The 113,704-nt window shown below is 65.6% G+C and carries 106 protein-coding genes, 3 tRNA genes and 3 pseudogenes; 45 read left to right on the top strand and 67 right to left on the bottom strand.

The genetic code is table 11. The features are described 5' to 3' along the window. Positions 1-137 precede the first annotated feature (137 nt). Entirely contained in the window at positions 138-1,553 is a 1,416-nt protein-coding gene (locus tag ACNUDN_RS00560; RefSeq protein ID WP_419120134.1) for a PucR family transcriptional regulator, read from the top strand. Between the two features lie 126 nt (positions 1,554-1,679). On the opposite strand, the gene ACNUDN_RS00555 is transcribed toward ACNUDN_RS00560, so the two are convergent. The 8 genes from ACNUDN_RS00555 to speB form a co-directional block, all read right to left on the bottom strand. Then, on the bottom strand, positions 1,680-3,134 hold the full coding sequence (locus ACNUDN_RS00555) for a purine-cytosine permease family protein (protein ID WP_419120133.1): 1,455 nt from the start codon (positions 3,132-3,134) through the stop codon (positions 1,680-1,682). Further along, a complete protein-coding gene (locus ACNUDN_RS00550) occupies positions 3,127-3,957 on the bottom strand; it encodes a nitrilase-related carbon-nitrogen hydrolase (protein WP_419120132.1) in 831 nt (276 codons plus the stop codon). The genes ACNUDN_RS00555 and ACNUDN_RS00550 overlap by 8 nt, the downstream gene beginning before the upstream one ends. Beyond that, positions 3,957-5,315 (bottom strand): histidinol dehydrogenase, encoded by a 1,359-nt coding sequence (gene hisD, locus ACNUDN_RS00545; protein WP_419120131.1) that lies wholly within the window; start codon positions 5,313-5,315, stop codon positions 3,957-3,959. The genes ACNUDN_RS00550 and hisD overlap by 1 nt, the downstream gene beginning before the upstream one ends. 106 nt (positions 5,316-5,421) lie before the next feature. Next, a complete protein-coding gene (locus tag ACNUDN_RS00540; RefSeq protein WP_419120130.1) occupies positions 5,422-6,384 on the bottom strand; it encodes a LysR family transcriptional regulator in 963 nt (320 codons plus the stop codon). 31 nt (positions 6,385-6,415) lie between these two features. Then, positions 6,416-7,057, bottom strand: coding sequence for a cyclase family protein (locus ACNUDN_RS00535; RefSeq protein WP_419120129.1), 642 nt, complete (start codon positions 7,055-7,057; stop codon positions 6,416-6,418). Positions 7,058-7,064: 7 nt separating this feature from the next. After that, entirely contained in the window at positions 7,065-8,450 is a 1,386-nt protein-coding gene (locus tag ACNUDN_RS00530) for a purine-cytosine permease family protein (RefSeq protein ID WP_419120128.1), read from the bottom strand. Next, positions 8,447-8,848: a YybH family protein gene (locus ACNUDN_RS00525; protein WP_419120127.1), complete on the bottom strand. Its 402-nt coding sequence runs from the start codon at positions 8,846-8,848 to the stop codon at positions 8,447-8,449. Before ACNUDN_RS00525 ends, ACNUDN_RS00530 begins: the two co-directional genes overlap by 4 nt. Further along, complete coding sequence (gene speB, locus ACNUDN_RS00520; RefSeq protein WP_419120126.1) at positions 8,841-9,797, bottom strand: agmatinase; 957 nt, start codon at positions 9,795-9,797, stop codon at positions 8,841-8,843. Before speB ends, ACNUDN_RS00525 begins: the two co-directional genes overlap by 8 nt. Before the next feature lie 88 nt (positions 9,798-9,885). Here speB and ACNUDN_RS00515 point away from each other — a divergent pair, with 88 nt between their 5' ends. Further along, a complete protein-coding gene (locus tag ACNUDN_RS00515) occupies positions 9,886-10,470 on the top strand; it encodes a helix-turn-helix domain-containing protein (protein ID WP_419120125.1) in 585 nt (194 codons plus the stop codon). Between the two features lie 116 nt (positions 10,471-10,586). Here ACNUDN_RS00515 and ACNUDN_RS00510 read toward each other — a convergent pair whose 3' ends face one another. Further along, positions 10,587-11,300, bottom strand: a complete 714-nt coding sequence (locus ACNUDN_RS00510; RefSeq protein ID WP_419120124.1) for a class I SAM-dependent methyltransferase — start codon at positions 11,298-11,300, stop codon at positions 10,587-10,589. Between the two features lie 93 nt (positions 11,301-11,393). On the opposite strand from ACNUDN_RS00510, the gene ACNUDN_RS00505 reads away from it, so the two are divergent. Next, positions 11,394-11,795 (top strand): type II toxin-antitoxin system VapC family toxin, encoded by a 402-nt coding sequence (locus ACNUDN_RS00505; RefSeq protein WP_419120123.1) that lies wholly within the window; start codon positions 11,394-11,396, stop codon positions 11,793-11,795. A gap of 47 nt (positions 11,796-11,842) precedes the next feature. Here ACNUDN_RS00505 and ACNUDN_RS00500 read toward each other — a convergent pair whose 3' ends face one another. Together ACNUDN_RS00500 and ACNUDN_RS00495 are read right to left on the bottom strand one after the other, a co-directional pair. After that, positions 11,843-12,529, bottom strand: a complete 687-nt coding sequence (locus tag ACNUDN_RS00500; protein WP_419120122.1) for a HEAT repeat domain-containing protein — start codon at positions 12,527-12,529, stop codon at positions 11,843-11,845. 645 nt (positions 12,530-13,174) lie between these two features. Beyond that, the gene (locus ACNUDN_RS00495) at positions 13,175-14,428 is read right to left on the bottom strand and encodes a M20 metallopeptidase family protein (RefSeq protein WP_419120121.1); all 1,254 of its coding nucleotides are present in this window, start codon (positions 14,426-14,428) and stop codon (positions 13,175-13,177) included. 217 nt (positions 14,429-14,645) lie between these two features. On the opposite strand from ACNUDN_RS00495, the gene ACNUDN_RS00490 reads away from it, so the two are divergent. Both ACNUDN_RS00490 and ACNUDN_RS00485 read left to right on the top strand, forming a co-directional pair. Continuing rightward, on the top strand, positions 14,646-16,640 hold the full coding sequence (locus tag ACNUDN_RS00490) for a S9 family peptidase (RefSeq protein ID WP_419120120.1): 1,995 nt from the start codon (positions 14,646-14,648) through the stop codon (positions 16,638-16,640). A 49-nt stretch (positions 16,641-16,689) separates the two neighbouring features. After that, a complete protein-coding gene (locus ACNUDN_RS00485; protein WP_419120119.1) occupies positions 16,690-17,325 on the top strand; it encodes an alpha/beta hydrolase in 636 nt (211 codons plus the stop codon). A 64-nt stretch (positions 17,326-17,389) separates the two neighbouring features. Here ACNUDN_RS00485 and ACNUDN_RS00480 read toward each other — a convergent pair whose 3' ends face one another. Both ACNUDN_RS00480 and ACNUDN_RS00475 read right to left on the bottom strand, forming a co-directional pair. Then, positions 17,390-18,076 carry a class I SAM-dependent methyltransferase gene (locus ACNUDN_RS00480; RefSeq protein WP_419120118.1) on the bottom strand — a complete coding sequence of 229 codons (687 nt, stop codon included), beginning with the start codon at positions 18,074-18,076 and terminating at the stop codon, positions 17,390-17,392. A 115-nt stretch (positions 18,077-18,191) separates the two neighbouring features. Continuing rightward, the gene (locus ACNUDN_RS00475; RefSeq protein WP_419120117.1) at positions 18,192-21,026 is read right to left on the bottom strand and encodes an Ig-like domain-containing protein; all 2,835 of its coding nucleotides are present in this window, start codon (positions 21,024-21,026) and stop codon (positions 18,192-18,194) included. A 635-nt stretch (positions 21,027-21,661) separates the two neighbouring features. Between ACNUDN_RS00475 and ACNUDN_RS00470 the strand changes: the two genes are divergently transcribed. After that, positions 21,662-22,897 (top strand): IS256 family transposase, encoded by a 1,236-nt coding sequence (locus ACNUDN_RS00470; RefSeq protein WP_041801085.1) that lies wholly within the window; start codon positions 21,662-21,664, stop codon positions 22,895-22,897. Positions 22,898-23,009: 112 nt separating this feature from the next. Here the strand turns inward: ACNUDN_RS00470 and ACNUDN_RS00465 are convergent, their stop codons facing one another. Further along, positions 23,010-23,873: an alpha/beta fold hydrolase gene (locus ACNUDN_RS00465; protein WP_419120116.1), complete on the bottom strand. Its 864-nt coding sequence runs from the start codon at positions 23,871-23,873 to the stop codon at positions 23,010-23,012. Positions 23,874-23,971: 98 nt separating this feature from the next. Here ACNUDN_RS00465 and ACNUDN_RS00460 point away from each other — a divergent pair, with 98 nt between their 5' ends. After that, complete coding sequence (locus ACNUDN_RS00460) at positions 23,972-24,628, top strand: winged helix-turn-helix transcriptional regulator (protein WP_419120115.1); 657 nt, start codon at positions 23,972-23,974, stop codon at positions 24,626-24,628. Between the two features lie 67 nt (positions 24,629-24,695). Here ACNUDN_RS00460 and ACNUDN_RS00455 read toward each other — a convergent pair whose 3' ends face one another. Together ACNUDN_RS00455 and ACNUDN_RS00450 are read right to left on the bottom strand one after the other, a co-directional pair. Continuing rightward, positions 24,696-25,415, bottom strand: a complete 720-nt coding sequence (locus tag ACNUDN_RS00455) for a carboxymuconolactone decarboxylase family protein (RefSeq protein ID WP_419120114.1) — start codon at positions 25,413-25,415, stop codon at positions 24,696-24,698. Positions 25,416-25,432: 17 nt separating this feature from the next. Then, positions 25,433-25,876 (bottom strand): MerR family transcriptional regulator, encoded by a 444-nt coding sequence (locus ACNUDN_RS00450; protein WP_419120113.1) that lies wholly within the window; start codon positions 25,874-25,876, stop codon positions 25,433-25,435. Between the two features lie 369 nt (positions 25,877-26,245). Between ACNUDN_RS00450 and ACNUDN_RS00445 the strand changes: the two are divergent. Further along, positions 26,246-26,464: pseudogene (locus ACNUDN_RS00445) on the top strand (IS110 family transposase); the annotation flags it as partial. Between the two features lie 222 nt (positions 26,465-26,686). On the opposite strand, the gene ACNUDN_RS00440 reads toward ACNUDN_RS00445, so the two are convergent. Then, positions 26,687-27,124, bottom strand: coding sequence for an FAD-dependent oxidoreductase (locus tag ACNUDN_RS00440; RefSeq protein ID WP_431959135.1), 438 nt, complete (start codon positions 27,122-27,124; stop codon positions 26,687-26,689). 75 nt (positions 27,125-27,199) lie between these two features. Here ACNUDN_RS00440 and ACNUDN_RS00435 point away from each other — a divergent pair, with 75 nt between their 5' ends. The 3 genes from ACNUDN_RS00435 (at position 27,200) to ACNUDN_RS00425 (ending at position 30,244) form a co-directional block, all read left to right on the top strand. After that, positions 27,200-28,006, top strand: coding sequence for a TauD/TfdA family dioxygenase (locus ACNUDN_RS00435; protein ID WP_431959133.1), 807 nt, complete (start codon positions 27,200-27,202; stop codon positions 28,004-28,006). A gap of 286 nt (positions 28,007-28,292) precedes the next feature. Beyond that, on the top strand, positions 28,293-29,834 hold the full coding sequence (locus ACNUDN_RS00430; protein ID WP_419120110.1) for a SulP family inorganic anion transporter: 1,542 nt from the start codon (positions 28,293-28,295) through the stop codon (positions 29,832-29,834). Between the two features lie 11 nt (positions 29,835-29,845). Then, on the top strand, positions 29,846-30,244 hold the full coding sequence (locus ACNUDN_RS00425) for a MerR family transcriptional regulator (protein ID WP_419124950.1): 399 nt from the start codon (positions 29,846-29,848) through the stop codon (positions 30,242-30,244). A gap of 257 nt (positions 30,245-30,501) precedes the next feature. Here the strand turns inward: ACNUDN_RS00425 and ACNUDN_RS00420 are convergent, their stop codons facing one another. Then, positions 30,502-31,845, bottom strand: a complete 1,344-nt coding sequence (locus ACNUDN_RS00420; RefSeq protein WP_419120109.1) for a hypothetical protein — start codon at positions 31,843-31,845, stop codon at positions 30,502-30,504. A 395-nt stretch (positions 31,846-32,240) separates the two neighbouring features. Between ACNUDN_RS00420 and ACNUDN_RS00415 the strand changes: the two are divergent. From ACNUDN_RS00415 to ACNUDN_RS00400, 4 genes and pseudogenes are all read left to right on the top strand, one after another. Beyond that, a pseudogene (locus tag ACNUDN_RS00415) lies at positions 32,241-32,594 on the top strand (type II toxin-antitoxin system TacA family antitoxin); the annotation flags it as partial. Continuing rightward, a complete protein-coding gene (locus ACNUDN_RS00410) occupies positions 32,591-33,100 on the top strand; it encodes a GNAT family N-acetyltransferase (RefSeq protein ID WP_419120108.1) in 510 nt (169 codons plus the stop codon). The pseudogene ACNUDN_RS00415 and the gene ACNUDN_RS00410, both read left to right, overlap by 4 nt. Positions 33,101-33,465: 365 nt before the next feature. After that, positions 33,466-33,744 carry a hypothetical protein gene (locus ACNUDN_RS00405; RefSeq protein ID WP_419120107.1) on the top strand — a complete coding sequence of 93 codons (279 nt, stop codon included), beginning with the start codon at positions 33,466-33,468 and terminating at the stop codon, positions 33,742-33,744. Further along, positions 33,741-33,929 carry a hypothetical protein gene (locus ACNUDN_RS00400; protein ID WP_419120106.1) on the top strand — a complete coding sequence of 63 codons (189 nt, stop codon included), beginning with the start codon at positions 33,741-33,743 and terminating at the stop codon, positions 33,927-33,929. The genes ACNUDN_RS00405 and ACNUDN_RS00400 overlap by 4 nt, the downstream gene beginning before the upstream one ends. Here ACNUDN_RS00400 and ACNUDN_RS00395 read toward each other — a convergent pair. Then, positions 33,917-35,077, bottom strand: a pseudogene (locus ACNUDN_RS00395) (IS3 family transposase). The gene ACNUDN_RS00400 and the pseudogene ACNUDN_RS00395 sit on opposite strands and share 13 nt — an antisense overlap. Before the next feature lie 1,176 nt (positions 35,078-36,253). On the opposite strand from ACNUDN_RS00395, the gene ACNUDN_RS00390 reads away from it, so the two are divergent. Continuing rightward, positions 36,254-36,574 carry a hypothetical protein gene (locus tag ACNUDN_RS00390; protein WP_419120105.1) on the top strand — a complete coding sequence of 107 codons (321 nt, stop codon included), beginning with the start codon at positions 36,254-36,256 and terminating at the stop codon, positions 36,572-36,574. 487 nt (positions 36,575-37,061) lie between these two features. Here the strand turns inward: ACNUDN_RS00390 and ACNUDN_RS00385 are convergent, their stop codons facing one another. The 9 genes from ACNUDN_RS00385 to ACNUDN_RS00345 all read right to left on the bottom strand — a co-directional run bounded on the left by ACNUDN_RS00385 (position 37,062) and on the right by ACNUDN_RS00345 (position 43,855). Further along, positions 37,062-38,840, bottom strand: a complete 1,779-nt coding sequence (locus tag ACNUDN_RS00385; RefSeq protein ID WP_419120104.1) for a hypothetical protein — start codon at positions 38,838-38,840, stop codon at positions 37,062-37,064. Between the two features lie 3 nt (positions 38,841-38,843). Continuing rightward, positions 38,844-39,893, bottom strand: coding sequence for a hypothetical protein (locus tag ACNUDN_RS00380; RefSeq protein ID WP_419120103.1), 1,050 nt, complete (start codon positions 39,891-39,893; stop codon positions 38,844-38,846). A 521-nt stretch (positions 39,894-40,414) separates the two neighbouring features. Beyond that, the gene (locus tag ACNUDN_RS00375; protein ID WP_419120102.1) at positions 40,415-40,663 is read right to left on the bottom strand and encodes a hypothetical protein; all 249 of its coding nucleotides are present in this window, start codon (positions 40,661-40,663) and stop codon (positions 40,415-40,417) included. 95 nt (positions 40,664-40,758) lie between these two features. Continuing rightward, positions 40,759-41,418, bottom strand: coding sequence for a DUF6308 family protein (locus ACNUDN_RS00370; protein WP_419120101.1), 660 nt, complete (start codon positions 41,416-41,418; stop codon positions 40,759-40,761). A gap of 71 nt (positions 41,419-41,489) precedes the next feature. Then, positions 41,490-41,645, bottom strand: coding sequence for a VOC family protein (locus tag ACNUDN_RS00365; RefSeq protein WP_419120100.1), 156 nt, complete (start codon positions 41,643-41,645; stop codon positions 41,490-41,492). 21 nt (positions 41,646-41,666) lie between these two features. Next, entirely contained in the window at positions 41,667-41,816 is a 150-nt protein-coding gene (locus tag ACNUDN_RS00360; RefSeq protein ID WP_419120099.1) for a hypothetical protein, read from the bottom strand. 89 nt (positions 41,817-41,905) lie between these two features. Further along, positions 41,906-42,100, bottom strand: a complete 195-nt coding sequence (locus ACNUDN_RS00355; protein ID WP_419120098.1) for a hypothetical protein — start codon at positions 42,098-42,100, stop codon at positions 41,906-41,908. A 331-nt stretch (positions 42,101-42,431) separates the two neighbouring features. Further along, on the bottom strand, positions 42,432-42,716 hold the full coding sequence (locus tag ACNUDN_RS00350) for a hypothetical protein (protein ID WP_419120097.1): 285 nt from the start codon (positions 42,714-42,716) through the stop codon (positions 42,432-42,434). A 470-nt stretch (positions 42,717-43,186) separates the two neighbouring features. Then, a complete protein-coding gene (locus ACNUDN_RS00345) occupies positions 43,187-43,855 on the bottom strand; it encodes a uracil-DNA glycosylase family protein (protein WP_419120096.1) in 669 nt (222 codons plus the stop codon). Between the two features lie 151 nt (positions 43,856-44,006). Here ACNUDN_RS00345 and ACNUDN_RS00340 point away from each other — a divergent pair, with 151 nt between their 5' ends. Beyond that, complete coding sequence (locus ACNUDN_RS00340; RefSeq protein ID WP_419120095.1) at positions 44,007-45,299, top strand: RES domain-containing protein; 1,293 nt, start codon at positions 44,007-44,009, stop codon at positions 45,297-45,299. Between the two features lie 150 nt (positions 45,300-45,449). Here ACNUDN_RS00340 and ACNUDN_RS00335 read toward each other — a convergent pair whose 3' ends face one another. From ACNUDN_RS00335 to ACNUDN_RS00310, 6 genes are all read right to left on the bottom strand, one after another. Next, positions 45,450-46,532, bottom strand: coding sequence for a hypothetical protein (locus ACNUDN_RS00335; RefSeq protein WP_419120094.1), 1,083 nt, complete (start codon positions 46,530-46,532; stop codon positions 45,450-45,452). After that, the gene (locus ACNUDN_RS00330) at positions 46,514-47,671 is read right to left on the bottom strand and encodes a hypothetical protein (RefSeq protein ID WP_419120093.1); all 1,158 of its coding nucleotides are present in this window, start codon (positions 47,669-47,671) and stop codon (positions 46,514-46,516) included. The genes ACNUDN_RS00335 and ACNUDN_RS00330 overlap by 19 nt, the downstream gene beginning before the upstream one ends. A 141-nt stretch (positions 47,672-47,812) precedes the next feature. Beyond that, positions 47,813-51,094: a type I restriction endonuclease subunit R gene (locus tag ACNUDN_RS00325; RefSeq protein WP_419120092.1), complete on the bottom strand. Its 3,282-nt coding sequence runs from the start codon at positions 51,092-51,094 to the stop codon at positions 47,813-47,815. Between the two features lie 44 nt (positions 51,095-51,138). Then, complete coding sequence (locus ACNUDN_RS00320; RefSeq protein WP_419120091.1) at positions 51,139-52,419, bottom strand: restriction endonuclease subunit S; 1,281 nt, start codon at positions 52,417-52,419, stop codon at positions 51,139-51,141. Further along, positions 52,416-53,966: a type I restriction-modification system subunit M gene (locus tag ACNUDN_RS00315; RefSeq protein ID WP_419120090.1), complete on the bottom strand. Its 1,551-nt coding sequence runs from the start codon at positions 53,964-53,966 to the stop codon at positions 52,416-52,418. Before ACNUDN_RS00315 ends, ACNUDN_RS00320 begins: the two co-directional genes overlap by 4 nt. Before the next feature lie 377 nt (positions 53,967-54,343). After that, positions 54,344-54,426 (bottom strand) — tRNA-Leu (locus tag ACNUDN_RS00310). Positions 54,427-54,673: 247 nt separating this feature from the next. Between ACNUDN_RS00310 and ACNUDN_RS00305 the strand changes: the two genes are divergently transcribed. From ACNUDN_RS00305 to pknB, 7 genes are all read left to right on the top strand, one after another. Then, positions 54,674-56,101 carry an FHA domain-containing protein gene (locus ACNUDN_RS00305; RefSeq protein WP_419120089.1) on the top strand — a complete coding sequence of 476 codons (1,428 nt, stop codon included), beginning with the start codon at positions 54,674-54,676 and terminating at the stop codon, positions 56,099-56,101. Positions 56,102-56,260: 159 nt separating this feature from the next. Continuing rightward, the gene (locus ACNUDN_RS00300) at positions 56,261-56,728 is read left to right on the top strand and encodes an FHA domain-containing protein FhaB/FipA (protein ID WP_419120088.1); all 468 of its coding nucleotides are present in this window, start codon (positions 56,261-56,263) and stop codon (positions 56,726-56,728) included. Beyond that, on the top strand, positions 56,725-58,284 hold the full coding sequence (locus ACNUDN_RS00295; RefSeq protein WP_419120087.1) for a PP2C family protein-serine/threonine phosphatase: 1,560 nt from the start codon (positions 56,725-56,727) through the stop codon (positions 58,282-58,284). Before ACNUDN_RS00300 ends, ACNUDN_RS00295 begins: the two co-directional genes overlap by 4 nt. Then, entirely contained in the window at positions 58,281-59,693 is a 1,413-nt protein-coding gene (locus ACNUDN_RS00290) for an FtsW/RodA/SpoVE family cell cycle protein (protein ID WP_419120086.1), read from the top strand. Before ACNUDN_RS00295 ends, ACNUDN_RS00290 begins: the two co-directional genes overlap by 4 nt. Beyond that, complete coding sequence (pbpA, locus tag ACNUDN_RS00285) at positions 59,690-61,165, top strand: D,D-transpeptidase PbpA (protein ID WP_419120085.1); 1,476 nt, start codon at positions 59,690-59,692, stop codon at positions 61,163-61,165. The genes ACNUDN_RS00290 and pbpA overlap by 4 nt, the downstream gene beginning before the upstream one ends. A 76-nt stretch (positions 61,166-61,241) precedes the next feature. Continuing rightward, complete coding sequence (locus ACNUDN_RS00280) at positions 61,242-62,540, top strand: protein kinase domain-containing protein (RefSeq protein ID WP_419120084.1); 1,299 nt, start codon at positions 61,242-61,244, stop codon at positions 62,538-62,540. Then, entirely contained in the window at positions 62,537-64,414 is a 1,878-nt protein-coding gene (pknB, locus tag ACNUDN_RS00275; RefSeq protein ID WP_419120083.1) for a Stk1 family PASTA domain-containing Ser/Thr kinase, read from the top strand. The genes ACNUDN_RS00280 and pknB overlap by 4 nt, the downstream gene beginning before the upstream one ends. Here the strand turns inward: pknB and ACNUDN_RS00270 are convergent. The 3 genes from ACNUDN_RS00270 to ACNUDN_RS00260 all read right to left on the bottom strand — a co-directional run bounded on the left by ACNUDN_RS00270 (position 64,392) and on the right by ACNUDN_RS00260 (position 67,542). Next, on the bottom strand, positions 64,392-65,090 hold the full coding sequence (locus tag ACNUDN_RS00270) for an aminodeoxychorismate/anthranilate synthase component II (protein ID WP_419120082.1): 699 nt from the start codon (positions 65,088-65,090) through the stop codon (positions 64,392-64,394). The two genes, pknB and ACNUDN_RS00270, sit on opposite strands and share 23 nt — an antisense overlap. Before the next feature lie 52 nt (positions 65,091-65,142). Continuing rightward, positions 65,143-66,384 (bottom strand): PE-PPE domain-containing protein, encoded by a 1,242-nt coding sequence (locus tag ACNUDN_RS00265; protein WP_419120081.1) that lies wholly within the window; start codon positions 66,382-66,384, stop codon positions 65,143-65,145. A gap of 393 nt (positions 66,385-66,777) precedes the next feature. Next, positions 66,778-67,542 carry a DUF881 domain-containing protein gene (locus tag ACNUDN_RS00260; RefSeq protein ID WP_419120080.1) on the bottom strand — a complete coding sequence of 255 codons (765 nt, stop codon included), beginning with the start codon at positions 67,540-67,542 and terminating at the stop codon, positions 66,778-66,780. A gap of 203 nt (positions 67,543-67,745) precedes the next feature. Between ACNUDN_RS00260 and crgA the strand changes: the two genes are divergently transcribed. Further along, positions 67,746-68,027 carry a cell division protein CrgA gene (gene crgA / locus ACNUDN_RS00255; RefSeq protein ID WP_419120079.1) on the top strand — a complete coding sequence of 94 codons (282 nt, stop codon included), beginning with the start codon at positions 67,746-67,748 and terminating at the stop codon, positions 68,025-68,027. A gap of 156 nt (positions 68,028-68,183) precedes the next feature. After that, entirely contained in the window at positions 68,184-68,612 is a 429-nt protein-coding gene (locus ACNUDN_RS00250; RefSeq protein WP_419120078.1) for a PH domain-containing protein, read from the top strand. Between the two features lie 92 nt (positions 68,613-68,704). Here ACNUDN_RS00250 and ACNUDN_RS00245 read toward each other — a convergent pair whose 3' ends face one another. Beyond that, a complete protein-coding gene (locus tag ACNUDN_RS00245) occupies positions 68,705-69,250 on the bottom strand; it encodes a peptidylprolyl isomerase (RefSeq protein ID WP_419120077.1) in 546 nt (181 codons plus the stop codon). Positions 69,251-69,340: 90 nt separating this feature from the next. On the opposite strand from ACNUDN_RS00245, the gene cwsA reads away from it, so the two are divergent. After that, entirely contained in the window at positions 69,341-69,787 is a 447-nt protein-coding gene (cwsA, locus tag ACNUDN_RS00240; protein WP_419120076.1) for a cell wall synthesis protein CwsA, read from the top strand. Here cwsA and ACNUDN_RS00235 read toward each other — a convergent pair. Genes ACNUDN_RS00235 through ACNUDN_RS00200 form a run of 8 tightly spaced genes read right to left on the bottom strand, consistent with a single transcriptional unit; the run spans position 69,771 to position 79,029 of the window. After that, a complete protein-coding gene (locus ACNUDN_RS00235) occupies positions 69,771-71,216 on the bottom strand; it encodes an MCE family protein (RefSeq protein WP_419120075.1) in 1,446 nt (481 codons plus the stop codon). The genes cwsA and ACNUDN_RS00235 overlap by 17 nt on opposite strands. Position 71,217: 1 nt before the next feature. Further along, positions 71,218-72,357: an MCE family protein gene (locus ACNUDN_RS00230; RefSeq protein WP_419120074.1), complete on the bottom strand. Its 1,140-nt coding sequence runs from the start codon at positions 72,355-72,357 to the stop codon at positions 71,218-71,220. After that, positions 72,354-73,649 (bottom strand): MCE family protein, encoded by a 1,296-nt coding sequence (locus ACNUDN_RS00225; protein ID WP_419120073.1) that lies wholly within the window; start codon positions 73,647-73,649, stop codon positions 72,354-72,356. The genes ACNUDN_RS00230 and ACNUDN_RS00225 overlap by 4 nt, the downstream gene beginning before the upstream one ends. Further along, positions 73,646-74,926 carry an MCE family protein gene (locus ACNUDN_RS00220; RefSeq protein ID WP_419120072.1) on the bottom strand — a complete coding sequence of 427 codons (1,281 nt, stop codon included), beginning with the start codon at positions 74,924-74,926 and terminating at the stop codon, positions 73,646-73,648. Before ACNUDN_RS00220 ends, ACNUDN_RS00225 begins: the two co-directional genes overlap by 4 nt. Then, the gene (locus ACNUDN_RS00215; protein ID WP_419120071.1) at positions 74,923-75,951 is read right to left on the bottom strand and encodes an MCE family protein; all 1,029 of its coding nucleotides are present in this window, start codon (positions 75,949-75,951) and stop codon (positions 74,923-74,925) included. The genes ACNUDN_RS00220 and ACNUDN_RS00215 overlap by 4 nt, the downstream gene beginning before the upstream one ends. Before the next feature lie 10 nt (positions 75,952-75,961). Then, the gene (locus tag ACNUDN_RS00210; RefSeq protein WP_419120070.1) at positions 75,962-77,413 is read right to left on the bottom strand and encodes an MCE family protein; all 1,452 of its coding nucleotides are present in this window, start codon (positions 77,411-77,413) and stop codon (positions 75,962-75,964) included. 6 nt (positions 77,414-77,419) lie between these two features. Then, positions 77,420-78,265, bottom strand: coding sequence for an ABC transporter permease (locus ACNUDN_RS00205; protein ID WP_419120069.1), 846 nt, complete (start codon positions 78,263-78,265; stop codon positions 77,420-77,422). After that, positions 78,262-79,029: an MlaE family ABC transporter permease gene (locus ACNUDN_RS00200; RefSeq protein ID WP_419120068.1), complete on the bottom strand. Its 768-nt coding sequence runs from the start codon at positions 79,027-79,029 to the stop codon at positions 78,262-78,264. The genes ACNUDN_RS00205 and ACNUDN_RS00200 overlap by 4 nt, the downstream gene beginning before the upstream one ends. A gap of 145 nt (positions 79,030-79,174) precedes the next feature. On the opposite strand from ACNUDN_RS00200, the gene ACNUDN_RS00195 reads away from it, so the two are divergent. From ACNUDN_RS00195 to ACNUDN_RS00175, 5 genes are all read left to right on the top strand, one after another. Further along, complete coding sequence (locus ACNUDN_RS00195; protein WP_419120067.1) at positions 79,175-80,533, top strand: L-serine ammonia-lyase; 1,359 nt, start codon at positions 79,175-79,177, stop codon at positions 80,531-80,533. Between the two features lie 131 nt (positions 80,534-80,664). Beyond that, positions 80,665-81,894 (top strand): aromatic ring-hydroxylating oxygenase subunit alpha, encoded by a 1,230-nt coding sequence (locus ACNUDN_RS00190; protein WP_419120066.1) that lies wholly within the window; start codon positions 80,665-80,667, stop codon positions 81,892-81,894. Further along, positions 81,887-82,399, top strand: coding sequence for a nuclear transport factor 2 family protein (locus ACNUDN_RS00185; protein WP_419120065.1), 513 nt, complete (start codon positions 81,887-81,889; stop codon positions 82,397-82,399). The genes ACNUDN_RS00190 and ACNUDN_RS00185 overlap by 8 nt, the downstream gene beginning before the upstream one ends. Positions 82,400-82,408: 9 nt before the next feature. Then, a complete protein-coding gene (locus ACNUDN_RS00180; protein WP_419120064.1) occupies positions 82,409-82,726 on the top strand; it encodes a hypothetical protein in 318 nt (105 codons plus the stop codon). A 14-nt stretch (positions 82,727-82,740) separates the two neighbouring features. Then, on the top strand, positions 82,741-83,382 hold the full coding sequence (locus ACNUDN_RS00175) for an SAM-dependent methyltransferase (protein WP_419120063.1): 642 nt from the start codon (positions 82,741-82,743) through the stop codon (positions 83,380-83,382). Here ACNUDN_RS00175 and ACNUDN_RS00170 read toward each other — a convergent pair. Beyond that, on the bottom strand, positions 83,375-84,067 hold the full coding sequence (locus tag ACNUDN_RS00170) for a GntR family transcriptional regulator (RefSeq protein WP_419120062.1): 693 nt from the start codon (positions 84,065-84,067) through the stop codon (positions 83,375-83,377). The genes ACNUDN_RS00175 and ACNUDN_RS00170 overlap by 8 nt on opposite strands. Positions 84,068-84,217: 150 nt before the next feature. On the opposite strand from ACNUDN_RS00170, the gene ACNUDN_RS00165 reads away from it, so the two are divergent. From ACNUDN_RS00165 to ACNUDN_RS00125, 9 genes are all read left to right on the top strand, one after another. After that, on the top strand, positions 84,218-84,655 hold the full coding sequence (locus tag ACNUDN_RS00165) for a VOC family protein (RefSeq protein WP_419120061.1): 438 nt from the start codon (positions 84,218-84,220) through the stop codon (positions 84,653-84,655). Positions 84,656-84,658: 3 nt separating this feature from the next. After that, positions 84,659-86,056 carry a gamma-glutamyltransferase gene (locus ACNUDN_RS00160; protein ID WP_419120060.1) on the top strand — a complete coding sequence of 466 codons (1,398 nt, stop codon included), beginning with the start codon at positions 84,659-84,661 and terminating at the stop codon, positions 86,054-86,056. Further along, on the top strand, positions 86,053-86,814 hold the full coding sequence (locus ACNUDN_RS00155; RefSeq protein ID WP_419120059.1) for an aspartate dehydrogenase domain-containing protein: 762 nt from the start codon (positions 86,053-86,055) through the stop codon (positions 86,812-86,814). Before ACNUDN_RS00160 ends, ACNUDN_RS00155 begins: the two co-directional genes overlap by 4 nt. Before the next feature lie 166 nt (positions 86,815-86,980). Then, a complete protein-coding gene (locus tag ACNUDN_RS00150) occupies positions 86,981-87,811 on the top strand; it encodes an ABC transporter ATP-binding protein (protein ID WP_419120058.1) in 831 nt (276 codons plus the stop codon). Next, the gene (locus tag ACNUDN_RS00145; protein ID WP_419120057.1) at positions 87,808-88,635 is read left to right on the top strand and encodes an ABC transporter permease; all 828 of its coding nucleotides are present in this window, start codon (positions 87,808-87,810) and stop codon (positions 88,633-88,635) included. Before ACNUDN_RS00150 ends, ACNUDN_RS00145 begins: the two co-directional genes overlap by 4 nt. 68 nt (positions 88,636-88,703) lie before the next feature. After that, positions 88,704-89,750 carry an ABC transporter substrate-binding protein gene (locus ACNUDN_RS00140; RefSeq protein ID WP_419120056.1) on the top strand — a complete coding sequence of 349 codons (1,047 nt, stop codon included), beginning with the start codon at positions 88,704-88,706 and terminating at the stop codon, positions 89,748-89,750. Next, positions 89,734-91,890: a xanthine dehydrogenase family protein molybdopterin-binding subunit gene (locus tag ACNUDN_RS00135; protein WP_419120055.1), complete on the top strand. Its 2,157-nt coding sequence runs from the start codon at positions 89,734-89,736 to the stop codon at positions 91,888-91,890. The genes ACNUDN_RS00140 and ACNUDN_RS00135 overlap by 17 nt, the downstream gene beginning before the upstream one ends. Next, a complete protein-coding gene (locus ACNUDN_RS00130) occupies positions 91,887-92,654 on the top strand; it encodes an FAD binding domain-containing protein (protein WP_419120054.1) in 768 nt (255 codons plus the stop codon). The genes ACNUDN_RS00135 and ACNUDN_RS00130 overlap by 4 nt, the downstream gene beginning before the upstream one ends. Further along, complete coding sequence (locus ACNUDN_RS00125; protein ID WP_419120053.1) at positions 92,651-93,133, top strand: (2Fe-2S)-binding protein; 483 nt, start codon at positions 92,651-92,653, stop codon at positions 93,131-93,133. Before ACNUDN_RS00130 ends, ACNUDN_RS00125 begins: the two co-directional genes overlap by 4 nt. A gap of 152 nt (positions 93,134-93,285) precedes the next feature. Here ACNUDN_RS00125 and ACNUDN_RS00120 read toward each other — a convergent pair whose 3' ends face one another. Continuing rightward, positions 93,286-93,876, bottom strand: coding sequence for an NYN domain-containing protein (locus ACNUDN_RS00120; protein WP_419124949.1), 591 nt, complete (start codon positions 93,874-93,876; stop codon positions 93,286-93,288). Between the two features lie 531 nt (positions 93,877-94,407). On the opposite strand from ACNUDN_RS00120, the gene ACNUDN_RS00115 reads away from it, so the two are divergent. Continuing rightward, on the top strand, positions 94,408-94,620 hold the full coding sequence (locus ACNUDN_RS00115; RefSeq protein WP_419120052.1) for a hypothetical protein: 213 nt from the start codon (positions 94,408-94,410) through the stop codon (positions 94,618-94,620). Beyond that, positions 94,617-94,859, top strand: a complete 243-nt coding sequence (locus ACNUDN_RS00110) for a hypothetical protein (RefSeq protein WP_419120051.1) — start codon at positions 94,617-94,619, stop codon at positions 94,857-94,859. Before ACNUDN_RS00115 ends, ACNUDN_RS00110 begins: the two co-directional genes overlap by 4 nt. 220 nt (positions 94,860-95,079) lie before the next feature. Here ACNUDN_RS00110 and ACNUDN_RS00105 read toward each other — a convergent pair whose 3' ends face one another. The 8 genes from ACNUDN_RS00105 to ACNUDN_RS00070 form a co-directional block, all read right to left on the bottom strand. After that, the gene (locus tag ACNUDN_RS00105) at positions 95,080-95,928 is read right to left on the bottom strand and encodes a phage major capsid protein (protein ID WP_419120050.1); all 849 of its coding nucleotides are present in this window, start codon (positions 95,926-95,928) and stop codon (positions 95,080-95,082) included. Between the two features lie 118 nt (positions 95,929-96,046). Next, positions 96,047-96,541 (bottom strand): hypothetical protein, encoded by a 495-nt coding sequence (locus ACNUDN_RS00100; protein ID WP_419120049.1) that lies wholly within the window; start codon positions 96,539-96,541, stop codon positions 96,047-96,049. A 14-nt stretch (positions 96,542-96,555) separates the two neighbouring features. Next, entirely contained in the window at positions 96,556-96,867 is a 312-nt protein-coding gene (locus ACNUDN_RS00095) for a hypothetical protein (RefSeq protein WP_419120048.1), read from the bottom strand. Continuing rightward, positions 96,864-98,276: an AAA family ATPase gene (locus ACNUDN_RS00090; RefSeq protein WP_419120047.1), complete on the bottom strand. Its 1,413-nt coding sequence runs from the start codon at positions 98,274-98,276 to the stop codon at positions 96,864-96,866. Before ACNUDN_RS00090 ends, ACNUDN_RS00095 begins: the two co-directional genes overlap by 4 nt. Continuing rightward, positions 98,273-98,614, bottom strand: a complete 342-nt coding sequence (locus ACNUDN_RS00085; protein ID WP_419120046.1) for a DUF2742 domain-containing protein — start codon at positions 98,612-98,614, stop codon at positions 98,273-98,275. Before ACNUDN_RS00085 ends, ACNUDN_RS00090 begins: the two co-directional genes overlap by 4 nt. Then, positions 98,611-98,985, bottom strand: coding sequence for a hypothetical protein (locus ACNUDN_RS00080; protein WP_419120045.1), 375 nt, complete (start codon positions 98,983-98,985; stop codon positions 98,611-98,613). Before ACNUDN_RS00080 ends, ACNUDN_RS00085 begins: the two co-directional genes overlap by 4 nt. Then, positions 98,982-99,284, bottom strand: coding sequence for a hypothetical protein (locus tag ACNUDN_RS00075; RefSeq protein ID WP_419120044.1), 303 nt, complete (start codon positions 99,282-99,284; stop codon positions 98,982-98,984). The genes ACNUDN_RS00080 and ACNUDN_RS00075 overlap by 4 nt, the downstream gene beginning before the upstream one ends. 146 nt (positions 99,285-99,430) lie before the next feature. Next, positions 99,431-99,643, bottom strand: a complete 213-nt coding sequence (locus tag ACNUDN_RS00070; protein WP_419120043.1) for a DNA-binding protein — start codon at positions 99,641-99,643, stop codon at positions 99,431-99,433. Positions 99,644-99,768: 125 nt separating this feature from the next. On the opposite strand from ACNUDN_RS00070, the gene ACNUDN_RS00065 reads away from it, so the two are divergent. Together ACNUDN_RS00065 and ACNUDN_RS00060 are read left to right on the top strand one after the other, a co-directional pair. Next, the gene (locus ACNUDN_RS00065) at positions 99,769-100,338 is read left to right on the top strand and encodes a helix-turn-helix domain-containing protein (protein ID WP_419120042.1); all 570 of its coding nucleotides are present in this window, start codon (positions 99,769-99,771) and stop codon (positions 100,336-100,338) included. Further along, on the top strand, positions 100,325-101,443 hold the full coding sequence (locus ACNUDN_RS00060; RefSeq protein WP_419120041.1) for a site-specific integrase: 1,119 nt from the start codon (positions 100,325-100,327) through the stop codon (positions 101,441-101,443). Before ACNUDN_RS00065 ends, ACNUDN_RS00060 begins: the two co-directional genes overlap by 14 nt. 48 nt (positions 101,444-101,491) lie before the next feature. On the opposite strand, the gene ACNUDN_RS00055 is transcribed toward ACNUDN_RS00060, so the two are convergent. The 11 genes from ACNUDN_RS00055 to dnaA all read right to left on the bottom strand — a co-directional run bounded on the left by ACNUDN_RS00055 (position 101,492) and on the right by dnaA (position 113,704). Continuing rightward, positions 101,492-101,564: transfer RNA gene (locus ACNUDN_RS00055), tRNA-Ala, on the bottom strand. A gap of 3 nt (positions 101,565-101,567) precedes the next feature. After that, positions 101,568-101,693 carry a hypothetical protein gene (locus tag ACNUDN_RS00050; RefSeq protein ID WP_419120040.1) on the bottom strand — a complete coding sequence of 42 codons (126 nt, stop codon included), beginning with the start codon at positions 101,691-101,693 and terminating at the stop codon, positions 101,568-101,570. Between the two features lie 17 nt (positions 101,694-101,710). Continuing rightward, positions 101,711-101,784, bottom strand: a tRNA-Ile gene (locus tag ACNUDN_RS00045). A gap of 70 nt (positions 101,785-101,854) precedes the next feature. Continuing rightward, the gene (locus tag ACNUDN_RS00040; protein ID WP_419120039.1) at positions 101,855-102,766 is read right to left on the bottom strand and encodes a DUF3566 domain-containing protein; all 912 of its coding nucleotides are present in this window, start codon (positions 102,764-102,766) and stop codon (positions 101,855-101,857) included. Next, positions 102,767-105,292, bottom strand: a complete 2,526-nt coding sequence (gene gyrA, locus ACNUDN_RS00035; RefSeq protein ID WP_419120038.1) for a DNA gyrase subunit A — start codon at positions 105,290-105,292, stop codon at positions 102,767-102,769. 98 nt (positions 105,293-105,390) lie between these two features. After that, entirely contained in the window at positions 105,391-107,418 is a 2,028-nt protein-coding gene (gene gyrB, locus ACNUDN_RS00030; RefSeq protein ID WP_419120037.1) for a DNA topoisomerase (ATP-hydrolyzing) subunit B, read from the bottom strand. A 234-nt stretch (positions 107,419-107,652) separates the two neighbouring features. Then, positions 107,653-108,213, bottom strand: coding sequence for a DUF721 family protein (locus ACNUDN_RS00025; protein ID WP_419120036.1), 561 nt, complete (start codon positions 108,211-108,213; stop codon positions 107,653-107,655). Further along, the gene (recF, locus tag ACNUDN_RS00020) at positions 108,213-109,370 is read right to left on the bottom strand and encodes a DNA replication/repair protein RecF (RefSeq protein WP_419120035.1); all 1,158 of its coding nucleotides are present in this window, start codon (positions 109,368-109,370) and stop codon (positions 108,213-108,215) included. Before recF ends, ACNUDN_RS00025 begins: the two co-directional genes overlap by 1 nt. Before the next feature lie 13 nt (positions 109,371-109,383). Next, on the bottom strand, positions 109,384-110,277 hold the full coding sequence (gene gnd / locus ACNUDN_RS00015) for a phosphogluconate dehydrogenase (NAD(+)-dependent, decarboxylating) (RefSeq protein ID WP_419120034.1): 894 nt from the start codon (positions 110,275-110,277) through the stop codon (positions 109,384-109,386). Between the two features lie 32 nt (positions 110,278-110,309). Beyond that, on the bottom strand, positions 110,310-111,506 hold the full coding sequence (gene dnaN, locus ACNUDN_RS00010) for a DNA polymerase III subunit beta (protein WP_419120033.1): 1,197 nt from the start codon (positions 111,504-111,506) through the stop codon (positions 110,310-110,312). Positions 111,507-112,216: 710 nt separating this feature from the next. After that, positions 112,217-113,704, bottom strand: coding sequence for a chromosomal replication initiator protein DnaA (gene dnaA / locus ACNUDN_RS00005; RefSeq protein WP_419120032.1), 1,488 nt, complete (start codon positions 113,702-113,704; stop codon positions 112,217-112,219).

Raw genomic sequence — 113,704 nt, 5'->3', positions numbered from 1 at the left:
GAACTATCACGCCCGATCCGCACCGGCGCCAGCGGATGCGGCGAAGACGCAGAGATCCCACCGTGCCGGTGTCCTGCCGTTGCACGATCGCACAACGACCCGGCTCGTCGGTGTGACACCCGCGTTACGCTCGCGGGATGTCGCAGGACAGCGCGGAGTCGGCCGCCCCGACGCTGCGCGAGCTTGTTCAGACAGCCGGACTGGGACTGTCGATTCCCGACGGCGCCGCTCCGGACCTGGATCGGGCCGTCAGCTGGGTTCACACCACCGAGATGCCCGACCCGACGCGGTACCTGCGCGGCGGTGAGCTGGTCTGCACGGTGGGAATCAGCTTGAACACCGAGCGCGACTGTGTGGTGTTCGCCGACGCGCTGGCGGGCGCCGGCGCGGCCGGGGTGTGCTTCGGCGTGGGTGACGGTCACGACGCGGTACCGGCGGCGCTGCTGGCGCGGTGCCGTACCGTCGGCCTTCCGGTGCTCGTCGCTCCGCCCAGCGTGCCGTTCAGCGAGATCAACCGGTTCGTGGCCGAGTCCTGGCTGGGTTCGGAGATCGCGGTCGCCCGGGCCACCAACGCGCTGGTCCCCGAGCTGCTGTCATCGCTGCGCCGCCACGACACCCCCCGTCAATTGCTGGACAGCGCGGGCCAGGTGCTCGGCTGCTATTTCCTGCTGGAGCCGGCTGGTCCCACCGCGGGCACCGCTTCCGGGAGGCAGGCGCCTGTCGCCCCGGCACCCGAGGACGGCGCGGTCACGGTCGCGGTCCCTGGGGTGGGCACGGTGGTGTGGGTGGGCCGGGGCGAACAGCCCGAGCCGGCCCTGCTGGATCTGCTCGCGCGGTTCGTGCGTGCCGCGCAGGGTGAGCGCGATATCGAGGCCGCGCTGGCGCGGGAGCGGGTCGGTCAGTTGTTGTCCCTGGTCGAGCGGCGGATGCTGTTGCCCGATGCGCTCAATCAGCTACTGGAGTGGCCCGGTTTCGCCGCGCCGGAAATCTCCTGCTCGGCGTGGCCTGCCGGTGCCGGAGCGTTGCTGTCCATCGCCTTTCCGCAGGCGCTGATCGGCGATGCCCCCGACCTGTGCCTGATGCTGACGGCCGGAGTCTTGGCGATGACCGAGGAGCTGTCGTTGCCGACCGGACATTCCGCGCCGGTGCCGCTGACCGATATCGGCTCGGCGATCGCGCAGGCACGGATCGCTCTGACGCTGGCCGAGCAGCGCGGCGGCCGGGTCGGGCCGAATCAGCTCAGCACGGTGGACGGGCTGCTGGAACAGTTGCCGCTGGCTCAGCTGGCGCCGTTCAAACAGCTGTTGATCGATCCGCTGGCCGAGCTGGACAGTCATCGCGGAACCCAGCATGTCCGAACCCTGCGGGCGTTCCTGGCGTGCAACGGATCGCTCAGCGAGACCGCCAAGGAGCTGTTCCTGCACACCAACACCGTGCGCCATCGACTCTCCCGCATCCACGAGATCACCGGTCGAGACCCGCTCCAGCACAACGACTTGACCGCCTTCGTCATCGGACTGTGGGCGGCGGACCGGGCCGAGCGGCCGTCCTGAGCCACGTCCCGGCGAGCGTGCCGCCCCGGCGAGCCGCCAGGCTAGCCGCCGAGATCGACGTCAGGGTCGTGGCGACGGTCGATCCACCGCCCTGGACGCAATCTCGACGCCTGGCCTGACGAACGCTCAGTTCTCCACCGGCGCGACCCGGCCCGCGAAGGTGACCGCCTCCACGCCGTGCTCGCGGGAATCCGCCTCCGCCTTGGCCTGTTCGGCGGCCAGGTCGAGCGAGCGGGCCATCAACAGGTAGGCGACGGCCGAGGCGGCGAGCCCGACGAACAGCGCGATGTCCACATCACCGAGCGCGGCCGCCACCGGACCGGTGTACCAGACCGTTACCACGAACGGGATCATCGCGACGATGCCGATGGCGTAGGCGCCCAGTCCGCGCCAGCCCCAGGAGCCGTAGACGCTGCCGTGGGGCACGAAGATCTCCCGGATCGCGTAGCGCCCGCGGCGGACGAAGTAGTAGTCGACCAGGTTGACCGATGTCCACGGCACCAGCAGATACAGCAGCACCACCAGGAAGCTGCTGAAGTTCGCGAGGAACTCACCGGTGGACAGGACCGCACCGAGGAGTCCGGCGCTCGCGATGACGCTGCACGCGATCACCCGCAGCCGCCGGGTGGGCCGGACGGCTTTGAACGAGTCGACCATCGTGATGAGTTCCAGCGACGCGGCGTAGATGTTGACCGTGATGACGGTGATCAGGCCGGGCAGCGCAGCCAGCAGCAACCACAGACCCGAACCGGGCACCAGGTCGTCGGCGGCGTTGCGCACCGCCTCCAGCGGTGACGCGTCGGCGAACAGCGCCGCCACCAGCGCGCCCAGCGCCATCAGCCACACCGCCCCGACGAAGACGCCGGCGTAGGTGTACCACAACGCTTTTCGTGGGCTGGTCTGCGGCGGAAGGTAGCGCGAGTAGTCCGAGACGTAGGGAGCCCAGCCCAGCGCATAGGCGGCCGCGGCGGCGAACTGGACCAGGAACGCCGCCCAGGTAAAGCCGCCGAAGCCGAACTGCCCCGCCGGTACGTCGAGCACGACGAGCGCGGCGACGGTGAACAGACCGAAGGTCGCCAGGAACAACAACGTCAGCCAGCGCTGGAAGCGGTGGATCCAGTGGTAGCCGTAGATGGCCAGGGTGAGGGCCAGTCCGCTGATGATCACGAACCACAGGTTGCGCAGGTCGACTCCGGTGGTCATGGTGATGACGTCGGCGGCCAGGATCTGGTTGAAGATGTTGAAGCCGACGATGCTGAACACCACGACCGCGCAGATCACCACCACACCGCGATAGCCGAACTGGGCGCGCGACTGGATCATCTGCGGCAACCCCAGCTGCGGACCCTGCGCCGAGTGGAAGGCGGTGAACACCGTGCCCACCGCGGCGCCGAGGACGATCGCCAGCAGCGACGTCATGAACGACGCGCCGAGCGCCGCCCCGACCATGCCGGTGGCCAGCGTGGTGAGGTTGGCGTTGGACATGAACCACAGCGGGAACAGTGTGGTCGGCGTGCCGCGCCGCTCGCCCAGCGGCACCCAGTCGATGGACTTCGATTCGATGGCGGGGCTGTCAGACATCGGTTCCTCGCTCGGTGCGGCTGGTGACGTCGGTGTAGAGCTCGGGTCGGCGGTCGGCGAACAGATCGTTGTTCGGCCCGATCGCCTTTCCGCTGTCGATGGTGACGAGCGAGGAGGCGACGCCGTGCTCGTCGGGGGTGGCACACACCCAGCCGTCGCCTGAGATGACGGCGGTGCCGCCGGTCCACTCGACACCGCGTTCGGTGCCGTGCCGGTCGGCGATCGCCGTCGGCAACCGCGACGCCCGCGCGGCAGCCATCGCCTGGATGGTCTCCGGTGGGTGCTCGCCGGCGGGCCGATCCACCAGCGGCCAGTTCACCGGCAGGGCCAAAAAGCTCGCCCCGGCGAGCGCCAACCGCCGTGGCACTTCCGGGAATTCGATGTCGTAGCAGATGGCGACCCCGAGCCTGCCGATCGGCGTGTCGAGCACCATGCCGGCCTCATCCCCGACGCTGAAGAACCTGCTCTCCTCGTCCCACAGGTGGGCCTTTCGGTAGCACCCGAGGATGCCGGAGCGGTCGAACACCAACGCCGAGTTGTACAGCCGGTCACCGGCCCGCTCACAGAAACCCACCACGGCAACTGCGCCCGGCGGGACGTCGCGGGCCAGCGCGCTCAGGCGCGGGTCGTCGACGGTCATCGACAGGCTTCGGGCCTCGGCCACATCGGTGAAGACGTAGCCGCTGAACGCGAGTTCGGGAAGCACGATCAGGTGCTGCCCCGGCTCGCATGCCTGCAGGGCGGCGTGCGCCGCAGCGAAATTGCGCTCTTCGTCGCCGAACTCGATCGGTAACGCGACGGCCGAGACCCGCAGGAAGGTCATCAGCGTCCCCGGTTGACGGCAGAAGTGCCGTCGAACATTCCGGAGTGGCGTCCGATCGCGTCGATGCGGATGGTCGCGGTCGCCTCGTGCGCGGCCAGCCCCTCGAACGCCGAGATGCGTTCGACGGCCGGTGCGAGTTCGGCGGTGGCCTCCCGTCGGGCCCGCTGGTAGGTCAGCGGTTTGAGGAACCTCGACACCGACAGGCCGGCGTTGTAGCGGGCGGTCTTTCCGGTCGGCAGCACGTGGTTGGTGCCGGCGATCCCCTTGTCCGAATAGGCCACCGTGCTCCATGGGCCGACGAACAGGGAGCCGTAGTTGCGCAGCTCTTTGAGGAAGTAGTCGTCGTCCTCGGTCTGCACCTCGAGGTGTTCCGGGCCCAGCACGTCGGCGATGGCGGCTGCCTGGGCGCGGTCGGTGGCCACCACCACTGAGCCGTAGTCGCGCCAGGCCGCACCGGCGACGTCGCGGGTCACCAACGTCTCGAGCTGACGGTCGATGGCCTCGATCACCCTGCGGCCCAACGACTCCGACGTGGTGATGAGCGCGGCAGGCGAGTTCGGCCCGTGCTCGGCCTGGCCGAGGAGGTCGGCGGCCACCCATTCGGGGTCCGCGGTCTCGTCGGCCAGCACCGCCACCTCGGACGGACCCGCGAGCAGGTCGATGCCCACCTGACCGAAAAGTTGCCGCTTGGCTTCGGTGACGAAGGCGTTGCCCGCGCCGACGAGCATGTCCACCGGTTCGTCGCCGAGCAGCCCGAAAGCCATGGCGCCCAAGGCCTGGACGCCACCGACGGCGAAGACCCGGTCGGCCCGCGACAGGTAGGCACCGTAGAGGACCGCGGGGTGCGCTCCATGCTCACCCGAGGGCGGCGTGCAGGCCAGCACGGTCGGGACTCCGGCAGCCTTGGCCACCCCGACGGTCATGAAGGCACTGGCCAGCAGCGGGAATCGGCCGGCCGGAAGGTACGCGCCGACCCGCGAGACGGGGACGTACTGGACTCCCCCGACCACACCGGGAGCCAGGTCGACCTCGAAGTCCGACAGGTGGGCGCGCTGCGCCACGGCGAACCGGTTGGTGCGCTCGTACCCCAGTTCCAGTGCGGTACGCACGTCGGCGGGCAGCGCGTCGCCGCTCTTGCGCAGCTCCGCGGCGCCGACCTCCAGGTCACCGGTCCATCCGTCCAGTTCGCGGGCATAGCGGCGGACCGCATCCAACCCGCTGTGCTCGATGTCGGACAGCATCTCGCTGACCCGTTCGGTGACCTTCGGGTCGCGCTGGGCCGGCGGGCCGTCGACGGCCGGTTTCTTGAGCCAGGTGAACGGCCCCAGGGTGCGGGCTTCGTTCGCGGTGATCTGCATGTCGACCGACGGTAGGCGCATTCGAACCAGAGGACTAGATGGGTGAATCCTGCAATAACCACAGGGTTTCCCTATGTCGCCTCTGCCTTACCGGCGAAATGGCTGTTCAGCGGGCCGCACGGCGGATCAGGGGTACCGAGGACGCCCCCCGATCCGACCGGCTCGGGGGCTCCACCGGCAGGTCCCGCACCGCATCCTCGGCCAGCCGGGCGAACTCGCGGGTGGCGTTCGACAGCGGCCTCGCGCGGTGTTGGGCCAGCGCGATGGTGTCGTAGAGCGGCTCGGCGAACGGGGCGATGTGCAGGCCGGGCGGCATCGCGTCGCTCTCCAGCACCGCGCCGCTGACGATGGTGTCCCCGACCCGGGCGGCAACCAGCTTCAGCGCCGATTCGACATGCTCGATCTCGATCATCGGTTCCAGCCGCAGACCGGCCAGCTGGGCGCGCTCGGCGAGTTGTCGCCGCGTCGGGTCCTTCCAGCCGTAATGGGCGTCGTAGAGCACAAGTGTGGCGCCGGCCAGCTGGTGGACGGTGACAGGTTCGGCGGTGTGCGACGGGTCGGCGCTGACGTAGAAGACCTCGTCGCGCAGCAGCGGCCGCACCGTGAGGTCCTCGTCGTCGATCGGCAGGATCAGCAGGCCGGCCTCGATCTCGCCGGCCTGGATCGCCGCCGCGGTCTCGGCCGAGTTCTGCCCCACCAACCGCACCCGCACGGCGGGATAGCGCAGGTGAAAGGTCTGGACCAGGTGCGACAGCAGGTAGTAGTCGGCGTTGCGCGGGACGCCGAAGGTCGCCGTGCCACCGCCCAGGGAGCCGACCGAGCGCACCGCCTGGACGCCTCCGTCGGCGGCGCGCACCGACTGCTGGGCGTAGGGCAGCAACTCGCGGCCCGCCGCGGTGAGGGCGAGCCGGCGGCTGCCGCGGACGAACAGCTGTGCGTCGAGTTCGTCTTCCAGGCGCCGGACCAGTTCGGACACCGACGCCTGGGCGACCTGCATGGCGTCCGCGGCCGCGGTGAACGAGCCGCCCCGCTCGGCCTCCACGAACGCCCGCAACTGGTTGAGCGTCATGTCGGCTGACCTTAGGCCGTCTGATCGGCGGTCAGGATCCGAACGCCACGGCACGCACCGGCGCCCCATCGGCGTCGATCGGCAGTGCGAAGAACCCGATGCGCACGTTCTCCGCAAGTGAGTCCAGGTTGCAGAGGTTTTCGACGATCAACGCATCGGCGCCGAGGACCACCTGGTGCACCGGGAACTCGGCGACGGCCTCCCCGGTGGGGTCAGGGCTGAGGGTGTCGACGGCGAGCACGTGCATTCCGCGGCGCAGCAGCTCCGCCGCCGCAGCCGGATCCAACGCAGGGTGGTCGAGGGCGGCATCGGTGCCGAACCTCGCCGCCCACCCGGTGTCGAGCACGACGATCGGCGGCACCCGTGCGGGCAGGCCACCCGCGAGCGCGGCGTCGATCTCGGCCAGACCGTACGTCGAGTGCGGCGCACAGCCGCTGAGATGCACCACCAGCGCGTCTCCGAGAAGTTCGTCGAGTCCGATCCGGCCGGTGGTGCGCGCCCCCGCGATGGTGTGCGACGGTGCGTCGACGTGTGTCCCGGTGTGCGAACCCAGGTGCAGCGCAACGACATCCACACCGTCACGGGCGAGTGCGAGAGCCGGCTCCAACCGCACCGGGGGATCGCCGGGGTACACCTGCATCCCGGTGGCGACCGGGTGGCTCAGGTCGCGCATGCCGCGCTCACATCTGTGCTGCGTCCGACCGGGCAGCCAGGTGCGCACTGGCTGCCCGGGGATGGCGCGCGCGACCGGGCAGCATGGCCACCAGGTACAGGACGAACGTCAGGAAGAACGCCGGAATGGTCGCGCCGATCGGGCTGATCCAGACGTAGGCCCACACATACGACATCACTGCACCGACGGCCCACACCGCCACCGCAATCCAGTTGATCCCGGCCAGGTACCAGTAGCGTCCGGCGCCGCCGCGCAGAATGTCGGCGGTGTACGCCGAGCGCTTCAGCAGGTAGTAGTCGACGATCATGATCGCGAACACCGGTACGAAGAACGCACCGATCATGACCAGGAAGTCGGTGAACTGGCCCAGCAATCCGAGCCAGGTCGCACCGATGATCGAGATGACACCGAGCACCAGCACCGTCGGCAGGAACCGCAGCCTGCTGCCGGGCCACGCGTTGACCACCGACTGGACCATGCCGTAGACGACCATCGTGTTGGTGGCCATGACGGACAGGAAGATCACGATTGCCAGCGGGGCGCCGAACGCGGCGACGATGGTGGCCGGATCGAACGCCGCGGCCTCGTCGCCGCGCAGGATGACGTAGCCGATCGCGGTGGCGCCGAGTGTCATCGCGATGACGGTCGACAGGGTGTAGCCGATGCCGGACCCCACGATGCCGGCCTTGCTGGAGCGGGCCAGCCGGTTGATGTCCGCCGAGAGCACCGTCCAGGAGATCGCGGTCGCGATGACGATGTCCAGCACCGTCACCGAGGTGTAGCCGATCGACTCGTCGACCGGGATCGCCTGGAAATCTGCGGGACTGAAGCTGGTGAACGCGACGACGAAGATGTAAGCGATGATCGCCAGCATCAGCGCCGCGAGCCACGGCTCGATCCGGGCGATGCCTTCGTGGCCGAGGATGGCGATGAGCACCACGATCGTCTGGCACAGCACCGCGAACAGTGCGGGGTTGGAGAATCCGGTGAGGCTCTCGACGAGGTAGTCGACGGTCACCCCGGCCAGCATCGCCTGCACCCAGCTCCAGCCCATCAGAATGACGACGTTCGCGGCCACCGGAAGCAGGCTGCCGCGAATGCCGAACGCGCCGCGGGTGAGCGCCATCGTCGGCAACCCGGTGCGGGTGCCGATGTTGCCGACGAGGGTGAGCACGACGGCGCCGCCGAGGGTGCCCAGGAGGATCATGGTGAGCGCGGTGCCGTAGTCGACGGCGGGAATGAGCAGCGTGCCGGTCAGCAGGGTGGTCACCACCAGGTTCGCGGCCAGCCAGATCATGCCGATGCGGGGCAGCGAGAGGCTGCCGCGGATCGGGCCTGCGTTGTCGGCCTGGACTTCCAGGCGGCGGTCGAGGCGGGCGTAGAGCGATGTCATGACGACTCTTCCGGGACCGGCGACAGGTGTTCGTGGATGGCGATCAGCTGGTCTCCGTCGACGCGGAAGACGATGGTCTCGCGCTCCCGGAAGTCCTGCTGACCGTCGGCGGTATCGACGGACGTGGCGACATCGTGGGTGAACACCGCTCCACCGGGGAAGGTCTGCACGTGCGGCCGTGATGAGACGCAGGAGCGCACCCGCCAGCCGTGTGCGATCCAGTCCTGCCACAACCGCTCGTAGGCGGCGCGGTCGTCGAGGCGCGCGGGCTCGGTGTGGAAGCAGAAGGTGGCCTCGGGCGCGAAACAGGCGAAGTAGCGCTCGGTGTCGGTTGCGGCGAAGGCGTCAACGGCGGCCGCTACCGCGCGGCTCACCTCCTCGATGTCTGGTTCACGCATGGTTTCCTCTCCGTGGCGCCATCGCGCTGATCAGTTCGTAGGTGACGTGAGCGGCGGCGATGCCGGTCAGCTGGGCGTGGTCGTAGGCCGGGGCGACTTCGACGATGTCGGCACCGACGATCTGCCGGTCGGCCAACGCCCGGATGATGCGCAGTAGCTCGCGGCTGGTCATCCCCCCTGCTTCGGGGGTGCCGGTGCCCGGTGCGTGCGCGGGGTCGAGCACGTCGATGTCGATGGAGATGTAGAGCGGCGCCTCGCCGATGCGGCTGCGGATCCGCTCGATCGCCACCGAAACGCCCTGCTCCTCAATGTCTTCGGTGGTCACGATGGTGAAGCCCAGGCAGGCGTCGTCACTGAGATCTTCGACGCCGTAGAGCGGCCCGCGGGTGCCGACGTGCATGCTCGCGGTCAGATCGATGAGGCCTTCCTCGGAGGCGCGCCGGAACGGCGTGCCGTGCGTGACGGGGGCGCCGAAATAGGTGTCCCAGGTGTCGAGGTGCGCGTCGAAGTGCAGCACGGCGACCGGCCCGTGTTGGGCTGCGACTGCGCGCAGCAGCGGCAGCGCGATGGTGTGGTCACCGCCGATCGTCACCAGGCGATCTGCTCGCTCAGCGAGTTGCCTTGCCCCGGATTCGATTTCGGTGACAGCAGCGTCGATGCTGAACGGGTTGGCGGCGATGTCGCCGGCGTCGGCAACCTGTTGCACCGCGAACGGTTCGATCTGCTGGGCCGGGTTGAACGGGCGCAGCAGGCGTGAGGATTCGCGGACATGCGCCGGACCGAAGCGGGCGCCCGGCCGGTAGCTGACTCCGCTGTCGAAGGGCACCCCGACGATCGCGATGTCCGCGTGGTCGACCTCGTCCAGACGCGGCAGCCGGGCGAACGTGGCGAAGCCGGCGAACCGGGGGACGACACTTGCGTCGACCGGACCCCTCGGGGGTTGTTGCATGTGAGTAAACTTTCGATATCCTGTAGGCAACTGTGTTCGAGATCATATGGCGGGCCCATGCGGCTGTCAACGCGAGCGAGGAGGTCCCGTGCGGCCAGTCCATCCCGGTCCGAGCGCGTCACCGATCCCGATCGGCGCACGTATCCGCAACGCGCGCAAGGCGCAGGGACTGACGCTCGCGCAGGTCGCCGACAGCAGCGGCCTGACCAAGGGGTTCCTCAGCCGGCTCGAGCGCGACGAGACCTCGCCGAGTGTCGCCACGCTGGTGCAGCTGTGCCAGGTGCTGTCGCTGTCGCTCGGCGCACTGTTCGCCGAGCCGGAGATCCAGAAGATCTCCGTCGGCGAAGCGCCGCTGATCAATCTCGGCGGCAGCGGTGTGACCGAGCTCCTGATCTCACCGCGCGCCGAATCACGGGTTCAGGTGATCCGCTCGAGCATGGCGCCCGGAGCCACTGGCGGACACGAGCTCTACACGATCAGCAGCGAGGTGGAGGTGCTCCACGTCTTCTCCGGTGCGGTCACCGTGCACTTCGTCGATCGCAATGTCAGTTTGGGGGGCGGCGACTCGCTGACGTTTCCGGGGCGGGAGCCGCACAACTGGGACGCCGATCCGGTCACCGGCGCCGAGGTCGTGTGGGTGATCGTGCCGGCATCGTGGAGTGGAACATCGTAAGCACCACGTGAATCGCGCGAAGGCAATCGAGGTATCCAGTCGCGCGCTGCACCCGAATGTCACGTCCGCGCGACTCGCCGACCATTGCATGACCGAGGGAATGTCATTGTCGCGGACTATTTTCGGCGTGGGTCGGCTATGGCCCGGATCGCGAGAAATCCCGTGGGCTCGCGATGCAACTGGTCGTACTTGTCCTGGTTGATCGCCGCCGCCTCCGGCGCGGGCCGCGGTTCGAGTAGGCGCTCGATGAGGAAGCCAGCGTGGTGCAGTTCCTCGCAGGTCGCCTCCAGCGGCGCCAGCCAGTACCGCACCTGCCACCCTCGGCTCCACGTCTCGTCGATGACACGCTGCTTAAAGTAGTTGCCCCCGTGGCGAAGCCAGTCACCGGTCGGGTGCAAGCGCGACAGCACCAGCGCGCCGCCGGGCCGCAGAACTCGGCGAAACTCGGTCAACGCGGCGACCCGGTCGTCGACATACTCCAACGCCAACGCGAACAACACGCAGTCGACGGTGCCCTCGGCGAGCCAGTCCAGCGGACGAGCGAGGTCATGAGTGCGGAACTCGGCGGTGGGCACCCGCTGTCGGGCGAGCTCCACCATGCGGGGGCTCTGGTCGAATCCGATCACCTCGGCACCCCGGTTGACCAGTTCTTCGGCGTAGAGGCCGGGGCCGCATGCAGCGTCCAGGACGGTCGCACCATCGACGTCACCGAGTAGCGCCAGACATGCGGGCCGATCGTAGTGCGCGTTGAACAGGCCGGCCTGAGCGTGGTCGAGGTATTCGTCGGCGAACACTTCGTACTGGGGATGCTGTCCCACTGCGTCAGACATTCCGTCATTATCTCTGGGTAGTGGCCGTGGGTCTGTTCGCGGCATGCTGGGAATCGGTCACGGTGAATGCGCAGCCTGTGCGACGGTACCGCAGTGACAATCTTCGTCGTCGATGCTCCGGTGGCCATCAACCTTGCCACCACCGAAGCGATCATCCCCTCGGTGCACAGTTTGACGGCTCCGACACTTCTGCGTTCGCAGGTGCTCGCCCTGGTGTACGGATCGGTGCGCAGCGGAACGATCGACGAGCGGACGGGGCGAGACATTCTTGACAGGATCCGCGGGCTGCAGATCCGGCTCCTTGGCGATCGGTCGCTACAGGCGCACGCCTGGCGCATCGCGGCGCAGTTGAACTGGCCAGACACCTACCAGGCCGAGTTCATCGCACTGACTCGCCTCCAGGCGGACGCACTGGCGACAGATGATCCCCAACTCGCCTCAGCGGCAAGCACTTTTGTCACCGTTGCGGCACCTGACGACATTCTCCGACCGTAACTAGAGATGGCCAACCGGGCATCTGTTGTGGACGTATCGTCTGCCGTTCACAGAAGGCGCGCGAGTCTTTTCTTCCGCAGATTCTGATTGACGATCCACGCCACATCGGGATCGTCCCGATCGAGTTCGTGGAAGGCGGGCAAACCGGTGTCGGGAGCCGCAGCGACCGCGACACTCCAACAGTACCCGAGCGCCTGCCGCAGCGCTCTGAGCGCCGGATCGCGCCGTGCGCTTCGGCTCGTCCGTGTGATGGAGGCGGTCGCGTTGCGGCAGACGTCGATGGCGACGGCCGCGGCGTGAGGGTTTCCGAGCAGTCGGGGTTCGCAGATCGCGGCCACGGCCGCGCGTCGGACCAGCGGATCTTCGTCGCCGACCCATGCGGTGGCGATGCGTTCGAGGTCACCGAAGCCGGCGTCACCGAGCAGTTGCAACCCGAGGGCTACGCCCTCCCGGACGCGCCACCGAGGATCCGAGGCCAATCGGTGCAACGTCGCCAACGCACGCGGTTCGGAGGCCCGGGCGCCCAGGGCGACGGCTCCGCACATTGCCAGGTACTCGTCGGAATCGCCTGCGGCCGCGACGATGTGCTTCTGGTCGGCCAGCTCAGCGTAGGCGATCGCCAGCTCCGTGTTGGCCCGCGGCCCCGGCAGACCCGAATGCTCACCGAGGAAGCGGTTCCACTCCGACGAACTCAATGCGCGCAGCTCCGAATACCACCGGTGCCGTGGTTTCATGCCCGAAACTTACCTGCCTCGGGGAGTTAGGCGTTGGTGATCCCTGAGCTCGACGATGCCAGGTGCTTCCTCCAATATTCCCGCGCCGCACTCGGTTCTGCGTTCGCCTCGACGTCGCCCACGAGCGCGAGGAGAGCTTGTGAGGCTGCACCCAAACCCACCTCAGCCCCGCGCGCGACGTGAATGAGGGCGCCTCGTGCCCGATCCTCTGAGCAGTTTCGAAGCGCCATGTACGCACCTATGGCCATGTCGATCTCACGTCGCGACGTGTGCTGTGCAGCACAGTCACCTCGTCCGCCTGTCCTCCTGCCGGCCCGCCCCGGTAGCGAGTGTCGTGGTGTGTGGTCGGGAATGCGTTCCACCCGTTAGCCTCCCATCCGGGTCAGCGTGGCTCGGACTGTTGTCGACCAAGGTACCGCGATCCGGCCCATTATGAAAATGATTTTCATTAAGGGTCTGTGTCGAGTTTCCGCACAGTGCTGGCGTGGACAGGGTCGCAAGCGCCGCCCCGACCGCCGTCAAGACGGCAGGGCCCTACCCCCGGCGGTGACGCCGCAGCTCGGGGGCGGTGGCGGTCCCCCGCCCGCAGTGGCACATGCCTCATGGGGCACGGGCCGGTCCCGCGCGATACGCGGCAAACCTGTGTCAACCCTGCGGCAAGCCGCGGTCGGCGATTTCGCGGACAACTGCACAATGCAGTTCGCACGCAAGAGTCAAAGCAGCCTCGTCGATCTCGAAGCGGGGTGAGTGGTGCGACTCGACGAGGCCCAGTGCTTCGTTCTGGCTGCCAACGAGCGCGAAGCAGCCGGGGACCTCAGCGAGGATCTCCCCGAAGTCCTCCCCGGCCATCGTGCGGTAGTCGTCGAGCACGTGCTCGAAGCCGCGCATGTGCACGGTCGCTGCGGTTTCGGCCAGCTCGGCGACGCGTTGATCATTGACGGTGGGGGGCGGCGAGACCCGCCAGTCAACCTCGATGCGCGTGCCCGTCGCCGCGGCGATGCCCGCAGCGATGGTCTTCACCTGGTGCTCGGTTTCCTCGATGACTGCCGCAGAGAACCCTCGACATGTGCCGCACAGCTCGACGACGCCAGGGATCACGTTGAAGGCGTCGCCGCCGTGAATGCTGCCGATCGTCACGACCACCGGATCGACGGGCGCGATGGCGCGGCTCGCGACCGTCTGCAGCGCAGTGATCAGATGCGCCGCCGCGACCACGGGGTCTTTGGCGCGGTGTGGCATTGCGCCATGCCCGCCCTCGCCGATGACGCGGATACCGAGCTCGACGACACCTGCCATGATGCCACCGCGTGTCAGCGCCACGGTCCCAAGGGGGAGCTCGTTCCAGACATGTATCCCGAACGCGGCATCGACGCCGTCGAGCGCGCCGTCGTCAATGCAGGCACGTGCCCCATCTCCGCCTTCCTCCGCCGGCTGGAACAACAAGCGCACCCGGACGTCGTCCGGCGGTGACTCGGCCATGAGGCGGCCGGCGACCGCTAGCGATGCCATGTGCGCGTCGTGCCCACAGGCGTGCATGCGCCCCGCGATCGTTGACGAGTACGGGAGCCCGGTCTCTTCCTGGATCGGCAGGGCGTCCATGTCGGCCCGCAAAAGCACCGTGGTCGACGCATTCTGCGGGCCGATGTCGGCGATGAAGCCGGTCTTGGCGACTGACCGGCACGCCGCATAGCGGCTGACGTAGCCCATGACGGTCCGGCTCGTTTCACGCTCCTGATAACCCAGCTCGGGGATGCGATGCAACGCTCGCCGAAGCTGCACGAGATCACGTCGCGGATCACTCATCCGGCGGACGCCGTCGTCCCCCAGCGCGGTCGTGTCATTGGCCTTGGAGCCGGCGTCGCGGTTTTCATACTGGGAGAACAGGGTTCGCCGGGCCATGCCTGCCCCTCTCGTGTGCTGCGCATGTGTCAACTCTTGCTCTGCGTCGGTGCCGGCAAGTTTGGCTCGTGCTAACTTATTGATAATCGTTTTCAATAGTAAGCCTCGTGCGGGAAGGAGACTCCCAAGTGGGAGGATCTGTGTCCAACCCTCACGTATGCGATGGCCGCGGCGCGGTCGTTGCGGCAGGCGAACCGGAGCAGCCTTGAATTCTGCGATGACGACGACCTTCGGCTCCTGGGCGACCCCGATTACCTCGGAACTGGTCGTTCGGGCCGCCGCCGGACTCGGCGGGGTAAGCCTGCATGGCGACGCGGTGGTCTGGTCGGAGCAGCGTCCCGAAGAGGGTGGGCGTACCCAGCTGGTACGGCGGACCGGTGACGGTCGCGTCGTAGACCTGTTGCCCGACGGGGTCAACGCGCGCACCGCCGTCCACGAATACGGCGGCGGCGCCTGGTGGGTGGTGGGTGAGACCGTGTGGTTTACCAACTGGGCGGATCAGCGGCTGTACACGGTCACCGCGGGATCAGTTCCGGTTCCGGTCTCCCCCGAACCCGACGTGCCGCGTAGCGACCGTTGGGCCGACGGGTGCATCACGGCAGACCGGCGATGGGCGCTGGTGGTGCGCGAGCGCCACCCCGCAGGTAGCGGGCCTGCCGAGGTCGTCAACGAGATCGTCGTGCTCGACGCGACCGGCGAGTTCTCGCCGCGCGCGGTGGTGACAGGTCCTGACTTCGTGTCCGATCCCCGCATCTCATGCGATGGAGAGCGGCTGTGCTGGCTGCAGTGGTCGCATCCCGATATGCCCTGGGACGGCACGCAGCTGTGTGTGGCGGACCTGACGATCTCCGCCGCCGGTCCGATTTTGGGCGACCCCCAGATCGTGGCGGGTAAGCCCGACTTCGGACCCGGTGGCACAGGTGCTGGAGAGTCGGTGAGCGCTCCGCGTTGGGCCGATGACGGTTCGCTGTGGTTCGTCTCCGATCGGTCGGACTGGTGGAACCTCTACCGATGGCGGCCCGACACCGACCAGGTCCTGCCCATGGTTACGCTGGACGCCGAGATCGGGCTTCCGCAATGGACTTTCGGCCAGTCGCGCTACGCCTTCTTGACGGGTGGGCGCACCGTACTGGCCTTCTCCCGCGACGGAATCGACCACTTGGCGGTCCGCCTCGATGACGGCCGCGTGGTTGACCTCGATACGCCCTACACGGCGGTCGCCTCGGTCCAGGCCGAGGGCGATCGGGTCGTCTTCGTCGGCGGATCGGCCACCGCCGAGGCTGCCGTGGTGTCGATGACAGTGGACGCCGACGGGGTCGTCACCGGAATCGAGACACTGCGCCCTCCACGGGATCTCGGCATTGACACGACGTGGTTTTCGGTGCCCGAGTCGATCTCGTTTCCGTCCGGCAACGGTCGCACCGCGCACGCGTTGTTCTACCCACCTACCAATCCCGACGTGGTTGTCGGGGATGGTGAGCTGCCGCCGCTGCTCGTGCTGATCCACGGCGGCCCTACCAGTGCGGCGCGGCCGATGTTGCAACTCGGCACGCAGTACTGGACAAGCCGGGGCTTCGCAGTGGTGGACGTCAACTACGGTGGCTCCACCGGGTACGGCCGCAGCTACCGCAATCAGCTTCGCGACCAGTGGGGCGTCGTCGACATCGACGATTGCGAGGCGGCCGCTCGGTGGCTGGCCGCGCAGGGACGCGTCGATCCGTCCCGGCTCTGTATCCGGGGCGGGTCGGCAGGTGGCTATACGACGCTCGCGGCGCTCGCTTTCCGCGACACCTTCGCTGCCGGCGCAAGCCATTTCGGCGTCGCCGACCTCGAAGCACTCGCGACCGAGACCCACAAGTTCGAGAGCCGCTACCTCGACGGCCTGATCGGGCCGTACCCCGCCCGGCGCGATCTCTACATCGACCGCTCACCCATACACCACGTCGACGGCTTCGACCGCCCGCTCATCGTGTTACAGGGTCTCGAGGACGAGATCGTGCCGCCCAACCAGGCCGAGATGATCGTCGACGCTTTGCGCGTCAAGGGAGTACCCGTGGCCTATGTCGCGTTCGAGGGTGAGCAGCACGGGTTCCGCCAGGCGGCGAACATCCGTCGTGCCCTCGACTCCGAATTGTCTTTTTACGCCCAGGTATTCGGGTTTCCGCTGCCCGAAGGCGAGCACATCGAGCCCGTCCGCGTCGAGAACCTGTGACCACGCTGCTTGCCAACCCCACGGCGATTCACCATGCGAGACTTGACCCATGCCACTGACTCAGTATCGGATCGAGCGCGGCGGAATTGACCGTCTGCTGTTTCTCATGCACGGCTATACCGCCGAGCAGCATCACCTCGCCTCCTACGTCCCGCTCGTGGACCCCAACGAGCGATTCACCGCCATTGCTCCGCGCGGCCCGCTGACCATGCCCGACGGCGATGGTGCCGGTTGGTGGCCGATGGATCTCGATACGTTCGAACCCGACCTGTCGGGCGTGCAACCGTCGCTGACAATGCTCGAGTCGTTCGTCGCCGAGGAGGCGGACAAGGCCGGCATCCCGCCGGAACGGTGCATTCTCGGTGGGTTCAGCCAGGGCGGCTACCTTGCGCTCGCGCTCGCCTGCAAGCCGGGCGGGCCTCGATACGGAGGTGTGTGGGCCATGTGTTGCGGTCTGCCGGGCAGGCTGGGGCTCGATGTGGACTTGGTCGGCGGTGACGGCCGCCCAGTGCTGTTCCAGTGGGGTACCCGCGATCCCGTCATCAGTCCCGATCAACCCCGTGAGGCGATTGCCGCGCTGGAAGCCGGCGGATGGAATGTGCGCCACCATGCCTACGACATGGCTCACAGCCAGACGATCGAGATGATGATCGACGCCCGAGACTGGCTCGGCGGGGTGCTCTGATCCTCGACGCGGTTCGGCGGCGATCGTCGAGGCGCTTCTGCTCTGGTGTGATGGCGCAGGATTGCTATGCGTAGCACACCCAGCCGCGAAAGGTGAACGTCGAGAAGAACTCGGTGATATCGGAGAAGCCGGCGTCCTGCAGAATGGCGCAATCCTGTTCAGGAGTCAGGACCGGCACCGTCTCTGAGATCGCTTCGCGCGCTTTGCCTGCGTCGTCGGGGTCGATACCGTTGGCGACGAGGTAGGTGACGTGGCGCTGGATCCACTGTTGCCGTTCGGCGTCGTCGCTTTGCGGAAAGCTCAAGTGCATGACGACGAACGGTGCGCCGGGCTTCAGTCGCCGTCGCACCTGCGCCGCGGTGTCACGCCTGTCGTCGGGTCCCAGGAAGTGCAGTGTCAACAGACTCGTCGCGGCGTCGTATGGGCCGCGGGGCGCCTGGTCGATGTAGCCGTGGTGCATCCGGACCCGTTCGACGTAGGGACCCAGGGTGTTCGCCGCAAGATCCAGCATGGCCTGGGCCGGATCGACGGCGTCGAAGGTCCAGTCCGGGTGGCTTTCGGCGAAGGTCTTCGTTTCCAATCCCCCGCCTGCGCCAAGGACGAGGATCCGCCCGTCCGCGGGCGTGCGTTCGTCGATGAGCACGGCTGCCATTCGGTGGATGTCCTGATAGGCGGGGACCATCTGTTGGGCGCGCTGCGCGTACATGGCGACGTGGTGGGGGTCGTCGAACGGGTTGGCGGAAGCGGTCACCCTGCGAGGATGGAGTCTGTGGCGGTTGACGGGCAATGAGGTTTGCCGATCAGGCAAGAATCAAGGCTGCGACCCAGCCGCGCGGATGCCGACGATCACCCACAGCCCACCATGACTATATTACGCGCAGCACCACCACCCGTCCGGTGCTCTTACCGGTGAACGGAACAGGGTTGGCCGTTGTGAGCACCACCCGGCTTCCGTCGGGACTGAACGTCGGCGGTACGGAGACCTCGCCGGAGACGGATATCGCAGTGCCCACCTGCTTCCCGGTGGTCACGTCGAACACGCACAACTTGGTCGTCGCGCTGTAGGTCAACGGATTCCACACCGACACGGTGAGCAGGGCGCGGCTCCCGGTAGGACTGAGCAGCTGTTTCCCGTACAGAGCTCCGGTCATGGTGAGGGTACTGCTGACCGCCTTTCCGGTCCCGGTGTCGATCGACACGATCCTGGTGCGTTCGGCGCCGGTCCACATGTCGTTGTCATAGGTGGTGATCAAAGCTCGGTCGGTGCTGAGCAGCAGCGGAGCGTAGGTGTCTCCGTCGACCCCGACCGTGTTGCCGATCTGCGCCCCTGTAGCCATGTTGACCACCACCACCGAGACCGAATCGTTCACCTCGTCTCGTGTTGTGATGACGGCGCGCCCGCCATCAGCGCTGGACAGTTGGAAGTTCCGCACTTCACCCGGGACCGCGAGAAATGTCCGAGCACCCGTCAGGGTGTTCACAATCGCTGCATCGCCGGTATTCGTGGCCACCAACGCGTAAGCGCCATCGACGGTCACAAAGTTCGAAACTGTGCCGACGAGGCGACCGTTGAGGATGACCGTACTACCGACCTGGACGCCGGTCGCGGTGTCGATGACCGTCACAGCGGTCTTGCCGCCCGGGAGATCTTCATGAGTGACTATCGCGCGGGTGGTCGGGGCGTTCAACGCCGCGGCACTCGCTGTCCCGGACAGTGCCACGGCTGTTCCGATGCGGCTGCCGGTGGCAATGTTGATCACCGCGAGCGATGACGAATTCGGTTGCGGCGCTTTGCTGTCAGGGCGGACGATGATGATCGCGCGGTCACCGTCGGCAGTCTGCAGTACCGAGTCGAGCGCACCTGACATCGTCACCATGGCGCCGATCTGTTCGCCCGTCGTCATGTCGATACCGGCCACTCGCGTGACGGCCAGATCAGCCGAGTCGAAGCCGGCGGTGATCACCAAGGCCTGGGTGCCGGCGGCGTTGAACAGCGGTCCGGACGACCATCCCCCTTCGATCTCCAAGACGTCGGCATTGGCTGCACCCGTGCTGGCGTCGATCACTTGGGCGTAGGTGGTGAATCCGGCATCCCAGTCACCGGCCTGCGCCGCGACCAACACGCGAGTCCCGGCCGGGTTCCACGTGATCTTGCGGGGCGCTGAAGCCGGAAGGTCGAGTGCGGCGGTGGGGCCGATCTGCGCCCCCGTGCTGGTGTCGATGATGCGTACCGATACCCCCGAGCTCCCTGCGGTCACGGACGTGATGGCGACCCGATCACCAAACGGGCTCAACGACGGTGGATCGCCGGTGTAGAGAAGAGTCGAACCGATCTGGGTACCGGTGGTCGCATTGATCATCGCAATCCGAACCTCGCCGCCGATGTGGGTCTGTACGACCGCGCGGGTACGACTCGCATTGAACGACGGTGGACCCGAAGGGATGCCAGCGAGGGTAAGCGTGCCTCCGACCTGTCGTGCCGTCGCGTTGTCGACGACGATCACCTTGGTGGTCGTGACGAAGGAATCGAAGTCGGTGGCGTCGCTGACGATTACCGAATGTGTGCCGGCGGCGCTGTACCCGTGGCCTTCCGCGTAGCCGGGTACGGTGACCTGACCGACCATGGAGACTCCGGTGCGGGCGACCGGTCCGGCCGTCGGTGAGATCCGCACAGTGACCGTTTTCGTCGTCACGCCGCCGTGGCCGTCGGAGATCGTGACGGTGAACGTATCCTTTTTGGCGGACGCCGGTGCTCCGGGTGCACCAGCCTGCCGTCGGGCTTCTTCTGTCGGTGTGTAGACGATTGTCCTGCTGGCAGGATCGAACGTGATCGAACCCTTCGATGTCGTTGTCGGAGCTCTGTATTCGAGGATGTCGCGATCGAAGTCGATGGCACTGAGCCGGCCTATCACCGTTCCCGTGCTCGAATCCGGTGAACGAGTCGACGTGAAGAGGATGGGGACGCGATTCCTGGGAGCAATGGGGACGGTCACCGTCTGTGAGACGATGCCGCCGTTGCGGTCGTCGACGGTCACAACGATCGTGTCCTGGGTGACGGGGTGGGTCACGGCCGCCGCGGCATGGCGAGCGGCGGCGGTCGGGCGATAGCGGAAGGTTCCGGTGAATGAGTTCATCGAAACGGTGCCGTTGGCGGTCGAGGTCGCGGCGAATCGGAGGCTGTCGCCATCTCCGTCGTCGGCGACGACCTTGCCCCGAACAGAGCCCGTGCCGCTGGAAGCGGGACCGACGTTGACGTCGGTGATCGACGGAGGGTGGTTCTCGACCTCGGCTGGCGCAGGGTCGAAGCCGAGCTCACGACGTGCCGCGGCGGCCACTACCCAGTCGATCGGCGGGTTGACGTCATCCTCGGGATCCTCAGGTGCGTCTTCGGGTCGTGCCTCGTCGGCTGTCGCGGCCGACTCGATGTCGACGGTTTCGGTGCCCGCGTCATCGTCGGAGTCCGCGGAGTCGGGCTCGGTGTCTTTACCACTCTTTGTGGTGGCCGTCCTCTCCGACTCGTCCTGCTCTGAGTCCTGGTCGACGGAATCGGATGTTGCCGAGGTCGTGTCGCGCCTTGCGCCATCAGAGTCCGCCGATACTTCGTCCGCCCACGCCGCCGGCGCGGCGAGCGACAGGACTGCGCCAACGCCGAGAATTGCGGCCAACTCACCAATGCGGCCCACGTAGTGTCCGGCTTTCATGACAGCCCTCCTTTGGCCGCGCCGCCGGCACCACCGGCAACCCTCCTGTGGCGCGAGTGTGACACTCTGTCGTAGGCGGTGTATGCAGTAGTGCGCTACTCCAATTCTGCGGCGAGACGGGACAGGTACTGCCGAGACCTCATTCGCTGTGGTTGAGACATGAACAGTGTTGCCCGCCAATAGAACTTGAACGCACAAGTGCACGGACCGCAGCAGTCGATAACTTGCCAACCGTGGCGGCAGTGTGTTCAACGGAGGTGCGAAAGAAGCGGACCCAGCTACAAAAGGGTGCTGAGACCATCGATGTGGCTGGCGCGGACTCAGCGCCCGGATCTCGGCATACACGGTGAGATGGTGCTCCCGTGCGGCCGCGTTGTTGAACCCACCGGCTGCCGATCCCAGGAGATCCCCAGTCGTTGGGACGCCGCACTGACGAGCCCAACGGCAGGCAAGCTCCGACAGTCGGTCAATGCGCCTAAGTCACCTGTCTGGAACGGGAAGGGTTGCGTCCATGAAGATGGTGTACGAGTTGGGCCTGATCAGGATGCCCGGCGTGTCGTAGCCCAATGATTGAAGGTCATCGCGTGATTCTTCGAGAGACCCGCGAAAGTCACTCGAGCAAAGGAATCGACGCGATGACCACTGCCCACGATATCGACTGGCCCGCCGTGTTGGCGGATCGACTCACCACCACCAGCCCTGACGTGCTGCGCGAGCTACTGGCCACGTTCATTCACACGCTGATGGGCGCCGAGGCCGACGCGCTGTGCGGCGCGGGCTACGGTCAGCGCAGCAGCGAGCGCACTAACTCCCGCAACGGCTATCGGCACCGCCAGTTCGACACCCGCGCAGGCAGTCTGGATCTGGCGATCCCCAAGCTGCGCCAGGGCTCCTATTTTCCTGACTGGCTGTTGGAGCGCCGTAAACGCGCGGAGCGGGCCCTGACGACCGTGGTGGCCACCTGCTATCTGCTGGGGGTGTCCACGCGGCGGATGGACAAGCTGGTGGAAACGCTGGGCATCACTAGTTTGTCGAAGTCGCAGGTGTCGGTGATGGCCAAGGAGCTCGACGCGGCCGTGGAGGCGTTTCGCACCCGGCCCTTGGATGCCGGCGCGTACACGTTCATGGCCGCCGATGCCCTGGTGCTCAAGGTCCGCGAAGGCGGCCGGGTGGTCAACGTCCACGCTCTGATCGCCACCGGGGTCAACGCCGACGGGTACCGCGAAATCCTCGGGGTCGACGTCACCACCGCCGAGGACGGTGCCGGCTGGTTGACGTTCCTGCGGTCGCTGACCGCCCGCGGCCTCTCGGGGGTCAAGCTGGTCACCAGCGACGCGCACGCCGGGTTGGTCGCCGCGATCGGCGCGACCCTTCCCGGTGCATCGTGGCAGCGCTGCCGCACCCACTACACGACCAATCTCATGGCCGTCACGCCCAAGGCGTCGTGGCCGTGGGTCAAGACCCTGCTGCACTCGGTGTTCGATCAGCCCGACGCAGAATCGGTTGCCGCCCAATACGACCGGGTCATCGATGCGTTGGAGGGCAAGCTGCCTAAGACCGCCGAGCACTTGGAAGCGGCGCGAGCGGATCTGCTGGCGTTCACCGCGTTCCCCAAGCAGATCTGGCGCCAAATCTGGTCCAACAACCCCCAGGAGCGGCTCAACAAGGAGATCCGCCGACGCACCGATGTCGTCGGGATCTTCCCCGACCGCAACGCCCTGATTCGCCTCGTCGGCGCCGTGCTGGCCGAACAACACGACGAATGGGCCGAGTCTCGGCGCTACCTCGGCCTCGACGTGCTGAGCAAATCACGCGCTGTCAATGACACCCCGACAGAACAGGAGGACACCCCGGCGGCGCTGACCGCCTGACCCATCACGACGAAGAATCACACGACAACGTCGTACACCACGTCCCTGGACTTGACCACGGGAAGTCTCGGATCTAGCCACGTTGCACGGCTCGCATCCCGCCTCGCAGGTCCTATGACTCGGGAGTGTGGAGCGCTCTGCTCTGCGGATGCCAGTTGCGGATGGCCGACGCGAACTCGTCAGGTGCGTCGGACATGGGGTAGTGACCGACACGGTGAAGCGTCCTCGTCGAATGATTGGGGAAAGTCCGTTCCAAACGTGTGCGGTACTTATCGGTGAAGATGGGATCCGAGTCACCCCAGACGATCAGGGTCGGCAGGGCCGCGACTGGCCCCAGGTGCTCAACGAGTTCGACGAAGAATCGGCGAGCACCAACGAGGTCACCTGGTTGCGTTGCAGAGGCACGGCGTTGTTCGGGTGTCGATGTCGTGCGACGGTAGTGCGCCATTTCAGCGCCCGTCACTTTCCGCCGCTTATGCGCAGCGGGAATGAAGAAGTTGACCAGCGGATTGAATCGCCCCATCAGTGCCCGGCCAACGGGGTTTCCCCCCATACCCCGGGAGGCAAGTTCGCTGAATACGTCACCATTGAGCGGCCATGCCCACGTGTTGGTCAGGACGAGCCCGGCGAACAGGCCTGGCCGCTGCTCCGCGGCGTAGAGACCGAGCGGGCCGCCCCAACCGTGGGCAACCAGCGTCAGCTCCGTGAGGTTCAGGTGATCGAGGAACGCCACAAGGAGCTGCGCGTGTTCATCGGCGTGGTACCGATAGTCCGGCGCTGCGGTCGACAGACCGAATCCTGGAAAGTCCATGGCGATACACCGGAATTGGCCTCGCAGCGCGGTGATGACATCGCGATAGACGAAGGACCAGACGGGATTGCTGTGCAACATCAGCAGGATCGGGCCCGAGCCTTCGTCGATGTAGTGCACGACGTTGCCGTCCACCTCAACGAAGCGGCTTTCGAACGGGAACAACGTGTCGTCGACCCAGCCGGGCCTCTCGGTCACAGTCATCCGCACCCCTCCCTCGTCTATGCTTGATATAAGCAAGTGCAGTTTAAATTATCAAGTGGATGGTGGGGATGAGTCGGAGCTACGGTCAATATTGCGGACTGGCCAGGGCACTCGATGTCATCGGCGACCGCTGGAATCTACTGATCGTTCGTCAGCTCCTGGTCGCTCCAGCGCGCTACCGACAGCTCGCCGAGGGCCTTCCTGGCATCGCGACGAACCTGCTCGCAGACCGGCTCCGCGACCTGGAAGCAGCTGGCGTGATCGAACGCCGTCTCAGCGACGACGATGGGCACATCGTGTATGGCCTCACGCAGTGGGGCGCCGACCTGCGGGGCCCCATCGAAGGTCTCGTCCGTTGGTCGACACCACTGATGGTCCGCGGGCCAGGAGGCGACCGCTTCCGTTCCGAATGGTTGCTCATTGCCCTCCCTGCTCTCTTCGCGGGCCGGGCCCCCGCCAGGTGGCCAGCGACCATCGGGGTAGCCGTTGATGGCGGCGTCATCCAAGTCCATGCCCACAGAGCGGGGATCAAAGTACGGCCCCATGACGGCCGAGAACTCGATGCCATCATCCGCGCCGGCGCCCAAATAGTGCTTGGGCTCGCAGCGGGCATGCTCAGTCTCGATCAGGTCCGTGGAATGGTCGCCATCGAAGGTGACGAAGCCATAGTTCGACACGTCCTCGCCGCCGTCGACCCAAACGCCACCGGAAGTTAAGTCTCCTGTTCAGAGAATGGCGGCAGCACAGATCCCGTCAGCTCAGCAGCGGTCTCCTTGCCCTGTCTTAACGCGTGTGGGGCTGTTTGAGATCAACGGCGATGGCGGCGAAAGGTTGGCTGCTGAGGTTGTGGGGGCGGTGACGTCCGCCGGGTATCCATCGGACGTCGTGGGCGTTCCCTTCGGTCTGTTCCACGGTTCCATCGGGTAATTCAAAGCTCAGTTGCCCGTCAGTGAGCCAGAGAACAACGCAATCGTCGTAGTCGTGCATTACAGAGGATTCGTGAGGACCGTAGTTGATGTGCCGAACGGTCACATGGTCGTTGGTGAGCAGCACGCGGTGGTGTTCGGGATCGAGGATGGTGGGGTCTTCGACGTCAGGCGGCTCCTGGCTGAGGCTGATGCCGCGGTCGGCGAAGACCTGCTTGACCACGAAGATGGCGTTGAGCGCCTTCGGGAAACCGCAGTACACCGCGGAGTGGATGATGGCTTCCACAATTTCGGTGGGGCTGAGACCCACGTTGAGTGCGGCGTTGACATGAACCGTCAGCTGCGGCTCGCAGCCTCCCAGCGCGGTCAGCATGCCCAGGGTGACCAGCTGGCGCTGTGCCGGCACCAGGCCGGGGCGGGCGTAGACATCAGCGAAGCCGTAGCTCACGATGTGCTCGGCGAGGTCGGGAGCTATATCGGACAGGGATTCCACGACTCGGTGCCCGGCCTCGCCATCGACAGCGGACAGCACCGCCAAGCCCTGTTCATAGCGCGACTGCGCTGAAAGAGGGTTCATGCTGGTAGCGGCGCTGATCATAGGTGTTGACCTTCCGAGTTTTCTTTTGCCGCCAGTTGATGGCGGTAGTGGGTGATCTTCGCGTCGAGTGCGGCGAGGTGGCTGCGTAGTTGATCGATGTGGGCGTGCACGTCGCGGTGGTGCCGTTCCAGCATTTCCAGCCGCTGGCCCACGGTGGCCTCGCCACCCCGGCGCAACTCAGCGAAAAGCCGCATGTCGGCGATCGACATCCCGGTAGCGCGCAGCCGAAGCAGAAACTGCAGCCAGGCGAGATCGGCTGCTGCGTAACGCCGTTGCCCGCCGCTGGATCGATCGACGGCCGCCACAAGCCCGGCCTTTTCGTAGTAGCGCAACGTGTCTTTAGATAGGCCAGTCAGCTCGGCCACTTCCGCGATGGTCAGAGCCGAACCATCAACCGCGATAGACGCGGTGGAGTCTGCGGCATGCCCGGTTGACGTCACACCCCAACGGTAAGACTTGGAGCGCACTCCAAGTCAAGGGCGGCCGCCAAACCGGCGCGCAACAGCGTCTCGGCGGTTCATCACATTGGTGTCGGCCGTGGGTCGACGGCCGATGGTGTGTGGACGCGTTGGCCGGTGAACAGCCCGTTACCTTTTCATGGCCCTGATACCAGGGCTCCGGTCGCCAGTTCCGGTATGACCTCTCGCCCCTGTCTTTCCAATGATCCGGGGGGTGGTGTCGCCGGAGCTGGCGACATCGACGGACCGCTGATAGGGACAGGGCCGCAGGTAGGTCTCTTCGTAACGTGGGTGCTGGCGTCGATGCCAGATCGGTGACCGGACCGACCTGAGACGAGGAACATCACTGGCATGGAAGAGGGATTCACAGTCTATTGCGGGATCGATGTCGGCAAAGGCGAGCTCCACGCTGTCGGCCTCGACGCTGCAGGACGCCGGCTGTACGACAAGGCCTTGCCAAACAACGAGGCCAAACTGAGGGCGGTCTTCCAGCAATTAGCCACCCGCGGGCCGATATTGATCGTGGTGGACCAGCCGAACACCATCGGTGCTCTGCCGGTCAGCGTCGCCTGGACGGGGGTGACCAACGCGAGATGCAAGATCCGCAATCGGAAGAGGCTGCGGGGCTGTGCTATTCGGATCCACGAGCCGATGGAATGCCCCGCGGTGTAGGACTGCTTCTTGAGAAAGGTTTGCAAGCGGGGCTGTCCGAGGGCAGATCGCATAACTGGAGGTCTCGAGGGCGACCGACGCCTCATTCATGCCGTGTTCTCGGTGGCCCGGCCTCTTGGTCTACGAGAGCAGGTGCGCGAACAGGTTGACGGTACTGCGCGGTGTGTCGGGACCGAAGAACTGCCGCAGGTTGTGCGCGCTGCGCTGGGCGACCTCGGCGCTGCGCGGGAAGAGTGCGTCCTCGTAGGCAGTCACTGCTTTCTCGATGTCGGCGGGGTGCGCGACGATCTCCGCGGCCAGCGCCGCGCCGTCGAACAGGGCGAGGTTGGCACCCTCGCCGGCGAACGGCGACATCAGGTGCGCAGCATCGCCTATCAACGTCACGCCGGGTAGCCGCTCCCAGCGATGAGTGCTGGGTAGGGCGTAGATGGGATGAAGCACAGGATCGTCGATGTTGCCGAGCACCAGCGAAGACAGTACTGGATCCCAGTTCTGCAAACGCTGTGCCATGAAAGCCTGCATGGCCCATGCGTCCCCGGTGTCGACGGACGTCATCATCTCGAGGACCCCGAGGGCGCCGTCCGGCAGGCGCGCCTTCTCAGCGCGCAGCTGCCGATCAAACTTCGACGGTCTTTGATCGACTTTGAACGCGTCGGCGACGGCGCGTTCTTGGTGTGCGGCCTCGAGGTCGGTGCCGTCGGTGCGACCCCGGAGAACCCTGATAACGACGTCACCCACCCGACGGAGATGGCTAAAAGCACCTCGCTGATCTTGTCGGTGCTCGCTCACCTAGTGAGCTACCGTGCCGAGTCCTGGGGTCGTATCTGCCAATGCCTGGTGCCGACCCGGGCCGCCAGGCGAATGCAAACCTCGACAGGTTGGGGTGTCTGCTTGGAATGCCACACCGAACAGGCATTCAACCTGCTCACGCGACCCGACTTCATCGCCCTCGGATGCCTGCGTGGGGACCCGCACGCCATCACCTACGTGATGTCAGCTCGTACGCTGCAAAGGCACTTGCCCAGCTGGGCAGTGGAATTGCTCTACGAAGCGCGGTTCCTCACCCGCGTTGATCAATCGTTCGTCACCGGTGGTGTTCCAGACACGATCCGCGGCCCAATCGCGGTGCTGACCGGCCCCACCGACGACCCGGTCATAACGTATGACGAGGACCTGATGTACAGCGAAAGCCCCGACCACCAACGGGCACTCGACCTGATCAAAGAAATTTGGGTGGCCATCCGGAGCTGCGTTGTCCTGCAGCGAGGCAGCGTCATCGTGCTGGACAATAGCCGCGCCGTCCATGGCCGTTCTGCATTCAGCCCGAGGTTCGACGGCAGTGACCGGTGGGTAGCCCGTTTTCAGGGTGTGACGGGCCTAGCGATGACGCGGCACGCCCGCAAGCCGGGCTCGCCCGTCATCGAGATCCCCGGCTGCTAAGTCGCTCAAGAGAATCCGGTGGGGTCGGACACGTGGACCCCACCGGATTCCAAGCGACCACATTCGGGACTGTCTGGCCTCACGCTCAGAAGACGAGGGCCCTCGGCGACGGTGGCGCGGATCACTGGATTCGCACTCTAACCTCGGGTGAGAGTAGCTTTGCTGTCGGCTGTGGCCGACGACCTTGCACCCTGCGGTGCCGGAGTTCGCGCTTCGGCCGCATCGACGCGGCCGCCTCCCTGATGATCGCTGGCACCGCGGTGCCCTGCACACTGAACGGAAACGAGTGTCTTCTCAACCTATTTCGTCCAATTCTGCGGTGCGGCAGGCAGGGGATCCCAGCACTTCCGTGATGGCCGCACTGCGGTCCCCGCAGCGCCTCAAGACCGAGGTGCTCGCCGGCCTGGTCGTCGCGCTGGCCCTGATCCCGGAGGCCATCTCGTTTTCGATCATCGCCGGAGTTGACCCACGCGTCGGTCTTTTCGCCTCCTTCACGATGGCGGTGACCATCGCCATCGTTGGCGGTCGCCCCGCCATGATTTCGGCGGCCACTGGCGCCATCGCCCTGGTCATCGCACCGTTGGCCCGTCAGTACGGACTCGACTACTTCGTCGCCGCGGTCCTGCTTGCCGGCGTCTTCCAGATCGTGCTCAGCGTTCTGGGAGTCGCCCGGTTAATGCGGTTCATCCCGCGCAGCGTGATGGTCGGCTTCGTCAACGCCCTGGCCATCCTGATCTTCACCTCTCAGCTGCCCCACCTGCTGGGGGTGCCTGCGCTGGTGTATCCGTTCGTGGCCGTCGGCCTGGTGATCATGGTGTTCTTGCCGAAACTGACCACCATCGTTCCAGCGCCCTTGGTGGCCATTGTGCTGCTGACCGCCGCGGCGATCGTTTTCTCCGTCCGCATTCCCAACGTCGGCGACGAGGGTGAATTGCCGTCGAGCCTGCCAAGCCTGTTTTTCCCCGACGTGCCGTTCACCTGGGAAACCTTGACGATCATCGCTCCCTACGCCCTGGCAATGGCCCTGGTGGGCCTGCTGGAATCGTTGATGACCGCCAAATTGGTTGATGACATCACCGACACCCACAGCAATAAAACCCGCGAAGGCTGGGGCCAGGGTGTGGCCAACGTGGTCACTGGCTTCTTCGGCGGCATGGGCGGCTGCGCCATGATCGGCCAAACCATGATCAACGTCAAAGTCTCCGGCGCCCGCACCCGCATCTCCACCTTCTTGGCCGGGATCTTCCTGCTGGCCTTGGTCGTCGGGCTCGGCGACATTGTGGCACTCATCCCGATGGCCGCCCTGGTTGCCGTCATGATCATGGTGTCGGTCGGCACCATGGACTGGCACAGCATCACCCCGTCAACCCTGCGCCGGATGCCGCGCAGCGAAACCCTGGTCATGCTCGCCACCGTCGCAGTCACGGTCGCGACGCACAACCTCGCCTACGGTGTCATCGTTGGCTCCCTGACGGCGATGGTGCTCTTTGCCCGGCGCGTCGCCCACCTCGTGACCGTGGAGAAGATCGCCGAATCCGACGATGAGCACGACGGCACCCCCGATACCGTCGTCTACCGCGTCACCGGTGAATTGTTCTTCGCCTCCAGCAATGACCTGGTGTACCAGTTCAACTACACCGACGATCCCGCCCATATCGTGATCGACATGTCCGGTTCTCACATCTGGGACGCCTCCACCGTCGCCGCCCTCGACGCGGTGACCACCAAGTACCGGGCGCGGGGCAAACACGTTGAGATCGTCGGTCTCAACACCGATTCCGCGGACCGCCACGACCGGCTCTCCGGCAAGCTCGGAGGAGGGCATTGAGCGGGGGCCACATGCAGATCGGGCAGGTCGCCGCACGCACCGAGTTGTCCATCAATACCGTGCGTCACTACGACGAGGTGGGCTTGGTGACCCCGTCAGCCCGCTCGGCCGGCGGATTCCGGCTCTACACCGAGTCAGACGTCGACCGGCTACTGGTGATCCGTCGGATGAAACCGCTTGGGTTTTCGCTCGCCGAGATGCGGGATCTGCTGGCCTCGCTGGACACCCTCAACAAGGTCGAGGAGACCGAAGATCGGCGAGCCGCCGCGGCGCGCTACCTGCATCAGTGCCACGCCAAAGCACAGGAAAGTACCGACAAGTTGCGTCAACACCTCGCGTATGCCGAGGAACTGACCGGATTAATTGCCGCCCGGACTGCCGGACTGTCCGGACTGAAACCGCTCTCATAGGTTGCGGTCAGCAGAGTTGTGTACCAGTCGGGCCTGATCAGGAGCGCCGGCCTGTCGTAGCCCAAGCCCAGCACAGTCCGCAGGTCGATGTTCTCGGGCCTGAACCATCATCTCGAAGAATCACACGACGACGCCGGACACCACGTCCCGTGGACTTCATCGCGTTCGGCGGTGATCTTGCGGCGGGTTGTGGGGGGTCATGAGCTGACCGTTCCCACGCGGTAACCCCCTCTGCCGAGGTTCTTTTCGAGTGAGAGTTATGTGACTCTGCGAGTTTCGCGTGCCCACCGCACCACTGACCTGTGGTCCGCGGACGAGCTCAGCCACCCTTCATTTATGCCAACCTTGCGCGCTGCCACCGCGCCGCCAACGAGAACAACCCCCGCTACCCCACCCGGGGCAGCGCTGATATCGGGAACGACTTCCGACAGCGCTGCGCCGACACCGGATCCGACGCCACCTCCGGCGATGGGTGCGGTGGACTGCTGAAGTATCTCCATGCTGCGGTTGGCCCATCCTTTCGGGGCATCGGCGCCACTAAGAGACTCACCGATCTGCTCCACTAGCCGGCGAAGCGAGGACACCTTGTGCTTGTGCAGCCAGTCGATCCTGTTCGTCGAGGTCTTTTGATACAGATTCCGAAACTCATCTGGGTCCAAGTTCGCTAGCTTGTACGCGACGCTGCCGAGCCCTCTGGCGTCGTTCGGATCGAGCGCGACTTCCTCGACCGGCACTCCATCGGGATAAGACCCGCTATCGGTTCCAAAGGTAGCCCTCATGAAGGCGAGGTAATTGCTGGGTCGCACTGACAGCATCGAACCGTGCTGATGTTTCAAGGCAAGCTGCCGCCGGTCGTGATACCAAGCCCTGAGTAACTCAGCATCGTTGGAAGCAGGCGTGTGGTCATTCAAGGCTGCGGTCAGAGCGCCATAACGAGTTTGATTGTGCTGGACGGTGTCTCGAACCACTTGCTGATAGGCGCGGCGGCCGGCATCGGTCGCGAACTGTTCGGTAGATAGCGGGTTGGCGGTCATTTCTCGTGCGAGGTTGAATGGAACACTTGGCCAGGTGCGAAGGACGGACTCGTCGTCAAATTTCGACCAGACATTCCATCCCGACTCGATACGGCCTATTTGATCTTCGGTGGCCCCCATTTCGCGGGCCACTCGGAATAGCCGTCGCATTGTCCTGGTCAAGTCTTGCTTCTTGGGTAGATGAGTTTGCGCTAGCGCAAGCGCGATACTGGACTCGAGTTGATCGTCGACAAGAAGCCGCAGACTGAGGGGGTGGAAGCGCTTCTGATTGACGTCCGTCAGCGTCAGCCGAAGCGTCTCTGGCATGGAACGCGCCCTCGTCCTGATAACCAGAGTCGGGCGCTCAGCGGTGTGCCCCGCCATTTCCAACAGCTTCTTAGGCGACAGTTCGAGCAACACACTGCCATTGAACAAGTCACTGTCGGGTATAAGCAGTTTGCCGAAGATTGCGATGTTGAGCCGAACGAGACCGGTAAATGCGTCCTCAGTGACCCTTTCTCTACTGGCCTGCTTCTGCCCATAGGAGGAGAGTTCGTCGGTAAGCAAGAGCTCATTGGTTGCTGGCATGCACGCTCCCCGGTACGCGGCCATGGCCGCTGTTTCCAGCTGCCGCCCTCGTGCCATTCTATCTGCGCGGCCGCGACCGCTGCGGCCTTTCCTACCAGCTCGCGGTCGCGGCCGCCATTTGCTTTCCTCCCGCGGAGGGGGTCGGATCTTTGCTCGGCGAAAAAGTTGGGCAAGATTAGCGAGGGGGTGCGCCGCTTCAACGATCTAAGTCACCAAATCGAGCAGTCTGCTGCACGGTCAGGTCAAACTGTCACCTGCAGGTGCTTTGAGCGAGATCAGCAGAATAGAAGGCATGCCTCCCCCTCACAGGGTTGAAAGCGACGAGACGACCGTGGCCGTCCCACCGCGACCCAACTGGCCCCGGCATAACTTCCTGTGTGTAAGAGCGTGTTTTACAGGTACTCGGTGCATCGATGCTGGTCAGCGTCGTGACCAATACCCCGTTGCATTGTGTGCCTGATAGGCACACAATGGACGGCATGGCTACGAAGACGGAGCGGTTCGCGGTGCGCCTGACTGCTGAGCAGGACGCGCTGATTCGTCGTGCCGCCGAGGTGGAGGGGACGGATCTGACCAACTTCGCGGTGACTGCGACGTTGGCTCATGCCCGCGAGGTGCTCGCCGATCGGCGGCTGTTCATGCTTGATGCGTCGGCCTGGTCGGAGTTCGTGGCGGTGCTGGACCGGCCGGTGTCGCAGAAGCCGCGGCTGGAGAAGTTGTTCGCGGAGCCCTCGATCTTCGACGAGTGAGCGGTTACAGCGCGCCCCGACCGATCAGCGAGCACGATGTGGTCGCCGACTTCGACAGCGGCGAGCCCACCCTGGATGAGTACCTGCGGGGACGCGCCCTGGCCAACCACGTCGAGGGTGCCTCCCGGTGTTTCGTGACGTGCAGGGATGGCCGTGTCGTCGGGTTCTACGCGCTGGCCTCGGCGGCGGTGGAGCGCGCCGGCACACCCGGGCGGGTGCGGCGCAACATGCCCGATCCGGTGCCGGTGATCCTGTTGTCGCGGCTGGCGATCGACCGCAAGGAACGGGGCCAGGGTCTGGGCGCTGCGCTGCTGCGTGACGCGATCACCCGCGCGGTGGCCGCCGCGGAGATCATTGGGGTGCGGGCACTGCTGGTACACGCGCTGCACGAGCAGGCCCGAGCGTTCTACGCGCACTTCGATTTCGAGCCCTCACCGACCGACCCGCTGCACCTGCTGCTGTTGATCAAAGACGCTCGCGCCCTGCTCGACCCGCCGCAGAAGTGACTGGCTGATGCCCGATGACAAGGAGAACGCAGCCGGGAACCGGCGGTGGCGATCAGCAGAGACGTTCCACGGGTTTCTCGCGCACATGGACGAGTTCCGGCGGTCACCGGAAGGTCAGCGGCTCCACGCCGCCTGCAGGCCGCCGAGGCCGCCCTGCAGGCCTGGTTGGCCGATCAGCCGGACGTCGTGGTGGGCCGCCACGGCGGTCAGGGTGCCCGAGCAGTGGGAAGGCCCGGTCGATGGGCACAGCTTCTACTTCCGCGAACGGGGCGGGGACTGGGACATCGAACTGGAGCTGCACGTGCAGCAGCCCGGCATCACCAAGGGAGACCTCATCGCCAGCGGCACGATCACCGCCCCCGGGTATGGGCAGAGCCTTTCGGGAGCGGGCGGCGTTCATCGCCACCACCGTCCGCAACCATCTGCGGCACACACAGACCGCCGAGGCCACCGCCATCTCGGACTACGCCTACCGGGTCGAGTGGTCGCCGGAGGACGACGAATTCGTGAGCCTGGTCGCCGAATTCCCCTCACTGTCCTGGCTGGCACCCACCGAGGACGAGGCACTGCACGGCATCATCGAGGTCGTCAAACAGGTCGGGGCCGATGACCCCGACACCGCCGGTGGTAGCGGACTCCGATGACCGAGGAGAGCATCGACGTCGAGTTGCTGGGACAATCGGCGTTCCACAAGCTCACGCATGGCTTCGCGATTCGCGACCGGCTGCGCGACGTCCTTGCCGAGCAGCAGGCGATCGAGCGGCAGTACCGCCGCCACGACAACGGGTCTGCTGCACGATCAGGTGACAGTTGCGGTCACGCAGCCTGACTGGCCGGTGTGGTCATACTTGCTTCGTATTCGATTGGGGTCAAGCGCCCGAGGCCGGCCTGGCGTCGGCGTCGGTGGTAGGTCCGTTCGATCCAGGTGACGATGGCGATCCTCAGCTCCTCGCGGGTGGCCCAGCGGCGGCGGTCCAGAACGTTCTTCCGTAGGAGGCTGAAGAAGCTCTCCATGGCAGCACTGTCGCCGCCGCACCGACGCGGCCCATGGAGCCGACCATGTCGTAGCGACCCAAGGCGTGAAAGAACTTTCGGCTTCGAAATTGGCTGCCGCGGTCGCTGTGCAGAATGCATCCGGCCACCCCACCGCGTCGTGCCACCGCACTACTGAGCGCGGTCGTGCCAACCGGGACTTCATCCTGGAGTCGATCGAATACCCGACGATGCCATTGGAGAACACGTCCTTGATCGCGCACACGTAGAGCTTGCCCTCCCCGGTGCGGTGTTCGGTGATATCGCTGAGCCACAACTGATTTGGCACATCTGCTGTGAAGTCGCGCTTTACGAGATCATCGTGCACCGGCGGGCCGACTTTACCGTTCTTGCCGCGCTTCTTGCCAAAGACGCTCCACCACTGGTTCTGGGTGCAGATGCGCCGGGCGGTACGCTCGGCCATCGGCTCACCGGCGTCGCGGGCCTCTTCTACCAGGTAGCGGTAGCCGAACTCCGGGTCGTCTTTGTGCGCGTCGAACAGGGCGTTGGCGCGGTAGGCCTCGGCGATCTCGGCGTCGGTGATGGAATCAGCGCGCCAGCGGTAGCAGGGCCGGCGGGCGAGCTTGAGTACCCGGCACGTCACCGCGACGGGAATCCCGTCGGCGGCGAGCTCAGTTACGAGCGGGTAGAGCCTTTTCCCGGCAGATTGGCCTGCGATAAATACGCGGTCGCCCGGCGCAGGACCTCGTTTTCCTGCTCCAACAACTTGATCCTTCGCCGCGCGTCCCGCAGTTCTGCCGAATCGCTGGTGCTCTTGCCGGACTTGGTGCCTTCGTCGATATCGGCTTGGCGCATCCACTTGTGGAGCGTCATCGGGTGCACACCGAAATCGGTGGCGATCTGCTCGATCGTCACACCGTCATCGCGGTTGCGGGCAACGCGGATGACATCGTCGCGGAACTCACGGGGGTAAGGCCTGGGCACAAGGACATCCTTCCAGCCCGCCCACACTGGGCAAGCCAACTCAGATGTCACCTATTCGTCCAGCAGACCCGAGATATCAAGCCGGGCAATGTAGTCCTCGACGAGGACTTCCGCGCTGCTTATCTGGGTGATCTGGGCAATGCAGCTCGCATGGACGAGTTGAACGAGGCCGACGCGAACGGGGCACACGGCTCTATCGCCCGCCCGAATTGGCCGGCGAACGGTACGGCATAGCGGGTGACATCTACAGCATGGGTTTCACGCTGTTGGAGTTGTTCGGCGGGCCTCTGGACTACGCGGATCTAGATAATATCGAGATCACAAGGCGTTCTGGACCGCGGCCTGCGGGCGGTCGCTGACCGGTATCTCCGTTTGGGACCAACGATTCCCACAAGTCTGGAGCGGCTCGTGCTGGCGATGGTGTCGAGGAGTGTTGCCCGGCGGCCCAATTCTGCTGCTGCGGCGTTACGAGCGCTTGGACGCATCAGCTTCATCGATTGGCTGCCAGCCGACTCGTCGGGAAGGCGCGAAGGCTTCTGGCCGCCTACCGCACCAAAAGTGGTTCTGGCCGTCGAAGAAAGGACTATTCGTTCCGGCCCCGATGCTGGCCTCGCCGAGCTCACCGTCCTTCATCGTAAAGTCCAAGCCCAGGAGTGGCGTCGGATTTCGCAGCTTTCCGATCGCCTTAGACCTGACGACCGTCGCGCCCGTCGAGCGGTTCACGACGCAAACGTTGCGTTCTGCGCGAATCGGTGGGCGGTGCGCTGAAGAGCGGCTGCACATTCCGGCGCAAGTTGCATAAGTTCCCGTCGGATATGTGGCATGGAGTCATCTGCGAGTACAAACCGCGCCCGCTGCCCGCCCTTCGGACCCTCAACACAGAGAAGTTTCCCGTCGTTGACGAGCTCCCAGATTGCTCGCGTAATACCGCTCGCACGCCACCCCACGTCAGGGTCTTTCACAAAGCGGAGCGCAGGTAGCCCGGACGTCCTCTACATCGAACGATTTTCTGCACCCTGACTCAGCCAATCGTCGAGGTCGCGTAGCGCCTGATGGAGAGGCCAGTGGTCACGGGCGTCAGCGCGGTGCCCGGTGCACATGCCAGTATCGATTCCAGAAGGAATGACATATGTATCCGAGACATATTTCTAATGTATCGCCGCGGTAGGACAGAAAATGGACGACATTCCAGTCGACCCTTACGAAGCCGTGATCCGCAGTCGCGACAAGCAGGTTGGACTGCGGTTGCCGCTGCCTTTCGATCAGCGGATTGACGCACTACTTGCGCGGGCCACGGAGGCCGGTGAGAGGACCAATCGCAAGGAACTGATTGCCGCACTTCTCGCGACTGCCGAACTGTCGGGTGAGGAGCTCGGCCGCATGTTGCGGCAGTACCGCACCTCGAAGGTCGGCGATGTGTTGTTGGATCGCGATGACTCTGGGGCCGACGTAATCCAACTCGTGTCTCACAAGCCAGGCCCTCGCAAGGCGCGTTGAGGCACATCGGCACCGACGGCCGTCGGGAATACGGAGCCACTTGGGGACTTAAGCGAGCACATCCCCTTCGACCGTCGATCTCCCGGCAAGCGGGCGAAGTAGTCAAAAACACAGAGGTCACGCCCTCTTTCGAGTTCGTGACCTTTGCGCCTGCAGTTCGTAGAACCGCTCGCGGTGTGCGGTACGTTCCTGCAGTTCAGAAGCCCTGTTGCGAAATCGGTTCCAGCGGTTTTTTGCGGAATCTCCAGTGATTTATCCGGCGCACGCAGCGCTAAGTGGATGACCCCGCGGTGCCGGTTGACGAGGCCATGGTGCGGCTTCTTGTGCGAGATCAGCTCCGATGCAGGGTCGCGGATCTGCCGCGGGAGACGGCGCTGTCGGCGATCTTCCCCTGACAGGTAATTTTTGACCGGGATTTGTCTGGCGCATCGGACATGCCGCAGCGGGCCGACGCGGTGTTCGCGCGGCCCGCTGCGGTTGGGTCTCGTCAGGTCAGGGGCGGAGTCTTGGCGGGTTCGTGTCCGAGGTGGTCGCGGAGTTGGCGTCGGCGGACGTCGATGGATTCTTCGCGAGCCTGGCGTGACCTGTAGGTCTTCTGGATGCGGTGATTAGTGCTGGCTACGGCGAGCGCCAACAGAAGCTTGACCATGGGTTCGCGTCGGGGACCCCACTTGAGGTCGACGAGGTTGGTGACGTGGGCGGATTTGAGGATGCTGAATGTCTGCTCTGTTCGAGCGCGCGCTGCCTCGAAGTACAGCGTGTGCTCCCAACTGGCGCCGACCGGTCCCCATTGGGCCTTCTTGAGCTGCCGGGGTGTCAAGGTGACTGTGACGATCGATTGGGTGCAGCATTGCCGTTCGCTTGCCTGCCAGGTCGGCGCTGCCGTCGGGGCGCCGAAGGCGGCGCGTGTCATCGAGGACGGTTTGAGTGGGCATCGGACGCGCAGCTGCACAGCGGGGCAGACAAACTGCGCCTTCACGTCGAGTCGCGGTTCGACCCCTAAGGGTGGCCGTCCTCGTGGGCGGCTCAGCCGCGGCCGGGAGTTCAGCCCCATCAGGAAGGGCAGAACGCTGGCCAGGCGGCGGTCGTGAGCTTCCCATCCGTTGTCGGCCAGCAGGTCGCGGGTTTTGGGCATGTGGTGTTGGCCGAGCAGGTCGGCCGCGGCCGGACAGTAGAACGAACCAGCGAACTGGATGGGTCCCGGCGGGACCTCTGTGGTGGCGCCGGGTGGATTGGCCGCGGTATCGGTGAGTGTCCAGCTCTGTGGGTACCGCACGACGGCGGCGTACTGGTGGTCGAGCATCAGGCGCGCGAAGCCGTCTTTGGGGTTGTAGCCCATATCCGTAGTGAGACGCGGCAGGCGTGCCCGTCCCGCACGCCGCGTGTCGAGGCCATTGCGTTTAGCGTGAGTGATCGCGACGTCGAGTCCATCGACGCTGCCGGAGGTGGGCGGATGGACCTCCACCCCGATGACGACGGGCGCGACTGCGTGCAGCTGCTCCGGAGGTCCAACGCGTATCACGGCGGTCAGTCCGATGCCGAAGCCACGCTTTCCACCGCCGCTGGCGTCTTGATTCACGGTGGTGGAGTGCTTGTCTCGGGAGTAGTAGCTGCCGAAGTATGCGGCTCCGCGCTGCTTGTCGGGTTTTATCCCCAACCCAGGCGAAGGGCCGGCGAGGTCGAAGATCGTCTCGTCGGCCACGATGTCACCGACGGCCTCGGGCGGCCGCGGATCGACGATGGACCCGAAGACGATGCGATTCATGACCGTTCGCAGGCGTTCGGTGGCTTCTACGCTCGCTGTGCGTTGTTCGGTGCTGCGGTGGGCGATGATGCGGCGGTGTTCGGCGTTGGTGATTCGTCGTGCTGGTTGGTCGGGGCTGGGATCGAGTGGTGCGAGGCGGCGGTTGAGCCAGGCAACGAAGCGTGTCCGCTCGCGGCGTTGCTCGGCGCGATCGGCGAAGATGCGGGAAGTGTCTTGTCCTGCCATTCCGACTTCGGCGAGTTGTCGCGGGGTGAGGTCGCCGATGGCCTGCTGGATGGCCTTGTAAGTCGGGGTTCGCCCCAGCATCAACAGCCCCAGGGCGGCGACGAGGACGGCAGAGATGGTGTAGGCGATTCCGGCGCAGTCCTGTCCCCCGGCTCCGCGATGCTGGTCAAAGAAGTCGTCGATCATCTCCGCCGCGTGTGATCGTTCGATGATGACCTTGGCTTCACGGAAGAGGTTGTCTGACAGGCGGTATGACTTTTCGAAGTCGGTGATCATGGTTCAGCTTTCCGTCATGAGGGCGATCGCGCGATGGATGCCGTAGGTGGGGAGTTGGGTGCGTTGGTCGGCGAGGACTTGAACATCCACCACGTCGGCGAGTTGCAGAAGCAGTGCTGCTGGGACGCGGTCGGCGAGGTCGAGGATCCAACGGTTGCGAAGCGCGGCGGCGCTGATACTGCGGTGACCGCGGGCGCGGAGTTGTTCACCGATGCGGTTGGTCGCGTTGCGCTCCACTTCTCCCTTCGCGGCCGGTAACAGGTAGTCAGATCCCTTGCGCTGGGCAAGGGTCAGCAGCCGGCGGGAGATGTCGGGATCGGTTACCGGAACGAGCCGTGTCCCGCCAGCTGTGTTCTGCAAACGCACGATCGCGATGGGTCGACCCTCGATGGTCTCGCTCGTGATGGATGTGCCCCTCAAGACCTTGAAGTCGGGCGGCCGCGCGCCGGCGCCGTAGCAGAGATCGAGTAGGAGAGTGAGGCGTCGTCGGAGCCACTTCGGCAGGGTCGGAGCCAGGGCGTACCAGTGACGAATGTCCTGCTGTGCGGCCGCGTCGATTCTTTTGCAGCGTGGGGCCGGCAAGGTACGTGCCTCCGGGTACTCCCGGGGGTGCACGAGTCGGCCGGCGTCATAGAGAATCCACCTGATGGTGCGCATAGACCGGTTGGTTTTCCGGGTGGCGATGTCCATGAGGTGCCGGTCGACGTTGGCCCGACGCAACGCTGTTCGGTAGTCGAAGGTGCCGACCCGTTCGGCCTCGAACGCTAGGTACCGCGCTAGATGAGCCGCCGAAATCCGATCGGTAGACAGCGCGAAGTCACCCAGACGGCACCACAGGCGTTTGGCTGATTCCAGCGCGGGCACCAGGTACCGCGGATCGACGCCTCTGATGGTGAGGCCCGCCAAGGCCCGATAGCGCTCTTCGTCGATGTCGTGGTGGAACGGCGCGAGCACGTGGCGTTGGCTGTCGGCTCGGTCGTGTCCGGCCTTGGACACCGGCTTCTCCGGCTCCCAGTCGTCGGCGGCGGAGGCCATGGCGCCGTGGCGGCCCATCAGCACATGCTCCGCGACACACCGGCACAGCCGTTGACATGCGCATGCGAACACGATGAAATGAACAAAGTTCCTCCTGAGTGGATCTGGGAAAGGTTCCAAGGGAACGAGGTCGCCGCGAACTTGCGGCGGACGGAGAGCCGGGTTGCCGCCCGGCTTTTCCCGTTTCTAACGGGGTTTCCGACGAAAAGTGCCTTACCTCAACAGTTTCTGGTAGCCGTTCCTCCTCGCTCTGGGGGCGCTCAGCCGGATGGCCAGCGCACGTCAGGCCTCGTGCGATCTAGCGGGGCAAGACCGTAGCGTCGTTATCGCAGCCGTCGTGGCCTGTCCGGATAAGACGTGACCCGGCCTCGGACAGTGAGACATCCCAGTGCTGGGCACGGTCGTAGATCATCTGGGCCACGTGAGGTGGCAGCCGTAACTCGACCCGGACCCGCTCCCGCACCCTGTTGGGTGGTCTGTCCATTGCTCGCCTCCGGTCGAATTGCCGGTACAGCACCGGCATGGCTGAAGCTAAACCGTTACTTGAGGTGATCGCGGTAGCCACGATCTACGCGTGTCTGGTCATCCGGCGCATCCTGAACTTTGGGCGGCACATAGCAATTTCCCTCTGCAGGAAAGGTTTCCACCTGTGGTAACGATCGCAGCACGCTGACGTGCAGCAGTGTCGGAAAATGCCGGTTACGAGATGCAACACTGCCCACGACAACACCAGCGGGACCCAGAGCTGCCAGATCCCCGCAGAGCCGCATAAATGTGTTGTAGATCACATTGCAGTCAGTAGGGCTGCGTGCCAAAGGTTTTCCACGGAAAACAGCCGTAACCCGGGCGGCGGCCCCTGGGTGGGGTTACCGTCGCACACCCGTCAGCGCTGCTGATCGACTGTCGTCCACAGCAGCACGTCGAGGATCCGCAGATTCGACACCGCAACAGGCATATTCGGCACATCGCTGCGGATTTGCGTCAACCACGTCCACATCGCTCGGTCGTCGGCGGCGAGGACCGCTTGGAACTGTCGCCAGTAGTCCACGGTGTCCAGGCCGGTGGCCTGCTCAACGAAGCTGTCCCAGATGGGGATGAGCCGCGGACGTTTGGCAGCGATGAGCTTGCTGGTCCGGGTTCTTCCCATACCGTCGTTACCTCGACGCAGCACCTGCCACAACCGGCTGGCAGGCCCACCGGCCGTCAGGTCGTCGGGGTCGATGGTGATGATGTCGACGTCCACCGGGATGTCGTGCAGCAAAACGGTGATGTCGCGGGCGTCGCGACCTAACAGGCGGATCGCCGCCTGGGCAGGGATATCGACACTGAGCATCGAGGCGGCGGTGAAGTCGGCGGGCCCAATCGAATACGGATCACTGTTCAGCGCGGCCATTGCCTCGAATTTCAATCCTGAATAGGCCGGTCGTCCGGCAGCGGTGACGGCGTAGTAGCGCGTCAACAGTTCGACGGCCTCGTGGGTACGGCGCTGCACCACAACTTCGGGCCACCGATGACGCCACTGCGTGTATTCGAACTCTGCCATTCTGGTTCTCCCCACAGACAACGCTCCGGTAGTAGGTAACCACGGCGGGCCGACACTGACGGGTCTTTTCCTCATCGGGGCTGCGTCAGGGTGATCTTGTTGCCCTCGGGGTCCGAGGTGCGCACGAAGTTGGGCAGGTCGCAGGTCCACGACGCTCCGGCGGCGTCAAGCCGCCTAACGGTGGCCGAAATATCCTCGACCACGAAGCCGAGTTGCAACTGGCTCACCGGGCGCCGCGCAGTCGCCGGCTACAGCTGCAGCCCCAGTTCGCCGTCGTAATGGCGAGGATGTTCCGGCTCCTCGATGCAGAACAACGCCAATCCGATCGCTTCATAGAAGCGCGCGGCCGCATCAAAGTCGCTGACGAACAGCGTCAGTTCACGAAGATCAACGGCCACGGGCGATGCTGAACCACTCGATCCGATAGCACCGGGGATTCACTTCAGGGTTCCCCTGTCTGCCGATCGCGATCGAGCGCAGCTGCCAGTCACTGGTTCAGGAAATCTTGGGCTGCTGATCCGTGTACCTGGTGGGCGGTCGCAGCCACTTCGCCGACTGATGCCAGCGTCACCGCTTTCCACCGTCCAGCAGTGTTGATCTCGTCGACAACAGCGACGTTGTCCACAGCACCGCAATGAGATGCCGACACCAACCGTCGTGCGGCGATCCAGTCATGATCCATCCGCGCCCCTTTCCCAAGTGACCGCATCGGGCACCGTACCGGCCAGGACCGACAGACCTCCGAGCTCAGCCCTGCCGCGGTTGCTGCCTTGCGAGATATGCCTTGACTGCTGCACTACGACGATGGTCAGGCGGAACTACCCTTCCTGCCAGCTTGGCCGAGGCTTTCGTGGCGCGGCGGCCAGCGTTCCTGAGGGCCTCGTCCGACACGACCACCTTCTTCGGTGTTCGTTGTGCCACAACACACCTCCGTGGAGCCAGTAGAGAGTCGACGGTACCGCTGGTGAACGAGTTCCGCTGCCCGACGGCACTCGTCAAGGACTCATTCCGAGTCAATCACCGAGCACCGCAATGGATCGCGGCTCACCCGCGATGCGTCTGACCGTCTCCCGCTGCGCTTGGGTCAGCATGTCCTCGGTATAGCCGTCAACCGCGAGAGCCCACCAGACCGTTCCGACGTTGGGGCAATTCGGGCAACAGCGGGGGCCGACGACGCCGAACTGGCCCATCCGCGGTGGATAGTCCCACCCAAGGTTGAATGCATCACCCGGGGTCAAGATTTCCTCCACCCCGCATACTTCGCAGATGTGCCGCCACTGCGGTTCGGTGTCACTCACGTGCGTCAGTCTCACCCGCAGGGGTGACACGTGAAATGCAGCGGCCGCAGCCCCCTGCTGTTCGCCATCCGGGCTCACGGCACGATCTGAATATCCGACTCGTATCTCCCACTCTCACAGCGGGATACTCGCTTGGCCTGTCGCGATGGTCTATCCCCGTCCGGTTACCCAAGGGCGGTAGCACATGGCAACGACCGCCTCGCGCGACCGACGCCGGTACCCTGGGTGTCGGTTGAGGCAGTCACGGGCTAAGTCAGAAGGAGGTGGGAACGATGGCGTCCGAAACGCCTCCGACATCACGCGAGTGGCGGACATGGCCTGACATAGCCGAATTATTCGATGGGCCAGAGGATCCCGGCTGGAACGTGGACCAAGACGGAGTTGAGCACGACGTCCGCGATCCAGATAGCGACCATCCAAGTGGCACTTAGTAGTATTGAGTGACGCGAAGATGGTGCCACGGCCGTTGGTCAGTCCGTTGCGTTGACGTCGGCCATCCCAGCGCACGTGGGCTCAAGACCGGGGGCAGCATCGTGAAAGGCCCACCTCATGGCGTCGGCCAGACTATGGACGTACTCCTGTTCGAGTGCGCTGTCGTGCTGGCGCTTGATCCAGGCGGGATGCTTGGCGAAAAGCAAGTAGGGCGAACGCGGCTGCCGACCGCTAGGCGCACGGAACGGCCACGGAGAGACCCGCGCCGTCGGGTAGAAGAATGACAGAACACGTTTGGCGTCGACACCGAGCGCGATTACCAATCGTGGGCGGACCAGTTCGAGCTCGCGATGCAGATATGACGAGCAGTTCACTATCTCGTGCTCATGGGACCCACGATTCTTGGGCGGGTGACAATGCACCACGTTGCTGATGAATGTCTCGCCCTTGGCGCGGCCGGCGAGCCGCAGACTTTCGTTGAGCAAGTTTCCGCTTCCCTCGAAGAAGGGCTCCTGCGGCTTCATGCACTGCTCACAGAGGCTTTGCCCCACAATCACGACCGGTGAATACAGATTTCCCCAGCCCGGCGCAGCCTGGGTCACGCCCTCCTTGTTCATACCTGCACAGCGCGAACAACTGCGGATCTCGTCGTCGAGCAAGTTTTTCCGCTGCTGGAGGGAGCCCTCAGAGTCCTTGCGGATTGTCACTAGGCTGCCTCCCCTCGGAAGTATTGCAAATCCTCGGCCACGCACGGCGTGACATCGAGCGTACGGCCCACCTCCTGCACCGAAGACGGCCTCACCTCCCACTTGCCTTGGAGAGTTTCCCCACCGGTGCCTTCCATGCTTCGATCGCGACATGGGTTTCGCCAAGAACCGCGGGATTGAGCTCGCAGACAGAGGCTTCGGTGAGATTGAAGGCGGTCTGTGCCTTGATCACGTGACCGACGCCTGTCTAGCCACACGCCTCAGTGAGTTCGCGACCCAGGATGATTGCGTGGTCTGCGGCAGAGCGTGCGCCGTTGGTGAGACGGCTCCTTTTGCGGTTCCACTTGAGCAACTAATCGACGCAGTGGTCGAAACCCTACGTCATTTCTACGCAGAGGCTGCCGAGGTGTTGCCGTGGGACAACGAAGAGCATGCTTACGTCGGACCTCAGCTCGACACTTCGGAGGCGGTCTACGACGTCGCTGGAGGCGCATTCACACCCGCGTACTCCGACGACATTCTCGAACTGATCAACTATGCAATGGGGGATGAGATCGTCTGGACCTCTTGGTTCACTGACGGCGATACCGACGAACTCGACTATGCCTGGGACCAGTTCGCTGGTATCGCGATGCATCAGTCTCGGATGGTCGTCGGCTTGGGCTCACCTACCGATCCACCCGCCAGGCTGGGAAACTTCCTCGGCTCCACGCTCTTGTATGCAGAGGCCGAGTTGGGCCTTGTCAAGCCGATGCCGGTAGGAACTCCGCTATACCGGGGCCGACTGTGTGAGGATGCCGGTTCTCTGAGGCGACACAGCGACGACCTTGGCCCAGCTCCCCTAGGAAAGGCCGCAGCGAACCGAATGTCGCCGGCTGGAGTGGCGCTCTTCTACGCGTCCGCTGATCAGCAGACCGCGATTGCCGAGATAGCTGGCCATGGTGTCGAACCTTTAGCTGTGATCGGCAAGTTCACCAACACGCGCGAGCTTCGCATTCTTGATCTGACCGCGACGCCGTCACCTATTTCACCGTTCTGCGTCGACTTGCGGCAACCCGCCAGAATGGCACGATTCCTGTCGTCGTTCATCAGCTACATCACGACGCCGGTGATTCCTGATGGGCGCCAGCATGTTGAGTACGCGCCGACACAGCTGCTAACGGAGTACTTGAGGTGGGTACCGCAGCCTAAGCTCGACGGCATCGCGCTGCCGAGTGCACAAACAGGAGAGCGGACATACGTGCTCTTCTTTGACCGCTCGGATTGCGCCACGGTCGGCGACCCAGCCGCTCACGACGAACCCGGCCTTACGCGACTCGATAATGGAGCAGATGCCAGCCCCACACTGGTTCTCGACCCAGAGGAAGTCATCACGTACAAGGTCGATCGACGATACGAAGGCAAAGATGCTGGGCCGTCCGATCGGGCTGCGCCACCCTGGTGATTGATTGAGTGACCAGAGCCGTCAGTGACCTGAACAGTTGGCCGCCGGCCCACCTCAGTCAAAGCATCCGCTCGCCGGTACGTGTAGTCAGCAAACGAAGAGCTCGGGGTCTCGACCGTCGTCAGTTGTGCGCGTGATGAAGCTGGATAGCTACTCTGCCGGTGCCGGAGTCGCGTACGCGTGCGCGAAGACACTCGCCACGACTCGGGCTAGCGGGGCGCACAACCCGTTCCAGTCGCTAGGGATGGCTACTTGCCGGGTCGTCGGACCGTAGTGAACGAGACTGTTTCGTAGCTCCCTCAACCCCGTGGCAACGCGAATCGACGCAATTTCACTATCCGCGTCATGGCCGAACGCGAGGGCCAAGGCTTCGAGGTCGGTGGCGTCAACCGTCGGCATCGCGAGCACTGCGGCCAGCGACTGATCATGGCGTGGGTACCAGCTGAGCGTGTCGCCAAGTGCCCGCGCAACGTCAACCCAAGACCCATCTATCCCGAGAGTGCTCGCCAATTCCGTGGCCTTGGCGTATGCATAGGTAGCTTCCAGACAGCGGTACAAAGCCAGAAACAGATTGGATGGGTTGAGGTCGAGCACTGCTCGGGTCAGGAACTCGTACGGAAGGCCGGCAACCCGCTGCTCCGCGAGCAACGCGAGCTCTTCCGCGAGGTCCGGTTCGATCCACCCATTACCATGTGCGCCCTGTTTCGCGCAGACGGCGAGGACGTTGGCATGGAAGTTCGGTGTGCCGGCCACGTCGTCGTCGATCTCCAACATGCGTAAAGGTGGATAGAGCTTCATTACGTCGGCGACATCATGACCTTGATATTCGGCGTCGTCCTTGCTCCCTGCTGCAACGACGTTGAGGACCAGCGCGGGACTGACTGAAGGGTCTACCTCAAGGTCGGCAAGCATCGCGACCACGAGTCCGGGGGATAGGTCGACCTCTCTGATCCGCTCCGCCCGGGCCAAGCCCTCGGCATCGAACCCCGCGAGCGCCAGCACTTCGCCGGCCGGTGCCTTGATGAGAGCGGCGGCTTGGGCTCGTCCGAACTTCAAGTGCGCGACCCGTCTGGACGCGACGAGAACGTCGTACTCGGTCTCATCGAGAAAAATGTAGCGTTCTCCGTCGGGGACCGACGTTCCGCGATCGGCGGCGTACTTACCAAGCTTCCCGAAAATCGTGGCTGCGGTGTCCTTGGCACTGCGTGACACCGCTATGCCGCCCGCCAGCAAATCTCCATAGACACCACGTCGAAGTGCTCATCGACGAGCACTTTGAAGGCCTCTTGAAAAACTCCGCGTTCATAGCGCCCGACTTGACCGACGCGCCTATCAAGGACTTCCTCGAGAACATCGAGGCGGAGGAAGTCGCGGAGGTCTTGATCATCCAGCGACTCAAGTTTGGCGAGAAACGCTGCATGCTCGGACTTCAGCCGATGCAAGGCGGCCGCTTTCTGCTCAGAATCGCGTTCCTCGCCCGGACGGCCGATGATCTTAATCCCAAGCGCAACAGCGAATCCGATGCGCGCTGGTTGCCTGTCGAACACCTGGCGCCCGCTTAGCCCAGCATCATCAGTTGACGTGGCGCGCGCGAAGGCCTTGTCGAGATCGACCAGCATGCGAAGCACCTCGTAGAACTGATCCTGAAAGTTGGCATCGTCCAGGTTCTCGACAAAGTCCAGCCGGGAGAACTCGTCCGAGACCTGCTCCTTGGTGTCTATCGTTGCCTTCCGCAAGGAGAACGCCATGTACATCTCGACAATCGAGTCGAACCTTAGTTGCGCGGCGCCCACCCTGCGCCCCGGCTCATCCGGGGTGATCAGCTTCTCAATCGTGGGTACTCGTTCCCGGAGTTCTCCAAGCATCGATGCGAACACCACGGCGATCTGACGATCAAGGGTCCAGGGCACTTGGCCGGTGTTAAGCACCAGCATGCGATAGATCAGGGCACGCACACTCTCCGTCAACCAGAACTCGACTCGAATCGGCCGGCTGAGCACTGACTCATCCTTGTCACTTGCCGCGCGCAAAGCGGCGGTGCGCTGCATTCCGTCGATGATAGAAACGGCCTCGCCGGGGACGCTCGTCAAAATCATGCGGAGAGCGTCGTAGTCCGGGGGCGGCAACTCCTTGAATGTGGACCCGTCGACGACAACACCGATGACGATTGGCGGTAGCACCGTCCCTTTCACAAGGTCCGAAACCATACGGTCGCGTATCCGACGAGCCGTTGTCGTGCCCAGGACAGCGCGTTGTCCTTCGATCCCCCCTTGGTTGGCAAGGGGCTTCGCGACGACCTGCAGATAATCGCCGATCGCCATCTGGGTCATAACGGAGTAGCAGTCAATTCGGGCATCGTGAATCGCATCCACAGGGACCCGATCACCTGTGCCTACAGGCTCATTCATGAGCGGCCTTCCGTTAACAGAGGAATGGTCAAGAGCAAGGATCGAAAGGGGATACCGCAACCACCCGAACTTTGCTTGCCAGGTCGTCGTGAACTAGTTGACTCTTCAGACGGCCGCATCCGGCCGGTCCAGCAGCTGTCGCGCGACCTGCTCGGCGAAGGCGGGATCTGTATGTATGCGCGCCACGACATCATCGGCGATCTTGTCTACATCAATTGGACCCAAAGGCACCTGCCCCGTTGTCTGAGGTGGGAAGCCGACGTCTACGCGTCTGGTGTAAACACTCTCACCGTCATCTCCGTACGCACTCAGAACATGGTCGTATACGAGCTGAACCTTCTCGCGGAAGACATCGACTGTGTAGGGCGCCTCGGGTAATCCCTCGTCAAGTATGTGGCGGATGGTGCTGTTGACGTCGTTCATCACGTCGACCTTGCGTCGCCAATCCTGGACGAGCTTGTCATGCAGATGCTGGAGCAGTGTCTTCGCGCTCGCCTGAACTCTCTCCCGCTCCTCGGCGGTGAGCACGGGATCAGGTTGAGTGAGGAGGTCGAAGATCGCAAGTTCTTCCTCGGTCATGCCTTCGCGGACCGCTCGTTCCTCTTCGGAAGTGAGTGTCCGTGAAAGCTCGATGAGACGACGCAGATACTCATCGATATTGACGCTGCCCGCGTTGTAGTCAGCAATTAGCTGCTCGATACGCTCGACCAGCTCGTAGCGCGTCGGGTTCCGCAACGCCGCGCCGATGGCTTGCTGCCGAAGAAGCTGAGCCATCCTGTCCGTCTCTGCGCGCTTGCGGCCGGCCAGTCTCGCTGCGAGTCCGTCAAAATCGATCTGCGATAGGTCGATCAGTGGGTCCGGCTCGCTGCCCTCGGCAGCAGCGCGGATGACGTACTCCTCGGCCCCCACCGATCGATCCAGCAGGGCGTCTACGGCGTCGGCGACAACTCCAATGTCAGGTGTCGGCGGCTTGGTGACTTCGTGAATACGCTCGGCCAACACTCGGATCGCAGCAACGTTACGCTGCTGTGCAGCCGCTTTCGGGTTTGGAAGCAATGCCTTGAAGAGTCGGCGGACCTGCCGAGCCTTGGTCGTGAAGTCGTTGCGGGTCTGTTCGTCAACCAACAACGCCTCGATGGCAGCGTCCCGTTTGGCGACGTGGTCGAAGCCCTCGGCATCGCGCATTGCGATCAGGTCGACGCCGACGCCGGCACAGAAAGCGATCAGATCTGCGACGGCAGCGTCGAGTTCACCCGCGAGGGCGTCAATGATCTCAATAGGCGATTCCCCCTCCTTCGCTGCACCGTAGACGGCGAGAGCCTTCTCCAAGTTCCGAAAGACTCCGACGTAATCGACAATGAGACCGTTGTCCTTCTCCGGGAAGACGCGGTTGGCGCGAGCGATGGTCTGCATGAGGGTGTGGTTTTTCATCGGCCTGTCGAGGTAGACGGTCGACACGCTCGGGGCGTCGAAACCGGTCATCCACATCGCGCACACAAACACCAGCCGCAAAGGATCAGTCGGGTCTTTAAACTTCTCGGCAAGGTCTTCGCGGTTCATCCGCTCGCGGTGTGGGCGGATGTCGAGGCCCAGGTCATCGAGCATCTTCAGCTCATTCTGACTTTGCGAAACCACGACCGCCATGTCGGTGGTTTCCATCAGCTCAATCCGCGATACCACCCACGGCCGTTCCAACTCCGGTAGCGCATCGTGCTGGCGTCGCAGGTCAGAGAGGTGCTCGGCCCAAGCCTCGTTAACGAGGTCATACATCCTCACTGCCGCTGCTTTGTCGAGGCCAACGTACATCGCCTTTCCGGAGAATCCCCGCCCGACGAAGTGCGTAACTAGGTCTCTGGCGAGGGTTTTCAGGCGTTCGGGACGAGTCAGCAGGGTGTACTGCGTACCGAATTTGCGTGCCAGCGCACCCTCAGCGTCTTCATCGAGCTCGGCTTCCTCCAGCAGCGCGTCGAGTTCGTCTGCGAACTCAACGTTCGTGAGTTGTAGCTCTGGGATCCGGTTTTCGTAGTAGAGCGGGACCGTGGCGCCATCTACGACGGCATCACCGAAGTTGTAGATGCTCACGTAGTCACCGAACTGCTGACGGGTCGCCTGCTCTTCGCCAGCAATCAGCGGAGTTCCGGTAAAGCCCATCATCGAAGCGTTGGGCAGCGCGGTCCGCATGTTGAGAGCGAGGGTGTCATATTGGCTGCGGTGTGCTTCATCGGTTATCACGATGATGTCCGACCGGTCGGACAGCACCGGCATCTCTCGTTGGCCCTTGGACGGTTGGAACTTCTGGATGAGAGTGAAGACGTAACGGTGGTCGGCCACCAACAGTTCACGCAGGTGCGCGATGGAGTCTGCGTGGATCCGCGCTTCGGGCGGGATCGCACCAGCGTCAGCGAACTCTCCGTGGAGTTGCGTGTCGAGTTCAGTTCTGTCAGTGACCATTACGAAGGTCCACTTGCCCCGGACATGCCGGAGCACCTTTTGAGTGAACCACAACATCGACAGACTCTTGCCCGACCCCTGGGTATGCCAGAAGACGCCGAGGCGTTTGTCGTGCACAGCGCGCGCCCGATCAAGATTCTCGATCGCAGCGTTGACGCCGAGGTACTGGTGCGAACGCGCGACGATCTTGATCAATCCGCCGGGACGTTCCATGTAAGCGACGAAGTTCTCGAACAAGTCGAGCAGGTTCGCAGGATCGCAGGTACCGCGTAGAGCTGTCTGCAATGCGATCTCACTACGTGCACCGAAGGCGTCGATAACCTTCCAGTCCGAGAAGTAATCCCACGGCGCATACGTCGACCCGACTTTCGCCTCGCTTCCGTTCGACAGCAGGACAAGACAGTTCGGTATGAAGAGCAGCGGAATGGTGTCGCGGTAGTCGGTGATGTTGTCGTCGAAGGCCGACTTTACCGACGCGTTCGGCTCCTTGAACTCCAGCACTACCAGCGGTACGCCGTTGACGAATAGCGCGACGTCCAGGCGGCGGCTGTGCAAGGGGCCCTTCACCCACATTTGCTGAACGGCCAGCCGATCGTTGTTTACGGAATCCCGCAGATCGAGGTACCGCAGTGTCCCAATCTGCTTGTCTCCGTTGTCATCTACCCACTCGGCCTGGAAGCCGTCGCGCAGCAGGTCATAAACTTCGCGGTTGGCGCGGACCCGATCCATCACCAAACGGTCTTTGGTCAGCGCCTCGATCGCCTCGTTGATCGCGAGGTCGGGCACTTCTTCGGCATTGAGCTTCCGCATCGCTGAGCGCAGGCGGTGGGTAAGAATCACATCGTGCTGCGAATCACGTCCGACCGTGCCCTCGGCGCCGAGGATTTCGTGGAAGGCATCCACCGGGGTCCAGCCAAGCTCAGCCAGTAACTTCATGCTGGGCTTCTCTACGTAGTCGTACTCTGGACCCCTTGCCATCATTACGCCACCTGTTCTCCCGCCATTGCATTCAGGTCGAGTGACGTAACATCGATCTGTCCGGTGACGAGCTTCGGCAGGAGAATGTCGCGGAGTTCTGAAAGCAACCGAATTTGCCCCTCAAGGGCTTGAGCTTGTCGTTCGATGGGGTCAGTCGTCGTGCGATAGCTGTCGAGCACACCCGGCGCTGGCAAAACGAACGGAAAGCTCCTGAAGGCGCCCTTCGTGATCTCCTTGAACGTAGCGCCGGTGCCGAGCGCAGCCAGTTGGGTTGCTTTGGAGTCGAGCCACTCGTAGATGAATCCGGGACTCCAGCGATCGTCCGGCAAGATGACGATAAACCCCTGGTTAGTAGTTGCCTCCGTTGCTGCGATAGCGAGAACCCCCAGTGTGGCTCGGCTCGTCATCAACACCGATCCGACTGGGAACAGGCGCGCAGAACTCCTTGCGACCCCCAGTTCTGTAATCCGAAGTGCTGGCTCCGCCGCATACCGCAACCGATTCCGGGTGAGGTCCGTCGGCGTATACCAGGGCACTGTTCCGTCCTCCCAGTACGAAGGCTCCTTCTTCGACGGTGTACCCCCGCCAATGAAGCTCAGCTCAACCCCGCAAGTACTCGCCTCCCATCCCTTCGGGATTGGCCCGACGGCGGAGTCAACGAGGGGGATGGCTTCGTGGCCGGGGTAGCGAAACTCCACGAACCACTCGCGGTAGATGGTTCGCGCAATCTCGGCCAGCACCTCCACTCGCCGTCGGGTGTTGTCGATCAAATCGTCAATGTTCTGAAGCACTTCGACAGCGAGTTCTTGGTGGCTCGCGTCAATTTCCGGCAAAGGGATCTGTCGAACTATGTCTTGGTTTAGTGACGCCATTGTTGCGCCGTGCGAGCAAAAAGATTGCATCCAAGCCTGGTGCTGCTTCGTTCGGAGGACGAAGGTAATGAAGCGTGCTGGCATAGGTGAATTGTCCGAGACGCGTAGTCGAATGCAGTCGCTGCCTTGCATTGCTCCATCGAACTTATCGCGAATGAAGGCGTGGCGCTCAACTGCACCCTTCCGACCAAAGACTATGTCGTTTACCGTCAGCAGGTGAGTCGAGAGGCGTTGGGCGGTCTCCTCGTCAACGTATTCCAAATCCTTGGGCCGGACATCGCCAAAACCCACGTTGCGAACATTTAGAACCGGTCGGCCAACACTTACGTAGTCGGAGGCTCTGAGTTGTGTCCCGAACGGACCAGTCTTGATCTCAGCAAAACCCGCATCCACCAGATCGCCGACATTCATGCGTCCAGTATCCCTTGCACGGCCGCATCAACTCTGTTGCGCAGACCATCTGCTTCATCGCTGACGCGGGTGAATTCTTCATATAGCTCTTCGAGTTTCGCTGTGAAATCCTCATCGTTCTGAGCCACGGCCGCGGAGCCGGCGTAGCGGCCGGGATTCAGACTCCAACCCTGGGCTTCGATCTCAGAGTGCGTCGCGACCTTGCAGAGTCCGGCGACGTCAACGTACATACCGTCGGGGAAGTGCTCCTTCAGCAGTGCGTCACTGCCCGCGACAGTCTCGACTGCTTCACCTCGGTAGAGACGCACGACATTCGCGAGGAACTCGATCTGCTCCGCCGTGAAGTCGCGGTGGGCACGGTCTATCTGCCGGTAGGTATGTCGGGCATCAAGGAAGAGCAGAGTGCCCTCGCGTTGTGTTCCTACCTTGGCCTTGTCCAGGAACCACAGCGTCACGGGGAGAGTCACCGTGTAGAAGAAGTTCGAGCTGATCGCGACCATCACGTCGACCGCACCAGATTCGACGATCTGCTTGCGGATCTCCCTCTCTGAATGCCCCGCGTCACCTGCTGAGTTGGCCATGACGAATCCTGCGCGGCCCTTTGGCCCGAGCGCCGCATAAAACTGCTGAATCCACAAATAGTTGGCGTTGTCAGGCTTCGGGATACCAAAGGGGAATCGCTTGTCGCCGGCAAGCTGCTCTTTTTTGACCTTGTCGACGTTGAAGGGCGGGTTTGCCATTACGTAGTCGAAGGCGCCGACCGCCAGGTGGGGGTCTTCGTAGTAGCTGTTGGCTTGCCGAATGTCACCGGAGAGCCCGTGCAGCGCAAGGTTCATCTTCGCCAGCGGCACGGTGTCGTCGGTCTTCTCCGCACCGAAGATAGAGAGCTTGCGGTTCGCTGAGTCGTTGTGACGCTCAACAAATTTCGCGCATTGGACGAACATTCCACCTGATCCGCAAGCGGGGTCAAAGACGCGGCCTGCGAACGGTTCGAGAATCTCCACGATCAGTCGCACGATTGAATAAGGCGTGAAGTACTCGCCACCGCCCTTGCCCTCTTGCGCGGCAAAATTCGACAGGAAGTCTTCGTAGATGAAGCCGAAGGCGTCACCTTCGAGCTGTGTGGGTAGCGGCGCGAACAACCGCAGCAGCTCGATCAGAGTAGACCGTTCGAGCTTTTGGTAGCCACGCGGCAGAATGTCCTTCAGTTCGGGATTGGCGGCTTCAATCGCCTTGATCGCCTCGTCGACGGCCTTGCCAATGTCGTCCCCCTCCGGAAGCTCGTTAAGGTGCGACAGCCGCGATTCCTCCGGCACGTACAACACGGACTTGGCCTTGTAGTCAGCGGGCGTCGCGGGGTTGCGAGCGGACGCCTTCGACTCAACCTCACCGCGGAGGGCCTCAAAACGGTTCTCCGCGTAGGCGAGGAACACCAGGCCGAGTACTGGATTTCGGTACTGAACCGGCGTCAACTTCGAGTTGGCTCGCAGCTCGTCAGCAGCGGCCCACAGCGTATTGCGCACCTTGGCGATGTCGTCTGTCTTCAACCCGTTCCGTTCTCTCGGTTCGAGGCGCCTCGCCCACGAACAGTTACATGCCGGCGGATGCGACGGCGGTGACTCCGCGGGCCCACATCTGAAACAGATGTGGGCGGCCAACCGCCGTCTAGCGCGGATCATCGCATAGCTATCGACTCAGATGGGGCGATGATGCCCGGGTTCCGGACCCTGTGTCGAAAGCCCGGGTTGCGATGCAGGGCCGAGAGCCTGCAGGACGACCAACGATCTCACTGGGGATTCGCGCGACTAAGTCCCGCGACGGCGGAACCGGCACACACCAGTCCACCAACCCGACGAAACACAAAGGTCACGACCCATATCTGGATCGTGACCTTAGCGCCTGGAGTTCGTAGAACTCCTCGCGGTGGGCGAAGGGGGACTTGAACCCCCACGTCCCGAAGGACACTGGCACCTGAAGCCAGCGCGTCTGCCATTCCGCCACTCGCCCGAATGACCGAGGGAGCCTATCACGCAGGCATCCCGGCCTCGCAACCGTACTGGCGCACCCCCCGGAACTCCAAAACCATCGCTAGCAGGCCTGTGACCTGCTTCGATGCGATTCTCACAGTTCTGTGGGTCACGTTTGGTCTCAGAGGGCCGATACCATGCATGCAGGTAGGCCACCAGCCGACACGCTGGGGCGACTTTGCGTAGCGGAGAGTGGCGCATCACCAGCGAGGGAGGCGAACGGGGAGATGGGACTGGTCGGCCGCTTCGAGCGCAAGCTCGAGGATACGGTCGGCGACGCCTTTGCCCGGGTATTCGGCGGTTCGATCGTCCCGCAGGAGGTCGAGTCCCTGCTCCGTCGGGAGGCCGGCGCCGGCGTCCGCGAACTCCACGGTGGGCACATTTTGGCCCCGAACGACTACGTCATTACCCTCAGTGTGCCTGACTACCAGAAGGTGAGTGCCGATCCGGACATCACCGCAACCACGTTCGCCAAGCACTTGGAGGGATACATCCATGAGCAGGGGTGGCAAACGTATGGTGATGTGGTCGTCAGATTCGAGCAGTCACCCAACCTGCACACCGGACAGTTTCGCGCGCGTGGCGCGGTCAATCCAGACGCGACCACAGTCGAACCCGCTCCACCCCCACGAGACGTCACGTCCCAGGCAGAACCAGGAGTACCACCGATGAGCGACAACCCGACGTACCGCGGCGGCCAGGGTCGGCCGGCCGACGACTATTACAACCGCCCCGAAGGTCGTCCCGACGAGGACCGCTACGGCCGCGCGGACGAACCCCGCGGCGCATACCCGCAGGCCGACCAGGGCGGCTACCCGCCGCCGGCCGAGCAGGGCTACCCGCCCCGCGGTGGCTATCCCGAGCACGGCGGTTATCCGGACCAGGGTGGCTACCCCGAGCAGGGCGGCTACCCCCCGCAGTCCTACGAGCAGCGCCCACCTGCCGGCTACGGACCCCCGCCCGGTGGCTACCCCGACCAGGGCTACCGGCAGGCCCCGCCCGGATACGGACCTCCTCCCGGCGGTCAGCCCGGATACGGCCCGCCGTCCAGCGACTACGACTACGGGCGCAGGCCCGACGAGGGCGGCTACGGCGCCCAGGGTCGCCCCGGCTATCCCGAGCAGGGCGGCTACGGCGGACCCGGCGGCCAGCAGTCCTACGGGCGTCAGGACTACGCCCAGCCCGACTACGGCCGTTACGGCGAGCCCCCGGCCGGGTACGGCGACCAGGGCTACGCCGAACCGGCCGGCTATGGCGATCAGGGTTACGGCGACCAGGGCTACGGCGACCAGGGCTACGGCGAGCAGGGCTATGGCCAACAGGCCGGTTACGGCGGTTACGGCGCGCAGGGTGACTACCCGGCGGCCGCGGCGACCGTCACCCTGCAGCTCGACGACGGCAGCGGTCGCACCTACCAGCTGCGCGAAGGCGCCAACGTGATCGGCCGTGGACAGGACGCACAGTTCCGCCTGCCCGACACGGGGGTGTCGCGCCGGCACCTGGAGATCCGCTGGGACGGTCAGGTCGCGCTATTGTCAGACCTCAACTCCACCAACGGCACCACGGTGAACAACGCTCCGGTTCAGGAGTGGCAGCTGGCCGACGGCGACGTCATCCGGCTCGGCCACTCTGAGATCATCGTCCGCGTTCACTGAGGCTGCGCCGCTCGGGGGTAGCGGTCGCGTGGCACTCATGGCGATCGACGCCCCAGTATGGTGGCGGTGCCGAAAGTACGCCGACGAGCGCTTGCGCGAGGAGAGTTAGGCCGACGAGCGCTTGCGCGAGGAGTGTCACGCGGACGGAGAGGACGTCAGATGCAGGGCCTGGTACTGCAGCTGACCCGCGTGGGCTTCCTGCTGCTGCTGTGGCTGTTCATCTGGTCGGTCCTGCGCATCCTGCGCACCGACATCTACGCGCCGACCGGCGCGGTGATGGTGCGCCGCGGCCTGGCGTTGCGCGGTTCGCTGTTGCCCAAGGGCGCCCGCCGAACAGTCCCCCGTCAGCTGGTGGTCACCGAGGGTGCGCTGGCCGGTACCCGCATCCCGTTGGGGACGCAGCCGGTGTTGATCGGGCGTGCGGATGACTCCACGCTCGTGCTGACCGACGATTACGCCTCTACGCGCCACGCCAGGCTCTCGCCACGAGGTCCGGAATGGTATGTAGAGGACCTAGGATCGACCAACGGTACATACCTCGACAGGGCGAAGGTGACGACAGCGGTACGAGTTCCGATGGGCACACCGGTGCGAATCGGCAAGACGGTGATCGAGCTGCGCCCGTGACCCTCGTCCTGCGATACGCCGCCCGCAGCGACCGGGGGTTGGTGCGCGCCAACAACGAAGACTCCGTCTATGCCGGAGCACGGCTTCTGGCCCTCGCCGACGGTATGGGTGGCCACGCCGCCGGCGAGGTGGCCTCCCAGCTGGTGATCGCCGCGCTGGCGCACCTCGACGACGACGAACCGGGCGGCGATCTGCTCAGCAAGCTCGACGCCGCGGTCCGCGAGGGCAACTCGGCGATCGCAGCCCACGTCGAGGCCGATCCCGAGCTCGAGGGTATGGGCACCACCCTGACGGCAATCCTGTTCGCAGGCAACCGGCTTGGCTTGGTCCACATCGGCGACTCGCGCGGCTACCTGCTGCGCGACGGTGAGCTCACCCAGATCACCAAGGACGACACCTTCGTCCAGACGTTGGTCGACGAAGGCCGCATCACGGCGGAGGAGGCCCACAGCCATCCGCAGCGGTCCCTGATCATGCGCGCGCTGACCGGGCACGAGGTGGAGCCGACACTCATCATGCGCGAGGCGCGCGCCGGTGACCGGTACCTGCTGTGCTCGGACGGACTGTCCGACCCGGTCAGTCACGACACCATCGCCGAGGCGCTGCAGATCGACGACGTCGCCGAAAGCGCGGACCGGCTCATCGAACTGGCGCTACGCGGTGGCGGCCCCGACAACGTCACCGTGGTCGTCGCCGACGTCGTCGACTACGACTACGGACAAACCCAACCCATCCTGGCGGGCGCGGTGTCCGGCGACGACGACCAGACCGCACCGCCGAACACCGCGGCAGGACGCGCGTCGGCCTTCAATCCGAAACGCAACGCCGCCAAACGTGTTGTGCAACAACCAGAAGAGCCACCGCCGCGTCCACGGTCCCGGCGCCGGATGATCATCGCCGCCGTCGTTGTGGTCCTGGTGGTGCTGGCGGGCCTGGCGGTCGGACGCGAGATCGTGCGCAACAACTATTACGTTAGCGAGAACGCCGGCACCGTCTCGATCATGCGAGGGGTTCAGGGCTCCTTCCTCGGTGTCTCCCTGCAGGAGCCCTACCTCCTGGGCTGTCTGAACGCCCGCAACGAACTCTCCCTCATCAGCGCCGGCCAACCGCGCGAAAACCTGGGCTGCCGCCTGCTCGGCGTCGACGACATGCGCCCGTCGGAGCGCGCCCAGGTCATCGCCGGCCTGCCCTCGGGTTCCCTCGACGAAGCCATCCGCCAGATCGAGGAACTGTCCCGCAGCTCCGTGCTCCCGGTGTGCGCTCCTCCGCCTCCGCCACCGACGTCCCGGCCGCCCGCTCCGGCGCCCCGAACCGCACCCACGACCACCGGGCCCGCCCCCGCGACCACCGGGCCGTCGCCGACCTCGGCGGCGCCGTCGCCGACCAGTCCCGCACCGGAAACTCCACGCGCGGCCACCACACCGGCCCCCTCGCCCACGTCGCCGGCCCCCGCGCCCAGCCCGTCTCCTGCACCGTCCCTGTCGCCCTCTCCGACGGTGACCGCGCTGCCGCCCCCACCGCCTGAGCCGGGAACGAACTGCCGGGAAATCTCATGACGACCCAGCCGCAGCCCGCTGTCGCGGTGACCCCTGCGCTGCCGAACCGCCGCAACGCCGAGCTGTTCCTGCTCGGCTTCGCCGCGCTGATCACCACGGTGGCGTTGCTGCTCGTCGAGGCCAACCAGGAACAGGGGCTGCGCTGGGATCTGGCCCAATACACCGTCGCCTATCTGGCCCTGTTCACCGGTGCGCATCTGGCTGTCCGCCGCTTCGCCCCGTATGCCGACCCGCTGTTGCTTCCCGTGGTGGCGCTGCTGAACGGCTTGGGGCTGGTGATGATTCACCGCCTCGACCTCGCCGAGGGTGAGAACACCTCCCAGGGCTTGGGCGGCACCGCCAATCAGCAGATGCTGTGGACGCTGGCCGGAGTCATCGGGTTCTCCCTGGTCGTCATCTTCCTGCGCGATCACCGCATGCTGTCGCGCTACGGGTACGTCTGCGGCCTGACCGGTTTGGTGCTGCTGGCCATTCCGGCCGTGTTGCCCAGGGAGATGTCGGAGCAGAACGGCGCCAAGATCTGGATTCAGTTCGAGGGCTTCTCGATTCAGCCGGCCGAGTTCTCCAAGATCCTGCTGTTGATCTTCTTCGCCGCGGTGCTGGTGTCCAAGCGCAATCTCTTCACCAGCGCCGGAAAGCACGTTCTGGGAATGGATCTCCCCCGGCCCCGGGACCTGGCCCCGCTGCTCGCCGCCTGGATCGCGTCCATCGCGGTGATGGTCTTCGAGAAGGACCTCGGCACCTCGCTGCTGTTGTACGCGTCGTTTCTGGTGATGGTGTACATCGCGACCGAACGGTTCAGCTGGGTGGTGCTCGGCCTGGGCTTGTTCGCCGCCGGAAGCGTTGCGGCGTATTACCTTTTCGACCACGTTCGGGTGCGGGTGCAGACCTGGCGCGATCCGTTCGCCGACCCCGACGGTGCGGGCTACCAGATGGTGCAGTCGCTGTTCAGCTTCGCCACCGGCGGCATCTTCGGTACCGGCCTCGGCAACGGCCAGCCCGGCACGGTTCCCGCCGCGTCCACCGACTTCATCATCGCCGCCATCGGCGAAGAGCTTGGGCTCGTTGGCCTTTCGGCGGTGCTCATGCTGTACACCATCGTGATCATCCGCGGATTGCGCACCGCGATCGCGGTGCGGGACAGCTTCGGCAAGCTGCTGGCCGCGGGCCTGGCGGCCACGTTGGCGATCCAGCTGTTCATCGTCGTCGGCGGTGTCACCAAGCTGATCCCGTTGACCGGACTGACCACGCCGTGGATGTCCTACGGCGGCTCGTCGCTGGTGGCCAACTACCTACTGCTGGCGATCGTGGTCCGCATCTCGCATGCCGCCCGCCGGCCGATCGGCACAACGGCGTTGCCGCCGGGCAATATCGCCGCAGCCAGTACCGAGGTGATCCAGAAGGTATGAACACCTCACTGCGCCGCATCTCCGTCATGATCATGGCCCTGGTCGTGCTGCTGCTGGCCAACGCCACCCTCACCCAGGTCTTCACCGCCGACGGGTTGCGGTCGGATCCGCGCAACCAGCGGGTGCTGCTCGATGAGTACTCCCGCCAGCGCGGCCAGATCACCGCCGGCGGACAGCTGCTGGCCTACTCGGTGTCCACCCAGGGCCGGTTCCGCTTCCTGCGCGTCTACCCCAACCCGCTGGCCTACGCGCCGGTCACCGGCTTCTACTCGCTGAGCTATTCGAGCACCGGTCTCGAACGCGCCGAGGACACCATTCTCAACGGCTCCGACCAGCGGCTGTTCGGCCGTCGGCTGGCCGACTTCTTCACCGGCCGTGACCCGCGTGGCGGAAACGTCGCGACGACGATCAATCCGCAGGTCCAGCAGGCGGCGTGGGACGCGATGGAGAAGGGCTGCGACGGGCCGTGCACGGGCGCGGTGGTGGCCTTGGAACCGTCAACCGGCAAGATCCTGGCGATGGTGTCCGCACCGTCCTACGATCCCAACCTGCTGGCCACCCATGATGTCGCCGAGCAGGCCGAAACCTGGCAGCGGCTGCGCGACGATCCCGACTCACCCTTGCTCAACCGGGCGATCTCGGAGACCTATCCCCCCGGGTCGACGTTCAAGGTGGTCACCACCGCGGCGGCACTGCAGGCCGGGGCGACGCCGGACACCCAGCTGACGGCGGCGCCGCGAATCCCGTTGCCCGACAGCACGGCGACGCTGGAGAACTTCGGCGGCGCCCCGTGCGGAGGCGGCCCGACCACATCGCTGCAGTACGCATTCGCCCATTCGTGCAACACCGCATTCGTCCAGCTGGGCATCGACACCGGCGCCGACCCGCTGCGCACCACCGCGGACGCCTTCGGAGTCGGTGAGGTACCGCCGACCATTCCGCTGCAGGTGGCCGAATCCACCGTCGGCCCGATCATCGACGATGCGGCGCTCGGTATGTCGAGCATCGGGCAGCGCGACGTCGCGCTGACTCCGTTACAGAACGCCATGATCGCCGGCACCGTTGCCAACAACGGTGTCGCGATGCGTCCCTACCTGGTGGAAAGCCTGCGCGGTCCGGATCTGTCGAACATCGCCACCACGGCACCCGCCGAAGAGCGGCGGGTCGTCACCGAGCAAGTCGCGGATACACTTACGGACTTGATGGTCGCCGCCGAGCAGGTGACGCAGCAGAAGGGAGCCATCGCCGGCGTGCAGATCGCATCCAAGACCGGCACTGCGGAGCACGGCACGGACCCGCGCAACACGCCGCCGCATGCCTGGTACATCGCCTTCGCACCTGCCCAGGCACCCAAGGTCGCAGTGGCGGTGCTCGTCGAGAACGGCGGGAACCGGCTGTCGGCCACAGGTGGTGAGCTGGCAGCGCCCATCGGCCGCGCCACCATCGCCGCGGCCCTGAGGGGGGCATCATGAGGCACCTCGCCGGAGGCGCACCAATAAGGCACCTCGCCGGAGGCGCACCAATGAGGCACCTCGCCGGAGGCGAGAAATGAGTCCAAGAGTCGGAGTCACGCTGTCCGGGCGCTACCGGCTGCAGCGGCTCATCGCGACCGGCGGCATGGGCCAGGTCTGGGAGGGCGTCGACTCGCGCCTGGGCCGCCGGGTCGCCATCAAGGTCCTCAAAGCCGAGTACTCGACGGACGCGGAGTTCGTCGAGCGGTTCCGCGCCGAGGCCCGCACGGTGGCCATGCTGAACCATCCGGGTATCGCCGGCGTCTACGACTACGGCGAGACCGACATCGACGGCGAGGGCCGCACCGCGTACCTGGTGATGGAACTGGTCAACGGCGAACCGCTGAACTCGGTGATCAAACGCACCGGCCGGCTGTCACTGCGCCATGCCCTCGACATGCTCGAGCAGACCGGACGGGCGCTGCAGGTCGCCCATACCGCCGGTCTGGTCCACCGCGACGTCAAACCGGGCAACATCCTCATCACGCCGACCGGGCAGGTGAAGCTGACCGATTTCGGCATCGCCAAGGCCGTCGACGCCGCCCCGGTGACCCAGACCGGCATGGTCATGGGCACCGCGCAGTACATTGCGCCCGAGCAGGCGCTGGGCCACGACGCCACCGCCGCCAGCGATGTGTACTCGCTCGGGGTGGTCGGCTACGAAGCGGTCTCGGGCAAGCGGCCGTTCACCGGTGACGGCGCGCTGACCGTTGCGATGAAGCACATCAAGGAAACTCCTCCCCCGCTGCCCGCCGATCTGCCGCCCAACGTGCGTGAGCTGATCGAGATCACCCTGGTCAAGAATCCCGGCATGCGCTACAAGTCCGGCGGCCCGTTCGCCGACGCCGTCGCGGCGGTGCGATCCGGACGCCGGCCCCCCCGGCCCAATGCCGCGCCGTCCATCGGGCGTGCGGCACCGACAGCGGTGCCCCCGGCGATCGCGGCCAGACCGGGCCCCGAACCCACCGGGCGCGCCCCGGCCGCGACGTCGCGGGCACGCGCGACCGGAAGCCATCACCGCTCGGCCCCGCCGCCGCGTCGCACGTTCTCCTCCGGGCAGCGCGCGCTGCTGTGGGCCGCCGGTGTGCTGGGCGCGTTGGCGATCGTGATCGCCATCCTGATCGTGCTCAACGCCCAGGACCGCAGGGATGCCCCGGCGCCGACCACGATCACCGAGACCCCCACCGGCGAGACGGTGTCGCCACCAGCGGAGACACCGGGCGCGGCTCCACCTGCCTTTGGCCATGATGAACCTGACCGATACTGGGTATCCCGGCCCGTTGACAACCCGTCGACGGTGACGAGCCTGCACGTTTCAGAACAGATACAGCGATGACGACCCCACAGCACCTTTCCGACCGCTACGAAGTCGGCGAGATTCTGGGCTTCGGCGGCATGTCCGAGGTCCATCTGGCACGCGACCTGCGATTGCACCGCGACGTCGCGATCAAGGTGCTGCGCGCCGATCTGGCCCGCGACCCCAGCTTCTATCTGCGGTTCCGCCGTGAAGCGCAGAATGCCGCCGCCCTGAACCATCCGGCGATCGTCGCGGTCTATGACACCGGTGAGGCGGAGACGCCGACCGGGCCGCTGCCCTACATCGTGATGGAGTACGTCGACGGGGTCACCCTGCGCGACATCGTGCACAACGAGGGCCCGATGCCTTCGCAGCGCGCCATCGAGGTGATCGCCGACGCCTGTCAGGCGCTGAACTTCAGCCACCAGCACGGCATCATCCACCGCGACGTCAAGCCGGCCAACATCATGATCAGCAAGACCGGCGCGGTGAAGGTGATGGACTTCGGCATCGCTCGCGCAATCGCCGACGCCGGCAACCCGGTCACCCAGACCGCGGCGGTCATCGGCACCGCGCAGTACCTCTCGCCCGAGCAGGCCCGCGGAGTCAAGGTCGACGCCCGCTCCGACGTGTACTCGCTGGGCTGTGTGCTCTACGAAATCCTGACCGGGGAACCGCCGTTTGTCGGGGACTCCCCCGTCGCGGTGGCCTACCAGCATGTCCGGGAGGACCCGGTGCCGCCGTCGCAGCGGCACAGCGACATCTCCCCCGAGTTGGACGCGGTGGTACTCAAGGCACTGGCCAAGAACCCCGACAACCGGTACCAGACCGCCGCGGAGATGCGCGCCGACCTGGTTCGCGTGCACAGCGGGGAAACCCCGGACGCGCCCAAGGTCTTCACCGACGCCGAACGCACCTCGATGCTCGCCGCGGCGCCCGGCCACCACCGGACCGAGCCGATCGAGCCGGCCGGTGGCCATCAGCCGCGGTACACCGAGAGTCCGCGCGGGGGGTCGCTGGGCCGCTGGCTGATCGCCGTCGCCGTGCTGGCGGTGCTCACCGTCGTTGTCACGATCGGCATCAACATGTTCGGTGGTGAGACCCGCGACGTGCAGGTCCCCGACGTCGGTGGCCAGGCCTCGGCCGACGCGATCGCGACACTGCAGAACCGGGGCTTCACCATCCGCACGCAGCAGAAGCCGGACTCCGAGGTGCCCCCGGATCATGTGATCAACACCGAGCCGGACGCGAACACCTCGGTGGCGGCCGGTGACGAGATCACGCTCAATGTCTCGACCGGTCCGGAACAACGCGAGGTGCCCGACGTGTCCGGCCTCAGCTACGCCGAAGCGGTACGCCGCCTCACCGATGCCGGCTTCGAGCGGTTCCGGCAGACCACGTCGACGTCGACGCCCGAACAGCGGGATCAGGTGCTCTCGACCGTCCCGCCGGCCAATCAGACCTCGGCGATCACCAACGAAATCACCATCGTGGTGGGTCAGGGCCCGGCGACCGCGATCGTTCCGGAATGCGTCGGGCAGACCGTGGAGGTATGCCAGCAGATCCTGTCGACGTCAGGTTTCACTCGGTCGGTGCCGGTCGAGGTGGACAGCACCGTCACCGCCGGCCAGGTGATCGGTCTGGAACCCGGGGCCGGGCAGACGGTTCCCGAGGACACCGTGATCCAGATGCAGGTGTCGCGGGGCAATCAGTTCGTGATGCCGGATCTCACCGGGCAGTTCTGGACCGACGCCGAACCGCGGTTGCGGGCGCTGGGTTGGACCGGGGTCCTGGACAAGGGCGCAGATGTCCCCAACAGCGGTCAGCGCACGAACGCGGTGGTGAACCAGAGCCCGTCACCGGGCACCGGTGTCAACTATGGCAGCAGGATCACGCTGAACTTCGCGTCGTAGCGGCGGCGACCGCGTCGGCGACTTCGTTCTCGAGCCGGCGCACGAGTGCCTCCGAGGGTGTCTGGCCGCAGTACCCCAGCCAGTTCGCGAGCATCCGATGGCCGCCCTGGGTCAGGATTGACTCAGGGTGGAACTGCACACCGTGGATCGGCAGTTCGACATGCCGGACGGCCATGACCACGCCGCCCGGCACATCGGCTCCCTGGCCCGGGACGGTCGTCGCGGTGACTTCCAGCTCGGCGGGCATTGTCTCGGGCAGGATGGTCAGCGAGTGGTAGCGCGTCGCGATGAACGGGTCCGGCAACCCCTTCAGCACACCCTGATCGGTGTGGTGGACCGTACTGGTCTTGCCGTGCAGCAGTTCCGGTGCGCGGTCGACGGTCCCGCCGAATGCGACGCCGATCGCCTGATGCCCGAGACAAACCCCGAGCAACGGAGTACGTGTCTGTGCGCACGCGTGGACCAGGTCGATGGAAGCCCCCGCGCGTTCCGGGGTGCCGGGCCCGGGACTGAGCAGCACCCCGTCGAACTCCTCGGCGGCGTGCTGTACGTCGGCGTCGGTGCCCAGTCGGTCGTCGTCGTTGCGCCACACCTGGGCGTCCACTCCGAGCTGACCCAGGTATTGGACCAGGTTGAACACGAAGCTGTCGTAGTTGTCGACGACCAGAACCTGCATCCGGACAGGCTACCGCTCGGCTGCGTTCGACCGCTCAGGCCGCGTCGCCCGCCTACTTGTCGGTGCCGCCGTCACCGCCGGCTGCGCCACCACTGCCACTGCTGCCCGGGCCGGTGCTGTCGCTGTCGGTGCCGCCGCCGGTGACGCTGTCGCCGGCCCGTTGCCGGGTGTCGTCGCCGCGACCGCCACCGAAGAGCAGCGCCCTGGGCGACAGCGAGGTCGTCCACCCGCTGCCCCGGTCGTCGCCGTCGGCGCCGTCGTCGTCGGACGACACCGCATCAGCCCACGCGTCCTCAGCCTCGTCCGTGTCGTAGTCCGTGCCTTCGTCGGTGCTGTCGTCGGTGCCATCGTCGGGGCTGTAGTCCACTTCCGGTTCCGCCGCCTGGCTGCGGCGCTCACCGGACAATGCCTGCACGGTCGCGGGCTGCTCCGCCGCCTCGAACGCTCCGGGCGACGGCTCCGGCGCAGTCGCCACACTGGGCGGTGCCACGCTCGGAGGTGGGGTTCCATTGCCCCAGTCGGCTCCCTCCCCCTGCCGCACGTAGTCGGGCCGGTCGTAGTCGCGCTCCACCAGCGGCCGGAACCGCGCGTCCAGCTCACTCATGCGCTGCTCGCTGACGAACGGCTGCACCCAAACCAGCATTGGCAACGTCTTCGCCTCGATCAGCATGTAGGTGGTGTTGCCGTCCCGGTAGACCAGGTTGTCCGGATCATCGATATCGATGTCCTCGAAATAGGCGAAGTGACGGGCGAATTGGGCATTGATCGCCGAGTACAGCCCGAACCGGGTGGGCCGGTCGGCGACACTGTCGTACTGGGCGACGACGTCGAGATGTTGGTACGGCTGGTGTGCCGGCAGTCCGGTGCCGGGCAGCCTGCGGTCCGCTCCGCCGAACTTGTTCACCGGATTTCCGTAGGTGACGATCAGGATCACCCGTTCCGGATCCGGCGCCCGGTCCGGGTCCCGCTCCCACTCGCGCAGACGGTCATAGGTTCCGGCGGCGCCCAGCGAGTACCCCACCAGGATGATGTCCCCGGGTGTGGCATCGACCGCGTCCTGGAGCTGCCGCGAGCTGGTCTGCACATCGAGCGGACCGGAGCTGATCGAGCGGCAGGTGTTCTGCTTGCAGAACGCGCCATTGAATGCCGTCTGCGCGCTGCCCCGCTCCTGTCTGAGTCCCTCCGAGACCAGCACGGTGGCGGCGGTCGCCAGCGGTGCGGGCGGCAGTGATAGGCCGAGCGGTAGCGATACGGCAACCATGGCCGCGAGTGCCCGATGGCGCGGATTGTTCACACCGATCCTCCTGGCCGACGGGGTGCGATCAACGCCGGCAACCCACAACCTGGTCCATGTCACGGTCGTCGCACCGGTAGACCGATGCTGAACGTTCGCTGTCAGATACCTGTGGATTTGCTCAGCGCTTATGCAGCGAAGGTACCAGACGTGGCCCGAGGGCGCACCCCTTCGCGAGGCGCAACAATTCCGGTTGTGGCACTTCAGGTTTGACTCCTCTTTACCCGCTCGACCGCCTTGCGCAATCGAATCCGGCTGCCAACAGCTAAATTGACAGTCGTGCCTAAATCACGGGCACAGCGGCGGCAGCGGTCGGGTTCGCAGGAACGTTGGTCGCTCCCCAGAGGTCGCAGTGGAGATCGTTCGGGTGACCAAGCGGTCGCTGACCCGCGATCAGTAACCGAGGGGTCCGATCGGCCGGGCGTACTTCATCCGCACCGTCCCCTCGTAGGCCGCCAACTCCACGTCGTCGCGGGTCTCCTCGGTGTATCCGAGCCCGAACCGCACCGCGTACCGCTTGTAGAGCGTCACCAATTCGGACTCGGCCAGCGCCGATTGCATGGCGTCGGCGTCCCCGACGGCTGAGATGACGTACGGCGGACTGTAAGTCCGGCCGTTGAGTAGCAGGGTGTTGCCGACGCACCGGACCGCCGACGTCGCGATGAGCCGCTGATCCTGTACCTGGATGCCCTCGGCCCCGGCGCGCCACAACGCGTTGAGCACGGCCGAGATGTCCTGCTGATGCACCACGAGGTCGTCCGGTGACGCGTCCCGGGGGAAGCGGCCCTGCGCATCGCGCTGGGCGTCGGTGAGGGTGACGACCAGGCCTGGGCCACGCAGCGGGGACAGTCCGGCCTCGACGGCCAGCAGATCCCCGCGGTTCAGAATGGCGGTCAAGGCGGCATCCGCACCCGGGGAGCCCCCGTGATGGTTGTCGATCTCCAATGCCAGCGCATCCCGGTCGGCGGTCCGCCCATCGACAGACTGCTGGGATTCGCGCACCAGGTCGACCAGCCGCGGCGCGTCGCTGCGACGGATCTCGTCGCCTCCGGAAACGCCGTGGGTGGTCCCGAGCAGCAGGCCGGCGGCGACACATACCACCGGGACCCCGAGGCGCCACCGGGATCGACTACGGCGTGCTGTGCTGCCGTCGTCCATGTCGTCTCTTTCGGTGCTCGGTCTTTCAGTCGGAAGATTCGAAGCTGCCTCGTCTGATCGAAGCTGCTCTGTCTTTACGAAGCTGCTCTGTCTCTACGAAGCTGCTCTGTCGCCCTGCGTTAGGCTTTACCCACACATCGTCGCACTGACCGGTCGTTGACCGCACCGGTACCAGACGCGGCGCCGAACGTCCGAAGGTACGCATGCCCAAGTCCAAGGTCCGCAAGAAGAACGACTTCACCATCAATCCGGTGAGCCGGACTCCGGTCAAGGTCAAGGCCGGCCCGTCCAGCATGTGGTTTGTGGTGTTCTTCGTCAGTCTGATGCTGATCGGGCTGGTGTGGCTGATTGTGTTCCAGTTGGCCGGCAGCGGACCCGACGTCCCTGGCTTCCTGCAGTGGATGGCCGATCTGAATGTCTGGAACTACGCGATCGCGTTTGCTTTCATGATCACCGGCCTGCTGCTGACCATGCGGTGGAGGTAGGGCGCCGGGGTGCCCGGATTGAATCCATCCTCGATGCTTCGCGTTCTCTCGCGCGCAACCCGGCGGTCACCAGATCACACGGATGTTATTCATCCCCATTGGGGATAGCACCTGTGGATAACCTCGTTCTTCGCGGTAGGAGGGTGTAAGCAGCCCATGCAGCAAACTCAATGGGGCCCGCCCCCGGCAAGCATCGTCGTCGCCGGATTGTTGGGTGTGTTGATGGGCGTGGGGGCTGTGACGCTGGTCACAGACCCTCCTGGGCGCGTTCTCGTCGGGGCGGCGGGTGTCGGTCTGGTGTTGTTTGCAGTGGCATCGTGGCGTGCGCGTCCAAAACTGGCAATCACCGACGCGGGTTTGGTCTATCGCGGGTGGTTCGGCGTGAGGCAGCTCACAACCGCCGATATCAACCGCATCCGCATCACCGAGTTCCGGCGTATCGGCAGAAAAGTCCGATTACTGGAGATCGACACCACCGACGACAAACTGATGGTGCTGAGTCGCTGGGACCTCGGCACCGATCCGCTGCGCGTGCTCGACGCTCTCACCGACGCCGGTTACGCCCCGGGCACCGCGCCGTCGTGACACCGGCATGGCCTGTCGTGCTGGGCACGACGGACCAGGCCGGGCTCGTCTGCGAGCCGGCCTGCTCCGGCCGCACATTTGGCTAGGTGAAGCTAGGAGATGGTGATCGACTCGATCACCACCGGGTCGGTGGGGCGATCGCTGCGATCGGTCGCCGTGGTGGCGATCGCGTCCACAACTTTGCGTGACTCGGGGTCGACGACCTCGCCGAAGATGGTGTGCCGGCGGTTCAGGTGCGGCGTCTCGGTGACGGTGATGAAGAACTGGGAGCCGTTGGTGCCCGGCCCGGCGTTGGCCATCGCCAGCAGGTAGGGCTTGTCGAACTGAAGCTCGGGATGGAACTCGTCGGCGAACTTGTAGCCCGCATCGCCACGGCCGGTGCCGGTGGGGTCGCCACCCTGGATCATGAAGCCGTCGATCACGCGGTGGAAGATCACGCCGTCGTAGAACGGCCCTGACGAGCCACCCGACGCATTCTCCGTGCTGTATTCCTTGGTGCCCTGGGCCAATCCGACGAAGTTGGACACCGTTTTGGGGGCATGGTTTCCGAACAGGGCGATCTTGATGTCGCCGCGGTTGGTGTGCAGGGTCGCGGTCGCGGTCTGTATAGGACTCGTCACGGCGATCCAGTCTGCCACGCCCGGTCTGACGGCCAACCAGCCGCCGTCCGCTGGGCCGAGATGGCAGGCTGGGGCGCGGACATCCGACAGCCCGAAATGAGGTGGGACATGAGCTCCAAGACCCGCGAACGACTGACCCCGAGCCAGCGGCTCTCCCGTGGTTTGAAGTACTCGACGGTGGGGCCGGTCGACGTCACCAGGGGAGTGGTGGGTCTCGGAGTCGGCTCGGTGCTCTCCTCTGCCTCGTGGACCGCCGATCGGTACCGCCGCAGCAAGGTCGCACGACAGGTTAAGGCCGAACTCGCCAACGCCCAAGAGGTGCTGGCCGCCGAGGTCGCCGCTGCCCAGGAGGTTGTCGCCGGACTGCCGCAGGCCCTGGAGAAGGCCCGCAAGTCCCCTCGTAGCTCCCGTGCCCGACGACGTCCGCTGTTGTTGGCCGGGATCACCGTCGCGGTGCTGGCCGGGGGAGCGGTGACGTTCTCCATTGTGCGGCGCTCCACCCAACCCGAACCTTCGCCGCTACCGCCCAGCGTCGAAGTCACCCCGAAGCCCTGACGGGCCGGCTCGGCGGCACCAGCATCGACTGCCACGGGCGGTCGCCGCTCGCGCCGCCGACCAGGTCGCCCTGGCGGTGCACCTGCCCGTCGGGTCCGGTGTACATCCCCGTCGCAGGGTCGTACTCTGCTGCCGCGACCGGCGTGGGTTCGCTTGGAACAGTTGGTGGTTGGGGAACCGGTTGGCCCGATACCGTCGCGTTTGGGTCGCCCTTCCAGTTGTAGCCGTCGTTCAGCGGCACGTACACCTCGTCGCTCTCGCACATCGCGACAGTGGGTGCGCGTTTACCGGGACGGGTGACGCACGGGAGGTTCCGCAGACCGCGCACACCCAGCGACGAGTCTTGGGGCACCCGGCAGTAGAGATAGCCGGGCGGCCGGTCCGGGTAGTCCTCCAGCACCGCTGCCCGTTGCTGCTGCGCGGGCAGGAAGCCGGTGGTGCACGGCGGCGGTTGGTTGAGACTGAGGTTCAGGCTCAGGTACGCACCCCGGTAGGGCTGCGGACTATCCCGGTTGGCCAGCACGATCGCCTGCGCGACGGCCGCACCCTGCGGCAGCAGTACGAGCAGCTGCTCGAGGTGGGCCTGGTAGGTGACCAGTACGGGCGCCACGCTGGCCAGGTTCGCGGCCAGGATCGGCACCGTCGGCTGGATCCGCTCCAGAAGCAGGCGGGCTTCCTCGACCGCCGGGGGACCCTGTTGCAGAAGCTGGGCGATCGCGCCGTCGCTGTCACGCACCTGTTGACCGATCGTCGCCACCTGCGTGGACCATTCGCCGATTGCCGTCCGGGAGTCTTTCTGCGCCTGCAGGATCGGTGTCGATCGGTCGATCAGATTGAGCAGCGGGTCGAGGTTCTCGCGCGCGTCGGCCGCGAGCCGGCCGCCTCCGGTGACGAGCCGGGACAGGTCCGGCCCGAGGCCGGCGAATGCGACGTAGGACTCGTCGACCACCGTCTGCAGGTCGTCGTGAGGGATCGCGTTGAGTCCGGTGTTCAACGAGTCCAGCACCGAGTCGAAGTCGGGGGGCACCGAGGTTCGGTCCACGGAGATCACGTCGCCCTCCTTCAGCGGCGCCGAAACCCTCCGGGGCAGCAGCGCGATGTACTGCTCACCGACCGCCGACTGGCTGTGCACCTGCGCGTCGAGGTCCGCGGGGATCGGCAGGCCCGACCTCAGTGACAGCACCGCCGCCACTCCGGTCTCGGTCAGGTGTACGTCCTTGATGCGGCCGACCTCCGCTCCGCGATAGGTGACGTTTCCGCCGGGGTAGACGCCCGCGGTCCGTGGCAGTTCGACGGTGACCTGATAGCGGCCGATCCCGAACATGGCGGGCAGCCTGATATAGCCGAAGACCATGGCAGAGGCAAAGACCAGTGCGACCGCGGCGAAGACCGCCAGCTGAATGCGGATGCGTAGTGTCAGCGGGGGCACGTCATCGCCCTTGGTCCCACCGGTACGGCGCAAGGAGGGGATTGCCCCCGGTGTAGGGGCTGGGCAGCTGGCCGATCGTGCGGCCCCACTGCAACTCCAACTCGGTCAGGTCACCCTCCCAGCGTGTCCCGGTGAGAAACGACGCGTCGAGGCGACTCAACGTCAGGTCGATCACAGCGGTGAGGTTGGCATAGTCACCGCGCTGCCAGACCCCGACGTTGTCGGTCGGGAACGGGTAGGTGGCGAACAGGCCCAGAGCCCGGGTCAGTGCGGGCCCGGCATCGGCCACTGACTGCAGCACCGGACCGAGACTGGAGAGTTCGGCGACCAGACTGTCCGTGGTTCGATTCGTGGAATCGGCCACCAGTGCGCTGAACTCGCCGAGTTCATCGAGTGCGTCCACCAGATTCTGCCGCTCATGGTTGATCACCTGCAGCGCCGCGGGGATGGTCTCCAGGGCGTTGTCCAGAACCGGTTTCTCGTCGGCGAACTGTCCCGCCAGCCTGTTGAGGCTCTCCGCGGTGGCGATGATGTCGCCGGCCTGGTCGTCGGCGTAGCGGCTGAACCTGTCCAACTGATCGAGCAGACTGCGCAGGTCCTGTTCACGACCGGACAGCGCGGTGCCCAGTGACTCCGTGATGTCGTGCACCTCGCCGACGCCGCCGCCGTTGAGCAGCAACGTGATCGCCGACAGCATCTGCTCGCTCGAGGGGTACCGGCCGGCCGACGACAGCGGGATCAGCGACCCGTCCTGCAGCCTTCCGCTCGGTGGACCATCACTGGGCGGTGCCAGTTCGACGTGCAGCGAACCGAGCAGGCCGCTCTGGCCGACGGTTGCCGTCGCGTTTGCCGGCAGCTCGACGCCGCCGTCGATGCTCATCGTCAACAGCGCGTGCCAGCCCTGACGCTCGATCCTGGTGACGGTCCCGACCGTCACGTCGTCCACCTGCACCCGGGAATTCGGCTCGATGGTGCGGACGTCGGGCAGTTGCGCCTGGATCGTGTAGGAGCCCGGGCCCCGGCCCGCGGTCCCCGGCAGGGGTATCGAGTTCAGGCCGCGCCACGCACACGCGGAGCCGGTGGCTGCCATCGCCACAGCGACCAGTGCGGCCGTCATCCGGGTCAGCGTTGGGTGTCTCATCGGCCCTCCTGCGGCAGCATCATCCCGGTCAGACCCTCAGACGGATGGGGGTGCCGTGCCTCGGCCGGCAGGAGCGGCCACTGCTGCTGTGGCGCAGCCGGATTCGTGGTCGGCGGCGGAATGTAGTCGGGTCGCATCCAGTCTTCGCTGTAGGTGACCTCATTGGGCCGGGCGGCGGCTCCGACGATGAGGTTCTCGCCCAGCGGCGGAAAGTTGTACTGGCGGTTCTTGACGATCGGCGCCAGATACTGGACACACAGCTTGGCCGACTGCTCGGCACCCAACCGCGACGCGGCCTGTATCGCTCCGCACAAGAAGGTGATCGGGTCCGCGAAGTTATTGAAGGCGTACGCGCCACCCATCGTGGCTTGTGCGGGTTGATAGGTGTTCATGAGGTTCTGCAGCGCGTTCGGGGCGACGTGCAGCGACTGCTTGATGTCCTCGAGACTGGCCGTCAGCGTCGTGGAGACCGACATGAGTCTGTCCGTCGCGACACCGAACGATTCCCGGTTGTCGGCGACGAACGTGCGCAGATCTCCGACCACGGCGTCGAGCGCCGAGACGGCGTTCCCGATCTCATTGCCGTCGTCGATCAACAGCCCGGTCGCAGAAGCGAGGTTGGTGTTGAGCCGTCGCATAACCTCGCCGCTGTCCTGCAGGGCCGAGACCAGGATCGACAGGTTCGCCAGGCTGCCGAACAGCTCGTCGCTGTGGTCATCGAGCAGCGAAATCGCCTGTGACAGTTCGATGATCGTCTTCCGCAGATCGGCACCCTGACCGCGCAGCGTCTCGGCGGTGGTGTGCACGACGGATCCGAGCGTGCTCGTTCCTCCCGGCTCAGTCGGTCGCACCAGATCGCTGATTCGCTCCAGCTGCAGGCGCAGGTCGTCCCACTCGACCGGAACGGCGGTGCGATCTTCGTTGATCACTGCGTGGTCCGGCAACTCCGGCCCGCCGGTGTAGGCCGGTGTCAGCTGGATGACCCGTGCGGTCACGATGGCGGGGGAGAGGATCACTGCGTTGGCCTCGGCGGGCACCTGATACCGGCCGTCGTACCAGAAGGTGATCTTGACTCGGGTCGGTTCGGGCTCGATCTTGTCGATCCTGCCGACCGGCACTCCGAGGATGCGCACCTCGTCACCGACGAATATGCCGTTGCTGTTTGCGAAGTAGCCGATCACCGTTCGTCGGCCCGCTTCGCCGGCAGCCTGCACCAGCAGCGTGGTGGCGACGGCGCACACCGCCGTGAGCAGGGCGGCCAGGCCGACGCGCAGGACGGCACGCCTGCTCATCGGTCACCCCCGTCGACGGGCGGGCCCGGCACCAGGACGGGTGTCGGCGCCGGGGTCGGCGACGGGTCGGCTGGCGGTCCGGGTGGCGGGCCACCGGGCATCGGTGCCGGCACCGGTTCACGGTAGGGGTAGCGGGCATCGTCGGGGATGCCGGTGATCGCGTCGGGCACGGTCAGCCGCGGGTCGCCGCCCTGCCCGGTCCGGGGGAACGGCACCGGCAGCGCCGGCGTTCCAGGCTGGCCGACCTGCGGATCCGTCAGCTGGGCCGGTGTCAGGACGGCCGGATCGAGGCCGAGGTCAGAGAACGCGGCGTCGACGAACGGCTGAATGAACTGCCCGGGCAACAGGTTGGCGATGTAGAACTTGAAGAACGGTCCCGAGGACATCGATTCTCCCAGCGACATGGCGTACTGGTTGAAACCCTTGATCGCGAGCCTGATCCGTTCCTTTCGGTCATCGACGATCATCAGGAGCTGGTTCAACTTGTCCAGCGCGGGCGCCAGCGTCTGCCTGTTCTCGGCGACGGCCTCCTCGATCTGGCGGCCCACCGTCGCGATGGTGCCCGAGATCTCGTCGAGGGCCTGGCTCTGGCTCATCAGGTCGGTCAGCAGCGCGTCGCTGTCGGCGAGCATCGTCACGATGGCGTCGCTGCGGTCCGCCAGTAATCTGGTCACCGTGTCGGCGTCGGTGAGCAGTTTGCGCAGCTGTGCGTCGCGGTCGTTGAGTGTCCGGGAGAAGCGCGCCACACCCTGCAGTGCGCTCCTGACCGCGGGAGCGGTCTGAGAGAACTCGTCGGCCATGACCTGCCAGGAGTCCGACAACCGCTCGGTGTCGAGCTGACTGATGGTGGCGGTCAGATCGCCGAGGGCATCCGGCAGTTGGTAGGGCGAGGTGGTCCGGTCCAGGGGAATGGGTCCCGACATCGTGCCGTCACCTCTCGGCGTCAGTTCCAGGACCTTCGCCCCGAGGATGCTCCTGGTCTTGATCGCGGCGTCGGTGCGGACTCCGAGGCGGATGTTCTTGTCGACGTCGAAGGTGACCAACACCCGTGGGCCGTCGAGAGCGATATCGGTAACCTCACCCGCCTTGAAGCCGGCCACCTGCACCGCAGCTCCGGTCAGCAGTCCGCCCGCTTCGGCGAAATACGCTGAGTAGGAACGGTTCCCGCTGACGAACGGAAGCTTGCCGTAGTTGAGGGATCCGATCACGACACCGATGGTGATGGCGACCCCGACCACACCGACGATGATGGGATCGCGCTCGGCGAACGACTTCATCTGGGCGTGCACCTCCCGCCGCTCTGGCCGACGACCTTGACATAGACGGGTTGTCCACCTTTGCCGTTCAGCTTCAGGATCAGGTCACAGAGATAAAAGCTGAAGAAATCTCCATAGAGGCCCTGCCGGTTCAGCATCCGGTAGGCGTCGGGCAGGGTGTCGAGGAGCTGCTCGAAGTATTCTCGATCCGATAGCACGGCATCGGCCGTTCGATCAGCCTCGCGGACAACGGTTTTGAACGGCTCGCGACCCTGTGAAAGCAGATCACCCAGAGATGCCGCGGCCTGGTTGGCGTGGACCAGTCCGTTGCGCAGATCCTGTCGACGCTCGGCCATCGACGCCAGCGAGACCGACAGTGAATCGACGGCGCTGGCGAGCTGTGCGCTGTGCTCGCCCGCCGACCCCACCATGGCGTGGAGGTTGGTGATGACCTGCCCGATCAGCTGGTCACGGTCGGCCAGTTTGGAGGTCAGGTTGGCGGCCTGGGTCAGGAACGCCGTGATCGTCGCGCCTTCGCCTTGCAGAGCTTCGATCAGCTGGTCGGACAGTGCGTTGACCTGCTCGGGGTCCAACGCGCGGAACAGCGGCCGGAAGCCGCCGAGGAGTGCGTCGAGGTCGAGCGCGGGTGCCGTGTGGGAGAGCGGGATGGTGGCGCCGGGCCGCAGCACCCGGGTGCCGCCGACACCTTCCTCGAGCGCCAGGTAACGCTCCCCGATGAGGTTCCGGTAGCGGATCACCGCTCTACTGCCCTCGGTGAGTACCACTGAGGAGTCGGTACCGAAGTCCACCAGGGCGGTCCCGTCATCCCGAATGCTGATCTTCTGGACCTTCCCGACCTCGACACCGGCGATCCGGACGAAATTGCCGTTCTCCAGCCCGGACACCGTGCGGAACTCCGCTGTGTACCTTGTTTCGGTCTCGAAACGCAGCTGGGCGAAGACCGCCAGCATCGCCGTCAGGCCGACAGCGCACACTGTCAGGAAGATGCCGACGCGCCACAACGCACCCCGGAGGTTCTCCCTCATCGTGGCCTCCTCACCTTGTCGGGGACGCCGCGGTCGGCGTCGGTGGGGTCGGCGCGGGCTGCAGGTGCGCCGGAGCGGGTTCCACGAACGGTTCCGCGCCCGGCGGTGGAGGTCCGGGTTCGCGAGGCGCGCCGGGCGGCGGCGCCGGAGGGAGGCCGGGCCACAACGGGGTTCCGTCGGGGGCGTACAGCGCTGCTCCGTACGGTGGGGCGCCCGGGTAGGGGACCGGGCCGGGCGCCGGGCCACCCGGATAGCGCACACTGGGCGCTTCGGGCACCGCCCTGGTAACCGGGAAGTAATCGGCGTACCCCGGGAATCCGATGCCGGGATTCGGCCGGATGTCCAGTCCGGTGCCCCACCCGGTGTTCGTGATGAGCTGCCGCACAGGCCAATTGGCGGCTATGTCGGGCAATGAGCCGCAGCCCGGCCGTCCTCCCGGTCCACCTCGGGCCCCAACGATCGGCAGGTTCTGCGGGTACCGGTAGGCGTCCGGCCCGAACAGCAATGCGCTGTCGAGGATCAACGAGGTGCCGTTGGCGGCTCCGGTGGCGTCGAGATAGCCGGAGTCCAGAGCGGTCTTCGCGCCGACGAGCGTGCAGGTGAAGGTCGGGCTGTACTTCAGCAGCAGCCGGGCGGTTGACTCGAAGGCCTCGACCGCCGTGGTGATGTTGGGCTGGCTGGCGCCCAACAGGTCAATACCGCCGCGGGCCAGGCCGACCACACCGGTGAGCAGCGCGTCCAGTTCCCGGGCGTGGCCGGACACGGTGGCGCTGGTGGTCGTAGCGGCCTCGAGTGCGACCAGGATGTCCTGCGCCGCAGCGTCGTACGTGTCGCCGATCTCGCGGAGCGCGCGCCCGTCGGCGGTGATGGTCTCGGTGCGGGCGTTGATCGCGGTGAGCACCTCGTTGGTGTCGGTGATGGTCTGGCCGATCGTCGCGCCGTGGCCGCGCAGGCCTTCGGCGAGCGCGGACAGTACGGCCTGCAGCTTCTCGGGATCGACCCGCGCGAGGATGGCGGAGACATCGCGGAAAAGGGTGTTGATCTCCGTGCTGACGTCGGCGGAGGTGATGACTGCGTTCGCGGCCAGCCGCTCGGCGCTGGGGTCACCCAGGTACACCAGCTCGACGAACTTGCCACTGAACAGGGTTCCGGACCGGATGCGTGCCCCGACGTTGGCCGGGATGTACTCCAGCTGATCCGGCTCGATCTCCAGGGTCAAGCTCACCTGACCGCGCCCACCCACGACCCTGCCCACCCGACCGATCTGCACGCCTCGGAACATCACCTTCGCTCCGCGGTCCATCACCAGACCGGCGCGATCCGCGATCAGGGTCACCGGTACACGGTCGCGCAGCGAGCCGGAGAAGAGGGCCGTCGTCGTCGCGATCGTGGCAATGACGGCGACCACGAACATCAACGTCCACCACCCGGGGTTCAGTCCTTCCGACCGTGGTTCCGACATCGCGTGCTACCCGGAGAGGTGGAAGTTGCCGGACTGGCCGTAGATGGACATGGCGACTGCCAACAGCAGCAGGGTCAGCACGATCAACGATGTACGCACCGACCGCCCGACCGCCTCACCCACGCCGGCCGGCCCCCCGGACGCGGTGTAGCCGTAGTAGGTGTGCACCAGCATCACCGCGACGCCCATCAGCACCACGGTGCCGAACGACCAGAGCAGGTCGGTCGAGTTGAGGAACGTGTTGAAGTAGTGGTCGTAGATACCGGTGGACTGACCGTAGAACCCGGTAGTGCCGACCCGGGCCGCCAGGAATGCGCACACCATCGCGACGCAGTACAGCGGGATCACCACGACCACCCCGGCGACGACACGGGTGGACACCAGGTATGCCACCGACCGCACCGCCATCACCTCGAGGGCGTCGATCTCGTCGGCGATGCGCATCGCCCCCAGTTGCGCGGTGGCTCCTGCACCGATCGTGGCCGCCAAGCCGACCCCGGCCACGGCGGGGGAGATGATCCGGACGTTGACGTAGGCGGAGATGAAGCCCGTCATCGCCTCCACGCCGATCCCGGCCAGTTCGTTGTAGCCCTGCACGGCGATGACGGCGCCGGTGGCCAGAGTCAGGAATCCGACAACCACCACCGTGCCCCCGATCAGCGCCAATGCGCCTGTGCCCAGGCTCATCTGGGCTATCAGACGGAGGATCTCGGTGCGGTAGCGGACGAGGGCAATCGTGATCTCGCGCACGGACCGGGCATTGAACGCGATCTGGGTTCCGATACCGTTCCAACCCCGAGCCAGGCCCTGCGCCGCGGTCGCCCGCAGGGGGAGCCGTTGCAGCGCGGTCATTTCACACTCGCGTAATAGACAGCGGTCGCGACGATGTTGATGACGAACAGGGCGATGAACGCGTACACGACGGTTTCGTTGACGGCGTTGCCGACACCTTGGGGGCCCCGGCGCACCGACATTCCCTTGTAGCAGGCGATGAGGGCCGCAACAGTGCCGAACAAGGCGCCCTTGACCAGTCCCAACAGGATCTCGGGCAGTCCGGTGAACAGGGTGAGGCCCGCCACGAACGCACCCGGGGTGACGTGTTGGACGAACACGGCAAAGGCGAAAGAGCCGGCGAGGCCGATGAAGGTCACCAGCGACACCAGCGATACGGCGACCAGGGTGGCTGCCAGAACTCGGGGCACCACCAGGCGGTGTACGGGGTCCACGCCCATGACGCGCAGCGCGTCGAGTTCTTCGCGGATGGTCCGGGAACCGAGATCGGCGCACATGGCCGTGGCTCCCGTGCCGGCGACGACGAGCACCGTGACGATGGGCCCGATCTCTGTGACCGCGGCGGCGGCTGCGCCGGTCCCGGCGAAATCGGTGGCGCCGAACTCGGTCAGCAGCACATTGAGGGTGAAGACCACGAGGACGGTGAACGGAATCGCCATGCACAGCGTCGGCATGACGGCCACCTTCGCGACGAACCAGGTCTGCAGCACGAACTCGCGACCGGCGAAGGGCGGCTTGAACATCGCGACGAGGGTGTCCAAGGCCATGGCGTAGAAACCCCCCACCGAACGCAGCGGTTTGAGGGCCGCCTCGGATGGCACCACAGCCAGACCTCCTACCTGCCGCGACACCGTGGTGGGCGTCCGGCATTTCCACGCTAAGCAGCAAACACCTGGCAGACAGGAGTCCTAAGTCCTCTAATGGTGAGCAGGATGGCGCAGACGCGCACTCGCCACTACGTTTCGAAATATGGCCGTTTCGGTGTTCGACCTCTTCTCGATCGGAATTGGGCCGTCGAGTTCGCACACGGTCGGTCCGATGCGCGCGGCACACCGGTTCGTCGAGCGTCTGCGCGCCCGCGGGGTGCTCGATGTGGTGGCGCACGTCCGCGTCGAACTGCTCGGGTCGCTGGGGGCGACGGGAACCGGGCACGGCACCCTCGGCGCGGTGGTGCTCGGGCTCGAGGGCGCAGAGCCCGAGACGGTGGACCCGGTGGCGGCGCACACCCGCGTCGAGGACGTCCGCGACAGCCGTCGGCTGTGCCTGGACGGCGGGCCATCGATCGCCTTCGACATGGCTTCCGATATCGTCCTGTCCACCACGGCAATGGACTTCCACAGCAACGGCATGGTGTTCCACGCCCGTCGCGGCGACGGCTCCAACCTCGACCGGCGCGTCTATTACTCCGTCGGCGGCGGCTTCGTGGTCGACGAGGACGAGGCGACGGCGGCTCCCGTCGATGACGTCACGATTCCCTTCCCGTTCCACACCGGCGCCGAGCTCATCGCTTTGGCCAGCGAAAACCGCTGCAGCATCGCCGATCTGGTGGCCGGTAATGAGGCGGCGATCGGCAACGGGCCGGGACTGCGGGACGGGCTGCTGCGCATCTGGTCGGCGATGCGTGAATGTGTGGAGAACGGTCTGGCCGCCGAAGGGACGCTGCCGGGCACCCTGCGCGTGCGCAGACGGGCCCGCGCGCTGGCCGAGGCGTTGGAAGCCGACCCGTCCGACCCGCTGTACGCGATGGACTGGGTCACGGTCTACGCGCTGGCGGTCAACGAGGAGAACGCCGCGGGCGGGCGGGTCGTGACGGCGCCGACCAACGGTGCGGCCGGCATCATCCCGGCGGTGCTGCACTACTACTGGCGGTTCGTACCGGGTGCCGACGAGGACGGCGTGGTGGAGTTCCTGTTGACCGCGGCCGCGATCGGGCAGCTGTTCAAAGCCAACGCATCGATCTCGGGTGCGGAGGTCGGTTGCCAGGGCGAGGTGGGTTCGGCCTGCTCGATGGCAGCGGGCGCGTTGGCCGCCGTACTGGGCGGCACCCCGGCCCAGGTCGAGAACGCCGCCGAGATCGGCATCGAACACAACCTCGGGCTGACCTGTGACCCGGTCGGCGGGCTGGTGCAGATCCCGTGCATCGAACGCAACGCCGTGGCCTCGGTCAAGGCCATCACCGCGGCGCGGATGGCGTTGTTCGGCGACGGCAGCCACCACGTCAGCCTGGACACCGCGATCAAGACCATGCGCGACACCGGCGCCGACATGGCCGACAAGTACAAGGAGACCTCGCGCGGGGGATTGGCGCTCAACGTCGTCGAATGCTGACGCCGCCGAACGCTGACGCCGCCGAACGCTGACGTCGAGCACCATATTTCTCGCCATCGTCATCTGGTGTGACCGGCGCGTAACACGACCTCGCTACTTTTGGGATTCAAAATCCACATAGGGAGGCCAGCTTGCCCGCACACCTCAGCTCCGCTGCCCTGGAAACAGCGCGGCGGGTGCTCGAAGATGTCGACCGTTGCACCGATCCGGTGGCGACCGCACGCCTGCTACCGCCCGAGGTGTACACCAGCGACGCCTTCTGGGAGTTCGAGAAGGAGGCCATATTCGCCCGGGAGTGGCTGTGCGTGGGGCATGTCGGTGAGATTCCGCAGCCCGGAGACCAATTGCCGCTGACCATCATCGACGAACCCATCGTGGTGTTGCGGGACCTCTCCGGCGAGATACGCGCGATGTCGGCGGTGTGTCAGCACCGCGGCCAGCCACTGTTCGGCGGCCTCGCAGCAGAGAACCGCACCACCGAGACCGGTTGCCTCAACGGCAGACGGATGGTGTGCCCGTACCACAACTGGCAGTTCGATCTCGATGGGCGATTGGTGGCTGCCCCGTCCATGACCGAGACCGTGCCGGTGAAGCAACTGCGGGAGAGCATCCGGCTCCCGCAGATCCGTTGTGAGGTGTTCCACGGTCTGATCTTCGTCAACTTCGACCCCGATGCCGCCCCGCTGGCCCCGACGGTGGCCCGCATGGACGAGGAGCTCTCGACCTTCGGCATCGAGGAGCTCATCCCGTTGCCGGCGCAGGTTTTCCCTGCGCAGCAATGGAATTGGAAGATCCATCACGACAACGCGCTGGAGCCGTATCACACCAGCTATGTGCATCGCGGAGTGCACGAGGCCGCCCCGGCCAAGAACGCCCGGTTCTACGAGTTCCATGAGGGTGACGGACAGGTGATGCACCCGACGTATCTGCTCGACGAGAACGCCGGACTGGCCAGCACCGACGGTAAGCGCACCACCGCCATCATCCCGGACCTGACCGAGGAGCAGCGCAAGCGGGTGATGTTCGCGTCCATCCCGCCCATGCTGTTCAGCATTCTGCAGCCCACGTTCGTGCAGCTGGCCATGATCGCGCCGACCGGGCCGGGCTCGTTCGATCTGCGCCGGGTCAATCTGTACCCCAAGTCGGCGGTCGAGGAGCCGGGCTTCATGACCGCCTACGAGAAGTTCCTCGAACGCAAGCAGCTCGCAATCCACCAGGACGCGGTGACGACGGCCGCACTCCAGCAGGGGCTGCGGTCCCGCTACGCACCCCGCGGGCCGTTGTCGTGGATGGAGTCGAACATCCCACAACTCAATCAATGGTTGATCGAGCGTTACCGAAAGGCACTGACCGATGTCTGAGTCCCTCGTGGAAGACGCCACCGTCACAAGGTTGCTCGCACGGCTCGACGCCCTCGAGTCCCGCGAAGCCATCACCGACCTGATGGTCAGTTACATGGCGGCCACCGACGCCAAGGAGGGCAAGGGCGAGAAGGTGGCTCGTCTGTTCACCGAGGACGGCCGCTGGCAAAGCGTGGGTCCGCACGGCAACCCCGACTGGGCTGCGGTGGGCCGTCCGGCGCTGGTCACCAAGTTCGATCGCAATGTCGATCGAATGCCGTTCTCCGCACACTTCGTCACCAACCCCGCCGTCGAGCTCGACGGGGACACCGTGCGCGGCCGGTTCATGTATTTCCAGGCGTGCACTTACCGGGGCGACCAGCCGCTGTGGATCGCAGGGTCCTACGACAACGACTTCCGCCGCGTCGACGGGCAATGGCTCATCTCGCACATGCGCGTCCACAACTTCTTCACCACCCCGTTCGACAAGGGCTGGGTTACCGTGCCCCACATGCAAACTCCCTGAAAGTTGACCATGACCTACCGCCACCAGATCCAGCGCAACCTCAAGTTCGGGACCTTGCCGACATTCGTCGCTGCCGAGAAGGAGAAGAATGCACTTCGAATCGCCGCCGGCCTGACTCCCTACACCATCTGGTCGCCCGCCTTCGGCGGTCTGCACCATCTGGTCTTGGAAGCCCAGTTCGACTCGATGGCCGCCTTCGAATCCGAACACCTCGCCGGCAAGTCGCTGCCGGGCATCGCCGAGATCAACGCTCGACAGCTCGACTGTGTCCTCGAGGGCACGGCGCTCGACCGATTGCAGCGGGTCACGCTGGCCGCCGAGCACTGACGCACTCCACAGCCGTGTCCGACAGCGAACTGCGCTGGTTCCACTGGCACTCGCGCTACGACGATCTGGAGTCCGCCGAGACCGACCGCCTCGAGGTGGTTCAGCACGTGTTGGGGTGCGCCCTCGACGAGACCGCACCCGGCACCGCACTCACGGCGGTCAGCGTGTGCGCCGGTCAGGCCCGAGACCTGTTGCCGGTCCTGATCAATCATCCACGCGGACCAGATGTCTCGGCGCGCCTGGTCGAGGCGGACCCGCTCAATGCGTCGTTTCTGCACGGTGCACTCGGCAGCACCGCACTGGTCAACATCGAGCTGGTGGTCGGCGACGGCGGGTCCCCGGGCAGCTATCGCGGCGCGGTGCCTGCCGACCTGGTGCTGCTGGGCGGCGTGTTCGCCAACATCGACCGCGCCGACGCCCTGCGAACCGTCGCGGCGCTACCCGGGTTCTGCCGTCCGGGCGCGATGGTCGTGTGGTCGAGTTACGGACCGCGGTTGGCCGAGGCCGACATCGTGCTCACCCGGCTCGAGAGCGGACCGTTCCAGCGGCACACGCTGGTGCGGGGCACTCGCTCGAATTTTCTGGTGGCCGCGCATCGCTACCTCGGTGGGCCCGCCGAATTGCCCTACGAGGAACGCCTTTTCAGCTTCAGCTGAGGTCGGCTCCGCCGGCCTCACCGGTTGTGGACACCGCCGGCGCCTGCGACTGCCCGCCCTGGTTGACGTGCCGGCTCTGCAAATGCCTGCGCATGAGCATCACCGCCAGCTCATCGTCGGCGGCCAGAATGGCGTTGATGATCGCCGCGTGCTCGTCCCATGAATGACCTACCGCCGCACTCTTGCCCCCGACCAGGTGGTGCGACTGATTGCGCACCGCACGCAGCGTGTCGGCGAGGAATTTCGACCCGCTGGCCTCCCCGAGCAGGGTATGGAACGAATCGTTGAGCTCGTCGAGTTCTGCGTCAGCACCGGCCTCGGCCGCGCGGGTGCCGGCCGCCAGTGTCTGCTCCAGGGTGGTGCGTAGTACCGGGTCGCTGCGTACCGTGGCATGCCGCACCGCGATCGACTCGAGCGCGATACGCATCTCCCGAACCACTTCCAGTTCGTGCTGGTCGAGCTCGACCACCCGAACACCGCGCCGGGGCAGGGACTCCACCAGGCCCTCGGCCTCCAGCCTACGGAAGGCTTCCCGTACCGGAAATCGGGAAACTCCCAGGCGTTCGGACATGCTGAACTCGTTGAGACGTTCGCCGGGCGCCAGTTCGCCGTTGAGAATGAGGCGGCGCAGCTCATCGACGGTCTCGTCCCGAAGGGATCGGTGCCGACTTCCCACCGATGACATGTCGTCTACCCCGCTTCTTGATGGCTACTGGATACCAAAAGGCATCTGCGCGAGAACATTACCGCGTCCATTGCCGTGAAGGTTGCCCGGAAACCTCGCCGTAATTGGATGCGCCATCACCCGTAACAAACTTTGGATACAAAAGCCAACATGACGATCTCCTACAGCCATCTGGCAGCGACCGGGCGCGGCGTGGTGACGGCCAAGCAGTTCGATCACATCGTTCTGCGAGTCGCTGATCCCGAGGCATCCGTACGCTGGTACGTCGAGAAGTTCGGGTTCCCGGTGCACCGCCTCGAGGAGTTCCGCGCCGGAACCGTGCCGTTCCCGTCGGTGGAGATCTGCCCAGGCACGATCATCGACCTGGATGCCCGGTCCGCCGCCACCGGCACCAACGTCTCGCATTTCGCCATCGACGTCGAGCCGGTCGACCTGGTGGCGTTGGCCGGTTCCGGGGCATTCGAGAAGATCGACGGTCCGTATCGCCGCTGGGGAGCGCGCGGCCCGGCCGACCTTGTTTATGTTCAAGATCCGGACGGACACGTCATCGAGATCCGGCACTACGGACCCACCCAGATCGAGGATTGACCGATGCCCGTCGACGCGCTCGCCCGGCGGGCAGTCGCCGTCGGGGCGGCAGGCGCCGTCGCGACCGGATCACGGACCGCCGCCGCCATCGGCGCTCAGGCCCTCCTTGAGGGCGGAAACGCCTTCGACGCGGCGGTGGCCGCGGCACTGGCCGAGACGGTCGCACTCCCGTCCAAATGCGGTCTCGCCGGCGACGTCGTGGCCCTGTTCGCGCGGCCAGACACCGCAGAACCCCAGTCGCTGATCGCGGTCGGAGGGGCCGCTGCGGGCCTGCACGACACCGCCGTGGCACGGCGCTGGGACGTTCCCGCCACCGGTCCGCTGTCCGTCGGCATACCGGGTGCACCCGCCGGATACGCCCGGCTGGCGGCGCTGGGCACCATGCCGTTACCGCGGCTGGCCGCCCCCGCCATGGAACTGGCGCGGCGGGGCATCTGGTGGTCCCCGATGAACGTGCTGCTGGAGCGGGAGTCCCGGGCGCTGCTGCACACCTATCAACCGCAGGGGTGCGTCTATTCGCCGGCCGGCGCGCCGCATCCCGAAGGCGCCCTGGTCACGCTGCCCGGACTGGAAGACGTGGTGCAGGAGTTCAGCATCCGCGGCGCCGCGCTGTTCACCGGGCCGGTGGGCGAGGCCCTGGTGGACACCGTGAGCCGCCACGGCGGCGTCATCACCGCGCAGGAGCTGGCCGCCGTCGAGATCACCGAGGAGCCCGCCCATCGGGTGCACACCGCAGCGGGCACTGTGTGGGCTACCAACGCACCGACTTTCGGCACCACGCTGTCCCGGCTCATCGCCGGGCGGCACCCGCGCGATGTCACGCCCGCCGATGTACAGCAGGCGCTGAGGCGCGGTGTCACCGCGGAGCAGTCTGCTTGCGCCGCAGCCGAGGGGACGTCGACCGTGGCGGCCGCCGACGCCTCCGGTAACGCCGTCGTGATCGTGCATTCACTGTCGTTTCCGCAATACGGCAGCGGTCTGGTGGTGCCCGGATACGACCTGGTGTTGTCCAACCGGGCGGGCCGTGGATTCGTCTTCGCCGCAGACCATCCGAACGCGCCGGTGCCTGGACGCCGCCCGCCGACCACGCTGCACGCCTGGGGACTGCGCCGCGACGGCGGCTGGTTGCTCGGCGCCACACCGGGCGGCAACCAGCAGGTGCCCTGGAACGTCCAGGTGCTGGCCGGCCTGCTCGCCGGCACGGAATCGGCGCCGACGGCGATGGGGCAAGCGATGTGTGAACCCCGTTGGGAACTCGGGGACGACGGCTCCCTACGCCGGGAAGGCCACGAGATCGACGACCTCGCCGCCCGGTCGGCGCACACCCTGGCCCACGCCGCGTCGGGGTGGTGCGCGGCGGCCGCCGACCCGCGCTGGGACGGCGCAGCGGTGGCCGTATGACCGCGGTGACGGTGGTGGGCACCGGCGCCATCGGCGGCGCCGTCGCGAGCACCCTGCGCGGGGGTGGCATTCCCGGGTGCACGCTGTTGGCGGCGGTGAACTCCCGGTCCCGGCCGGATCAGATCACTGCGGCGGTCGAGGACGCCGACGTCGTGGTCGAGGCCACTCGCACCACCGCCGCCGCCGCGCTGATCCGGCTGGCAGTCCCGGCGGGCACCGACATCGTGCTGTGCTCGGCCGGGGTGCTCGCCGACCCGTCTGCTGCCGATCTGGCAACCGGCCCGGGCCGAATCCTGTTGCCCGCCGGCGCCATCGGCGGCCTGGACATTCTGTCGGCGGCCGCCCGTGCCGGTGGTGCCGACGTCGCGGCCAGCCACACCACTGTCAAACGACCCGGCGCGCTGGGCCTGCCGGGGCTCACCGGCGCGCCGGTCGAAGTCTTCCGCGGTTCGGCTCGAGAGGCCGCGCGGCGCTACCCACGCACCTGCAACTCGTCGGTGACCCTGGCGCTGGCGACAGTCGGCCTGGACCGCCTCGAAGTGGTGGTGGTCGCCGACCCCGCCGCCACCGACACCGTGCACCGCGTCACCTGCACCTCGCCGATCGGTGACTATCGATTCCAGTTCCGCAATGCGGTCGATGAAAGTTCCTCGGGCCGAACGTCATTGGTCACCGTGTGGTCGGTGCTGCAGACCCTGGCCGGTCTACACCGCGGGTTCGGAACCGGTGTGCTCGTCGGCGCCGGAGCGCCCTCATGACCCGCTACCGGGACACCGCGATTGGAAACATGCCGGAAACCTCAAGCGTCACCGTTCGTAAAAGTCGCGACCTTTACTCGTTTCTGGATACAACATGCAGAACTGGTGGGTGGCGGCCACACCCTGTCGTCAGCCCTCCGTCGTCGATTCGCGAAATGAGCATCCCATGCCCCTGCCTCACGCTCAGGAGCTGACGGTGTCGGCCGACATCACGCCCCCGGCAGATCCCGATTGCGTCCGGCTGCGCGACCTGTGCATCGTCTTCGGCCGCGGCGAGTCCGCCGTCGTGGCCGTCGAGGGGATCGATCTCACCGTCCGGCCGCGCGAGATCGTCTCGATCGTCGGACATTCCGGCTGCGGCAAATCCACCGTACTGCGAGCCATCGCAGGCCTGCTGTCGGACGCCTCGGTGCAGGGTCAGCTGCTGATCCACGGTCAGACGCCGGAACAGGCCCGCCGCGCGGGGTTGATGAGCATGGTCTTCCAGGAGCCGGTGCTGGCACCGTGGCGCACGGCCGAGGCCAATGTCCGGCTCCCGCTTCAGGTGGCACGCGGGCAACGACCGGCGGCGGCCAAGACCGCCAAAGAGCAGCTCGAGCTGGTCGGCCTCAAGGGCTACGAGAACCGCTATCCGCGCCAATTGTCCGGCGGTCAGCGACAACGTGTCTCGCTGGCGCGGGCGCTGATGATGCAGCCCGAGGTTCTGCTGATGGACGAACCCTTCGGCGCGCTCGACGAGATCACCCGTGACGAGATGCACATCGAACTGCTGCGCATCTGGGGCACCACCGAAGCGTCGATCATCCTGGTTACGCATTCGATCACCGAGGCGGTGTTCTTGTCCGACCACGTGCTCGTCATGGCGGCCCATCCGGGTCGGGTCACCGACTTCGTCACCGTCGACATCCCGCGGCCGCGGCGTAGCGATTTCAAGGACACCCCCGAGTTCGGGGCGATTCAGCACCGTATCCGCACCGCCCTGGAGGCCAACCGATGACTGCTGCGCCGCTGACCGAGACGACGCGGGTGCGGGCGGTGATCCCGCCGGCCGCACGACAGAGCCGGTTGATGCGGCTGATGCGCGGCAGCCGGTCCTGGCTGGCCCTCGGGCTGGCCTTGGTGGTGTGGGAGGGCGTCGTCGGCTGGGCCGACATCCCGACCTACATGCTGCCGGCCCCGTCTGCGGTGATCGACGCGTTCACCGCGCAGCCGGAGCTGTTCCTCGGCGGGCTCTGGGCTACCACCAAGATGTCGCTGCTGGGCTTTGCGGCGGCCATCGTCATCGGGGTGTTCCTGGCGGTCCTGATGGCGCGCAGCGAGCTGTTCGAAGACCTCGCCTACCCGTTTCTCAACATCATCCGCGTCATGCCGACGGTCGCGATCGCCCCGCTGTTGATCATTTGGTTCGGCCGCACCGGGGTACCGATCATCATCTGCTCGTGCCTGATCGCCATCTTCCCGATCATCGTCGACGTCGCCCACGGGCTGACCTCCGTCGACCGCGATCTGATCAACATGATGAAGCTCGCCAACGCCGGCGAGCTCTCGGTGCTCACCCGCATCCGGATCCCCAACGCGCTCCCGTACCTGTTCTCGTCATTCCGCATCGCGGCCCCCGGTGCCGTGGTGGGCGCGCTACTGGGTGAATTCATCGGCGCTCGTGCCGGACTGGGCTATCTGATCACCGTCTACAGCGCCCAACTGAACACCGCCGCGGTGTTCGTGCTGGCCTTGCTGTCCTGCCTGCTGGGCATCGTGTTCTTCAACGTCTGCGTGTTCGCCGAACGGGTCATCGTGCCCTGGAAAACCGTCGTGCGCTGACCGCAGTCGCCTCCCCGACACCATCACTGGTCCCCACAACCCCGTCTGTCCGAAATTTAGGAGCAATCATGTTTTCCATCCCTGGCCGACGCCCGGCCGCAGCGGCATTGAGCGTCTGCGCGGTCATCAGTCTGGCCGCGTGCTCGTCGTCCTCGGCGCCGGAGGCCGCGCCCGGACCCGACGGGCTCACCCCGGTCGAGATGGCCTTCGAGTGGACCTGTTCGGGGGACTGGGCCGTGGTGGAAGAAGGTCTGGCCCAAGGGATATTCGAACGCAACGGTGTCGCACTCACCTATGACCGCGGACAGGGCGGCAGCGACACGGTGCCGCTGGTGGCCGCGCGCGAGTTCGACATCGGCATCCTGTCGGCCCCGCCCGCGGTGATCGGAGCCGGCCAGGGCATGCCGCTGACCATCATCGGTGCTGCCGCAACGGTAGGGCCGGTGACCATCCTGGCCGATCCCTCGATCAAGACACCGCAGGATCTGCAGGGTCGCAGCCTCGCGGTCCAGACCGACCAGTTCGAGGGAGCGGTGTGGCAGGCCTTCACCGAGGCCACCGGTATCGATGCCGGCCAGGTCGACGTGGTGCCACGCGACGATGCGTCGGAGGCGGAGTTCCTCAATGGATCCGTCGACGCGCTGGTGGTCTTCTATCCCACCGCCAGCACCAAGAGCATCTTCGATGTGCGCCCCGATCTGACCGTGATGCCGATGCAGGAGTACGTGCCCACCTACGGTCACACCTTCGTCGCCAACAACGACTTCCTGCGCGAGAATGCCGATGCTGCCAAGGGTTTCGTAACCAGCTGGGCTGAGGCGGCCAAGTACGTGCAGGACAACTATCAGGCCTCCTACGACCGGCTGGTCGCCAAGTGCCCCGAGGTTGCCCCAGAAGCACTGAAGTTCAGCATGGATGCCTACTTCCAGTCCTACACCGGTGACTACTCCGTCGAGCACGGGTTCGGCAGCTTCTCCGCCGACGGGGTGGCCCAGACCCAGCAGGTGCTGTTGGACGCCGGCCTGACCCAGCCCAAGCCCGTCGAGGAGTTCATCAGCCAGGACTACCAGCCCGACCCGCCGGTGATGCCGAGCTCGGATGCCGCCCATCCGTAAGGCGCCCGATGCGGCGGTCGGCTCCATACCGCCGGCGGTCGGCGCGGCGGCGCCACGCTCGGATGCCGCCGCGAAACTCGCCGGACAGTTTCTTTACGCGACCGCAGTGCATGCCGCCGGGGAACTGCACGCGGTCACCGTCCGCAGTCCGGTCGCCAGCGCTGTGATCACCGGCATCGACAGCGACGCGGCGCTGCGGCACCGCGGTGCGGTGGCGGTCCTCACCGGCGCCGACATCCCGGGCCGGCGACTGGGTTCCAAATCGGTCGACCAGCCGGTGCTCGCCGATGGGGTGGTGCGCTACCACGGTGAACCGGTCGCGCTCGTCATCGCCGAAACCGCCCACTGCGCACGCGAGATGGCCCGCGACCTGGCCGTAGATCTCGCGCCCGCCCCGGCTCTGCTGGACCCCAAGGCGGCCCTGGATCCGAACGCTCCCCATGTCGGTCCCGACGGCAACCTGATCGCCGAACACCGGACCTGCCGTGGCACAGGGCGCGGCCCGGTGGTGGTCCGCCGGCGCTGGCGCACCGGCCGCCAGGACGCCGCGTTCCTGGCCCCGGAAGCCGGTCTGGCGCAACCGCAATCGGACGGTTCTGTGCATCTGACGGTGGCCACCCAGGACATCCACGCCGACCACGCGCAGGTCGTCCGTGCGCTCGGTCTGGCCCCCGAAGGACTCGTCGTCCACAACAGTGGGATCGGCGGGGCGTTCGGCGGGCGAGAGGACGTCACGCTGCACGCCCATCTGGTACTGGCGACGTTGCACACCGGCCGACCGGTGCGCATGGCCTACACCCGGCGTGAGTCGCTGGCCGGGCATCCCAGTCGGCACCCGATGACCGCCGATGTCGAACTGACCTGCCGACCGGACGGCCGGTTCGTCTCGTTGACGGTACGTACCGTTCTCGACGGCGGCGCCTACGCGTCCACCTCGGCGCCGGTGTCGGCGATCGTCCACGATTTCAGCGCCGGCATGTACCGATTCGACACCATCGACATTCACACCCGCGTCGTGTACACCAACCATCCGCCGGCCGGCGCCATGCGCGGATTCGGCGCCACCCAAGCGTGTTTCCTGATCGAGTCGACCGTCGACGCGGCGGCCGAACAGTTGGGTCTGGACCCGGTGCAGCTACGGCGGCAGAACCTGCTGCACCGCGGCGAGGCGCTGGCCGTCACCGGTCAGGTCCTCGAGGGCTGCGTCGACCCCCATGACCTGCTCGACGAGGTGCTGGCGAGTGCTGCGAGCTGCGCGGCGCCGCAGCCGGACCGGTGCCGCGGGACCGGCCTGGCGCTGGGGATCAAGAGTGCCGGCCTCGGTCATGGCAAGCCGGATCCCGCGACAGTCGCGGTCACGGTCGGCAGCGGCGGCGTCCGCGTGCACACCTGCGCCGCCGAGGTCGGCCAGGGGGTCACCGACGCCGTGCGCCGGATCGTCGGCGCGCAACTACCGGGGCTGCCCGTCACAGTCACCGCGATGCCGACGACGTTTCCCACTGCAGGCGGCAGTAAGGCGAGTCGCCAGACGATGGCCACCGGAGGTGCCGCCTACCGCGCCGCGGTCGAGGTGCGGCGCCGGCTCGACGTCGAGCTCGGCTCCGGGTGGACCCCGGATCTGCTGCGACGCCTCGGGGACGGCACGATCAGCCACCAGGTGACCTACGACGGTCCGGCAACGTCGACGGTGCGCCCACACAAGGCTTTTCAGCTGGTGGCCCACCGTGTGACGGTCGACGTCGACATCGCCACCGGGCAGGTGGACGTGCTGCAGGCCGTATGCGCACAGGACTGTGGGCTGGCCATCGACCCTGTCGCGGTGCGCGAACAGCTCGTCGGCGGCACCGCCCAAGGTGTGGGGTTCGCTCTGTGGGAGCAGCGGCACGTCGACCGCGACGGTGTCCAGACCACCACCGGCTTCGGGGACTATCTGGTTCCCACCGCTGTCGACGTCGGTGAACTGGACGCCCGGATCCTCGAATTCGCGCACCCCGAACTGACTCTCGGCGCCAAGGGCATCGGGGAGGGACCCCTGGTGTCCTCGCCCGCCGCGGTCGCGGCCGCGGTGCGGTCTGCCACCGGGCAGGCGGTCGCCGCGATCCCGATCTGGCCGGCGACCCCCGGGCAGCTGCACCGGTGACCGACGACATCTATCCCGACACCTGGGTCGAAGCGGTACCGGCCGCGGCCACCGAGGGTGCCGTCGTGGTGGCCGGCGGCACCGGGCTTCAACCCTGGCTGACGGCCACCGGCACGCAGCCCCCCGCGCTGGTCCATCTGGGCGGCGTGAGCGAAGCGTGGGAGGTCGACCGGTCGGCCCGCCGGATGCATCTCGGCGCGATGGTGCCGGTGGACCATCCGGTGTTCGCTGCATGCTTCGGCGCCGAGGGCCCCGGCTGGTTCGCCACACCGGCGGTGCGGCGTCGGGCCACCGTGGTGGGCAATGTGGTGTCGGCGTTGGGCCCACGCGAACTCGGGCCGCCCCTGCTGACCCTCGGTGCCCGGCTGGACGGCCTGGATGCTGCCGGGGAACCCTGGTCACGGCCGCTGTTCGAGGTGCTGCGCGACGGCTTACCCGCGGGGCAGCTGGCCACCGGGCTCGCAGTGCACACTCCGGAAAGGGTCGTCTACCACCGGATGTCGCCGCGACGACGGCTGAGCCGGGTCGAGCTCGGGGTGTGCGGAGGCCTCGGCGAGGGGTGTGGCGCCTCGGTGGGCCTCGGCACCGCCGCGGTCCCGGTCGGTACCGGCGGGGCAAGCCTGGCTGACGTGGGCGCCGATGATTTTGTCGATGCCGCCCGGATCGCGGCGACATCGCTCACCGATGACCCCGGCCGGATCGCGACGGTGACCACGCTGGCCGCCCGGGTGCACCGGGACCTGAACGGAAGGACCGATCGGTGAGACCCATCATCGACGTCGACGGCATCGAGCGGGACCTGCCGGGTGAGGGGACCGCCAGCCTGTGGGAGGTCTTGGACTGCCACGGTGTCCGCATCCCCATGGGTTGTGGAACCGGGCACTGCGGCGCCTGCACCGTGCTGCTCGACGGAACTCCGACACCGTCCTGCCTGGTGCCCCAAGGATCGGTGCGCGGCGCCCACATCCAGACCGCGGGCGGCGCAGCGGCACTTCCCGCACTGGTCGAGGCGATGGCCGGCGAGGGTGCGGTGCAGTGCGGATTCTGCTCTCCGGGGGTGGTGATCACGCTGTCGTGGGCCATCCGGGCGGCGGTGGCGCAGCGGCGATGCCTGGAGGCTGACGAAATCCGGGAACTGCTGATCGGGCATCTGTGCCGGTGCACCGGCTACCAGGCCATCATCGCCGCCGCCGGCGCGGCGTGCCGCGCAGAGCTGGATGCGGCCGACAAGTGTGGAGCCTAGGAGATTCGAACTCCTGACATCTGCCTTGCAAAGGCGAAACGGGCTGCAGTTCAGAGCATTTCAGTGGTAGCGAGCTGCGAAAACACATGACTGTGGTTAACAGCAGTTATCTGTAACTGTGGTCAGGTTGTGGTCAGGACGTGGTCGCCAGATCAGTACTGCTTGGGGTCCTTGCAGCTGACGTATTCGGCGCCGCTGAGCGACGTGCACCAGAGCTGTTTACCGGGAACCCGCAGGCGGCTAGTGAGGCTCCACCCGGCAACCTCAATTTGCACCTTGCCTAAGTCGATAGCCATTTCCAGCGCCGGAACCAGATCCGTATCCCTCGACGCGAGAATAAGTGTGTCAGCATCCGTAGTCAGGGCGCAGCGCACGAAGTCGACAGCGAGCTTGACGTCAACACCCTTTTCTTTGGCCTTATCGGCAGGCCAGTTCCTCGGGTACCGCAGTGTCCGCGTATTCATTCGGACCCGCCGATCCCTGGACCACTCTGCTGCCTGAGCCTTATTACGACTGGCGGGGATCGGCTCTTTCGCCGAACTTGGTTGTCCTCGGTAAACGTGAATATTCTGGACGGTGCCCCCGCGACCGTACATCAAACGGCGCTGCATAAGGGCGTCGACGAACCTGGCTGGGTGGATCAGATATGTGTGGGCAGGGGTTCCCGCCGGCGCGAACGCTTCACCAGCAGACAAGTGCAGGTTTTGATAGTCGATAAAAACATCGACTCTTGGCTGCGTCATAGCCACCCCTATGTGGATATAAAAAGCCCCGCCAGGCCCGGAGGACGGCGGGGAGCTACACATGCGAAGTTAGGCAAACTCCGCAAACCTGTCAACCGTCCAGACCTGCCAAAAATTCCGCGGCCTACCTGCAGAAATAGCCCTAAATGCCGTCTGGGGCGGCATTTTGCAGCCGCCTACCTGGACACCTAGGCGCCGCGGTTTACGCCCTTCTAGAAGCTCCCCAGAGGCCCGGAACGGGCCTTTTAATGACCCTGTCAACAAGATGTGGATAACTACAACTATGTGATGTGACGCAGATCACATGTCGACCTGGGGAAACAAGACTGGGCGCCCGCGGCGACAGGCAGACCTCGTGGGCGGCCACCGTGGTCTGGTTCGCTAGGCTCGCGCGCCCCTTCGGGGCTTGTGGCGGTGCCACGCGCGAGCCTAGCGAACCAGACCGAATCTCGCATTTGACGAGGTCTTTAGGCAGACGTCGGTACGGACAGGCGCAGGAATGTCGTCGGCGCAGCGCGGTACCGTCCGGACATGAGCACCGATATCAGCGTTCAGACCACTACGTTCGGCGGTTCCGGTCAGCCGTCGCATTACCTCCCCGGACCCCGTCCCGACGAGCTTCCGATCTCCGCGGCGGTCTGGGACGTCGCCAAGAACTACGGGAAGCAGTCCGAGGCCGTAGTCATCGCCCTCTACGAGGCCGTCAAGAAACTTGAGGCGAACCAACAGAACGCCCGATTGTGAGCGGCCTCGACAGCCTCGTAGTGAAGTGGTGGGCCGGCCTCAACAACGACCAAAGATCACGGGTGAAGCAGGCCGCCGCGCACGCCGACGGGAAGCACAACGTCGGCGCCGCCGGCGTCAAGGTGCTGATCGATACCCGATGCCCCATAGGGCCCATCGCGACCAAGTTCGACGAGAACCCGGAATACGCTTTCACATGGCCCGAGTCGGTCCGCCAGTTCGTGCTCGATCAAGAGTAGGACGACCCCCTACCCCTGGGTGACACACACGTCCGCTTATGCCACGAGGCGCGGAGTGGAGTGGCCCGTAGGGTCAGTCCCCCTGGGGGTGTTGTGGGAGGTGCGGTCTGGGCGCAGGTACCGGCTCGGGCTTGCCGTCGTGGCCGGTCCTTCGGTCCGAAAGGAAATCAACTTGCCGTTGACGCCCAGGGCCGCGACCTCCTGACTTACTCGGAGCCGATCACGAGCCTTCGGTGTCGACGGTGAAGAGGCCGATGCGTTCGGGGCGGACGATGTTGGCGCCGAACCGCCATGTGCAGCGAATCAGGATGGAGTCGGCAGCGAAGGCTGCATGCTCACTGGTGGCGACCATGACAGGTCCAACCGCACTGACAATGGCGCTCTTATCAACGACGATGCCGGTGCCACTGGGGACGGCGGGATCGACGAGGACGGGCAGGTTGAACAGGAAGCGTTGCGCCTCGGTGGTTCCCGCGCCGAGCAGTGAGACGTTACTGTCGACGGCGGTCTTCAACCGCTGGAGTCCGGCCCAGGCGTCGGGTGCGGCCAAGATGTGGGTGGGCATCGCGTAGTTGGTCGCGAGGGTGGCGAGCCCGTCGACGAGTGGATCGAGGTCGGTGTCGATGGTGCCGATGTCGATGGTGCCGTCGATGTTGATGAGGCCGGCGGGTGGGGTGACGGCGGGCGGGGTCGGTGCGACCTGTGCGATGTAGGCGGTGTTGGCGGCGCGGGTGACTGCGCGGGTTACGCTGGCCGCCAACTGTGCTGACACGTTCTCGTGGCTGAACTGCTCGCGGGACAGTCGGACAAGTTGCGCGATCTTGCCCGTGAAGACGGTGCACTGGGCCAGCTCGGGATCGTCCTCGGTGATGGTGGCGCCCTCGGGAACGAACCCGGCGTCAGCGTCATCGACGTAGACGCAGTGGACTGCTACGGCGTCGCCTTCGACATCGCCAGCGACAGTGGATGTTTGGAGGACGAGTGCGTCGGGGATGGCGTCGCCGGGTGTGTGGTAGGTGACGTCGGGGGACCATCCGCGTCCGGACAGGACGGTAGTGATGACAGCCATTGGTGTTGCCTTTCAGGGTTTCTCGGAAACGGAACGGGCCGCAGCCGAGGACGGTTTAGGTCTCGGATGCGGCCCGCGCGGTTCCGGTGCCCCTGCCAGGGGTCTTGCCGTGATTCTACTACTTGAAGGCGTCGGCCCAGGTGTTAGTTGGGCCGTGGGTGTTGCCGTTCCCTTCGCGTGGCACGACGGGTTGGCGTTTGCGGGCTGCCTGTGGGTCTTCGAGTCCGTGTTGTTGGCGGGCGTCTACGGCTGCGGCACGGACTTTTTCGGGGTCGACGGTGCCGTCGTCATCGAGCAGGTTGTCGAGTTCCACTCCGACTGTCCAGAGGCTGCCGGGTTTGACGAGGTGTTCGGCGGCGAGGCGTTCGACCTCGCGGCGCCGCATGGATTCCACAGTGGCGCGCAGGGTGTCGCGTTCGGCTTCGGCGGTGCGGAGCCGTTCCCGGTACTTGACGTCGCGGCGGCTGAGACCAGCGTCGTCGGGCTCAGGCTCGGCAGGTGTCCCACTTGGGGCAGGTGAGTCATTTGACTCATCTGCGGGAGTGGCTGTCTGCTCGACCTCGGTGTTGTCGACCGTGGTTGCGTCGGCAGTCTTGGTGTTCTCGATCATCATGTGCTGGTTCCCTTTCACTTCTGGTTGCGTTGTTCCCATGTCTGCCGTTCGGCGGGCACCTTCTCGACCGCCTGGAGTAGGCACTCGATGAGTTCGTATGTGGTGGCGACCGACATTTCGAGGCCGAATGGGCCGCGGTCGGTATCGAGTTCGATGCGCAGCACTTCAGTGATGGTGCCGTCGGTGTCCGGTGGTGTCTGGCCGTACCGCATCGAGACGGCGCCGGTGGGCCGCAGCGGGATCAAATCGGCGGGGTTGGCGGTCATGACGGTCTCCTTCGGTTGGGTCCAGATGTCGGGGTCGGGGAAGATGACGCGGCGGTTCACGATGCCGCCTCTTGTTTGCTGAGGCATGACAGATGGGTGTCGCCCTGATCGGCCACGACGGGTTTGGAGCAGACCAGGCAGCGGGGAACTTCACGGCCGCGAACACGGACGGTTCGGCGGGCCTTGAGTTCTTGCCTTCGGGTCGTTAGCGGTGTCGGGGGTGATAGCACGTCGGGTTGCGCGACGGGCAGGGAGCACTCTTCTGCGCCCTGCTCCCTGCCCCCTTCCGCGCGCTGCTGCACGCCCTCTGAGCTCACAGGGAGCAGGGAGCACGCATCGGGAGTGTCCGGGGTGCTCTCGGCTCGCTCTGTGCTCTCTGCTCGCTGGCCGGGCAGCTGCCAGAACCACGGTCCGGGGTTTACCGGGCGTTCAGCGAGGATGGCCATACGCTTCTTGGCGCGCTTGGCCTGGTCGACGGTGTAGCCGGCGGCGTGGGCGGCCTGATAGACCTCGTTTGCCTTCACTGGACCGTTTGCCAGGAGTTCGGTCAACCACTCTGCGATGTCGTCTTGCTGGCCAGTATCAGAGCTGCGGTTGATGATGTCGCCGACCGAGGTTTCCGACGATCCCAGGTCTACGACGCGGGCCACTTCGGTGAACCCGTCGGCGGTGGGGACCGAGGTGCTTTGGAGTTGGAAGGCGAACGACTCTTCTCCGGGCGGGGCATAGTTACCCTTGTCCTGCGTGACGATCACACGGTCGTCGTCTGGAGCGAATAGGAATACCGAGCGCACCGCGTCCCGGAATGCATGGGAGCCGGACATCTTGTCCGAGGCGTTGCCGCCACCCTTGCCGAAGTGCCGGATGAACATCATGACCGCGCCGGTGTCTTGACCGACGCGGGCCAGGCTGTCGACTGCGGATCTGACGTCGGCTTCGCGGTTGAGGTCGCCGGTCATTGTTGAGGCGATGGGGTCAATGAGCACCAGGACCGCGCCGGTGTCCTTGATGGTGTCGCTGATGGTGCCCGTGTCCATCGGCACTCTCGGGGTGACTTCTCGGGTCTCCCCGTCGATGTAGGTGTCGATAACCAGTCGACCGACTTTGGTGAGGTCGGCGTCGGCGGCGAGCAGCCTGGGGACGATGACCTTGTCCCATTCGTCTTCACCGGACCAGATGAGACACGGCCGGGGGGAACCGTGGTGGGTGCCCGGGAGGGTGCCGCGCGATACCTGAGCGATCAGGTGGAAGGCGTAGGTGGTTTTGCCGGTGCCGCCTCGGCCGGCGAGCGCAGATGCGGTTCCCATCGGGATGCGGTTCTCCCACAGCCAGACTTGGCGGCGCGGTTGGATAGTCGACGCCCACTGAACGGTTGCGCGCCGACCGTACTCGGCGGTGCGTTTCTCGGCGGAGTGCTTGTCGCACAACTCGGGGCCGCAGTCGTAGCAGATCTCCGCTTTGCGGGTCACGAGGCCCTCCGAATCTGGTCGATTTCCCGGCGCCGGGAAAGTTTTCGAGCTTCGTCGGTCCAGTCGGTGGCGGCCGAGATCTGTTGGCCCGCTTCGGCGATGGCGTCTTGTCGGCACTCTTCGCCGACTGCCCACCACATTGCGGCCCAGAAGATGGCCTGCCACTTGGCGGGGTCGGTGTCGTCGAGCTGGCACCATACGGGCGTTCCGGGGATGATGCCGGGGTCGGCGAGTAGTGGTGAAAGCAGTTGGTAAATGGGGTAAAAGCGGACTTCACGGGACGCGGGAAGGCCCGCGCCGGTGAGGGCGCGAGCTTCCACGGGGCTGTTGTCGGTCACGCGGTCCAGTCCTTGAAGACCGTGATGCTCTCCCATTCATAGCGGAGGTCGTTGGCTACCTTGGCGATTGCCGCTAGGTCCTCAACAGCGTGTGCGGCGATGTCGCAAATGCCGCCGCTGTCGTCTACCCCGTTGATGCGAGCCTCGTAGCCCACTTCTCCGTTGCTTACCCATCGGATGAGCTCACCGACTACGTGTCCATTGAACTCGCCTGACACGGCGGTGCTCATGGTGTGAAAGAACACCTTGTCTTTGTTACGTGCCTTCTTTGAGTCGTAGACCGCGATCTCAGTGAGCACCTGATAGTGGCGGAAGATCCCCCGGCGGCCGAGCCAGCGGCCATCGACGCCCTCTCGCAGTTCGCCGCTCATCGCTTCACCGCCTTCGCGTCGGCTTCGAGGATGTCGTTGGCCCGGTCGAGCAGCACCGCGGCCTGCCGCAAGTGACCGAGCGCGGTAACGACGTCGGCGACCGCGAAGAGCGGGGCGTCGGTAGGCAACTCCTGAACCACAGCGTTAATGTCGCTGCGGAGCAGGTCCACTCGGTTCACGGCGACGTCGAGGCGCTGGGCCGGTGACTCGGGCGGCACGTAGGTGGCACAGAACGAGCAGGTATCGGTGCCGCTTGTGGGCACCGTGCAGTGCTTGCACGCTGCGGTTTGTGTCATCATGGTTTGTAGATCTCCTTGGTGGTTGTGGTGACTGCAGGGTTGATCGATCCGAAGGGCCTCGGTTGCCGCCGGGGCCCTTCGCATGTCCTCGGTGTGGTCGGCGTCAGGATCGAGGCCGAGATCTTCGTGCGCGGGGTAGGTGCGCATCAGGCGGCGCTGCCCCCAATCCGATTGGCAGCCAAATACGCCAGCACATCGACGCGGGCGTAGCGCACTCGTCCAGAGACCTTTATCCACGGCAGTCCGCGACGCCGGTATCTGTCCTGAGCGAGTGCATCGACCGTCGTCTGCATGACAGCGGCCACCTGGGCGGGTGTCGCCAGCGCCGGGAGATCGTCCGCCGCAATTAAGTCACTCATTGCTTTCCTCTCTGATATGGGGTCTTATCGGTATTGATAAGAGCTGCCATCAGCATGCATAACCGGAGGTTTCTTGTCAATATTGATGGCGTGACTTATCGGATTTGATATCGTACGGTTCTGGCATGGCATCCGATGACCGGCCCAAATCCTCTGGGCGCACCCTCGACAACACCGGCGAGACCGTCCGCGAGAACATTCGTCGGATTCGCGATGATGTGCGCGGGCTCTCGCAGGCGGCGTTGTCGGAACGCCTGCGCGACCTTGGCCGGCCCATTCCTCCGCTCGGCATCCATCGGATCGAGAACGGTGACCGACGTGTGGATGTTGATGACTTGATAGCTATTGCTGTGGCGCTTGATGTTTCGCCGATTTCGATGCTGACTCCGAATGCCTCCGACCGTGCAGAGTCAGTCGCAATTACGGCAGTCGAAGGGGCTCTCACAGCGGAACAGCTGTGGAAATGGTTGTGCGCGGAGCGGCCGCTGAGACATGTAACCGACGGCATGGAGCTTCTTGAGTTCATCAGGGCCGCAACACCGCTTTGGAGATCACGACAGTATGCGGACGGCGTCCTCCACCTGCTTGAGCTCAACCGGATCGAAAAGGCCATGAACTCAGACGACCAAGAGGTGGCTGCAGATGCGCGGCGCCGATTCGAGGAGATACGAGCTAAGTACGATGGCGACGATTGAGAAGTACGAAACCCATTCGGGTGCAACGCTTTACCGTGTCCGGTACCGGACTCCCGATCGGCGACAGACGACGAAGCGCGGGTTCACGACGAAGCGTGATGCGCAGGCGTGGGCCGAGCAACTGGAGGTCGATAAGCGGCGCGGAGCGTTCGTTGCAGCGGCTGCGGGGCGGGTGTCGCTGGGGGCGTACGCCAAGGAGTGGTTGGAGTCGAAGCACAATCTGAAGCCGTCGACCCGGGCGCGCTATCAGGTCGTGTTGGACACGTTCATCGCCGATCACTCGCCGGTTGCTATCGGTGACATCAGCCGGCAGTTGGTGCGCGAGTGGGTCGCGGCGTTGAGTGCGGAGCGGTCACCGGCCACCGTGCACAAGGTGGTCGGTGTGCTTCGGCAGGTGTTGGCGATGGCTGTGTCGGACAACCGCCTGGTGCTGAATCCAGTCGACGGCGTCGAGCTGCCGTCAGTGGCGGCGGTGGAGCAGCGGTTCCTGACGCTGGAGCAGTTACATGCGCTGGCCGACGCGGCGGGGGAGCACCGGGCGCTGGTGTACGTGCTGGGGACGTGCGGTCTGCGGTTCGGGGAAGCCGCGGAGCTGCGCTGGCGGGACGTAGACCTTCAGAAGAAGACGTTGCGCGTCGCCCGGTCGGTGACACTGGTGGACAACAAGTTCGTCGTCGGGACACCGAAGGGTGGGAAGGCGCGGACGGTGAGCCTGCCCGCGTTCGTCGCTGATCTGTTGACGCCCGGTGCTGCGGACGCTCTGGTGTTCCCGGACTCGGCGGGCAAGCACATGCGGGGGACGAACGTGCGGCGCCGTTGGTGGGCTGACGCCGTGACGGCCGCGCAGCTGTTCCCGCGCCGCGTTGGCGAAGAGACGATCTACGAGTTCAAGATCCACGAGCTGCGGCACGCGGCAGCGTCTCTGGCGATCCAGGCCGGCGCGAACATCAAGAGTCTTCAGAACATGCTCGGCCACGAATCTGCGGCACTCACTTTGGACCGTTACGGCCACCTCTACGGGTCGGATGTGGAGGCGGTCGGGGTCGCGATGAACGCACTTTTAACTCGAAAGTGTGGTCAGAATGTGGTCAGCGGAGCCGCCTGATAGCAGAACAGGCCAGACAACATCGTGTCTGACCTGCTGGTTTGATTGTGGAGCCTAGGAGATTCGAACTCCTGACATCTGCCTTGCAAAGGCAGCGCTCTACCAACTGAGCTAAGGCCCCTCGTCAGGAAGGTACGGCCGTGTCCGTCTCCGGCGCGGTGTGCCACACCTCGGCGCCGTGCTGGGTTCGCCATACGACCACCGCGGCGGCCGCCGCGATACCTGCGCCGAGCAGAAGCACCAGCTTCATCGACTAATACCTTTCCGTGGGGCTAGGAGGACTCGAACCTCCGACCTCTTCGTTATCAGCGAAGCGCTCTAACCGCCTGAGCTATAGCCCCGTCAACCGCACGGGCCGAGCGACGAGATTACCGTACCGACAACCCGTCTCCCAAATGAGCTGCTGAGATGTCAGTCTCGATCAGCCAGGGTGACCTCGACGCCGCCGACCAGGTCGGTGGTCAGGTTGTAGATGAACGCGCCGATCGTCGCCGCTGCGGTCAGCAGCACGATGTTCACCAGGCCGATCAGCGCGGCCCCGCCGAAGATGGTGCCGCTGGACACCAGCTCCCCGCCGGAGCTGCCGCTGGCGCTGGTCAGTAGGTCACCGACGTTGCTGTTGAGCTTGCTCCACACACCCATCCCGCCGAGCACCAGATACAGGAACGCGACCGCGATCATCCACACGAAGAACAGCACCACCGACAACAGCAGCGAGACCTTCAGCATCGACCAGGGATCCACCCGGCGGATCTGCATGCTGGCCCGGACCGGGCCGCGGTGCTGGCGGTTGCCGACCTGCACCGCGCGGTTGCCGGCCACCGGCGCCGACTTCACCGGCGGCTTGGTCTGCTGCTGGTCCGGCGTGCGATCAGCCGGCTTGGGTTGCTGAGGCGGCCGAGGACCCGACAGGTCGGGGAGCTCACTGCCGTAGGCGGCCGCACCCTGATCGGGCCGAGCCGGTTCGGGACGACTGCCTTCGGGACGGTTGCCTTCGGGACGGACCACCTCGGTGCGGTCGTTGCGTCCGTGGACTTCGGTCTCCTGCGTGCCCGACGGGGCTGACCCACCCGCGATGAAGCGGTTCAGCCGGGCATCCAGACCGCCGGCACCGCCACCCCGCGACCCCTCTGCGGCCGGTCCGTCCGGACCCTGCTGCCGGGCCCGTGCCGCCGGGCCCCGCTGCCACGGCGGGACGTCCGCGGTGTCACCCTGGTGCGCTGGCCGCGGGCCGCCCTCGTGTGCGGGACCCGTTGGTGCGGCGGCCGAGCCATTACCCGCGTCCCCGGGACGTGGATACGACGGCTCTTTCGGTGAGCTCACCTACGACTCCTCACTGGTCGTCGCCTCGGGGTCGGTGTTGACCTCGTCCGTGCCGTCGCCGGCTTCGGCGTTGCGTGCGATCGCGATAAGTGTGTCGCCGTCGCCCAGGTTCATCAAGCGAACGCCCTTGGTCTGGCGCCCGGCCTTGCGCACCTGACGCGCGGCAGTGCGGATGACACCGCCGCCGGAGGTGATGGCGTACAGCTCGGTGTCGTCATCGACGATCAGTGCTCCGACCAGCGTGCCACGCCGCTTGTCGAACTGAATGGTCAGCACCCCCTTGCCGCCGCGGCCCTGCACCGGATACTCCTCGATCGCCGTGCGCTTGGCGTAGCCACCCGACGTCGCGACCAGCAGGTAGGTGTCCTCACGGATGACGTTGAGCGACAGCAGCGCATCCTCGGCGTTGAACCGCATACCCTGCACGCCCGACGTCGCCCGGCCCATCGGGCGCAGCGCCTCGTCGGTGGCCGAGAAGCGGATCGACTGGCCGTTGGCCGAGACCAGCAGCAGGTCGTCGTCCGACGAGCACAGCACCGCGCCGACCAGTTCGTCACCGTCGCGCAGGTTCACCGCGACGATGCCCCCGGACCGGTTGGAGTCGAAGTCGACCAGCCGCGACTTCTTCACCAGACCGTTGCGGGTGGCCAGCACTAGGTAGGGCGCGTCCTCGTAGCTCTTGATCTGGATGACCTGTGCGATCCGTTCCTCGGGTTGGAAGGCCAGCAGGTTGGCCACGTGCTGTCCGCGTGCCGTACGGGACGCCTCCGGCAGGTCGTAGGCCTTGGCCCGATACACCCGGCCCTGGGTGGTGAAGAACAGGATCCAGTCGTGGGTGGAGCAGACGAAGAAGTGGTTGACGATGTCGTCCTGCTTCAGGCCCGCCCCCTGCACGCCCTTTCCGCCGCGCTTCTGGCTGCGGTACAGGTCGGTCTTCGTGCGTTTGGCGTACCCGGTCTCGGTGATGGTGACGACGACGTCCTCGCGGGCGATCAGATCCTCGTCGGCGACTTCCCCGTCCGCGGGGATGATGCGGGTGCGGCGGTCATCGCCGTACTTGTCGACGATCTCCTTGAGTTCGTCGTGCACGATCGCGCGCTGGCGTTCCGGCTTGGCGAGGATGTCCTCCAAGTCGGCGATCTCGGCCTCGATCTTGGCCAGATCGTCGACGATGCGCTGGCGCTCCAGCGCGGCTAGGCGGCGCAGCTGCATGTCCAGGATCGCCTGCGCCTGGATCTCGTCGATGTCGAGCAGCTCGATGAGGCCGCTGCGCGCGATCTCCACGGTCTGCGAGGCCCGGATCAACGCGATGACCTCGTCGAGAGCGTCGAGGGCCTTGACCAGACCGCGCAAGATATGCGCGCGCTCGTTGGCTTTCCGCAGCCGGTAACGGGTCCGCCGGACGATCACCTCGAGCTGATGATCGACGTAATGCCGGATCATCTGATCGAGCCGCAGGGTGCGCGGCACCCCGTCGACGATCGACAGCATGTTGGCGCCGAAACTGGTCTGCAGCTGGGTGTGCTTGTAGAGGTTGTTCAGAACCACCTTGGCCACGGCGTCGCGTTTGATCTCCACGACGATCCGCAGACCGACCCGGTCGCTGGACTGGTCCTCGATGTTGGAGATTCCACTGAGCTTGCCGTCGCGCACCTGCTCGGCGATCGAGGTGATGAAGTTGTCGTGGTTGACCTGGTACGGCAGCTCGGTGATGACCAGTGAGGTCCGCCCGCGCGAATCCTCCTCGATCTCGACCACGCCACGCATCCGGATCGAACCGCGTCCGGTCTTGTAGGCCTCCTCGATGCCCTGCGACCCGACGATCAAGCCGCGGGTCGGGAAGTCGGGCCCCTTGACCCGCTCCATCACCGCGGCGCAGGTCGCCTCCTCGTCAGCCTCGTGGTTGTCCAGGCACCAGTAGACCGCCTCGGCGAGCTCGCGCAGGTTGTGCGGGGGGATGTTGGTGGCCATGCCGACCGCGATACCGCCCGAACCGTTGGCGAGCAGGTTCGGGAACCGGCTCGGCAGCACGGTCGGCTCCTGCACCCGGCCGTCGTAGTTCGGAACGAAGTCGACTGTCTCCTCGTCGATCTCGCGCAACATCTCCATCGCCAGCGGCGTCAGGCGCGCTTCGGTGTAACGCATGGCCGCCGGCGGGTCGTTACCCGGTGAACCGAAGTTGCCCTGGCCGTCGACGAGCGGATAGCGCAGCGACCACGGCTGGGCCATCCGGACCAGGGTGTCGTAGATCGACGAGTCGCCGTGCGGGTGGTAGTTGCCCATCGTCTCGGCCACCGAGCGCGCCGATTTCGCGTGCCCGCGGTCGGGCCGGAATCCGGAATCGAACATCGCGTAGAGCACCCGACGGTGCACCGGCTTGAGGCCGTCACGGACCTCGGGCAGCGCACGGCCGACGATCACGCTCATCGCGTAATCGATGTAGCTGCGCTGCATCTCCTGCTGGATATCGACCGGTTCGATGCGGTCTCCGGCTTCGCCGCCGGGAGGCAACGTGGTGTCAGTCATGAAGTCCCTTTTCGTGATCTCGGCGCGCAGCCCCGGCCATGTGTGAAGTTGCCGTCACAGCGGAGGTCCACTGTGCGGATGGCTTCACATCGGCGGGGTCAGACATCAAGGAAGCGAACATCTTTGGCGTTGCGGGTGATGAAGCTGCGGCGAGCTTCGACATCCTCGCCCATCAGGATGGAGAACAACTCGTCGGCCGCGGCGGCGTCGTCGAGGGTGACCTGGCGCAGCACCCGCACCGAGGGATCCATCGTGGTCTCCCACAACTCCTTGGCATCCATCTCACCCAGACCCTTGTACCGCTGGATGCCGTCATCGACGTTGATCCGCTTACCCGCAGCACGCCCGGCCTCCAGCAGACCGTCACGCTCCCGATCCGAATACGCGAACTCCGGATCAGCGCGCTGCCACTTCAACTTGTACAGCGGAGGCTGAGCCAAGAAGATGTGCCCGTTTTCCACCAACGGCTTCATGAACCGGAACAACAACGTCAGCAGCAACGTCGAGATGTGCTGGCCATCGACATCGGCGTCGGCCATCAACACGATCTTGTGATACCGCAGCTTCTCGATGTCGAACTCGTCGTGGATCCCGGTGCCCAACGCGGTGATGATCGCCTGCACCTCGGTGTTCTTGAGCACCCGGTCGATACGGGCCTTCTCCACGTTGATGATCTTGCCCCGCAACGGCAGGATCGCCTGAAACATCGAATCCCGGCCGCTCTTGGCCGAACCACCGGCCGAATCACCCTCCACCACATACAGTTCCGACTTCGTCGGATCCGTGGACCGGCAATCGGCCAGCTTACCGGGCAACCCACCGATATCGGTGGCACTCTTGCGCCGCACCAACTCTCGCGCCTTACGCGCGGCCATCCGAGCCTGGGCCGACGAAACCGCCTTGTTCACAACGGTCTTCGCCTCGGCCGGGTTGGCCTCGAACCAGTGGCTGAGTTGCTCGTTGCAGATCTTCTGCACGAACGACTTGACCTCGGTGTTGCCGAGTTTGGTCTTGGTCTGGCCCTCGAACTGGGGCTGGGACACCTTCACCGAGATCACCGCGGCCAAACCCTCGCGGATGTCGTCGCCGGTGAGGTTCGGGTCCTTGTCCTTGAGCAGCTTCTTGTCCTTGGCGTACTTGTTCACCACCGACGTCAGCGCCGCCCGGAACCCCTCCTCATGGGTGCCGCCCTCATGGGTGTTGATGGTATTGGCGAAAGTGTGCACCGACTCCGAGTAGCCGGCGTTCCACTGCATCGCCACCTCGACCTCGTGGCCCTCGCCCTTGCCGTCGAAGTCGATGACGCTGGGCTGGATGGGGGTCTTGGTGCGGTTGATGTGCTTGACGAAGTCGACCAGACCACCGGGGTAGTGGAAGACACGGTGCTTGACCTTCTGCGGTGCGGCGGCTTCGGCGGCCTTCTCCTCGGCTGACTTGGGCGCTTCGGCGTGATCGCTGACGATGTCGTCGACGACCTCCTCCGGGGCGACGCGTTCATCGGTCAACTCGATGGTCAGTCCCTTGTTCAGGAACGCCATCTCCTGCAACCGCCGGGCGATGGTCTCGAAGTCGTAATTGGTGGTCTCGAAGATGTCCGGGTCCGCCCAGAACCGGATCGTGGTGCCGGTCTCCTTGGTCTGACCGCCCTGTCTGAGGGTCCCGGGCACCGAGCGGTCGTAGGTCTGGAACCACTCGTGTCCGTCCTTGCGGATATCGGCTTCCAGGCGGGTCGACAGCGCGTTGACCACCGACACGCCGACGCCGTGCAGACCGCCCGACACCTGGTAGGCGCCCTCTTCGAACTTGCCACCGGCATGCAACACGGTCATCACGACGTCCACGGTGGGGATCCCGGTCGCGTGCATCGCCACCGGGATACCGCGTCCGTCGTCGGTGACCTGGACTCCACCGTCCTCGAGGATCCTGACATCGACCTTGGTCGCGAAACCGGCCATTGCCTCGTCGACGGCGTTGTCCACGACCTCCCAGATCAGGTGATGCAGGCCGCGCTCACCGGTGGACCCGATGTACATGCCGGGACGCTTGCGGACGGCTTCCAGACCCTCGAGAACCTTGATCGAGTCGGCGCCGTACTCGGCAGGAGCGTTCTTCTTCTGGGCAGCCACGTTGGACGCGTCTCCTTGGTCTTTGGCAGGGGATTGCCGACGGAGGGGTCGACCACCCCTCGCGGATCACCGTGACAGTCTACCTTTACACACCGTCAGCACCGATTCTGCGGCCGCGTTTCCACATACCTAAACGCAACGTGCGCGGAATTTCTCGGACGTAGATAGGTCTTGACGGCGTGGAACCGGCCTATCGCGGTTCTGGCGGCTCTCAGGCTATGCGCGGAACCGGCCTCAGCCGTAGGTGTCGCGTGGTCCGCGACCTGGCACGTTGTACGGACCCTTGCGCCAGGAGGGGCCCACCGGCCCGACGATCTTCAGCGAGGTCACCACCCCGTCTCCGACCGCGGCGGCGATCTTGGCCAGGATCTGCGACTGCACCATCCTGAGCTGGGTGGCCCACGCCGTGGATTCCGCAGAGACGGTGAGGACGTGATCGTGCAGCGCGGTGGGGGAGGCGTGCGCGGCGATCTGGTCCCCGACGACCGCGCGCCAGCGCCCGAACACCGCGCCCTCGGCAACCCGCGTCGACCATCCCCGGGTGCGGGCCACCTCATCGGTGAGCGATCCGAACAATTGGGGATCTCGACTGTCAGGTCCGGGCCCTGACCATCTCCGCCTGCCGCTGCCGGCGACCCGCCGTGCGGTGGGGGAGTGTCGTCGGCCCTGTCCGACGTTCTTGCCCTGCTGGCGCGCGGCGCCACGTGCCTCCTCAAGGGTGCGCCGCACCAGGTCCATACCCTTGAGCCCCTCTAGATGAGCCGGGGGTGGGGCAAAGTCGTCGGATTCGGTCATCACTGCACCACCGAGATCCGGCCGGTGTCGCTGTCCTGCATGGTGATCATGATGCGCCCGGCGTCCCAGTCGGCCGGGATGTCCTCGGGTACCGCAGCGGTGACCAGCACCTGCTCGGCGGAGGCGGCGACCTGGGCCAACGCCCGACGCCGCGCACTGTCGAGTTCGGCGAACACATCGTCGAGCAGCAACACCGGATCTCCTCCCTCGGCCCGCAGCAGCTCGTAGGCGGCCAGCCGCAAGGCCAGTGCCATCGACCAGGATTCCCCGTGACTGGCGAAACCCTTGGCCACCTGGTCACCGAGCCGCAACTCCAAATCGTCGCGATGCGGGCCGACCAGACACACCCCGCGCTCCAGTTCGGCGTCCCGGCGCCGGCTCAGCGCGTCCAACAGTGCCGCCTCGAAAACCTCCACATCGCTGTTCCCGGCGGCGGCTTCCGCCTCCACCGCCTCGACGCCGCTGCGATACCGGATGGCCGCCGGCCGCGATGCCGGTGCGAGCAACTGGTAGGCCTTTTCCACCTCGGCGGCCAGTTCGTGCACCAGCTGCACGCGTGCGGTGATCAGCTGCGCGCCGTGATGTGCCAGGTGTCCGTCCCAGACATCGAGCGTCTCGAGGGCGCCCCGATCTCCGCGAAACCTGGCGCCAGAAGCCGTTTTCAGCAGCGCCGTCCGCTGCCGGACCACCTTGTCGTAGTCCGCGCGCACGCCGGCGATCCGCGGGCGTCGGGTAGTGGCCAGCTCGTCGAGGTAACGGCGGCGATCTCCCGGGTCGCCCCGAACCAGCGCGAGATCCTCGGGCGCGAACAACACAGCACGCAGCACCCCCAGAATCTCGCGTGCCGATCGCACCGGGGAACGGTTCAGACGCGCCTTGTTCGCCCGGCCGGAGGTGATGTCGAGATCGACCGCCAGTTCCCGCCCGTCGTTGACGACGATCGTCGACACCACTGCACGCTCGGCGCCGGCCCGGATCAGTGGCGCATCCGAGGACACCCGGTGGGATCCCAGAGTCGCCGAATACCACAGCGCCTCAACGAGATTGGTTTTCCCGAAGCCGTTGGGGCCGACGAACACCGTCCGACCTGGGGTCAACTCCAGCTCCAGGCGTGACCACGACCTGAAATCGGTCAGCGCCAGGTGACGGACATGCACGGATACACCTCGGTCAACCCGACTCGCTGATGCGCTTGACGGCGTGCCCGCCAAACTGGTTGCGCAGCGCGGCAACAGCTTTCATGGTCGGCGATTCATCTTGGCGGGACAGAAAACGAGCAAACAGCGACGCTGCGATACCCGGGACCGGAACCCGCAACCGGATCGCTTCCTCGACGGTCCATCGGCCCTCGCCGGAATCCTCGGTGTAACCGCTGATCCCGGCCAGACTCGGGTCCTCCTTGAGCGCCTTCGCCAGCAACTGCTGCAGCCACGACCGCACCACGGTGCCGTTGGTCCAGGCCTGATACACCGCCTGCGGATTCTGTACCAACTCCTCGGCGGCCAACATCTCATAGCCCTCGGCGTAGGCCGTCATCAGCGCATACTCGATGCCGTTGTGCACCATCTTCGCGAAATGGCCGGCGCCGACCGGACCGACGTGCACGAATCCATCCTCGCGCGGTCCCGGCGGACGAAGCGTCTCGAAAATCGGCATCGCACGCTCCACGTCGGCGTCGCTGCCGCCCACCATCAGGCCGTAACCCTCGGTCAGACCCCAGATGCCACCCGAGACACCCGCGTCGATGAACGCAATGCCCTTCTGCGCCAACAGTTCTGCGTGCGGCCCATCCTCGGTGTAGCGGGAGTTCCCCCCGTCGATGACCAGATCTCCCTCGCCGAGCACACCGGCCAGCTCGGAGATCGTGCTGTCGGTGACCGTGCCCGATGGCACCATCACCCAGACCACTCGGGGCGAGCTCAGTTGTGCGGCGAGCTCCTCGAGCGACGCCACATCCGACACCTCCGGCCGCGGGTCATAGCCCACCACCTCGTGTCCGCCGTCGCGCAAGCGCGACCGCATGTTGAAACCCATCTTGCCCAGGCCGATCAGACCGAGCTGCATGGCAACGCCCCTCCTCGGGTCGAAACGCCAGGTCAGCCCGGAAGCCGAACCGGCATCAACAGATACACGTAATCGGTCTGCGCCGCCGGGAACGGTCCGCTCCCGTCTGCGCTGCCGTCATCCTCGCCCGCCGGGCGTAACACCGCAGGACGACTCGGCGTCGTGAAACCGAACGTCACCCGTTCGGTGTGCAGAGAACTCAGCCCGTCGGTCAGGTAGGTGGGGTTGAACGCGATGGTCAGTGGGTCCCCGGAGAACTGCACCGGCAGATCCTCCTCGGCGCGGCCGACGTCATCGGCTCCGGCGGACAACCGCAGAACGTCCTCGGCGAACTCCATCCGCACCTGCGCCCCGCGGTCGGCCACCAGCGCGACACGCTTGATGGCCTCGGTGAGCTCGGCCACCCCGATGGTGGCGATCGCGGTGTGCTCGGTGGGGAGCAGCTGACGGAACTTCGGGAACTCGGCGTCGAGCAGTCGGGTGGTGCTGCGCTTGCCCTTGCTGCGAATGCCGAGCAGGCCCTCCTTGCCCACGCTCGGACCCGAGCCCAGCGCCAGATGAACCTCGGAACCGTCGGTACCTGCCTTGGCCGCCTCAGCCAGGGTCTTCGCCGGAACGAGCACCGCTGCCTCGATCCCGGGGGCGCCCGTCGACCAGGTCAACTCTCGGACCGCCAGCCGGAACCGGTCGGTGGCGGCCAAAACGACCTTCTCACCGGAGATCTCGACGCGAATGCCGGTCAGCATCGGCAGGGTGTCGTCGCGGCCGGCGGCCACCGCAACCTGGCCGATGGCCTCGGCGAACAGGTCGGACGACACCACGCCGGTCTCATCGGGCAAGGTCGGCAGGGTCGGATAATCCTCCACGGCCATCGTCGGCAGTGAGAATCTCGCACTACCGCAGGTCAGCGACACCCGGGTGCCCTCGACGCTGACGTCGACGGGTTTGGCCGGCAACGACCGGACGATGTCGGACAGCAGCCGACCGGATACCAAAACGCTTCCCGGAGAGGCGATCTCGGCCGGGATCTGAACTTCCGCGGAAACCTCGTAGTCGAAGCCGGAGATCCTCAGACCCTCGTCGGAACCGGTCAGCAGCACCCCTGCCAGCACCGGAACGGTCGGCCGGGACGGCAGATTGCGGGCCACCCACGCAACCGCGTCGGCGAAGTCCTCGCGAGTCAGCCGGAACTTCAGATCCGTCAGACCAGCCGTTGTCGCCACGTTCATAGCGTCCCTTCGATGCACCCCGATAAGCACGTACCAGCGGTTTCCCGGAGCCTCACGCCGCGCCGCCTGCGCACGCCGCGACTCCCGCAACGGCTGTCGATGAACCACCGTAGAGCTTTCGGCCCCAACTTGAAAGCTAAACGATGTCGCCGACACGCAGGTCCGGGGAGGTGGTCGGGGCCCGTCGATGCGGCGCGACGTCAGGGGTGGCGGTCGACATTCCCCAGGCGCCTTCTTCTAGAGAATTTCTAGAGAGATAACTCAGTATTAGTAATAGGTGTTGTGCAGATTGGGGATAACACGGGTTCTGTGCAGGCCAGCGCACTGTCGGTCTGTGTGCAGTTTGGGGACGCCGGTCGCGCGGTCCGACAGCGGCTGGGGATGGTCGCCGGGTTGGGGACGACTGGAGCCGAATCCCACGCGTTGACCTCAAGTTGTACACAGGTTCCTGCACAGCCGGGTATGTGATTGCTGGGACTGCCGGGGCGGAAGATTCTCGGCCGGGGTTACAGAGATCCACGGCTGCGTCCGGGACGACACGCGCACAACACGCCGGGGAGCGGACGTGGCACGGCGCAGCAGGCGACGCCGGTGGGTCACCGCGGCGGGCCGGGACGTGGCTCCGGGACTAATAGCCCATACCTACATGCCGGACGTGTAATACCGGGACCTGTAACGCCCGGACCGCAACGCCGGGGGACCCAAGCGGCTCAGCGCTTGGCGCGCTGTCGGATCCGGGTGGTGAGTTCCTTGACGTGGTCGAACACCTCACGGCGTTCGGCCATCTCGGCGCGGATCTTCTTCTCGGCGTACATCACCGTGGTGTGATCACGCCCGAACGCCTGCCCGATCTTGGGAAGCGAGAGATCGGTGAGCTCCCGGCACAGGTACATCGCGATCTGGCGGGACTGGGCCAGCGCCCGTGTCTTGCCCGGGCCGCGCAGCTCCTCGACGCTGGTCTCGAAGTACTCGGCGGTCGCCGCCATGATCGCGGCGGTGCTGATCTGCATCGTGGTGGCGTCGGAGATGAGATCCCGCAGCACGATCTCTGCCAACGACTTGTCGATGGGCGTCTTGTTCAGCGACGCGAACGCCGTGACCCGGATCAGCGCACCCTCGAGTTCGCGGATGTTGCGTTCGATGCGGCTGGCGATGAGCTCCAAGACGTCACCGGGCACATCGAGGCGGTCCATTTGAGCCTTCTTGCGCAGGATCGCTATCCGGGTCTCGAGCTCGGGCGGCTGGACATCGGTGATCAGGCCCCACTCGAAGCGAGTTCGCAGCCGATCCTCCAGCGTCGCCAGCTGCTTGGGCGGCCGGTCGGAGGAAATCACGATCTGCTTGTTGGCATTGTGCAGGGTGTTGAAGGTGTGGAAGAACTCCTCCTGGATGCCGTCCTTGCCTTCGATGAACTGGATGTCGTCGACGAGCAGCACGTCGATGTCGCGGTAGGTGCGTTTGAACGAGGCCCGGCGGTCATCGCGCAGTGAGTTGATGAAGTCGTTGGTGAATTCCTCGGTGGAGACGTACTTGACCCGCATCCCGGGGAACAGGCGCTGCGCGTAGTTGCCCGCAGCATGTAGCAGATGAGTCTTGCCCAACCCGGACTCACCCCAGATGAACAGCGGGTTGTAGGCGCGGGCCGGAGCTTCGGCGATCGCCAGCGTGGCCGCGTGCGCGAACCGGTTGGATGCGCCGATCACGAAGGTGTCGAAGGTGTAGCGGCGGTTGAGGTTGACCGAGGTGATGTCGTCCTCGGCGGCCCGGTTGGCGCGCTGCGAGAAGTACGACGGCCAGCTCTCTTCGGCACTGGCGCGAGCTGCGAGGTCGTCGTCGACGACGTCGTCGTCGAGTTCGGGTGCAGCGGCCGGCTGCGCGGCAGATCCGGCGAATCCGTCATCGGCATCGTCGGACACCGGGTCGGCGATCCGTACGCCCAGTTCGACGCGTTGTCCGAGCTGCCGGCTCAGGGCCGCCACGATCGGTTCGCGCAGATGACGTTCGATCTCGTTCTGGACGAAGGGTGTCGGCACCGACAACAGGGCGAAGCCTTCGGTGATGACGAGCGGTTTCACCAGCTTCAGCCAGGCCCGCTGCTGTGGGGTCAATGACCCGTTGCCGACGCCCCCGCCGCTGTTGAGTTCGGTGACGACGTTGTCCCAGATGGAGACGAACGGGGGATCGGGGTCAGTGCTCAC

This window comes from Mycobacterium sp. smrl_JER01 (assembly GCF_048513595.2).
In the GTDB taxonomy this organism is placed as follows: domain Bacteria; phylum Actinomycetota; class Actinomycetes; order Mycobacteriales; family Mycobacteriaceae; genus Mycobacterium.
This window is presented reverse-complemented; position numbering and strand designations above follow the sequence as displayed.

What these genes read in the sequence shown, in the direction of transcription:
- ACNUDN_RS00560 (WP_419120134.1), top strand. Translation starts at nt 138, where the DNA reads ATGTCGCAGGACAGCGCGGAGTCGGCCGCCCCGACGCTGCGCGAGCTT.
- ACNUDN_RS00555 (WP_419120133.1), bottom strand. Translation starts at nt 3,134, where the DNA reads ATGTCTGACAGCCCCGCCATCGAATCGAAGTCCATCGACTGGGTGCCG.
- ACNUDN_RS00550 (WP_419120132.1), bottom strand. Translation starts at nt 3,957, where the DNA reads ATGACCTTCCTGCGGGTCTCGGCCGTCGCGTTACCGATCGAGTTCGGC.
- hisD (WP_419120131.1), bottom strand. Translation starts at nt 5,315, where the DNA reads ATGCAGATCACCGCGAACGAAGCCCGCACCCTGGGGCCGTTCACCTGG.
- ACNUDN_RS00540 (WP_419120130.1), bottom strand. Translation starts at nt 6,384, where the DNA reads ATGACGCTCAACCAGTTGCGGGCGTTCGTGGAGGCCGAGCGGGGCGGC.
- ACNUDN_RS00535 (WP_419120129.1), bottom strand. Translation starts at nt 7,057, where the DNA reads ATGCGCGACCTGAGCCACCCGGTCGCCACCGGGATGCAGGTGTACCCC.
- ACNUDN_RS00530 (WP_419120128.1), bottom strand. Translation starts at nt 8,450, where the DNA reads ATGACATCGCTCTACGCCCGCCTCGACCGCCGCCTGGAAGTCCAGGCC.
- ACNUDN_RS00525 (WP_419120127.1), bottom strand. Translation starts at nt 8,848, where the DNA reads ATGCGTGAACCAGACATCGAGGAGGTGAGCCGCGCGGTAGCGGCCGCC.
- speB (WP_419120126.1), bottom strand. Translation starts at nt 9,797, where the DNA reads ATGCAACAACCCCCGAGGGGTCCGGTCGACGCAAGTGTCGTCCCCCGG.
- ACNUDN_RS00510 (WP_419120124.1), bottom strand. Translation starts at nt 11,300, where the DNA reads ATGTCTGACGCAGTGGGACAGCATCCCCAGTACGAAGTGTTCGCCGAC.
- ACNUDN_RS00500 (WP_419120122.1), bottom strand. Translation starts at nt 12,529, where the DNA reads ATGAAACCACGGCACCGGTGGTATTCGGAGCTGCGCGCATTGAGTTCG.
- ACNUDN_RS00495 (WP_419120121.1), bottom strand. Translation starts at nt 14,428, where the DNA reads ATGGCCCGGCGAACCCTGTTCTCCCAGTATGAAAACCGCGACGCCGGC.
- ACNUDN_RS00490 (WP_419120120.1), top strand. Translation starts at nt 14,646, where the DNA reads ATGACGACGACCTTCGGCTCCTGGGCGACCCCGATTACCTCGGAACTG.
- ACNUDN_RS00485 (WP_419120119.1), top strand. Translation starts at nt 16,690, where the DNA reads ATGCCACTGACTCAGTATCGGATCGAGCGCGGCGGAATTGACCGTCTG.
- ACNUDN_RS00475 (WP_419120117.1), bottom strand. Translation starts at nt 21,026, where the DNA reads ATGAAAGCCGGACACTACGTGGGCCGCATTGGTGAGTTGGCCGCAATT.
- ACNUDN_RS00470 (WP_041801085.1), top strand. Translation starts at nt 21,662, where the DNA reads ATGACCACTGCCCACGATATCGACTGGCCCGCCGTGTTGGCGGATCGA.
- ACNUDN_RS00460 (WP_419120115.1), top strand. Translation starts at nt 23,972, where the DNA reads ATGGTGGGGATGAGTCGGAGCTACGGTCAATATTGCGGACTGGCCAGG.
- ACNUDN_RS00455 (WP_419120114.1), bottom strand. Translation starts at nt 25,415, where the DNA reads ATGAACCCTCTTTCAGCGCAGTCGCGCTATGAACAGGGCTTGGCGGTG.
- ACNUDN_RS00440 (WP_431959135.1), bottom strand. Translation starts at nt 27,124, where the DNA reads ATGATGACGTCCGTCGACACCGGGGACGCATGGGCCATGCAGGCTTTC.
- ACNUDN_RS00425 (WP_419124950.1), top strand. Translation starts at nt 29,846, where the DNA reads ATGCAGATCGGGCAGGTCGCCGCACGCACCGAGTTGTCCATCAATACC.
- ACNUDN_RS00420 (WP_419120109.1), bottom strand. Translation starts at nt 31,845, where the DNA reads ATGCCAGCAACCAATGAGCTCTTGCTTACCGACGAACTCTCCTCCTAT.
- ACNUDN_RS00405 (WP_419120107.1), top strand. Translation starts at nt 33,466, where the DNA reads ATGGGCAGAGCCTTTCGGGAGCGGGCGGCGTTCATCGCCACCACCGTC.
- ACNUDN_RS00400 (WP_419120106.1), top strand. Translation starts at nt 33,741, where the DNA reads ATGACCGAGGAGAGCATCGACGTCGAGTTGCTGGGACAATCGGCGTTC.
- ACNUDN_RS00390 (WP_419120105.1), top strand. Translation starts at nt 36,254, where the DNA reads ATGGACGACATTCCAGTCGACCCTTACGAAGCCGTGATCCGCAGTCGC.
- ACNUDN_RS00385 (WP_419120104.1), bottom strand. Translation starts at nt 38,840, where the DNA reads ATGATCACCGACTTCGAAAAGTCATACCGCCTGTCAGACAACCTCTTC.
- ACNUDN_RS00380 (WP_419120103.1), bottom strand. Translation starts at nt 39,893, where the DNA reads ATGGGCCGCCACGGCGCCATGGCCTCCGCCGCCGACGACTGGGAGCCG.
- ACNUDN_RS00370 (WP_419120101.1), bottom strand. Translation starts at nt 41,418, where the DNA reads ATGGCAGAGTTCGAATACACGCAGTGGCGTCATCGGTGGCCCGAAGTT.
- ACNUDN_RS00355 (WP_419120098.1), bottom strand. Translation starts at nt 42,100, where the DNA reads ATGGATCATGACTGGATCGCCGCACGACGGTTGGTGTCGGCATCTCAT.
- ACNUDN_RS00340 (WP_419120095.1), top strand. Translation starts at nt 44,007, where the DNA reads ATGGGTTTCGCCAAGAACCGCGGGATTGAGCTCGCAGACAGAGGCTTC.
- ACNUDN_RS00325 (WP_419120092.1), bottom strand. Translation starts at nt 51,094, where the DNA reads ATGAAGTTACTGGCTGAGCTTGGCTGGACCCCGGTGGATGCCTTCCAC.
- ACNUDN_RS00320 (WP_419120091.1), bottom strand. Translation starts at nt 52,419, where the DNA reads ATGAATGTCGGCGATCTGGTGGATGCGGGTTTTGCTGAGATCAAGACT.
- ACNUDN_RS00305 (WP_419120089.1), top strand. Translation starts at nt 54,674, where the DNA reads ATGGGACTGGTCGGCCGCTTCGAGCGCAAGCTCGAGGATACGGTCGGC.
- ACNUDN_RS00300 (WP_419120088.1), top strand. Translation starts at nt 56,261, where the DNA reads ATGCAGGGCCTGGTACTGCAGCTGACCCGCGTGGGCTTCCTGCTGCTG.
- ACNUDN_RS00290 (WP_419120086.1), top strand. Translation starts at nt 58,281, where the DNA reads ATGACGACCCAGCCGCAGCCCGCTGTCGCGGTGACCCCTGCGCTGCCG.
- pbpA (WP_419120085.1), top strand. Translation starts at nt 59,690, where the DNA reads ATGAACACCTCACTGCGCCGCATCTCCGTCATGATCATGGCCCTGGTC.
- ACNUDN_RS00280 (WP_419120084.1), top strand. Translation starts at nt 61,242, where the DNA reads ATGAGTCCAAGAGTCGGAGTCACGCTGTCCGGGCGCTACCGGCTGCAG.
- pknB (WP_419120083.1), top strand. Translation starts at nt 62,537, where the DNA reads ATGACGACCCCACAGCACCTTTCCGACCGCTACGAAGTCGGCGAGATT.
- ACNUDN_RS00270 (WP_419120082.1), bottom strand. Translation starts at nt 65,090, where the DNA reads ATGCAGGTTCTGGTCGTCGACAACTACGACAGCTTCGTGTTCAACCTG.
- ACNUDN_RS00260 (WP_419120080.1), bottom strand. Translation starts at nt 67,542, where the DNA reads ATGGACGACGGCAGCACAGCACGCCGTAGTCGATCCCGGTGGCGCCTC.
- crgA (WP_419120079.1), top strand. Translation starts at nt 67,746, where the DNA reads ATGCCCAAGTCCAAGGTCCGCAAGAAGAACGACTTCACCATCAATCCG.
- ACNUDN_RS00250 (WP_419120078.1), top strand. Translation starts at nt 68,184, where the DNA reads ATGCAGCAAACTCAATGGGGCCCGCCCCCGGCAAGCATCGTCGTCGCC.
- cwsA (WP_419120076.1), top strand. Translation starts at nt 69,341, where the DNA reads ATGAGCTCCAAGACCCGCGAACGACTGACCCCGAGCCAGCGGCTCTCC.
- ACNUDN_RS00230 (WP_419120074.1), bottom strand. Translation starts at nt 72,357, where the DNA reads ATGAGACACCCAACGCTGACCCGGATGACGGCCGCACTGGTCGCTGTG.
- ACNUDN_RS00225 (WP_419120073.1), bottom strand. Translation starts at nt 73,649, where the DNA reads ATGAGCAGGCGTGCCGTCCTGCGCGTCGGCCTGGCCGCCCTGCTCACG.
- ACNUDN_RS00220 (WP_419120072.1), bottom strand. Translation starts at nt 74,926, where the DNA reads ATGAAGTCGTTCGCCGAGCGCGATCCCATCATCGTCGGTGTGGTCGGG.
- ACNUDN_RS00215 (WP_419120071.1), bottom strand. Translation starts at nt 75,951, where the DNA reads ATGAGGGAGAACCTCCGGGGTGCGTTGTGGCGCGTCGGCATCTTCCTG.
- ACNUDN_RS00210 (WP_419120070.1), bottom strand. Translation starts at nt 77,413, where the DNA reads ATGTCGGAACCACGGTCGGAAGGACTGAACCCCGGGTGGTGGACGTTG.
- ACNUDN_RS00205 (WP_419120069.1), bottom strand. Translation starts at nt 78,265, where the DNA reads ATGACCGCGCTGCAACGGCTCCCCCTGCGGGCGACCGCGGCGCAGGGC.
- ACNUDN_RS00195 (WP_419120067.1), top strand. Translation starts at nt 79,175, where the DNA reads ATGGCCGTTTCGGTGTTCGACCTCTTCTCGATCGGAATTGGGCCGTCG.
- ACNUDN_RS00185 (WP_419120065.1), top strand. Translation starts at nt 81,887, where the DNA reads ATGTCTGAGTCCCTCGTGGAAGACGCCACCGTCACAAGGTTGCTCGCA.
- ACNUDN_RS00180 (WP_419120064.1), top strand. Translation starts at nt 82,409, where the DNA reads ATGACCTACCGCCACCAGATCCAGCGCAACCTCAAGTTCGGGACCTTG.
- ACNUDN_RS00170 (WP_419120062.1), bottom strand. Translation starts at nt 84,067, where the DNA reads ATGTCATCGGTGGGAAGTCGGCACCGATCCCTTCGGGACGAGACCGTC.
- ACNUDN_RS00165 (WP_419120061.1), top strand. Translation starts at nt 84,218, where the DNA reads ATGACGATCTCCTACAGCCATCTGGCAGCGACCGGGCGCGGCGTGGTG.
- ACNUDN_RS00160 (WP_419120060.1), top strand. Translation starts at nt 84,659, where the DNA reads ATGCCCGTCGACGCGCTCGCCCGGCGGGCAGTCGCCGTCGGGGCGGCA.
- ACNUDN_RS00155 (WP_419120059.1), top strand. Translation starts at nt 86,053, where the DNA reads ATGACCGCGGTGACGGTGGTGGGCACCGGCGCCATCGGCGGCGCCGTC.
- ACNUDN_RS00150 (WP_419120058.1), top strand. Translation starts at nt 86,981, where the DNA reads ATGCCCCTGCCTCACGCTCAGGAGCTGACGGTGTCGGCCGACATCACG.
- ACNUDN_RS00145 (WP_419120057.1), top strand. Translation starts at nt 87,808, where the DNA reads ATGACTGCTGCGCCGCTGACCGAGACGACGCGGGTGCGGGCGGTGATC.
- ACNUDN_RS00140 (WP_419120056.1), top strand. Translation starts at nt 88,704, where the DNA reads ATGTTTTCCATCCCTGGCCGACGCCCGGCCGCAGCGGCATTGAGCGTC.
- ACNUDN_RS00135 (WP_419120055.1), top strand. Translation starts at nt 89,734, where the DNA reads ATGCCGCCCATCCGTAAGGCGCCCGATGCGGCGGTCGGCTCCATACCG.
- ACNUDN_RS00120 (WP_419124949.1), bottom strand. Translation starts at nt 93,876, where the DNA reads ATGACGCAGCCAAGAGTCGATGTTTTTATCGACTATCAAAACCTGCAC.
- ACNUDN_RS00115 (WP_419120052.1), top strand. Translation starts at nt 94,408, where the DNA reads ATGAGCACCGATATCAGCGTTCAGACCACTACGTTCGGCGGTTCCGGT.
- ACNUDN_RS00105 (WP_419120050.1), bottom strand. Translation starts at nt 95,928, where the DNA reads ATGGCTGTCATCACTACCGTCCTGTCCGGACGCGGATGGTCCCCCGAC.
- ACNUDN_RS00100 (WP_419120049.1), bottom strand. Translation starts at nt 96,541, where the DNA reads ATGATGATCGAGAACACCAAGACTGCCGACGCAACCACGGTCGACAAC.
- ACNUDN_RS00080 (WP_419120045.1), bottom strand. Translation starts at nt 98,985, where the DNA reads ATGAGCGGCGAACTGCGAGAGGGCGTCGATGGCCGCTGGCTCGGCCGC.
- ACNUDN_RS00075 (WP_419120044.1), bottom strand. Translation starts at nt 99,284, where the DNA reads ATGATGACACAAACCGCAGCGTGCAAGCACTGCACGGTGCCCACAAGC.
- ACNUDN_RS00070 (WP_419120043.1), bottom strand. Translation starts at nt 99,643, where the DNA reads ATGAGTGACTTAATTGCGGCGGACGATCTCCCGGCGCTGGCGACACCC.
- ACNUDN_RS00065 (WP_419120042.1), top strand. Translation starts at nt 99,769, where the DNA reads ATGGCATCCGATGACCGGCCCAAATCCTCTGGGCGCACCCTCGACAAC.
- ACNUDN_RS00060 (WP_419120041.1), top strand. Translation starts at nt 100,325, where the DNA reads ATGGCGACGATTGAGAAGTACGAAACCCATTCGGGTGCAACGCTTTAC.
- ACNUDN_RS00050 (WP_419120040.1), bottom strand. Translation starts at nt 101,693, where the DNA reads ATGAAGCTGGTGCTTCTGCTCGGCGCAGGTATCGCGGCGGCCGCCGCG.
- gyrA (WP_419120038.1), bottom strand. Translation starts at nt 105,292, where the DNA reads ATGACTGACACCACGTTGCCTCCCGGCGGCGAAGCCGGAGACCGCATC.
- ACNUDN_RS00025 (WP_419120036.1), bottom strand. Translation starts at nt 108,213, where the DNA reads ATGACCGAATCCGACGACTTTGCCCCACCCCCGGCTCATCTAGAGGGG.
- gnd (WP_419120034.1), bottom strand. Translation starts at nt 110,277, where the DNA reads ATGCAGCTCGGTCTGATCGGCCTGGGCAAGATGGGTTTCAACATGCGG.
- dnaN (WP_419120033.1), bottom strand. Translation starts at nt 111,506, where the DNA reads ATGAACGTGGCGACAACGGCTGGTCTGACGGATCTGAAGTTCCGGCTG.